The organism is Streptomyces oceani (assembly GCF_001751245.1).
In the GTDB taxonomy this organism is placed as follows: Bacteria; Actinomycetota; Actinomycetes; order Streptomycetales; family Streptomycetaceae; genus Streptomyces; species Streptomyces oceani.
In genome coordinates this window covers 1-98063 of the sequence record NZ_LJGU01000119.1, presented here as the reverse complement: position 1 = coordinate 98063, position 98063 = coordinate 1, and the positions used below count along the sequence as shown (strand labels likewise).

Annotated in this window: 99 protein-coding genes, 4 tRNA genes and 5 pseudogenes; 21 read left to right on the top strand and 87 right to left on the bottom strand. The window is 69.1% G+C overall.

Annotated elements, in window-relative coordinates:
* Positions 1-60 precede the first annotated feature (60 nt).
* The 3 genes from AN216_RS11535 to AN216_RS30170 all read right to left on the bottom strand — a co-directional run bounded on the left by AN216_RS11535 (position 61) and on the right by AN216_RS30170 (position 2914).
* Positions 61-429 carry a holo-ACP synthase gene (locus AN216_RS11535; protein WP_070196564.1) on the bottom strand — a complete coding sequence of 123 codons (369 nt, stop codon included), beginning with the start codon at positions 427-429 and terminating at the stop codon, positions 61-63.
* Between the two features lie 85 nt (positions 430-514).
* Positions 515-2362, bottom strand: a complete 1848-nt coding sequence (gene glmS / locus AN216_RS11530) for a glutamine--fructose-6-phosphate transaminase (isomerizing) (RefSeq protein WP_070196563.1) — start codon at positions 2360-2362, stop codon at positions 515-517.
* A 216-nt stretch (positions 2363-2578) separates the two neighbouring features.
* Entirely contained in the window at positions 2579-2914 is a 336-nt protein-coding gene (locus tag AN216_RS30170) for a hypothetical protein (protein WP_244502424.1), read from the bottom strand.
* A 137-nt stretch (positions 2915-3051) separates the two neighbouring features.
* Here AN216_RS30170 and coaA point away from each other — a divergent pair, with 137 nt between their 5' ends.
* Complete coding sequence (gene coaA, locus AN216_RS11520) at positions 3052-4065, top strand: type I pantothenate kinase (protein ID WP_079166489.1); 1014 nt, start codon at positions 3052-3054, stop codon at positions 4063-4065.
* A 125-nt stretch (positions 4066-4190) separates the two neighbouring features.
* Here the strand turns inward: coaA and glmM are convergent, their stop codons facing one another.
* The 4 genes from glmM to AN216_RS11500 all read right to left on the bottom strand — a co-directional run bounded on the left by glmM (position 4191) and on the right by AN216_RS11500 (position 8703).
* A complete protein-coding gene (gene glmM, locus AN216_RS11515) occupies positions 4191-5552 on the bottom strand; it encodes a phosphoglucosamine mutase (RefSeq protein ID WP_070196562.1) in 1362 nt (453 codons plus the stop codon).
* Between the two features lie 170 nt (positions 5553-5722).
* Positions 5723-6241 carry a 30S ribosomal protein S9 gene (rpsI, locus tag AN216_RS11510; RefSeq protein WP_070196561.1) on the bottom strand — a complete coding sequence of 173 codons (519 nt, stop codon included), beginning with the start codon at positions 6239-6241 and terminating at the stop codon, positions 5723-5725.
* Between the two features lie 42 nt (positions 6242-6283).
* The gene (gene rplM, locus AN216_RS11505; RefSeq protein WP_070196560.1) at positions 6284-6727 is read right to left on the bottom strand and encodes a 50S ribosomal protein L13; all 444 of its coding nucleotides are present in this window, start codon (positions 6725-6727) and stop codon (positions 6284-6286) included.
* 323 nt (positions 6728-7050) lie between these two features.
* Complete coding sequence (locus tag AN216_RS11500; protein ID WP_070196559.1) at positions 7051-8703, bottom strand: ABC-F family ATP-binding cassette domain-containing protein; 1653 nt, start codon at positions 8701-8703, stop codon at positions 7051-7053.
* A 240-nt stretch (positions 8704-8943) separates the two neighbouring features.
* Here AN216_RS11500 and AN216_RS11495 point away from each other — a divergent pair, with 240 nt between their 5' ends.
* The 3 genes from AN216_RS11495 to AN216_RS30680 all read left to right on the top strand — a co-directional run bounded on the left by AN216_RS11495 (position 8944) and on the right by AN216_RS30680 (position 10859).
* On the top strand, positions 8944-9681 hold the full coding sequence (locus tag AN216_RS11495) for a hypothetical protein (RefSeq protein WP_070196558.1): 738 nt from the start codon (positions 8944-8946) through the stop codon (positions 9679-9681).
* A gap of 155 nt (positions 9682-9836) precedes the next feature.
* The gene (locus AN216_RS11490) at positions 9837-10661 is read left to right on the top strand and encodes a hypothetical protein (protein ID WP_170843095.1); all 825 of its coding nucleotides are present in this window, start codon (positions 9837-9839) and stop codon (positions 10659-10661) included.
* Positions 10662-10727: 66 nt separating this feature from the next.
* Positions 10728-10859 (top strand): hypothetical protein, encoded by a 132-nt coding sequence (locus AN216_RS30680; RefSeq protein ID WP_275522242.1) that lies wholly within the window; start codon positions 10728-10730, stop codon positions 10857-10859.
* A 190-nt stretch (positions 10860-11049) separates the two neighbouring features.
* On the opposite strand, the pseudogene AN216_RS30855 reads toward AN216_RS30680, so the two are convergent.
* Positions 11050-11262, bottom strand: a pseudogene (locus tag AN216_RS30855) (contact-dependent growth inhibition system immunity protein); the annotation flags it as partial.
* 268 nt (positions 11263-11530) lie between these two features.
* Here AN216_RS30855 and AN216_RS11485 point away from each other — a divergent pair.
* From AN216_RS11485 to AN216_RS28180, 4 genes are all read left to right on the top strand, one after another.
* Positions 11531-12520: a M28 family metallopeptidase gene (locus tag AN216_RS11485; RefSeq protein WP_070196557.1), complete on the top strand. Its 990-nt coding sequence runs from the start codon at positions 11531-11533 to the stop codon at positions 12518-12520.
* Between the two features lie 439 nt (positions 12521-12959).
* Positions 12960-14183: a S8 family peptidase gene (locus AN216_RS11480; RefSeq protein WP_070196556.1), complete on the top strand. Its 1224-nt coding sequence runs from the start codon at positions 12960-12962 to the stop codon at positions 14181-14183.
* Positions 14184-14369: 186 nt separating this feature from the next.
* Positions 14370-17768, top strand: coding sequence for a helix-turn-helix transcriptional regulator (locus AN216_RS11475; RefSeq protein ID WP_170843094.1), 3399 nt, complete (start codon positions 14370-14372; stop codon positions 17766-17768).
* A 289-nt stretch (positions 17769-18057) separates the two neighbouring features.
* On the top strand, positions 18058-18909 hold the full coding sequence (locus AN216_RS28180; RefSeq protein ID WP_070196554.1) for a hypothetical protein: 852 nt from the start codon (positions 18058-18060) through the stop codon (positions 18907-18909).
* Between the two features lie 56 nt (positions 18910-18965).
* Here AN216_RS28180 and truA read toward each other — a convergent pair whose 3' ends face one another.
* A complete protein-coding gene (gene truA, locus AN216_RS11465; RefSeq protein ID WP_070196553.1) occupies positions 18966-19874 on the bottom strand; it encodes a tRNA pseudouridine(38-40) synthase TruA in 909 nt (302 codons plus the stop codon).
* A 221-nt stretch (positions 19875-20095) separates the two neighbouring features.
* Between truA and AN216_RS11460 the strand changes: the two genes are divergently transcribed.
* Positions 20096-20695, top strand: coding sequence for a Uma2 family endonuclease (locus tag AN216_RS11460; protein WP_244502423.1), 600 nt, complete (start codon positions 20096-20098; stop codon positions 20693-20695).
* An 81-nt stretch (positions 20696-20776) separates the two neighbouring features.
* Here the strand turns inward: AN216_RS11460 and rplQ are convergent, their stop codons facing one another.
* The 36 genes from rplQ to AN216_RS11280 form a co-directional block, all read right to left on the bottom strand.
* Complete coding sequence (gene rplQ, locus AN216_RS11455; protein ID WP_070196551.1) at positions 20777-21280, bottom strand: 50S ribosomal protein L17; 504 nt, start codon at positions 21278-21280, stop codon at positions 20777-20779.
* Positions 21281-21513: 233 nt separating this feature from the next.
* On the bottom strand, positions 21514-22536 hold the full coding sequence (locus tag AN216_RS11450; protein ID WP_070196550.1) for a DNA-directed RNA polymerase subunit alpha: 1023 nt from the start codon (positions 22534-22536) through the stop codon (positions 21514-21516).
* Positions 22537-22640: 104 nt separating this feature from the next.
* The gene (gene rpsD / locus AN216_RS11445) at positions 22641-23267 is read right to left on the bottom strand and encodes a 30S ribosomal protein S4 (RefSeq protein ID WP_070196549.1); all 627 of its coding nucleotides are present in this window, start codon (positions 23265-23267) and stop codon (positions 22641-22643) included.
* Positions 23268-23295: 28 nt separating this feature from the next.
* Positions 23296-23700 (bottom strand): 30S ribosomal protein S11, encoded by a 405-nt coding sequence (gene rpsK, locus AN216_RS11440; RefSeq protein ID WP_070196548.1) that lies wholly within the window; start codon positions 23698-23700, stop codon positions 23296-23298.
* A gap of 67 nt (positions 23701-23767) precedes the next feature.
* Positions 23768-24148 carry a 30S ribosomal protein S13 gene (gene rpsM / locus AN216_RS11435; RefSeq protein ID WP_070196547.1) on the bottom strand — a complete coding sequence of 127 codons (381 nt, stop codon included), beginning with the start codon at positions 24146-24148 and terminating at the stop codon, positions 23768-23770.
* A gap of 210 nt (positions 24149-24358) precedes the next feature.
* A complete protein-coding gene (gene rpmJ, locus AN216_RS11430) occupies positions 24359-24472 on the bottom strand; it encodes a 50S ribosomal protein L36 (protein WP_070196591.1) in 114 nt (37 codons plus the stop codon).
* A gap of 62 nt (positions 24473-24534) precedes the next feature.
* Entirely contained in the window at positions 24535-24756 is a 222-nt protein-coding gene (gene infA / locus AN216_RS11425; RefSeq protein ID WP_003948620.1) for a translation initiation factor IF-1, read from the bottom strand.
* A 244-nt stretch (positions 24757-25000) separates the two neighbouring features.
* Entirely contained in the window at positions 25001-25834 is an 834-nt protein-coding gene (map, locus tag AN216_RS11420; RefSeq protein ID WP_070196546.1) for a type I methionyl aminopeptidase, read from the bottom strand.
* A gap of 206 nt (positions 25835-26040) precedes the next feature.
* A complete protein-coding gene (locus AN216_RS11415) occupies positions 26041-26712 on the bottom strand; it encodes an adenylate kinase (RefSeq protein ID WP_070196545.1) in 672 nt (223 codons plus the stop codon).
* On the bottom strand, positions 26712-28025 hold the full coding sequence (secY, locus tag AN216_RS11410) for a preprotein translocase subunit SecY (RefSeq protein ID WP_070196544.1): 1314 nt from the start codon (positions 28023-28025) through the stop codon (positions 26712-26714). Before secY ends, AN216_RS11415 begins: the two co-directional genes overlap by 1 nt.
* A 163-nt stretch (positions 28026-28188) precedes the next feature.
* Positions 28189-28653, bottom strand: coding sequence for a 50S ribosomal protein L15 (rplO, locus tag AN216_RS11405; protein ID WP_070196543.1), 465 nt, complete (start codon positions 28651-28653; stop codon positions 28189-28191).
* A 1-nt stretch (position 28654) separates the two neighbouring features.
* The gene (rpmD, locus tag AN216_RS11400) at positions 28655-28837 is read right to left on the bottom strand and encodes a 50S ribosomal protein L30 (RefSeq protein ID WP_070196542.1); all 183 of its coding nucleotides are present in this window, start codon (positions 28835-28837) and stop codon (positions 28655-28657) included.
* Complete coding sequence (rpsE, locus tag AN216_RS11395) at positions 28837-29439, bottom strand: 30S ribosomal protein S5 (protein ID WP_070196541.1); 603 nt, start codon at positions 29437-29439, stop codon at positions 28837-28839. Before rpsE ends, rpmD begins: the two co-directional genes overlap by 1 nt.
* A 58-nt stretch (positions 29440-29497) precedes the next feature.
* Complete coding sequence (gene rplR, locus AN216_RS11390) at positions 29498-29881, bottom strand: 50S ribosomal protein L18 (protein ID WP_070196540.1); 384 nt, start codon at positions 29879-29881, stop codon at positions 29498-29500.
* Positions 29882-29884: 3 nt separating this feature from the next.
* Entirely contained in the window at positions 29885-30424 is a 540-nt protein-coding gene (gene rplF / locus AN216_RS11385) for a 50S ribosomal protein L6 (RefSeq protein ID WP_070196539.1), read from the bottom strand.
* Between the two features lie 20 nt (positions 30425-30444).
* Positions 30445-30843 carry a 30S ribosomal protein S8 gene (rpsH, locus tag AN216_RS11380; RefSeq protein ID WP_070196538.1) on the bottom strand — a complete coding sequence of 133 codons (399 nt, stop codon included), beginning with the start codon at positions 30841-30843 and terminating at the stop codon, positions 30445-30447.
* A gap of 287 nt (positions 30844-31130) precedes the next feature.
* Entirely contained in the window at positions 31131-31316 is a 186-nt protein-coding gene (locus tag AN216_RS11375; RefSeq protein WP_070008926.1) for a type Z 30S ribosomal protein S14, read from the bottom strand.
* Positions 31317-31318: 2 nt separating this feature from the next.
* On the bottom strand, positions 31319-31876 hold the full coding sequence (gene rplE, locus AN216_RS11370; protein WP_070196537.1) for a 50S ribosomal protein L5: 558 nt from the start codon (positions 31874-31876) through the stop codon (positions 31319-31321).
* On the bottom strand, positions 31876-32199 hold the full coding sequence (gene rplX / locus AN216_RS11365) for a 50S ribosomal protein L24 (protein WP_070196536.1): 324 nt from the start codon (positions 32197-32199) through the stop codon (positions 31876-31878). Before rplX ends, rplE begins: the two co-directional genes overlap by 1 nt.
* A gap of 2 nt (positions 32200-32201) precedes the next feature.
* The gene (gene rplN, locus AN216_RS11360) at positions 32202-32570 is read right to left on the bottom strand and encodes a 50S ribosomal protein L14 (RefSeq protein ID WP_070196535.1); all 369 of its coding nucleotides are present in this window, start codon (positions 32568-32570) and stop codon (positions 32202-32204) included.
* Positions 32571-32697: 127 nt separating this feature from the next.
* Positions 32698-32994 (bottom strand): 30S ribosomal protein S17, encoded by a 297-nt coding sequence (gene rpsQ / locus AN216_RS11355; protein ID WP_070196534.1) that lies wholly within the window; start codon positions 32992-32994, stop codon positions 32698-32700.
* Positions 32994-33218 carry a 50S ribosomal protein L29 gene (gene rpmC / locus AN216_RS11350; protein ID WP_070196533.1) on the bottom strand — a complete coding sequence of 75 codons (225 nt, stop codon included), beginning with the start codon at positions 33216-33218 and terminating at the stop codon, positions 32994-32996. Before rpmC ends, rpsQ begins: the two co-directional genes overlap by 1 nt.
* On the bottom strand, positions 33218-33637 hold the full coding sequence (gene rplP, locus AN216_RS11345) for a 50S ribosomal protein L16 (protein WP_070196532.1): 420 nt from the start codon (positions 33635-33637) through the stop codon (positions 33218-33220). The genes rpmC and rplP overlap by 1 nt, the downstream gene beginning before the upstream one ends.
* A 3-nt stretch (positions 33638-33640) precedes the next feature.
* On the bottom strand, positions 33641-34492 hold the full coding sequence (gene rpsC / locus AN216_RS11340) for a 30S ribosomal protein S3 (protein ID WP_070196531.1): 852 nt from the start codon (positions 34490-34492) through the stop codon (positions 33641-33643).
* Entirely contained in the window at positions 34492-34839 is a 348-nt protein-coding gene (gene rplV / locus AN216_RS11335) for a 50S ribosomal protein L22 (RefSeq protein WP_070196530.1), read from the bottom strand. Before rplV ends, rpsC begins: the two co-directional genes overlap by 1 nt.
* A 39-nt stretch (positions 34840-34878) precedes the next feature.
* Positions 34879-35160, bottom strand: a complete 282-nt coding sequence (gene rpsS / locus AN216_RS11330; protein ID WP_070196529.1) for a 30S ribosomal protein S19 — start codon at positions 35158-35160, stop codon at positions 34879-34881.
* Positions 35161-35175: 15 nt separating this feature from the next.
* On the bottom strand, positions 35176-36012 hold the full coding sequence (gene rplB, locus AN216_RS11325) for a 50S ribosomal protein L2 (RefSeq protein ID WP_070196528.1): 837 nt from the start codon (positions 36010-36012) through the stop codon (positions 35176-35178).
* Positions 36013-36062: 50 nt separating this feature from the next.
* Positions 36063-36398 carry a 50S ribosomal protein L23 gene (rplW, locus tag AN216_RS11320; protein ID WP_070196527.1) on the bottom strand — a complete coding sequence of 112 codons (336 nt, stop codon included), beginning with the start codon at positions 36396-36398 and terminating at the stop codon, positions 36063-36065.
* Positions 36398-37084, bottom strand: coding sequence for a 50S ribosomal protein L4 (gene rplD, locus AN216_RS11315; protein ID WP_070196526.1), 687 nt, complete (start codon positions 37082-37084; stop codon positions 36398-36400). Before rplD ends, rplW begins: the two co-directional genes overlap by 1 nt.
* A gap of 8 nt (positions 37085-37092) precedes the next feature.
* The gene (rplC, locus tag AN216_RS11310; RefSeq protein WP_070196525.1) at positions 37093-37737 is read right to left on the bottom strand and encodes a 50S ribosomal protein L3; all 645 of its coding nucleotides are present in this window, start codon (positions 37735-37737) and stop codon (positions 37093-37095) included.
* 14 nt (positions 37738-37751) lie between these two features.
* Positions 37752-38060, bottom strand: coding sequence for a 30S ribosomal protein S10 (gene rpsJ / locus AN216_RS11305; protein ID WP_016909683.1), 309 nt, complete (start codon positions 38058-38060; stop codon positions 37752-37754).
* A 791-nt stretch (positions 38061-38851) separates the two neighbouring features.
* Complete coding sequence (gene tuf, locus AN216_RS11300) at positions 38852-40045, bottom strand: elongation factor Tu (RefSeq protein WP_070196524.1); 1194 nt, start codon at positions 40043-40045, stop codon at positions 38852-38854.
* A gap of 222 nt (positions 40046-40267) precedes the next feature.
* Positions 40268-42391 carry an elongation factor G gene (gene fusA, locus AN216_RS11295; RefSeq protein WP_070196523.1) on the bottom strand — a complete coding sequence of 708 codons (2124 nt, stop codon included), beginning with the start codon at positions 42389-42391 and terminating at the stop codon, positions 40268-40270.
* A 39-nt stretch (positions 42392-42430) separates the two neighbouring features.
* Positions 42431-42901 carry a 30S ribosomal protein S7 gene (gene rpsG, locus AN216_RS11290; protein WP_070196522.1) on the bottom strand — a complete coding sequence of 157 codons (471 nt, stop codon included), beginning with the start codon at positions 42899-42901 and terminating at the stop codon, positions 42431-42433.
* 2 nt (positions 42902-42903) lie between these two features.
* Positions 42904-43275 (bottom strand): 30S ribosomal protein S12, encoded by a 372-nt coding sequence (gene rpsL / locus AN216_RS11285; RefSeq protein ID WP_003948652.1) that lies wholly within the window; start codon positions 43273-43275, stop codon positions 42904-42906.
* A gap of 354 nt (positions 43276-43629) precedes the next feature.
* Entirely contained in the window at positions 43630-44157 is a 528-nt protein-coding gene (locus AN216_RS11280) for a DUF1707 and DUF4190 domain-containing protein (protein WP_070196521.1), read from the bottom strand.
* A 200-nt stretch (positions 44158-44357) separates the two neighbouring features.
* On the opposite strand from AN216_RS11280, the pseudogene AN216_RS11275 reads away from it, so the two are divergent.
* Positions 44358-44891: pseudogene (locus AN216_RS11275) on the top strand (DNA-directed RNA polymerase subunit beta'); the annotation flags it as partial.
* 90 nt (positions 44892-44981) lie between these two features.
* On the opposite strand, the gene AN216_RS11270 reads toward AN216_RS11275, so the two are convergent.
* The 9 genes from AN216_RS11270 to AN216_RS11230 all read right to left on the bottom strand — a co-directional run bounded on the left by AN216_RS11270 (position 44982) and on the right by AN216_RS11230 (position 57518).
* Positions 44982-48896, bottom strand: coding sequence for a DNA-directed RNA polymerase subunit beta' (locus AN216_RS11270; protein ID WP_070196519.1), 3915 nt, complete (start codon positions 48894-48896; stop codon positions 44982-44984).
* A 123-nt stretch (positions 48897-49019) separates the two neighbouring features.
* Positions 49020-52505: a DNA-directed RNA polymerase subunit beta gene (rpoB, locus tag AN216_RS11265; RefSeq protein ID WP_070196518.1), complete on the bottom strand. Its 3486-nt coding sequence runs from the start codon at positions 52503-52505 to the stop codon at positions 49020-49022.
* A gap of 563 nt (positions 52506-53068) precedes the next feature.
* The gene (rplL, locus tag AN216_RS11260) at positions 53069-53455 is read right to left on the bottom strand and encodes a 50S ribosomal protein L7/L12 (protein WP_070196517.1); all 387 of its coding nucleotides are present in this window, start codon (positions 53453-53455) and stop codon (positions 53069-53071) included.
* 87 nt (positions 53456-53542) lie between these two features.
* Positions 53543-54106 carry a 50S ribosomal protein L10 gene (rplJ, locus tag AN216_RS11255; protein WP_070196516.1) on the bottom strand — a complete coding sequence of 188 codons (564 nt, stop codon included), beginning with the start codon at positions 54104-54106 and terminating at the stop codon, positions 53543-53545.
* A 427-nt stretch (positions 54107-54533) separates the two neighbouring features.
* A complete protein-coding gene (gene rplA / locus AN216_RS11250; RefSeq protein WP_070196515.1) occupies positions 54534-55256 on the bottom strand; it encodes a 50S ribosomal protein L1 in 723 nt (240 codons plus the stop codon).
* Positions 55257-55332: 76 nt separating this feature from the next.
* Positions 55333-55770 carry a 50S ribosomal protein L11 gene (gene rplK / locus AN216_RS11245; protein ID WP_070196514.1) on the bottom strand — a complete coding sequence of 146 codons (438 nt, stop codon included), beginning with the start codon at positions 55768-55770 and terminating at the stop codon, positions 55333-55335.
* Between the two features lie 343 nt (positions 55771-56113).
* On the bottom strand, positions 56114-56974 hold the full coding sequence (gene nusG / locus AN216_RS11240) for a transcription termination/antitermination protein NusG (RefSeq protein ID WP_070196513.1): 861 nt from the start codon (positions 56972-56974) through the stop codon (positions 56114-56116).
* Between the two features lie 83 nt (positions 56975-57057).
* Complete coding sequence (gene secE, locus AN216_RS11235) at positions 57058-57339, bottom strand: preprotein translocase subunit SecE (RefSeq protein ID WP_070196512.1); 282 nt, start codon at positions 57337-57339, stop codon at positions 57058-57060.
* A gap of 106 nt (positions 57340-57445) precedes the next feature.
* Positions 57446-57518, bottom strand: a tRNA-Trp gene (locus AN216_RS11230).
* Positions 57519-57744: 226 nt separating this feature from the next.
* Between AN216_RS11230 and AN216_RS11225 the strand changes: the two genes are divergently transcribed.
* The 6 genes from AN216_RS11225 to AN216_RS11200 all read left to right on the top strand — a co-directional run bounded on the left by AN216_RS11225 (position 57745) and on the right by AN216_RS11200 (position 63406).
* Positions 57745-58983: a pyridoxal phosphate-dependent aminotransferase gene (locus AN216_RS11225; RefSeq protein WP_070196511.1), complete on the top strand. Its 1239-nt coding sequence runs from the start codon at positions 57745-57747 to the stop codon at positions 58981-58983.
* 83 nt (positions 58984-59066) lie between these two features.
* Complete coding sequence (locus AN216_RS11220; RefSeq protein WP_079166488.1) at positions 59067-60167, top strand: adenosine deaminase; 1101 nt, start codon at positions 59067-59069, stop codon at positions 60165-60167.
* 221 nt (positions 60168-60388) lie between these two features.
* Positions 60389-61030, top strand: a complete 642-nt coding sequence (locus AN216_RS11215; RefSeq protein ID WP_070196510.1) for an NAD(P)-dependent oxidoreductase — start codon at positions 60389-60391, stop codon at positions 61028-61030.
* 434 nt (positions 61031-61464) lie between these two features.
* Positions 61465-61698 carry a hypothetical protein gene (locus AN216_RS31040; RefSeq protein WP_070196509.1) on the top strand — a complete coding sequence of 78 codons (234 nt, stop codon included), beginning with the start codon at positions 61465-61467 and terminating at the stop codon, positions 61696-61698.
* Positions 61699-61952: 254 nt separating this feature from the next.
* Complete coding sequence (locus AN216_RS11205) at positions 61953-62690, top strand: class I SAM-dependent methyltransferase (protein ID WP_070196508.1); 738 nt, start codon at positions 61953-61955, stop codon at positions 62688-62690.
* Positions 62691-62818: 128 nt separating this feature from the next.
* Positions 62819-63406, top strand: a complete 588-nt coding sequence (locus tag AN216_RS11200; RefSeq protein WP_070196507.1) for a class I SAM-dependent methyltransferase — start codon at positions 62819-62821, stop codon at positions 63404-63406.
* 51 nt (positions 63407-63457) lie between these two features.
* Here AN216_RS11200 and AN216_RS11195 read toward each other — a convergent pair whose 3' ends face one another.
* From AN216_RS11195 to AN216_RS11170, 6 genes are all read right to left on the bottom strand, one after another.
* Entirely contained in the window at positions 63458-64513 is a 1056-nt protein-coding gene (locus AN216_RS11195; RefSeq protein ID WP_070196506.1) for a UDP-N-acetylmuramate dehydrogenase, read from the bottom strand.
* 103 nt (positions 64514-64616) lie between these two features.
* Entirely contained in the window at positions 64617-65051 is a 435-nt protein-coding gene (locus AN216_RS11190; RefSeq protein ID WP_070196505.1) for a MaoC family dehydratase, read from the bottom strand.
* Between the two features lie 2 nt (positions 65052-65053).
* The gene (locus AN216_RS11185; RefSeq protein ID WP_070196504.1) at positions 65054-65506 is read right to left on the bottom strand and encodes a MaoC family dehydratase N-terminal domain-containing protein; all 453 of its coding nucleotides are present in this window, start codon (positions 65504-65506) and stop codon (positions 65054-65056) included.
* A 204-nt stretch (positions 65507-65710) separates the two neighbouring features.
* Positions 65711-65875: a 50S ribosomal protein L33 gene (gene rpmG, locus AN216_RS11180; RefSeq protein WP_070196503.1), complete on the bottom strand. Its 165-nt coding sequence runs from the start codon at positions 65873-65875 to the stop codon at positions 65711-65713.
* A 93-nt stretch (positions 65876-65968) separates the two neighbouring features.
* Positions 65969-66041 (bottom strand) — tRNA-Met (locus tag AN216_RS11175).
* A 49-nt stretch (positions 66042-66090) separates the two neighbouring features.
* Positions 66091-66163, bottom strand: a tRNA-Thr gene (locus AN216_RS11170).
* A gap of 404 nt (positions 66164-66567) precedes the next feature.
* Here AN216_RS11170 and AN216_RS11165 point away from each other — a divergent pair.
* Positions 66568-67947 carry an amidohydrolase family protein gene (locus tag AN216_RS11165; RefSeq protein ID WP_070196502.1) on the top strand — a complete coding sequence of 460 codons (1380 nt, stop codon included), beginning with the start codon at positions 66568-66570 and terminating at the stop codon, positions 67945-67947.
* 131 nt (positions 67948-68078) lie between these two features.
* A complete protein-coding gene (locus AN216_RS11160; protein WP_070196590.1) occupies positions 68079-68741 on the top strand; it encodes an NAD(P)H-binding protein in 663 nt (220 codons plus the stop codon).
* A gap of 30 nt (positions 68742-68771) precedes the next feature.
* Here the strand turns inward: AN216_RS11160 and AN216_RS11155 are convergent, their stop codons facing one another.
* The 4 genes from AN216_RS11155 to AN216_RS11140 form a co-directional block, all read right to left on the bottom strand.
* Positions 68772-69134, bottom strand: a complete 363-nt coding sequence (locus AN216_RS11155; RefSeq protein ID WP_070196501.1) for an iron chaperone — start codon at positions 69132-69134, stop codon at positions 68772-68774.
* A 117-nt stretch (positions 69135-69251) separates the two neighbouring features.
* Positions 69252-69935: a LysE family translocator gene (locus AN216_RS11150; RefSeq protein WP_070196500.1), complete on the bottom strand. Its 684-nt coding sequence runs from the start codon at positions 69933-69935 to the stop codon at positions 69252-69254.
* Between the two features lie 16 nt (positions 69936-69951).
* Positions 69952-70467, bottom strand: a complete 516-nt coding sequence (locus AN216_RS11145) for a helix-turn-helix domain-containing protein (protein WP_244502422.1) — start codon at positions 70465-70467, stop codon at positions 69952-69954.
* Between the two features lie 245 nt (positions 70468-70712).
* A tRNA-Tyr gene (locus AN216_RS11140) sits at positions 70713-70794 on the bottom strand.
* 312 nt (positions 70795-71106) lie between these two features.
* On the opposite strand from AN216_RS11140, the gene AN216_RS11135 reads away from it, so the two are divergent.
* Entirely contained in the window at positions 71107-71595 is a 489-nt protein-coding gene (locus AN216_RS11135; RefSeq protein WP_070196498.1) for a YajQ family cyclic di-GMP-binding protein, read from the top strand.
* Between the two features lie 117 nt (positions 71596-71712).
* Here AN216_RS11135 and AN216_RS11130 read toward each other — a convergent pair whose 3' ends face one another.
* From AN216_RS11130 to AN216_RS11025, 23 genes and pseudogenes are all read right to left on the bottom strand, one after another.
* Positions 71713-72117, bottom strand: coding sequence for a YccF domain-containing protein (locus tag AN216_RS11130; RefSeq protein WP_070196497.1), 405 nt, complete (start codon positions 72115-72117; stop codon positions 71713-71715).
* A complete protein-coding gene (gene htpX / locus AN216_RS11125) occupies positions 72114-72977 on the bottom strand; it encodes a zinc metalloprotease HtpX (RefSeq protein WP_070196496.1) in 864 nt (287 codons plus the stop codon). Before htpX ends, AN216_RS11130 begins: the two co-directional genes overlap by 4 nt.
* Positions 72978-73217: 240 nt before the next feature.
* Positions 73218-74831 carry an NADH-quinone oxidoreductase subunit N gene (locus AN216_RS11120; protein WP_070196495.1) on the bottom strand — a complete coding sequence of 538 codons (1614 nt, stop codon included), beginning with the start codon at positions 74829-74831 and terminating at the stop codon, positions 73218-73220.
* On the bottom strand, positions 74828-76498 hold the full coding sequence (locus AN216_RS11115) for a complex I subunit 4 family protein (protein ID WP_070196589.1): 1671 nt from the start codon (positions 76496-76498) through the stop codon (positions 74828-74830). Before AN216_RS11115 ends, AN216_RS11120 begins: the two co-directional genes overlap by 4 nt.
* Positions 76499-76686: 188 nt before the next feature.
* A pseudogene (locus AN216_RS11110) lies at positions 76687-78774 on the bottom strand (NADH-quinone oxidoreductase subunit 5 family protein); the annotation flags it as partial.
* Positions 78771-79226, bottom strand: a complete 456-nt coding sequence (gene nuoK / locus AN216_RS11105; protein ID WP_070196494.1) for an NADH-quinone oxidoreductase subunit NuoK — start codon at positions 79224-79226, stop codon at positions 78771-78773. The gene nuoK and the pseudogene AN216_RS11110, both read right to left, overlap by 4 nt.
* Positions 79226-79894 (bottom strand): NADH-quinone oxidoreductase subunit J family protein, encoded by a 669-nt coding sequence (locus AN216_RS11100; protein WP_079166486.1) that lies wholly within the window; start codon positions 79892-79894, stop codon positions 79226-79228. The genes nuoK and AN216_RS11100 overlap by 1 nt, the downstream gene beginning before the upstream one ends.
* Positions 79891-80487 carry a NuoI/complex I 23 kDa subunit family protein gene (locus AN216_RS11095; RefSeq protein ID WP_070196493.1) on the bottom strand — a complete coding sequence of 199 codons (597 nt, stop codon included), beginning with the start codon at positions 80485-80487 and terminating at the stop codon, positions 79891-79893. Before AN216_RS11095 ends, AN216_RS11100 begins: the two co-directional genes overlap by 4 nt.
* Positions 80484-81449, bottom strand: coding sequence for a complex I subunit 1/NuoH family protein (locus AN216_RS11090; protein ID WP_070196492.1), 966 nt, complete (start codon positions 81447-81449; stop codon positions 80484-80486). The genes AN216_RS11095 and AN216_RS11090 overlap by 4 nt, the downstream gene beginning before the upstream one ends.
* A complete protein-coding gene (locus tag AN216_RS11085; protein WP_107401964.1) occupies positions 81446-82288 on the bottom strand; it encodes an NADH-quinone oxidoreductase subunit C in 843 nt (280 codons plus the stop codon). Before AN216_RS11085 ends, AN216_RS11090 begins: the two co-directional genes overlap by 4 nt.
* Positions 82281-82994: an NADH-quinone oxidoreductase subunit B gene (locus AN216_RS11080; protein ID WP_244502420.1), complete on the bottom strand. Its 714-nt coding sequence runs from the start codon at positions 82992-82994 to the stop codon at positions 82281-82283. The genes AN216_RS11085 and AN216_RS11080 overlap by 8 nt, the downstream gene beginning before the upstream one ends.
* Complete coding sequence (locus AN216_RS11075) at positions 82985-83356, bottom strand: NADH-quinone oxidoreductase subunit A (protein ID WP_070196491.1); 372 nt, start codon at positions 83354-83356, stop codon at positions 82985-82987. The genes AN216_RS11080 and AN216_RS11075 overlap by 10 nt, the downstream gene beginning before the upstream one ends.
* A gap of 273 nt (positions 83357-83629) precedes the next feature.
* Positions 83630-83775, bottom strand: a pseudogene (locus AN216_RS31035) (ATP-binding protein); the annotation flags it as partial.
* 56 nt (positions 83776-83831) lie between these two features.
* The gene (locus AN216_RS11070; protein ID WP_070196490.1) at positions 83832-85259 is read right to left on the bottom strand and encodes a DUF6177 family protein; all 1428 of its coding nucleotides are present in this window, start codon (positions 85257-85259) and stop codon (positions 83832-83834) included.
* Between the two features lie 4 nt (positions 85260-85263).
* On the bottom strand, positions 85264-89289 hold the full coding sequence (gene eccCa, locus AN216_RS11065) for a type VII secretion protein EccCa (RefSeq protein ID WP_070196489.1): 4026 nt from the start codon (positions 89287-89289) through the stop codon (positions 85264-85266).
* Entirely contained in the window at positions 89286-90212 is a 927-nt protein-coding gene (locus AN216_RS11060) for a nucleotide-binding protein (protein ID WP_070196587.1), read from the bottom strand. The genes eccCa and AN216_RS11060 overlap by 4 nt, the downstream gene beginning before the upstream one ends.
* A gap of 297 nt (positions 90213-90509) precedes the next feature.
* Positions 90510-91850 carry an EsaB/YukD family protein gene (locus tag AN216_RS11055; protein ID WP_275522236.1) on the bottom strand — a complete coding sequence of 447 codons (1341 nt, stop codon included), beginning with the start codon at positions 91848-91850 and terminating at the stop codon, positions 90510-90512.
* Positions 91847-92167, bottom strand: a complete 321-nt coding sequence (locus AN216_RS30165; RefSeq protein ID WP_244502419.1) for a hypothetical protein — start codon at positions 92165-92167, stop codon at positions 91847-91849. The genes AN216_RS11055 and AN216_RS30165 overlap by 4 nt, the downstream gene beginning before the upstream one ends.
* Positions 92168-92332: 165 nt before the next feature.
* Complete coding sequence (locus tag AN216_RS11045; RefSeq protein WP_070196488.1) at positions 92333-93205, bottom strand: hypothetical protein; 873 nt, start codon at positions 93203-93205, stop codon at positions 92333-92335.
* The gene (locus AN216_RS11040; protein WP_139140903.1) at positions 93202-95541 is read right to left on the bottom strand and encodes a hypothetical protein; all 2340 of its coding nucleotides are present in this window, start codon (positions 95539-95541) and stop codon (positions 93202-93204) included. The genes AN216_RS11045 and AN216_RS11040 overlap by 4 nt, the downstream gene beginning before the upstream one ends.
* A 35-nt stretch (positions 95542-95576) precedes the next feature.
* Positions 95577-95957, bottom strand: coding sequence for a DUF6507 family protein (locus AN216_RS11035; RefSeq protein WP_070196486.1), 381 nt, complete (start codon positions 95955-95957; stop codon positions 95577-95579).
* A gap of 54 nt (positions 95958-96011) precedes the next feature.
* Entirely contained in the window at positions 96012-96317 is a 306-nt protein-coding gene (locus AN216_RS11030) for a pore-forming ESAT-6 family protein (protein ID WP_070196485.1), read from the bottom strand.
* Positions 96318-96335: 18 nt separating this feature from the next.
* The gene (locus tag AN216_RS11025; protein ID WP_070196484.1) at positions 96336-96668 is read right to left on the bottom strand and encodes a hypothetical protein; all 333 of its coding nucleotides are present in this window, start codon (positions 96666-96668) and stop codon (positions 96336-96338) included.
* Positions 96669-96970: 302 nt separating this feature from the next.
* On the opposite strand from AN216_RS11025, the pseudogene AN216_RS31275 reads away from it, so the two are divergent.
* A pseudogene (locus AN216_RS31275) lies at positions 96971-97360 on the top strand (sensor domain-containing protein); the annotation flags it as partial.
* A gap of 120 nt (positions 97361-97480) precedes the next feature.
* Positions 97481-98063: sensor domain-containing protein (locus AN216_RS31270; protein WP_170843098.1), on the top strand; the 583-nt coding region annotated here is incomplete at its 3' end.

Sequence of the window (98063 nt, the reverse complement as noted above, 5' to 3'; positions counted from 1 at the left end):
GCCCGTTGAGTGCACCCGCCCGCACACCCCGCATCCCGCATGTTCCGTATGTCCCGCTGGTCAGCGCTCCGCGATGACCACCGCCGAGGCGACCCCGGCGTCGTGGCTCAGCGAGACGTGCCAGGTGGTGACGCCGAGCGTCGTGGCCCGTTCCGCGACGGTGCCGCGCACCACCAGCCGTGGCCGGCCGGAGTCCTCGGACACCACCTCGGCATCCGTCCAGCGCAGCCCACGCGGCGCGCCCAGGGCCTTGGCCAGCGCCTCCTTCGCGGCGAACCGGGCGGCGAGGGACGCCGCACCGCGCCGCTCCCCACCCGGCAGCCACAGCTCGGCCGGGACGAAGAGCCGGTCGGCCAGCCGTGGCGTACGCCCCAGTGCCTCTGCGAACCGGTCGACCTCGGCGACGTCGATCCCCACCCCGACGATCACCGCGCCGCCTCACCCACACCGGCGCCGGCGCCCGCCGCGAAACCGAACCCGGCATTGGTACCGGCACGGCCCGTACGCCTCCGGCTCACTCCACCGTCACCGACTTGGCGAGGTTCCGTGGCTGGTCGACCTCGTTGCCGCGTGCCGTGGCCAGTTCGCAGGCGAAGACCTGCAGCGGCACGGTGGCCACCACCGGCTGCAACAGGGTCGGGGTGGCCGGGATCTCGATGAGGTGATCCGCGTACGGGCGGACCGTCGCGTCACCCTCCTCGGCGATCACGATCGTACGGGCGCCACGGGCGCGGATCTCCTGGATGTTGGAGACGATCTTGTCGTGCAGCACCGACCGGCCACGCGGCGCCGGGACGACCACCACCACCGGCACGTCCTGCTCGATCAGGGCGATGGGGCCGTGCTTCAGCTCGCCCGCCGCGAAACCCTCGGCGTGCATGTACGCCAGCTCCTTGAGCTTCAGCGCGCCCTCCAGCGCGACCGGGTAGCCCACGTGCCGGCCCAGGAACAGCACCGTGTTCTTGTCCGCCAGCCCACGGGCCAGCTCACGTACCGGCTCCATGGTCGCCAGCACCTGTTCCACCTGCGTACCGATCTCGGACAGCTCCCGGATCACGGCACCGACCTCGTCGCCCCACTTGGTGCCGCGTACCTGCCCCAGATACAACGCCACCAGGTAACAGGCCACCAACTGCGTGAGGAACGCCTTCGTCGAGGCGACCGCGGTCTCCGGCCCCGCGTGCGTGTACAGCACGGCGTCCGACTCGCGGGGGATCGTCGAACCATTGGTGTTGCAGATCGCCAGCACCTTCGCGCCCTGCTCGCGCGCGTGCCGCAGTGCCATCAGGGTGTCCATGGTCTCGCCGGACTGGCTGACGGCGATCACCAGCGTGCGGTTGTCCAGGATCGGGTCGCGATAGCGGAACTCGCTGGCCAGCTCCGTCTCACAGGGCGTACGCGTCCAGTGCTCGATGGCGTACTTCGCGATCATGCCGGCGTGATAGGCCGTACCGCAGGCGACTATCACCACCTTGTCGACCTCCCGCAGCTCCGAGTCCGGGATGCGCACCTCGTCCAGGGTGAGCGAGCCGGCCGCGTCGATCCGGCCCAGCAGGGTGTCCGCGACCGCGCGTGGCTGCTCGGCGATCTCCTTGAGCATGAAGTAGTCGTAGCCGCTCTTCTCGGCGGCCGAGGCGTCCCAGTCGACGTGGTACGTCCGCACCTCGGCCGGCGCTCCGGCGAAGTCCGTGACCCGCGCGCCGCCCGTACGCAGCTCCACCACCTGGTCCTGGCCCAGCTCGATGGCCTCTCTGGTGTGCGCGATGAACGCGGCGACGTCGGAGGCCAGGAAGTGTTCGCCGTCCCCGACCCCGACCACCAGCGGCGAGTTGCGTCGGGCGCCGACCACTACGTCCGGATCGTCCACGGCGACGGCGACCAGAGTGAAGGCGCCGGCCAGCCGGCGGCACACCTGGCGCATCGCCTCGGCCAGGTCACCGGTGGCGGAGAAGCACTCGGCGAGCAGGTGGGCGACGACCTCGGTGTCGGTCTCCGAGGTCAGCTCGTGTCCCCGGTCGGCGAGTTCGGCGCGTAGCTCGGCGTAGTTCTCGATGATGCCGTTGTGGACGACCGCGACCCGGCCGGAGTTGTCCAGGTGCGGGTGGGCGTTCTGGTCGGTGGGCGCGCCGTGCGTGGCCCAGCGGGTGTGCCCGATACCGGTCTGGCCGCTTGGCAGCGGGTGTTCGGCCAGCTCCTTCTCCAGGTTGGCGAGCTTGCCCGCCTTCCGACTCGCGGCCATCCCACCGTCCGCGAGCACCGCCACTCCAGCGGAGTCGTAGCCCCGGTACTCCAGTCTCCGGAGGCCGGCCATGACGACATCGAGGGCGTTGCGCCCTCCCACGTAACCGACGATTCCGCACATACGAAACCCCTTCATGGCGGCTGACCTGCGGCGTCAGACGCTACTACACGCGGGGTCAGTTGCCGCAGAGCCAGCGCTGGCCCGGAGCAGCCGCGTCCATCCGGCCTCTTCCGTACGGGCGGCCACCCGGAGGAGTGCGGGCGGTGCGAGCCGTACGGGCCGTGTGTGCTGGTGAGCCCCGTGAGCCGAGCGTACGGGAGCGCGCGGGGGCGCGACTCAGCGCTCCCGGTCGAAGCGCTCCATCGCCTCCCGGAGCAGCTCGAGGTACTCCGCCTCCTCACAGCGCGGCTTGCTGCCCTCGACGTACTGTTCCAGCGTCTCGCCCAGGTCGTCGGCCAGGTCCTCGTCCGGCAGTTCGGCGCTGACCTCGTCGTGTGCCCGACCCGGCCACCCCGCCCCCGTACGACCCACGCCCCGACCGGTGCCGACGGCCGGGCCCGTACGGGCTCGCGTACGCGAGGCGAGGCCGCGCGCCAGCGCCGAACGCCGGGCGGACAGACCACGCCCCGGCCTGCGGTGCCGCAGTCGGGCACCGGATATCCACGAGATCATGTCGTCCCCTGAGGCTTGTGCGCATCATGTGAAAAGCCTGTTTAGTAGCGGCCGAGCACCTTCACAACCCCCAGCTGTCCTTCCGGTTACGCACCCCGACGAACGTACGTCCGAGCCAGTCGCCGCAGAATGGAGCCGTGACAGTCAACGCAGCGGGGAAGCGGACCACCGGTACGGGAAGGAACGCGCGGACGGCGCGTACGGCCAAGCCGTACGTCGACCTGTCCCGCGCCGAGTGGAGCGCGCTGCGGGAGCGCACTCCACTGCCGCTCACGGCGACCGAGGTGGAGCGGCTGCGCGGGCTCGGCGACGTGATCACCCTGGAGGAGGTGCGCGAGGTGTACCTCCCGCTGTCCAGGCTGCTGAACCTCTACGTCGGCGCGACGCACGGCCTGCGCAGCGCGTTGAACACCTTCCTGGGAGATGCCGGTGAGGGAGACGGGCCGCAGCAGGGCACACCGTTCGTCATAGGCGTCGCGGGAAGCGTGGCGGTCGGCAAGTCCACCGTGGCCCGGTTGCTAAGGGCGCTGCTCGCGCGCTGGCCGGAGCACCCAAGGGTGGAGCTGGTCACCACGGACGGCTTCCTGTATCCGAACGCGGAGCTGCGCCGCCGGGGGCTCATGTCCCGTAAGGGCTTCCCGGAGTCGTACGACCGCCGGGCGCTCACCCGGTTCGTCGCGGCCATCAAGTCCGGCGCCGACGAGGTGTCCGCGCCGGTGTACTCGCACCTGATCTACGACATCGTGCCCGGGGAGCGGCTGGTGGTGCACCAGCCCGACATCCTGATCGTGGAGGGGCTGAACGTCCTGCAACCCGCGCTCCCGGGCACGGACGGACGCGGGCGGCTGGCGCTGTCGGACTACTTCGACTTCTCGGTGTACGTCGACGCGCGTACGGATGACATCCGCGACTGGTACCTGGACCGCTTCCGGCAGCTGCGCGCGACCGCCTTCCAGGACCCGGCCTCGTACTTCCGCAAGTACACCGAGGTCAGCGAGGAGCAGGCGATGGAGTACGCGCGCAACACCTGGCGCACCATCAACCAGCCCAACCTGCGCCAGAACATCGCGCCGACCCGGGGCCGCGCGACGCTGCAACTGCACAAGGGGCCGGAGCACCGGGTGGAGCGGCTGTCCCTGCGGAAGCTCTGACGCTTCCGGCCGGGGCCGCCCGCCCGTTCGGGTCCCAGGTCAGCACGCCCGACCGCAGCCGGCCGGCCCACTCCTGCTCCCGGCCCGCGCCCGGACGCCCGGGACGGACGACCCGCCGCGCGTGGTCAGCCCAGGACCCGTTTGACCACGTCCGCCAGCCGGTCCGCCACCGAGCGCGCCAGCTCCGTCTCCGCCGCCTCCACCATCACCCGTACGAGCGGCTCCGTGCCGGAGGAACGCAGCAGCACCCGGCCGGTCTCGCCCAGTTCGCGCTCCGCGTCGGAGACTGCGGTGGCCAGCTCGGCGGAGGTGGCCACCCGGGACTTGTCCACGTCCGGCACATTGATCAGCACCTGCGGAAGCCGCTCCATCACGCCCGCGAGGTCCGCCAGGCTCCGGCCGGTCTTCGCGACCCGCGCGGCCAACAGCAGGCCGGTCAGGGTGCCGTCCCCGGTGGTGGCGTGATCCAGCGCGATGACATGGCCGGACTGCTCGCCGCCGAGCGAGTAGCCGCCGTGCTTCATCTCCTCCAGCACATAGCGGTCACCGACGGCGGTCTGCAGCAGTTCGACGCCCTCCCGCCGCATCGCGAGCTTGAAACCCAGGTTGGACATCACGGTGGCCACCACGGTGTTCTTCCGCAGCGTCCCGGCCTCCTTCATGCCGGTCGCGAGCACGGCCAGGATCTGGTCACCGTCGATCTCGTTGCCGTCAGCGTCCACCGCCAGGCAGCGGTCCGCGTCGCCGTCGTGCGCCACCCCGAGGTCCGCACCGTGCGCGACCACCGCCGCCCGCAGGCCCTCCAGATGCGTGGATCCGCAGTTGTCGTTGATGTTGAGCCCGTCCGGCTCGGTGCAGATGCTGACCACCTCCGCACCGGCCCGGGCGAACGCCTCCGGGGAGACCCGCGCCGCGGCGCCGTTCGCCCCGTCGATGACCACGGTCAGGCCGTCCAGACGGTTGGGAAGCACGCCCATCAGGTGGGCGACGTAGTTGTCGAAGCCCTCGTCGTAGTCCCGTACCCGGCCCACCCCGGCGGCGGTCGGACGGTCCCAGGGCTGCCCGGCGGCGTGCGCGTGGTACGCCTCCTCGATCTGGTCCTCCAGCTCGTCGGCGAGCTTGTGGCCGCCGCGGGCGATGAACTTGATGCCGTTGTCCGGCATCGGATTGTGACTGGCGGAGAGCATCACGCCCAGGTCCGCGCCGAGCGAGCCCGTCAGGTAGGCCACGGCCGGCGTCGGCAGCACACCGGCACGCAGGACGTCCACCCCCGCGCTGGCCAGCCCGGCGACGACGGCGGCCTCCAGGAACTCGCCCGAGGCGCGCGGGTCCCGCCCCACCACCGCCGTCGGACGGTGCCCGTCCGCGGCGGCGCCCGTCCCGGCGAGCACGTGAGCGGCGGCCACCGACAGGCCGAGGGTCAGCTCGGGTGTGAGCGTGCCGCCGGCGACACCGCGCACGCCGTCCGTACCGAAGAGTCGTGCCACTGGTCGTTCCTCCGCATCGTGCCGGGGACGGCTCATCTCGCCGCGAGAACCCAGCTTTCGTTCAACTCAACGTACAGAGCGAACGCCCCGGTGACACGGAACCGTGTCACCGGGGCGTCCACCACAAGACAGCGTGCGGCGGCGGCGCGTGCCGCCAGCCGGCGCCGGCGTCAGCGCTTGCTGTACTGCGTGCCCTTACGGGCCTTCTTCAGACCGGCCTTCTTGCGCTCCACACCACGGGAGTCCCGGGTGAGGAAGCCGGCCTTCTTGAGCGGGCCGCGGTTGTTGTCCACGTCCGCCTCGTTGAGCGCGCGGGCCACACCCAGGCGCAGCGCGCCAGCCTGGCCGGAGATGCCGCCGCCCGAGATCCGGGCGACGATGTCGTAGCGCTCGTCGAGTTCGAGCACCCGGAAGGGCTCGTTGACTTCCTGCTGGTGCACCTTGTTCGGGAAGTAACCCTCGAGCGTGCGCCCGTTGATCTTCCACTTGCCGCTGCCCGGGATGATCCGGACGCGGGCGATGGCGTTCTTACGGCGACCGGTGCCGGCGGCCGGCTGCGGGTCGCCGAACCGGGACGCCAGCGACTCGGAGGTGAACTCCTCCGGAGCCTCGGGGGTCTCGGTCGTGTACTCCTGGACGTCCTCGGCGACGGCTGCGTCGACGGGGGTCTCAGCGGTGGTCTCGGCCACGAGTTCTCCTCGGAATTCTCTACGTCTTGGGGGTGGCCGGACTTACTGCGCGACCTGGCTGATCTCATACGGCACGGGCTGCTGGGCGGAGTGCGGGTGGTGCTCACCCGAGTACACCTTCAGCTTGGAGAGCATCTGGCGGCCCAGCGTGTTCTTCGGGAGCATGCCCTTGATGGCCTTCTCGACGGCCTTCTCCGGGTTCTTCTCCAGCAGCTCGTCATAGCGGACGGACCGCAGGCCGCCCGGGTAGCCGGAGTGCCGGTACGCCATCTTCTGGGTCCGCTTGTTTCCGGACAGGTGCACCTTGTCGGCGTTGATGATGACGACGAAGTCGCCAGTGTCAACGTGCGGCGCGTACACCGGCTTGTGCTTACCCCGCAGAAGGGTGGCGGCCTGACTTGCCAGACGGCCCAGGACGACGTCCTGGGCGTCGATGACGTGCCACTGGCGCTGGACATCGCCGGGCTTGGGGCTGAACGTACGCACGGTCGTAGCCTTCGCTTCTTCGGTGAGTGGGTCTCCCCCGCGCCACGCGGGCCCGGGAGTGGGGTCCTGACAAGGCCACCTGACAGATCACGACAGCGCAGACCGCACCTCGGCGACGCAACCGAGTGCTGGTCACTGGTCATCAGCCAGTGGGCCGGTGTAAGAGCCCCTCACGTGAGAATGAGAAAGCCAATACACACAACGATCCAGGAGCTTACCGGCACGCCGAAGCGCGGTCAAAAGCGGGTGCCGCACATGCTCGGCTCGCCGCCGGTCGCTCGTACCCGATGCCGACGCTCCTCGACGCCGCACTCGCCCGCCAGCTACCGCGCGCGGGCCACCCGCCCCTCGTCCCAGACCGGCTCCGCGGTCTCCCGCACCCGCCCGTCCGCGCCGAACACCAGGAAGCGGTCGAAGGACCGGGCGAACCAGCGGTCGTGCGTCACCGCGAGCACCGTGCCCTCGTACGCCTCCAGCCCCTCTTGCAGGGCCTCCGCGCTCTCCAGGTCCAGGTTGTCGGTGGGCTCGTCCAGCAGCAGCGCCGTACTCCCCGCCAGCTCCAGCAGCATGATCTGGAAGCGGGCCTGCTGCCCGCCCGACAACTGGTCGAACGGCTGCTCCGCCTGCCGCGTCAGCTCGTACCGGCGCAGCGCGCTCACCGCCGCCCCTCGGTCCTTCGCGTGCTCCTTCCACAGGATGTCGAGCAGGGTACGACCCGCCAGCTCGGGATGGGCGTGCGTCTGCGCGAAGTGCCCGGGCACCACCCGCGCGCCAAGCTTCCAGCGTCCGGCGTGCGGCACCCGCTGCTCCTCGGGGACCGCCGGCTGGTCCTGTTCCCGCTCCGAGAGCAGCCGCAGGAAGTGCGACTTCCCGGAGCCGTTCGAGCCCAGGACGGCCACCCGCTCGCCGTAGAAGACCTCCAGGTCGAAGGGCTTCATCAGACCGGTCAGCTCCAGTCCCTGACAGGTCACCGCGCGCACCCCCGTACGCCCGCCCTTCAGCCGCATGGTGATCTCCTGCTCGCGCGGCGGCTCCTGGGGCGGCCCGGCCTCCTCGAACTTGCGCAGCCGGGTCTGCGCCGCGCGGTAGCGGGAGGCCATGTCGTCGTTGAACGCCGCCTTCTGTTTGAGCGTCCTCACCAGCTGCTTCAACCGCCCGTGCTGTTCGTCCCAGCGCCGCCGCAGTTCCTCGAAGCGGGCGAACCGCGCCCGCCGCGCCTCGTGGTACGTACCGAAGCCACCGCCGTGCACCCACACGTCGCTGCCCGCGGGGCTCGGCTCCACGCTCACGATCCGGTCCGGCGCCCGGGCCAGCAACTCCCGGTCGTGCGAGACGAACAGCACGGTCTTCCGAGTCTCCCGCAGCCGCTCCTCCAACCAGCGCTTGCCGGGGACGTCCAGGTAGTTGTCCGGCTCGTCCAACAGCAGCACCTCCTCGCCGCCGCGCAGCAGCGCCTCCAGCACGAGCCGCTTCTGTTCGCCGCCGGAGAGGGTGCGCACCCGTCGCCACTGCGCCTTCTCGTACGGCACCCCCAGCGCCTGCACCGTGCAGGTGTCCCACAGCGTCTCGGCCTCGTACCCGCGCGCCTCCGCCCAGTCCGCGAGGGCCTGCGCGTACTGCAACTGCGCGGCCTCGTCGTCCCGCGTCATGATCGCCAGCTCGGCGTCGTCCACCGCGCGCGCCGCCTTCTGGACACGCCGCGGCGCCACCGAGACCAGCAGGTCCCGTACGGTCCGCTCGTCCCGTACGGAACCGACGAACTGCCGCATCACGCCCAGCCCGCCGCTGATCGTCACACTGCCACCGACCGGCTTCAGCTCCCCGGCGAGCAGCCGCAGCAGGGTGGTCTTGCCGGCGCCGTTCGCGCCCACCAGGGCTGCGACGGTGCCCTCGCCGACGCGGAACGACACGTCGCCCAGCAGCACCCTCCCGTCCGGCAGGAAGTACTCAAGATGCGCGGCCTCGACATGTCCCATGGGACCGGATTCTCTCGGGGTCCACGGCCAGGGCCAAGCGAGTTCTGAGGACCTCGCTCCGACTGGGCGGACCCCTTCCCGCTCGGGAGGCGAAGCACCGGCGGCGCGGTTCCCTCTTCAGCCCGACGTGTGGGTCCACTTCATCCCCGTACTCGCGGTGACGGGAGATCTGATGGCAGTGCACCATACGGGACACCCCGGGCGCTTCGTCCTATGATCGAACCGCTAACGTCCGCGTGCATGACAGAACATCGAACCCACGACCGACCCGTCGGGGGTGAGCCCGCGAGACCGCCCACCCATCGCGTCCTGAGGCTCGCCACGGGTGCCACCGCGACCGTGCTCGTCGCCGACCTCGCCACCCGCGCCTACAACCGGTACGACCCCATCCCGATCGTCCGCAGGTTGGTGAACGTTGACCTTGAGGCCAACCTGGCCACCTGGTGGAACAACACGTTGCTGCTGGCCGTGACGGGCATGGCGCTTACCGCCGCGTTACTCAGCGGGCCCGGCACACGCCCCGGGCGGATGTCCTGGCTGGGCCTCGGCGCCGCCACCGCGCTGCTCAGCCTGGACGAGACGGCCGCGTTACACGAGCGCCTCGGCGAGGTCGGTCAGTCGTGGAAGGAGTGGGCGGGAGTCTCGCCGCCCACGCATGCCTGGGTGCTGCCCGGCGCGATCCTCGCGACGGCGGGCACCTGGTGCGCAGTGCTGTGGGCTCGGAAGCTCCCACGCGACCTGCGCTACGGGCTGCTGGGCGCACTCGCGGTGTATCTGGGCGGGGCACTGCTCACCGAGACGTTCAACGGCTGGGCGCACGCGAACGGTCACAGCACCACGCTCATGCTGGGAACGATCGTGGAGGAGGGTTTGGAGATGAGCGCCTGCCTCGTCGCCCTGGCCGTCCTCGGCCAGTACGTGAGGTTGGAGCACGACCCTACGACCGACCGCGCGGTAGTCCGGCTTCGGGACGGCTAACGGCCAGGCCGTAGGACGAGCTTCACGGCCGCGTGGGCCGCGTGTCCGCCGCCGGCTCGCCCCGGTTCTCACCGGTTCCGCCCGGTGGCCTACCTCCCGGTCGCGCGTCCTCACGGCGCCTTCCCGGCCGAAAGGAGCGAGCTAGGATACCGGCCATGAGCTTTGGGCAGGGGGGCCCGCCATGGGGCCCCGGGGGCGGCACCCCGGACTGGTCGGCGCTGGCCGCGGACACCGAACGCCGGCAGCGGCGACGTAAGCGCTGGCTGGCGATCGGCGGAGGCGCGCTGGCCACGGTCGCCGTGGCCAGCATCGTCGCGGTCGCGGTGGTCAACGAGAGCGGCGACGACCCGTCCCCCGGCCCGTCGGACACGCTGCCGGAACCAGAGGACATCCCTGGCGGCGGGCCCGAGCCGACCTTCGAGGAGGACCGGCCGCAGGCACCACCGGAGGACTATCTCGCCAGCCCGGAGAAGGACACCGCGCCGCTGTCGGCGAAGACGCTGTTCCCGGACGAGTCGATGCTGGTCAACGGCAGGCAATACACCCGGGCCGCCACCGACGCCACCCGGAAGTGCGCCTCGAACGCCCAGTCGGGGCTGGGTGCCGTACTGCGGGAGCAGGACTGCCAGCGGCTCTTCCGCGCCACGTACGAGCGGGACGGGCTGGCCTTCACGCTCGGCGTCGCGGTCTTCGACTCAACTGGGAGAGCCACGGCCGTGAAGGACGGCTACCGACCGAACGTCACCTCGCTCGCCGGTGGCGACGTCCCGAGCTTCTGCCGCACCGTGACCTGTCGTACGACCGTCAACGCGCTGGGGCGCTACGCCTTCTTCACCATCGCCGGGCACACCAACGGCGAGCCGGCCGGCAAGGACGACGCGAAGGCGAAGCAAACGGCCCTGGACGGCTCGAAGTTCGGATACAACCGGGTGCTGGCGCGCGGCAAGGCGGCGGCCGAGGCGGACGGGGCGGGGGGCTGAGGCGGACGAGGCTCGGGGCTCGGGGCGGCGCTCGCTGTCCCGCGCCGAACGTGACAGTCTCCGGTCATGCGGCAGCACAGGGAGGGCACCGACGACACCTGGTTCACCCGGCTGGGCTGCCTCGCCGGCTTGCTGGTGGCCCTGGTCCTGCCGCTGTGGGGCTTCGTCCTCTACTTCGCCTCCGCCTTCTTCGGCTGATCCCGGGCCGCACCAAGGTTGCGGGGAGCTTGGTCACTCCGCCGACGGCGGGCCGTATCGGGACGGGGCGCGGCGAGTCGGCCAGCGAGCAGCGCGAGCCAGCCGCTGTGCGAGTACGGCTGCGGCGGATCACCTCGGCGCCGAGTTCTGCGAGGGCGAGCGCGTACTCGCTCTCCTCCAGGTCCAGCACGAGGAGTTCGGCCAGCTCCCCGGCCAATCGGGCGACCAGGTGGCGGTCCGTGCCGGTCAGGTAGTCCGTGAGGACGGCCTCGAGGTCGTCGAACTCGTCCGGCAGGTCCTGGCTGAACCAGCCGACTAGCAACTGCCCCAGCTCCGGGAAGCGAGCGTGCCACTCCCAGTGTGTCCGTGGGGAGTCCGGTGACGGTGCCTTGCCGATCTGCACACTCGCCTTGAGGTGATCGGCGAGTATCCGCAGCCAGTCCTGGATCTGCTCCGGTGCCAGAGCGCGCGAATTCCGGAGCGAGAAGGGGCGGCTGAGGGAGGGTGGGTGACCTGCGAGGACGTGCCGCTCAGGGTTGACTCAGGGTCACGACAAGGGTTTTCCCCAATTCCCCCCGATCGCCCGGCTCCCTAGTCTCGATGTGGACCAACCAGGGCCCACGCCCCCGCCTCTGACGGGCGGACGGTGCGGGAAGGGGAAGGAGACCAGGATGCTCAAGCGTGTTGCCGCGACCACGGCGGCTCTCGCGCTGTCCGTGACGGGCGCGCTCGTCATCGGCGGTAGCGCCAGCGCGGCCCCCACGTCGTCGACGAGCGCGGCCGCGCCGGACATCTCCCTGGAGAACGTGCAGGGGCACCTGAACGAGTTCCAGCAGATCGCCGAACAGAACGGCGGCAACCGGGCGCACGGCTCCGCTGGTTACAAGGCATCCCTCGACTATGTGAAGGGCTTGTTGGATGACGCCGGCTTCAAGACGCAGGTGCAGGAGTTCACCTCCGGCGGCGAGACCGGCTACAACCTGATAGCCGACTGGCCCGGCGGCAACTCCGACGACGTGTTGATGGCCGGCGCACACCTGGACAGCGTCAGTCGTGGGGCCGGTATCAACGACAACGCCACCGGCTCGGCGGGCATCCTCGAGGTCGCCCTGGAGGTCGCGCGCAGTGACCACAAACCGGACAAGCACCTGCGGTTCGCCTGGTGGGGCGCGGAGGAACTGGGCCTGATCGGCTCGAAGCACTACGTCAGCGAGCTGCCCGAGGCCGAGCGGACCAAGATATCGGGCTACTACAACTTCGACATGATCGGCTCCCCCAACGCCGGCTACTTCCTCTACGACGGCGACGACTCCGACGGCACCGGCGCCGGCCCGGGCCCGGACGGATCGGCCGAGATGGAGAAGGTGCTCGAGGACTACTTCGGCTCGATCGACGTGGCCACCCGTGGCACGGACTTCGACGGCCGCAGCGACTACGGGCCGTTCATCCAGGCCGGTATCGCGGCCGGCGGAACGTTCACCGGCGCGGAGGGCCGTAAGACCGCCGAGGAGACGGAGCTTTGGGGCGGCACGGAAGGAGAGGCGTACGACCCGTGCTACCACTCGGCCTGTGACGACAAGGCCAACGTCGACACCACCGCGCTGGACCGCAACGCCGACGCGATCGCCTACGCCATGTGGACGCTGGGCGGTTCGCAGTAGCCCAAGCGGTACGCAGCCACGCTGCGGTACGGACACGGCGGCCCGGCCATGGTCGTCGGCTCGCCTCCCGGCCGAGGGACCACGCCGTCACCCGGGCGCCTGTCCGCCCGGTGGCAGTGCCCGACCAGCACCTGCCATCGGGCGGCCCCCCACCGGGCGTTCCCCCCACACCGCCGGGTCCGTACCGCAGCGTTCGTGAGGACTCACGAGGAGCAGCAGCGCAAGCCCCCCGCACGACGTACCACCGCCCACTCCGCCACAGCCCCTCGTCACCACCGACACCAGCGCAACGCGCCACCACACCCCCCACCCTCCGACCGGACGTCATCACCGGCGGCCGGCACGAGCCGCGAGCACGCCAGTTCGTACGGCCTCGTACCGCCGCCGGGGCGCACCCCCCACACCGCGTACATGACCGATCCGAAGTGAGGAAGACGCCATGTATCAGCCAACCCCCATCCGAAGACACCTAATCGCCAAGAGCGCGCTCGTCGCGACCTCGGTGGCCGCCATGCTCGTCGGGGCTTCGATGGCCAGCCCGGCGCACGCCGACGCTCCGCAATCAGCTGAGCGGGGCCGGATTCTGGCGGCGGAGAGCCCGGAGCGAATCGACGGGCAGTACGTGGTCACTCTCGAGGACACCGGCGAACTCTCCGCCGCCGGAGTGTCCGCACGCTCCCAGGGCCTCGCCTCCGAGTACGGCGGCGAGGTAACCCGAGTGTATTCCGCGGCGTTGAACGGCTTCGCCGTCGAGACGGACGAGACCTCGGCGCGTGCGCTCGCCGCCGACCCGTCCGTCGCCCGCGTGGAAGCCGACCAGCGGATGCGTGCGCTCGGGACCCAGACGAACCCGCCGTCCTGGGGGTTGGATCGGGTCGATACGGCGGGCTTGGACGGCCGCTACACCTATCCGGAGACGTCCTCGGGCGTGACCACGTACGTCATCGACACCGGGATCCGAGTCAGCCATGAGGACTTCGGCAGCCGGGCCAGCTGGGGCACGAACACCGTCGACGGCAACAACACCGACTGCAACGGTCACGGTACCCACGTCGCCGGTACCACCGGCGGCACGGACTACGGCGTCGCCAAACAGACCCAGCTCGTCGCCGTCAAGGTGCTCAACTGTCAGGGCAGCGGTACCACCTCCGGTGTGGTCGCCGGGGTGGACTGGGTGACGCAGCGCGCTACCGGCCCGTCGGTCGCCAACATGAGCCTGGGTGGCGGTGCCTCCGCCACTCTGGACCAGGCGGTATCCCGGTCCATCGGGTCCGGCGTGACCTACGCTGTGGCCGCCGGCAACGCGAACACCAACGCCTGCAACAGCTCGCCGGCCAGGGTGCCCGAGGCGATCACCGTGGGCGCGACCCAGCGCAATGACAACAGATCATCCTTCTCCAACTACGGTCGCTGTCTGGACCTGTTCGCCCCGGGCAGCAACATCACCTCGGCCTGGATCGGCAGTGACACGGACCGCAACACCATCAGCGGTACGTCCATGGCCGCACCACACGTCGCCGGCGCGGCGGCGCTGTTGGCCGGGGCGAATCCCTCCTGGTCCCCGCGGCAGATCCGGGACCAGCTGGTGACGGACGCCGTGGACGGTGCGGTCGGCTACCCCGGCAGCGGTTCTCCGAACCAGCTGCTGCGGGTGGTGAGCTGACCGGCGCGCCGTGAGTAGCGGGGTGCTGGTTCGCCACCAGCCCCCGCTACTCGCCCAGCGGTTTGGAGGCGACGGGTGGACGAGTGCTGACCCGGCGCCCGCCCCCGTCGCCGCACGGCCTACTACTGAGTAAAAACTACAGAGCGACCATTGAGTCCCGCATTCCGGATAGCTATGGTCAGCGCGATGCCCCGCTCACTTCCGGAGGGGGAACCCATCGCCATCGACGACGCACCGCACAGTCCGTACGCAGCCGCCCCAGGCGCCGGGTTCGGCACGTCCGGCACGACCAACGCGGCCGGCACGTCCGGCATGTCCAGCACCGCCGCGGCCAACACAGCCGGCACACCGGCTGGGACGACCCCATCGCTGACCAGTCACCCCCAGCTGGTCGGCCGTACGGCACTGCTCGCCTCCGTGGAGACGCGACTGGCCGCCAACGTCAGCGTGGTACTGACCGGCCCCAGCGGCATCGGGAAGACGGCCGTGCTGGAGGCAGTCAGCACGACGGCGGGCTCCCGTGGTGAACTCGTCCTGCACGCGACCGGGGTGGAGACCGAGCGCTGGATTCCGTACGCGGGTCTGGCCGACCTGTTGGGACAGATCCCCGAGGAGCGGTTGGGCGGCCTGCCCGAGGCACGACGCGCCGAAGTGCGCGATCTGCGGCTGCCCGGATACGTCCCGCCGTCCGGATCCGTGCACGCCTGCGCACCCGCTGCCGGAGAGCCGTACCCGCCCGGCAGCGCCCCCTCGGACCGCGGGTACCGGCCCGTCCGGTTAACCTCAACCGACGGAAGCGTCGCCGGCAGCACCGGCGCCCCCGACCCGGACGCTGCCAGCGCAGCTGCCACCAGCACGGCCACGGCCACCGCCCGCTCCGCGGCGGTGCCCCGGGGCGTACGCGAACTCGTATGCCACGAGGTGCTGGAGGCTTGCTCGGCGACCAGCCCGGTGCTGCTGCTCATCGACGACGCGCAGTGGCTGGACCACGGCACCGTCGACGCGATCCGGTACGCCACCCGTCGGCTCGCGGGTCAGGGCGTACGAGCCGTCATCGCGGGACGCTGGCCCGCCGCACCGGGCCTGACGAGCGGTCGAGGCAACGGCCGGGAAGGACCGAAGCCGCACGCCAACCACGGCAGCCACGACACGCACAGCACCCGGACCACCGGCGGCGCCCACCCCCGCAGCCGCGCCAACAGCCACACCCCGCACGACACGCAGCACCAGCACGAGGAACGGCCCCCGCGCACCGCCGCTGTCCCCTCCCCGCGCGCCGCCGCACCGGAGCCAGCCCCTCCGCATTCGGGCGGCGCACCCTGGGCACCCACCCCGACCGCCGTCCAGCTCCCCGTGCCGCCGCTCCCACCGGAGGCGCTGGCCGAACTCTTCGAGCGGTACGGCCTGCCCGCCCGCATCGCCAACAAGCTGCACGCCGACTCGGGCGGAAACCCGCTGCTCGCTCTCGCCCTGGGCGGCGCGTTCACCGACCGCATCCCCCGACACTGGCGCCCCGCGCCACTGCCCCAGCGGGTACACACGCTGATCAGCGAACGAGTCGCCACGCTTCCCACCCGGTCCGTCGAAACACTGCTGCTCGCCGCCTGCGCGACCCGCCCCACCATCGAGCTGCTGCACCGTGCCGGGCGGGAGACCGCCGAGGAGGACATCCGACTCGCCACCGCCGCCGGACTGTTGCTCGAGGAAGCCGGCGGCCTCCACTTCACCCCGCCGGCCGTGGCGACCGTACTCGCCGAGCAGGCGGACGCCGAGCACCGCCTGCGGGCGCACACCCTGCTGGCAGCGGCCGTGCCGGACGCCGCAAGCCGTATCCGACACCGCGCGCTGGCCGCCACCGGACCGGACGACGGGCTGGCCCGTTCCCTGGTCACCAGCGCCGAGACCGCCTCCCGGCAGGGCGCGCACCGGATGGCCGCCGAGCTGTATCTGCTGGCGGCCGACCGTACGCCGACGGAGCTTGCCGCCGAGCGGCTGGAGTGGCTGGTCGCCGCCGCCGAGGCCGGGGCCTGCGCGAGCCTGCCGGAGCTGGTGCATCGCGCCGCGGACGCCGTGCTGGACGCCGACTCCGCCCGGCACCAGCGGGTACGCGTGCGTATCGCCCTGATCGATCTCTCCGGCCAGGGGCTGTCCGAGATGGACGAGATCTTCGCCGCGGCCCTGCTGGACGCCGAGGGGGAGCCCGCGTTGATGGCGCCGCTGCTGGTACGGCTGTCCTGGTCCGCACTCGTCGACGGGCAACCGGAGCGCTGTGAGACCGAGGCCGATCGCGCGCTGGAGCACTCGGTCGCCGCCGTCGACCCCATCAGTGAGGCGATGGCACTGGTCAGCAAGGCCACCGTGGCGCGGGTGATGGGCCGGGACGACTACACCGCACTGCTCGACCGTGCGCTGCGGCTGCCCGAACCGCCGCTCAACGGCTGGCTGCACGCGGCCCCCCGGTTCCTCGCCGCCCGCTTCGCCGTGTTCGACGACCGGCTCACCGACGCCCGTGCCGACCTCCTACGGATGCTGGCGCTGGTGGAGCGTGGCTGCGGGGAGGAGATCGTGCAGGTGCTGCGCAGCCTCTCCGAGGTGTCCGTGCGGATGGGCCGTTGCCGGGACGCGCTGGACTTCGCCGACCGGGCCGTACGGATCTCCGAGGAGGCGTCGCTGAGCCCCGGCCCGGGCTGGCACTGCGCCGCGGTCGCAGAACTCGCCGGCGGCAGCGTCGAGCGTGCCCTGGGTTACGCCGAACGCGGCGTCCGGGCCTCCGAGCAGGAACGCGACGCCATCTATCTCGGACGCCACCTGCACGTGCGCGCACAGGCGTTGCTGCGTACGGGCGACCTGCGCGGCGGGGTCGGTTCGTTGCGCCGGATACAGCGGTTGGAGCGGCAGCAGGGCCTCAACTCGCCGCTGGCGCTGCGCTGGCACGGCGACCTGGTGGCCGGCCTGGCGGTGCTGGGCCAACCGGAGGCCGCGGCGACGGAGTTGGCCCGGGCGCGTACGGCCGTCGGGGACCGCGCACGCGGGGTCGGAGTCACCGCACAACTGGACCGGGCGGAGGCGGCGCTGCTGCTGGCACGGGGCGAACCGGACGCCGCACTGGACTTCCTGGGCGCGGCCGCGGACCGCTTCACCGCTCTGGGCCAGCCGCTGGAGACCGGACACTGCCTGTTGGAACGAGCTCGGGTGGAGCGCGGACGACGACGTAACGCGGCGGCCAGGGCAGCCGTCCACGAGGCGCTGACGCTGTTCACCGGCTGCGAGGCCCGACCCTGGGCCGAACAGGCGGGGCGCAGCCTCGCGGAGTTCGACACCTCCGGTGGCGGACGGGTCGAGGGCGGCCCGTCGGGTACTCGAACCCCGGAGGGCTTCGCCGCGCTGTCGGCCAACGAGCAGCGGATCGCGTGGCTGGTCGGTGACGGGGCCACCAATCAGGAGGTGGCGACGCAGATGTTCCTGAGCGTCAAGACGATCGAGGCGGCGCTGACGCGTGTCTACCGCAAACTCGGCGTCCGCTCCCGCACCGAGTTGGGCTCCTCGCTACGATCGGCGAGCAGCACGCAGGGCCCGCCACCGTGACGGCCTTGACGCCCTGTTGGCGTGCCGGCTCGCGACCGGACTCCGCCACCACGCCGTCGGGTCGGGGCACCGATCCGCGTTGAAACGTTCTTCGGCTGTCACTCCGGTCCGTTAGGCTCCTCCACCGGCAGAACCGCAGCGCGCGGCGGACCCAGCCAACCAGACAGGGGGAATCCTGGTGGCATCCGGAGGCATGCACGTCCATCCGCCCACACCGGCGCCCTACCCGGGCGACCCGAATCAGCGCCGACGACAGGGGCGATCGCCGGGACTCGTATCCGCAAGCTTCGTGCGGCTGTTCGTGGCGGGCAGCGCGTTCCTCGGCTACGGCCTGGCGGTCGACGAGGCCGCCGACGTCGGCAGCGCGACGGAGGCGCTGAGCCAACTCGCCAGTCTGCTGACCGGCGTGGTCTATCTGGGCCTGTTGTGCTATCCGCTGCTCACCGGCGGGCGACGCGCCGAACCGGCCTCCTCCTGGTTGCGCGGCGCGCTCGCCGTGCTGCTGATCCTGGTCAGCGTCACCTTCCTGACCATGATGGAGGGCGACCTCAGCGAGACCTGGTCGCTGTACGAGCACGCGATCACGCCGCTGGTCGTACTGCTGGACTGGACGTTCGTCGGGCGCGGCCAGACCCGCGCCGCCTGGTGGCATCCGCTGACGTGGACGCTCCCACCCCTCGCTTACCTGGTGTACTACGTGTCCCAGGACCTCACGTTCTACGGCAGCTTCCTGGACCCGGAGTCGGACGACTTCGCCATGACCGTCGCCGGCTTCCTCGTGGGAGTGGTCGTGACGGGATACGCGCTGTACGCCGTCGGGAAGCTCCGGGGCCAGATCCTGAGCCCGGAACCGCAGTCGGCGACGCCGCCGGGTCCGTACGGCCAGCAGCCGCCCCCGTCGTACGGGCCGGGGTACGCGCCGCAGCAGCCCGCACAACCGTACGCGCCCCAGCCGGCGCCGTACCAACAGCCGGGGCAACCCGTACCGCAGCCGCAGCGGCCTCATCCGCCGCAACAGCCCGCGTACGGCCCCCAAGCCGGATACCAACCGGGTCCTTACCAGGGGCCCCACCCGGCACAGCCCGGCGGCCCTCCCCCAGCGGCCCCGCACCAACAGCCCCAGCGGTGGGGCGGGTTCTGAGCCGCCGACACCCACCGGCGCTCTCACAGGCGCTCCGGCCCGCACCGCGACCCAGCTCAGTCGCAGCACCCGCCCGCGTCCGCACCCGCGTCCGCACCAACAGCCACGTCAGTACGAACTGCCGGATCCGCCGGCAGCGTACGCCTGTTGCGGGACGCGAGGTTGCGCGCCGCCAGTTCGTCGTCCGCCGGGTAACCGACCTCCTCGAGGGTCAGCCCGTGCGGCCGTACGACCTGCACGGCGGAGTCGCGTACGCCCGCTGCCAGCACCTTCCCCGGCCACTCCGGCGGTCGGTGACCGTCGCCGACGAACAGCAGGGCACCGACCAGCGAGCGGACCATGTTGTGGCAGAAGGCGTCAGCCCGGACGCTGGCCTCCAGCACGCCGTCGGGCCGGCGGGACCAGTGCAGCTCACGCAGGGTGCGGATGGTGGTGGCGCCCTCGCGCTTCTTGCAGTAGGCGGCGAAGTCGTGTTCGCCGAGCAGCGCGTTGGCGGCGGAGTTCATCGCCTCCACGTCCAACGGCGCGTTGTGCCACAGCACATGACCTCGCTGCAGCGGGTCGACACCGCCGGGATGGTCACACACGCGGTAGGCGTAGCGACGCCAGATCGCGGAGAAGCGCGCGTTGAAGTGGGCGGGAGCGGCGGCGACCCGGTGCACGCGTACGTCCATCGGGAGCCGTCCGGCGAGCCGGCGCAGCAACTGCTCTCCGTGCTCCGCCCACACCTCCTGGGGCAGATCGACATGCGCGACCTGGCCGCGTGCGTGCACTCCGGAGTCGGTGCGGCCGGCGACGGTGAGTTCCACCTGGTCGGGCAGTCGCATGACCACCCGCAGCGCTTCCTCCAGCTCGCCCTGCACGGTGCGTTGCTCACGTTGCCGGGCCCAGCCGGAGAAGTGCCTTCCGTCGTACGAAAGATCCAGCCGTGCCCGCACGAAACCGGGCTCCACCTCGTCAGTCACACGCCCGATCCTCTCACCGTCGCCCAGCCCGGCGGACCACGCCGAATAGAGCGCTGCCGTTCATCGTACGAGTGAAACCGAAGGTAATCGCTTCGTCACGTGGCGACGCCCACTCAGGATGATGCCAGGGGCGACCGCACCGCGTAGCCTGGCTGGAGAGATGCCGTCGGCGACGGCGGTGAGGAGCGAGCACAATGACGGCCGATCCGATTCTTGAGCCCATGGCGAGTGACAAGGCACAGGACCCCGCAGATCTACTGATCGCGTTCGAGGAGGCTTCGACGGAGCCGATCCGACCGGAGTACGTCGAGGGGACTTTCATCGTGCCGCCACAGCCCAACCACCTGCACAACAAGGCCGCTTACAAGCTGACCGTGCAACTCGACGTGGAGTCGGATCTCGCGGGTCTCGGTAACGGATATCGCGTGGGGCCGGCGAACGGTAAGCCCCTGGCGCTGCTCATCCCCGACTTCTATGTCCTTCGTCGGGAGCCTTCCGATCTCGACGAGGCGTATCGCCGGACCTACAAGGGCTGGTATCCCATCGACATGCTGGCACTGGCGGGTGAGGTGACCTCCAGTAACCACGAGACCGACACCGGCCCGAAGCTCCGTGTCTACGCGACCGCCGAAGTCCCGATCTACGTCCTGATCGACCGGGAGAAGGGCATCGGCAACGCCTACTCCGAACCAGTGTCCGTGCCGGACGACCCCGCCAAGAGCCACTACCGCGCCCTCGCGTCCGTCGAGTTGGGCGGCAAGCTCGTCCTTCCCGATCCGTATCCGCCGCTGGACACCAGCGTGGTTCCGTCCGGAAGGTGAGCGCGGCTACGTCACGATACCGGGCCCGCTCCCTGTAAGGGAGCGGGCCCGGCATGGAAGCAGCGCTGCGCGCGGGAGGTCCTACTTCTCGGTGGACTCCTCGGCCTTGCTGTCCGCGTCCGCCTCAGCGTCCTTCTTCAGGTCGGCCGCGGCCTGGTCGCCCGCGGCGTCCTTGGCCGTACGCTTCGTCGCCGCCTCGGCCTCGCCGACCGCCTCCTGCTGCACGGTCAGGGCCTCCACCAGCTCGATGACCGCCATCGGGGCGTTGTCGCCACGACGCGGGCCGATCTTGGTGATCCGGGTGTAGCCACCCGGGCGGTTCTCGTAACGCGGGCCGATCTCGGTGAACAGGGTGTGCACGACGCCCTTGTCCAGGACCGTACGCATGACCTGCCTACGGTTGTGCAGGTCACCCTTCTTCGCCTTGGTGATCAACCGCTCCGCGAACGGGCGCAGGCGCCGCGCCTTCGCCTCAGTCGTGGTGATCCGGCCGTGCTCGAAGAGGCTGGTGGCCAGGTTTCCGAGCATGGCCTTCTGGTGCGACGGGCTACCGCCCAGCCGGGCACCCTTCGTGGGCTTCGGCATAGTCTCTCTCCTTGATCTCTGCACCGGCCGTGTGAGGTACCGGCGTCAGGGTCCGCACGGGCTCCTGCCCGCACGGGCCCGGGGTGGCGGAACGCCATCCCGGAAGCCGGGGACGTACGCGCCGCCCCCGGCGTACCGACCAGCGCGGTCGGACGTGCTGCGGCGTGCGCGCCGGCGAAGCAGCGCACACGCCGCGGTCGGGCGCTACGGCGACGGGGCGCCGTACGTCCCGATCAGTACTGCTCGGTCTCCACGAAGCCCTGGTCCATGTCGTCCTCCGCGCCGAAGGCGTCGGCGGCGGCGGTCGGGTCGAATCCGGGCGGGCTGTCCTTGAGCGCCAGGCTCATACCTGCCAGCTTCGCCTTGACCTCGTCGATCGACTTGGCGCCGAAGTTGCGGATGTCCAGCAGGTCCGCCTCGGAGCGGGCCACCAGCTCGCCCACCGAGTGGATGCCCTCGCGCTTCAGGCAGTTGTACGACCGCACCGTCAGCTCGAGCTCCTCGATGGGCAGCGCCAGATCGGCCGCGAGCGCGGCGTCGGTCGGCGACGGGCCCATGTCGATGCCCTCGGCGTCGACGTTCAGCTCGCGCGCCAGGCCGAACAGCTCGACCAGCGTCTTGCCCGCGGACGCCATGGCGTCCCGCGGACGCATGGCCTCCTTGGTCTCGACGTCGACGATCAGCTTGTCGAAGTCGGTGCGCTGCTCGACACGGGTCGCCTCGACCTTGTACGTGACCTTGAGCACCGGCGAGTAGATCGAGTCGACCGGAATCCGGCCGATCTCCTGGCCCTGCTGCTTGTTCTGCACCGCCGAGACGTACCCACGGCCACGCTCGACCGCCAGCTCCATCTCCAGCTTGCCCTTGCCGTTGAGGGTGGCGAGCACCAGGTCGGGGTTGTGCACCTCGACACCGGCCGGCGGCGCGATGTCCGCGGCCGTGACCAGGCCCGGGCCCTGCTTGCGCAGGTACATCACGACGGGCTCGTCGTGCTCCGAGGAGATGACCAGGCTCTTGATGTTGAGGATGAGGTCGGTGACGTCCTCCTTGACGCCCGGCACGGTGGAGAACTCGTGCAGGACACCATCGATCCGGATGCTGGTCACGGCAGCACCGGGAATCGAGGAGAGGAGCGTACGACGAAGGGAGTTACCGAGGGTGTAGCCGAAGCCCGGCTCCAGGGGCTCGATCACGAACCGGGAGCGGAACTCGTCGACGACCTCTTCGGTCAGTGAGGGGCGCTGAGCGATCAGCATGGGATGTGTCCTCCAGTCTGCGGCAACCGCTATTTGATGCCGTACTGCAAGGGTACGGGCGGTACGTCCCGAGTGGGAGGCGTACCGCCCGCACCGATGAGCTGCTACTTCGAGTAGAGCTCGACGATCAGCTGTTCCTGCACCTGCGTGTCGATCGCCCCACGCTCGGGCATCGAGTGCACGAGGATGCGGAGCTTCGACGGAACGGCTTCCAGCCACGCCGGCACCGTCTTCTCGCCGGCCTCCGCCTGCGCCACCTGGAAGGGGGTCAGGTTACGGGAGGACGCGCGGACCTCGACGATGTCGTTCGGCGACACCCGCGCGGACGGGATGTCGCACTTGTGGCCGTTGACGGTGATGTGGCCGTGCTTGACCACCTGACGTGCGTGGTCACGGGACTTGGCGAAGCCAGCCCGGTACACCACGTTGTCCAGTCGGGTCTCGAGGATGCGCAGCAGGTTGTCACCAGTCTTGCCCTGCTGTCGGTTCGCCTCGTTGAAGTACCCGCGGAACTGCTTCTCGAGGACGCCGTAGATACGAGCCGCCTTCTGCTTCTCACGCTTCTGCAGCAGGTACTCGGAGTCCTTCGTGCGCCCGCGTCCGTGCTCACCCGGGGGGTAAGGACGGATCTCGATCGGGCACTTCGCGCTCTCGCACTTGCTCCCCTTGAGGAAGAGCTTCTGCTTCTCCCGACGGCAGCGCCTGCAGTCGGCCCCGGTGTAACGCGCCATTGTCTTGTACTCCTGTGTTCCGTTGCGGTCAGACCCGACGCCGCTTGGGCGGGCGGCAGCCGTTGTGCGGGGTCGGGGTGACGTCCTGGATCGAGCCGACCTCGAGGCCGGTCGCCTGGAGCGAACGGATCGCGGTCTCCCGGCCGGAGCCGGGACCCTTGACGAAGACGTCGACCTTGCGCATGCCGTGCTCCTGCGCGCGCCGGGCGGCGTTCTCAGCGGCCATCTGGGCAGCGAACGGAGTGGACTTGCGCGAGCCCTTGAAACCGACGTGACCGGCGGAGGCCCAAGAGATCACGTTGCCGGTCGGGTCGGTGATGGAAACGATGGTGTTGTTGAACGTGCTCTTGATGTGAGCGTGCCCGTGGGCGACGTTCTTCTTTTCCTTGCGGCGCACCTTCTTGACGGTTGCCGCACGGCCCTTCGGAGGCATATGGATTTACTCCCGTGGAGGTGGTCGGTCCGACAGCGGGACCGCTTGTCAGCGTGTCCGCGGTGGACTACTTCTTGCCGGGCTTCTTCTTGCCGGCGATGGCGCGACGCGGACCCTTGCGGGTGCGGGCATTCGTCTTGGTGCGCTGACCGTGGACCGGGAGACCGCGGCGGTGCCGCAGCCCCTCGTAGCAGCCGATCTCGACCTTGCGGCGGATGTCGGCCTGGATCTCCCGACGGAGGTCACCCTCGGTCTGGAGGTTGTTGTCCACGTACTCACGGACCTTGATCAGGTCGTTCTCGTCCAGGTCCCGGACACGGGTGTCCGGGTTGACCCCGGTCTCCGCCAGGGTCCGCTGGGCAAGGGTGCGCCCGATGCCGAAGACGTAGGTGAGGGCGACCTCGATGCGCTTCTCGCGCGGAAGGTCAACGCCTGCGAGGCGTGCCATGGATGTGGCTCCTGATGATTTCGTCGGAGGTCTTCCGCAGCACCGTTCCCGCGGGGTCGCAGACCCCTTGAGCGGGTCCCCGGCCTCCGACCGGGGGTAGCGTCCCCACCGACGGTGTCGGAACACGGCGGGGGGTCGGGTGTTGCGTATGTACTTTTCGCTTGCGTCGCGCGAGGAACTGCGAGAGGCAAAGGCGGCTGGTCCGGCAGCTTAGCCCTGGCGCTGCTTATGGCGCGGGTTGCTGCAGATGACCATGACCCGTCCGTGGCGACGGATCACCCTGCACCTGTCGCAGATCTTCTTGACGCTCGGCTTGACCTTCATGAAAGTGAAGTTCTCCGGGTCAGTGCCCGTCACCCCACTTCAGAGCGGGGCGCGGACAAGATCTACTTGTAGCGGTAGACGATCCGCCCGCGAGTCAGGTCGTACGGAGAGAGCTCCACCACGACCCGGTCGTCGGGAAGGATACGGATGTAGTGCATCCGCATCTTGCCGCTGATGTGCGCGAGGACCTGGTGACCGTTCTGTAGCTCCACCTTGAACATAGCGTTCGGCAGAGACTCGACTACCGTGCCCTCGATCTCGATGGCCCCTTGTTTTTTGGCCATGCTTGAGCGCTTCACCTTTCGGGATCGGCTACCTGGAATGGTCCAGGCATACGCGTATACGAGGACCGACGAGGCAGTCTACGGCAGCACGACCGGAAAGACGAATCGAGGTAGTCTCCCCCGGATACAAGATCGTTATTCCACCACGTGACCCCGCGCCCGACACCCGGCGCACCTGTGTACGAACGGCTCGGGACGGCACGACCGTTCGCCGGGCCACGCCGAAGGACGCCAGCGCACCACCTCAGGCGAGTGGGTCCGGCGCGACCGTGATCCCGTACTCCGCCAACCGCGCCTTGCCGCCGTCCGAAGCGGTCAACACCAACGGCCCCTGCTCAGTGAGCGCCACCGTGTGCTCCCAATGACTCGACCAGGTCCCGTCGTTGGTCTTCACGGTCCACTCGTCCGCCAGGGTGTGCGTCTTCGGCGTGCCCAGGCTCAGCATCGGCTCGATCGCCAGACACGTCCCCGGCACGAGCTTCGGGCCCCGCCCACGCCGCCGGTCGACGTAGTTGAGCAGGTGCGGGTCCATGTGCATCTCGGAGCCGATGCCGTGGCCGCCGTAGTCCTCGATGATGCCGTACTTGCCGGTCGACGGACGGGGCTGCCGCCGGACGTACCCCTCCACCGCCTTCGAGATGTCCACCAGCCGATTGCCCTTACGGACGGCGGCGGCGCCCGCCCACATGGACTCCTCGGTCACCCGACTCAGCTCGTACAACTCCGGCGCGTGTCCCTCGCCCACGAACACCGTGATCGCCGCGTCCCCGTGCCAGCCGTCGACGATCGCGCCGGCGTCGATGGACAACAGGTCCCCCGACCGGAGCTCTGTCTCCCGGTTCGGGATGCCGTGCACCACCACGTCGTTCACCGAGGTGCAGATGTTCCCCGGAAAGCCGCCGTATCCCAGGAAGTTCGGCTTGGCACCGTGTTCCGCCAGCACCTTCGCCGCGACCTCGTCCAGATCCTTGGTCGTCGCCCCCGGCACCGCCGCCGCCCGGCATTCCCGGTGCATCGCGGCGACCACCAGCCCCGCCGCCCGCATCTTCGCGATCTGCTCCGGGGTCTTGATCTCCATGGACAAACCTTCCTCAACCACTCGGGAGCGCCTCGCCCGCCGTGCCGACCGCAGGGGGTGGCGACGCCTCTCCACACACGATACGGCCGCGGCCCCTTGCCGGACCGCGACCGTATCCACGTCTCTCACTTCACGAACGGGCCCACGGGACGGGGCCGGGTCCGATCGTCAACGCCGCACCCGCGAAGCCGCGTACGAACCCCGGCCTAGCTCTGCTCCGCGCCCTCACCCGCCGACTCGATCGCACGCATCGCGCGATTCGTCACCTCGGTCACCGAGCCGAGCGCGGAGATGGTCGTCACCAGGCCCTGTGCCCGGTAGTAGTCCACGATCGGCTCGGTCTCACTGTGATAAACGGCCAGTCGCTTGCGGACCGTCTCCTCGCTGTCGTCCTCGCGCTGGTACAGCTCCCCGCCGCACTCGTCACACACTCCGGGGACCTTCGGAAGGTTGTCCTCGGCGTGGTAGATGTGACCGCTGTCATTACGGCAGAGCCGGCGCCCGGCGATCCGGGCCACCACCTCGTCCTCCGGGACCTCCAGATCCAGGACGGCGTCCAGCCGAAGGTCGTGGCCGCGCAGAAACGCGTCCAACGCCTTCGCCTGACCGATGTTGCGGGGAAAGCCGTCCAGCAGGAAGCCGCCGCTGGCGTCGTCCTGCAGCATGCGGTCCTCCGCCATGCCGATCGTGACCTCGTCGGGCACCAGGTGCCCCGCGTTCATGTACTCCTTCGCCTGTTGCCCGAGCGGGGTGCCCTGGCTGATGTTGGCGCGGAAGAGGTCTCCCGTGGAGATGTGCGGGATGGCGAGGTTCTCGGCAAGGTACGCGGCCTGTGTGCCCTTACCCGCACCCGGTGGTCCGACGAGGACGATTCGCATCAGCGGAGGAACCCTTCGTAATGGCGCTGCTGAAGCTGGCTCTCGATCTGCTTCACCGTCTCAAGTCCGACACCCACGATAATGAGGATGCTCGTCCCTCCGAATGGGAAGTTCTGATTGGCGTTGAGGGTGATCAGCGCGACCGTGGGCACCAGAGCGATCAGCCCCAGGTAGAGCGAGCCGGGCCACGTGATGCGGTTCAACACATAGCTCAGGTACTCCGCGGTGGGACGTCCTGCCCGGATGCCCGGGATGAAGCCACCATACTTCTTCATGTTGTCCGCGACTTCTTCGGGGTTGAAGGTGATCGCGACGTAGAAGAACGCGAAGAACACAATCAGCAGGAAGTACGTGACGATGTAAACAGGGCTGTCACCAGCGACCATGTTCTCCTGAATCCACGTTGCCCATCCCGATGTCGAACCACTGAACTGCACGATCAGCGCCGGAATGTAGAGCAGTGACGAGGCGAAGATGACGGGAATCACACCCGCCTGGTTCACCTTCAACGGGATGTATGTGGACGTACCACCGTAGGAACGCCGACCGATCATGCGCTTCGCGTACTGCACCGGAATGCGCCGCTGGGCCTGTTCCACGAAGACGACCAACGCGACCATGGCCAGCCCGCAGAGGATGACGATGCCGAACTCGATCCAGCCATCGGCCAGCTTGCCCTGCTGCTTGATCGCCCAGAGCCCGCCCGGGAAACCCGCTGCGATGGAGACGAACATCAGGATGGACATGCCGTTTCCGATACCGCGGTCGGTGACCAACTCACCGAGCCACATGATCAGGGCCGTGCCAGCCGTCATGCAGATCACCATCGTGACGATGGTGAAAATGCTGTCGTTCGGGACGATTTCGTCCCGCAGGGAACACTGCGGGAAGAGACTGCCACTGCGCGCGGTGGCCACCAGGCCGGTGGCCTGCAGCACGCCGAGCGCCACGGTCAGATAACGGGTGTACTGGGTGATCTTCGCCTGGCCGGAAGAGCCCTCCTTCTTCAGGGCCTCCAGTCGGGGAATCACGACAACCAGCAGCTGCAGGATGATGCTCGCCGTGATGTACGGCATGATCCCGAGCGCGAAAACGGTCAACTGCAGCAGCGCGCCACCGCTGAACATGTTCACCAGGCCGAACAGTCCACTGTTGGAGTCGGACTGGTTCATGCACTGGTTGACGTTCTCAAAGCTGACGCCCGGAACGGGGATGTGCGCCCCGAGCCGGAAAAGAACGATGATACCGAGCGTAAAGAGCAGCTTCTTGCGCAGGTCGGGCGTCTGGAACGCCCGGGCGAACGCGGTGAGCACGGTGCCTCCTGCGCCCCCCGCGATCAACCACGCGAGAGGTGACGGTCTTGAGGATCGACAGATATCAACAGTGCACGCGTCACCCTACCGGCGACGGTGCCCCCCTAGGAACGACCAACCGGGGATGCCCTCGCAGGACATCCCCGGCCAGTCAGCCACAAACTCAGCCAAGCTCGGTGACGGAGCCGCCAGCAGCGGTGATCTTCTCCTTGGCGGAACCGGAGACCTTGTCGACGGTCACCGTCAGCGCCACGGCAAGTTCACCGGAGCCGAGTACCTTCACCAGCTCGTTCTTCCGAACCGCGCCCTTGGCCACCAGGTCGGCCACGGTGACCTCGCCCCCCTCGGGGTACAGCTCGGCCAGCCGCTCCACGTTCACCACCTGGAACTGCTTACGGGCCGGGTTCTTGAAGCCACGAAGCTTGGGCAACCGCATCTGCAGCGGCATCTGCCCACCCTCGAAGCCGTGTGGCACCTGGTAACGGGCCTTCGTGCCCTTGGTGCCACGACCCGCGGTCTTGCCCTTGGACGCCTCACCCCGGCCGACCCGGGTCTTGGCGGTCTTGGCCCCCGGGGCAGGCTTGAGGTTGTGGACCTTCAGCGGGTTGTCGCCCTTCGGCGCAGCCATGTCAGTCGACCTCCTCGACCGTGATGAGGTGCCGCACGGTGTGCACCATGCCGAGCACCTCGGGACGTGCCTCCTTGACGGAGACGTCGTTCACACGCTTCAGACCGAGCGTCCGGAGCGTGTCACGGTGGTTCTGCTTGGTACCGATGACGGAACGCGTCTGCGTGATCTTGAGGCGAGCCATTACGCACTCACCCCGGCACGCGCCCGCAGCATCGCGGCAGGCGCCACGTCCTCGAGCGGCAGACCACGACGTGCCGCGATCTCCTCGGGGCGCTGCAGCCCCTGTAGAGCCGCCCGCGTGGCATGCACGATGTTGATCGGGTTCGCCGAGCCGAGCGACTTGCTCAGCACATCGTGGATGCCCGCGCACTCGAGGACGGCACGCACCGGGCCACCGGCGATCACACCGGTACCGGGCGAGGCCGGCTTGAGCAGCACGACGCCCGCGGCCTCCTCACCCTGGATCGGGTGCGGGATGGTGCCCTGGATACGCGGGACCTTGAAGAAGTGCTTCTTGGCCTCCTCAACGCCCTTGGCGATGGCGGCCGGCACCTCCTTGGCCTTGCCGTATCCGACACCCACGGTGCCGTCACCGTCGCCCACCACGACCAGCGCGGTGAAGCTGAAACGACGACCACCCTTCACAACCTTGGCGACGCGGTTGATCGCGACCACACGCTCGACGTAGGCCGTCTTCTCGGCGGCACCGCCGCCGTCCCGGCCTTTACGGTCACGCCGCTCGCCGCCACCGGCGCCGCCACCGCGGCGCTGGGGTCCAGCCATTGGAATTACCTCTCTCGTTTACGTCCGCCAGGCGCCCAGCCAAGGCTGGGAAACCGGCTCAGAACTTGAGCCCGGCCTCGCGGGCGGCGTCAGCCAGAGCGGCAATCCGCCCTGCGTACTTGTTACCACCGCGGTCGAACACGACGGCCTCGATACCCGCGGCCTTGGCCCGCTCCGCGACCAGTTCACCCACGCGCTTGGCCTGGTCGCTCTTCGCGTCGTCCGTGCCCCGGATCGAAGTGTCCAGTGTCGACGCCGAGGCCACCGTGTGACCCGCGATGTCGTCGACGACCTGGGCCACCATGTGCCGGTTGGACCGCGTCACCACGAGCCTGGGCCGCACCGGAGTACCCGAGACCTTCTTACGGACCCGGATGTGCCGGCGCTTGGCAGCGGCACGCTTGTACGCGTCACCCTTGGCGATCTTCACGCCGTATGCCATGGCTTACTTACCAGCCTTTCCGACCTTGCGGCGGATGACCTCGCCCGCGTACTTCACGCCCTTGGCCTTGTACGGGTCGGGCCTGCGCAGCTTGCGGATGTTCGCGGCGACTTCACCGACCTTCTGCTTGTCGATGCCCTCAACCGTGAACTTGGTCGGAGACTCGACACTGAACGAGATGCCCTCCGGCGCCTCGATCAGGATCGGGTGACTGTATCCGAGCGAGAACTCCAGGTCGGAGCCCTTCGCCTGGACGCGGTAGCCAACCCCGCTGATTTCCAGAGCCTTGGTGAATCCCGTGGTCACGCCAGTGATCATGTTCGCCACCAGCGTGCGGGACAGGCCGTGCAGGGCCTTGTTCCGAGTCTCATCATTGGGACGGGTCACGGCGATCGCGCCGTCGTCGTCCCTGGAGATCTCGATCGGCTCGGCGACCGTCTGCGAGAGCGACCCCTTGGGGCCCTGCACGGCGACCGTCCGGCCATCGATGGTGACGTCCACACCGGCGGGAACCTGGATGGGGAGCTTGCCGATTCGCGACATTGCTTTTCCTCCGTTCCCGACTACCAGACGTAGGCGAGGACTTCCCCGCCCACACCCTTCTTCTGTGCCTGCTGACCGGTGAGGAGACCGTGCGACGTGGAGATGATCGCCACGCCGAGGCCGCCGAGCACCTTCGGCAGGTTGGTGGACTTTGCGTAAACCCGGAGACCGGGCTTGGAGATCCGCTTGAGGCCAGCGATCGAGCGCTCACGGTTCGGGCCGAACTTCAGCTCGAGCACGAGGTTCTTGCCCACCAGGGCGTCCTCGGTCTTCCAGCCGGTGATGTAGCCCTCCTGCTGGAGGATCTCCGCGATGTGCGACTTGATCTTGCTGTGCGGCATCGACACGGCGTCGTGATACGCCGAGTTCGCGTTGCGCAGACGCGTGAGCATGTCTGCGATGGGATCGGTCATGGTCATGTGATGGCCTTCGGCCTCTCTCGCCGGGGTTTCCTGTCTGCTCCGTCCCTCTCCCCGGTTTGGAACCGGGACGGGTGTGGTGCGGGGACCTACGGCGTAGTAAGCGTCCTGTGCGGGCTGCGCCCGCGCGCGGTCACGGCCGGCGAACGCCCGACTCCACAAGCCTACGGGATGTGGTGCGGGCCCTCGCCGCCCTTGCTGCTTACCGAGAGTCCTGGTTGGTCCGACGGCCCGCCGCCCGTACGTTCGTACGGAATCCCACGGTGGTACGCGCGGCGGCCGGCGGATTACCAGGAACTCTTGGTCACGCCCGGCAGCTCGCCCCGGTGCGCCATCTGACGAAGGCACACCCGGCAGAGGCCGAACTTGCGGTAGACGGAGTGCGGCCGGCCGCAACGCTGGCAGCGCGTGTAGGCACGCACCGCGAACTTCGGCTTACGGGCGGCCTTCGAGATCAGAGCCTTCTTCGCCATGATCAGTTCTCCTTGAACGGGAAGCCGAGGTGACGCAGGAGGGCCCGGCCCTCCGGGTCGGTGGTCGCCGTGGTCACCACGGTGATGTCCATGCCCCGGACCCGGTCGATCTTGTCCTGGTCGATCTCGTGGAACATGACCTGCTCAGTGAGACCGAAGGTGTAGTTCCCCCGGCCGTCGAACTGCTTCGGCGACAGACCGCGGAAGTCGCGGATGCGCGGCAGCGCGAGCGACAACAGACGGTCCAGGAACTCCCACATCCGGTCGCCACGAAGCGTCACGTGGGCGCCGATCGGCTGGCCCTCACGCAGCTTGAACTGGGCGATGGACTTGCGGGCCTTGGTCACCGCCGGCTTCTGACCGGTGATCGTGGCGAGGTCGCGCACGGCGCCCTCCATCAACTTGGAGTCGCGAGCGGCGTCGCCCACGCCCATGTTGACCACGATCTTCGTGAGACCGGGGGTCTGCATGACGTTCTCGTACGTGAACTCGTCACGCAGCTTGCCCGCGATCTCCTCGCGGTAGCGCGTCTTGAGACGCGGTGTGGTGGTGGCAGTCATCAGATGTCCTCACCGGTCCGCTTGGCAACGCGGATCTTGTTGCCGTCATCGTCGAAGCGGTATCCGACGCGGGTCACGACCTTGTTGCCGTCCTTCTCCACGACGAGCTGTACGTTGCTCACGTGGATCGGGGCCTCGGTGGTCACGATGCCACCGGTCTTCGAACCCCGCGCGGTCTGGCCGGCCTTGGTGTGCTTCTTGACCCGGTTGACACCCTCGACGAGCACACGGTCCTGGCGCGGGTAGGCCACGATGACCTTGCCCTGCTTGCCGCGGTCCTTGCCGGTGATGACCTGAACCAGGTCGCCCTTCTTGATCTTCATGTTCACAGCACCTCCGGCGCGAGCGAGATGATCCTCATGAACTTCTTCTCGCGCAGCTCACGGCCCACCGGGCCGAAGATACGGGTGCCGCGGGGGTCGCCATCGTTCTTGAGGATGACGGCCGCGTTCTCGTCGAAGCGGATGTACGAACCATCCGGCCGGCGGCGCTCCTTGACCGCGCGCACGATGACGGCCTTGACGATGTCGCCCTTCTTCACGTTCCCGCCCGGGATCGCGTCCTTGACGGTAGCGACAACGACGTCACCAATGCCCGCGTAGCGGCGGCCAGAACCACCGAGAACACGGATGGTGAGAATCTCCTTCGCACCCGTGTTGTCGGCGACACGCAGCCGCGACTCCTGCTGGATCACGTCTATCTCCTGATCGTCTGCCGGTTCCCGGCCCGAGACGTGAACGGATCACGCTCCGGGCCGAGCCTGGCGGAACTGGTCCTGGTATCCCAGGACACGTCTATGGGAACTCCCGGCTGGGAGCCGCCTACTTGGCCTTCTCGAGAATCTCGACGATGCGCCAGCGCTTGGTGGCGGACAGCGGCCGGGTCTCCATCAGGAGTACGCGGTCGCCGACGCCAGCGGCGTTCTGCTCGTCGTGCGCCTTGAGCTTGTTCGTACGACGGATGACCTTGCCGTACAACGCGTGCTTGACACGGTCCTCGACGGCGACGACAGCGGTCTTGTCCATCTTGTCGCTGACCACCAGACCCTCACGGGTCTTGCGGAAACCGCGGTCCTGCTGGGCCTGCTGGGTCTTCTCAGTCACATTCGTCTCGCTCATCAGGCGCTCTCCACCGTCTCGATGCCCAGCTCGCGCTCACGCATCAGGGTGTAGATCCGGGCGATGTCCTTGCGGACGGCCTTCAGCCGGCCGTGGTTCTCCAACTGTCCGGTCGCCGCCTGGAAGCGGAGGTTGAACAGCTCCTCCTTGGCCTCGCGAAGCTTGCCAACGAGCTCTTCGTTGTCCAGCTCACGCAGCTCGGTCGCCTTGGTACCGGCCGCCATCACGACTCACCTGCCTCGCGCCGCACGATCCGGCACTTCATCGGAAGCTTGTGGGCGGCGCGGGTCAGCGCCTCCTTGGCAATCTTCTCGTTCGGGTAGGACAGCTCGAACATCACCCGGCCGGGCTTGACGTTCGCGACCCACCACTCCGGCGAACCCTTACCGGAGCCCATCCGGGTCTCCGCGGGCTTCTTCGTCAGCGGACGGTCCGGGAAGATGTTGATCCACACCTTGCCGCCACGCTTGATGTGCCGGGTCATCGAGATACGCGCGGCCTCGATCTGCCGGTTGGTGACGTAGGCCGGGGTCACGGCCTGGATGCCGTACTCGCCGAAGGCGAGTTCCGTACCGCCCTTGGCCATGCCCTTGCGCTTCGGGTGGTGTTGCTTACGGTGCTTTACCCTGCGCGGGATAAGCATGGGTCAGCTCTCCTTTCCGGAAGCCGTGGGCTCGGCCGCCGCGGCGGCGGGCGCCGCAGCCTCGGCCGACTTGGGGGCCTCGGACTGCTGCGTCTGCTGCTGCGGCTTACGGCCCCGGCCACCGCGCTCGCCACCCCGACGGGGACGCTCGCTGCCACCACCGGCACCGCCGCCACGCGACGGGCGGTTGCCCGCACGGGCCGCGGCGTTCTCGGCGCGGACCTCGGAGATGTTCTTGACGTCGCCCTTGTAGACCCAGACCTTCACGCCGATACGGCCGAAGGTGGTCTTGGCCTCGAAGAAGCCGTAGTCGACGTTCGCCCGGAGGGTGTGCAGCGGCACCCGGCCCTCCCGGTAGAACTCCGAACGGGACATCTCGGCGCCACCCAGTCGGCCGCCGCACTGGATCTTGATGCCCTTGGCCCCGGCCTTCATCGTCGTCTGCATGCTCTTGCGCATCGCACGACGGAAGGAGACGCGGGAGGACAGCTGCTCGGCCACGGCCTGAGCCACCAACTGCGCGTCCGTCTCCGGGTTCTTGACCTCAAGGATGTTGAACTGGATCTGCTTGCCGGTCAGCTTCTCCAGGTTGCCGCGCAGGCGGTCGGCCTCCGCGCCACGGCGGCCGATCACGATGCCCGGACGCGCGGTGTGCACGTCCACGCGCACCCGGTCGCGGGTACGCTCGATCTCCACCTTGGAGATGCCGGCCCGCTCCATGCCCTGGGTGAGCATGCGGCGGATCGCCACATCCTCCTTGACGTAGTCCTTGTACAGCTTGTCGGCGTACCACCGGGACTTGAAGTCGGTGGTCACGCCCAGCCGGAACCCGTGCGGGTTTACCTTCTGGCCCATTACCGGGTTCCTTCCTTGCTGCTGACGACCACCGTGATGTGGCTGGTCCGCTTCCGAACGCGGTAGGCACGACCCTGGGCACGCGGCCGGAACCGCTTCAGGGTCGGACCCTCGTCGACGTACGCCTCGGAGATGAAGAGGCTGCCGGCATCGGTGTGGTCGTGGTTGTGCGCGGCGTTGGCGATGGCGCTGTCCAGCACCTTGCCGACCGGTACGCTCGCGGCCTGCGGAGCGAACCGCAGGGCCGCCTGAGCCTCCGTGGCGCCCATGCCACGGACAAGGTCCACCACCCGGCGGGCCTTCATGGGCGTGACACGCACGTAGCGCGCCTGGGCCCTGGCTTCCATGGTTGTCCCTTCGGTGTCAGTCATCGTCTTCACACCCGATCAGCGACGCCGCGACTTGCGGTCGTCCTTGACGTGGCCGCGGAAGGTGCGAGACGGAGCGAACTCGCCGAGCTTGTGACCGACCATCGACTCGTTGATGAACACCGGAACGTGCTTACGGCCGTCGTGCACCGCGATCGTGTGTCCGAGCATCGCCGGGACGATCATCGAGCGGCGGGACCAGGTCTTGATGACGTTCTTGGTGCCTGCGTCGTTCTGCGTGTCCACCTTCTTGATCAGGTGGTCGTCGACGAAAGGCCCCTTCTTGAGACTGCGCGGCATCGAAAACCCCGCCTCCTAGCGCTTCTTGTTCGTCTTGCGGCGGCGGACGATGTACTTGTTGCTCGCCTTCTTCGGCGAGCGGGTACGGCCCTCTTTCTGACCCCACGGCGAGACCGGGTGCCGGCCGCCGGAGCTCTTGCCCTCGCCACCACCGTGCGGGTGGTCGATGGGGTTCATGACGACGCCGCGAACGGTCGGGCGCACGCCCTTCCAGCGCATCCGGCCGGCCTTGCCCCAGTTGATGTTCGACTGCTCGGCGTTGCCGACCTCGCCGACGGTGGCGCGACAGCGTACGTCAACCAGCCGGATCTCCCCGGACGGCATACGCAGATGGGCCATCCGGCCCTCCCGCGCCAGCAGCTGCACCGAAGCGCCCGCGCTGCGGGCCAGCTTCGCGCCGCCACCTGGCCGCAGCTCGATGGCGTGGAGGGTCGTACCCACCGGAATGTTGCGCAGCGACAGGTTGTTGCCGGGCTTGATGTCGGCCTTGGGGCCGTTCTCCACCCGGTCACCCTGCTGGAGTCCGGCCGGCGCGAGGATGTAGCGCTTCTCGCCGTCGTGGTAGTGCAGCAGTGCGATACGCGCGGTGCGGTTGGGGTCGTACTCGATGTGCGCGACCTTGGCCGGCACGCCGTCCTTGTCATGCCGACGGAAGTCGATCACGCGGTAGGCACGCTTGTGCCCGCCGCCCTGGTGACGAGCGGTCACACGACCGGCGTTGTTGCGGCCACCCTTGCTGTGCAGCGGGCGGACCAGCGACTTCTCCGGCGTGGACCGCGTGATCTCGACGAAGTCGGCGACGCTGGAGCCACGACGGCCCGGAGTCGTCGGCTTGTACTTGCGGATAGCCATTTCTCAGTCCTCGTCCACTATCGGACAGTTATTGGACAGACCGACCCCCCTCAGGAGACCGGACCGCCGAAGATGTCGATGCGCTCGCCCTCGACGAGAGTGACGATCGCGCGCTTGGTGTTGGGACGCTTGCCGTAACCGGTGCGGGTCCGCTTGCGCTTGCCCATCCGGTTGATCGTGTTCACGCCGTCGACCTTGACCTTGAAGATCTCCTGAACGGCCTGCTTGATCTGGGTCTTGTTGGCACGCGGGTCGACGATGAACGTGTACTTGTTCTCGTCCAGCAGCGCGTAGCTCTTCTCCGAGACCACCGGCTTGATCAGCACGTCGCGCGGGTCCGTGAAGGTCTTGCTGGTGACGACCGGAGTGCTGGTGCTCTCGCTCATCAGACGTCGCTCCCTTCGAGCTCGCCCTTGGTCACGTCGACCTTGCGCTGGGCGCTCGCGGTCCGGCTGGCCACGAAGGAGTCGTACGCGGCCTTGGTGAAGACCACGTCGTCCGAGACGAGCACGTCGTAGGTGTTCAGCTGACCCGGATCGAGGAGGTGAACCTGGGGCAGGTTACGGGCGGAGAGCCAGGCGGTCTCCTCGGAACGCTCGGCGACCAGCAGGAGGTTCTTACGCTCGCTGATCCGACCGAGGAACTCCCGCGCGGACTTGGTCGAGATCTCGCCCTCGACCACACCGGTCACCACGTGGATACGGTCGTGCCTCGCCCGGTCCGAGAGGGCACCGCGCAGCGCGGCGGCCTTCATCTTCTTCGGCGTCCGCTGCGAGTAGTCGCGCGGTACGGGGCCGTGCACGACGCCACCACCGGTGAACTGCGGTGCGCGGGTCGAGCCCTGGCGCGCGCGACCGGTGCCCTTCTGACGGTACGGCTTCTTGCCACCGCCGCGGACCTCGCCACGCGTCTTGGTCTTGTGCGTGCCCTGACGGGCAGCGGCCTGCTGCGCGACGACGACCTGGTGGATCAGCGGGATGCTGACCTGCGCGTCGAAGATCTCCGCGGGGAGTTCGACGGTCCCGGTCTTGTCGCCAGCCGGCGAAAGGATGTCAATGCTTGGCGTACTCATCGTTTACCTCAGGCCCCCTTGGCCGCGGTACGGACCAGGACGAGGCCGCCGTTCGGACCAGGGACCGCGCCCTTGATGAGGAGCAGGCCCTGCTCCGCGTCAACGGCGTGGACGGTCAGGTTCTGGGTGGTGACCCGCTCGTTGCCCATCCGGCCGGCCATCTTGGTGCCCTTGAAGACACGGCCCGGGGTGGCGCAGCCACCGATGGCGCCCGGCTTGCGGTGGTTGCGGTGCGCGCCGTGCGAGGCCTTGGCACCGCCGAAGCCGTGCCGCTTCATGCCGCCGGCGAAGCCCTTGCCCTTGCTCTTGCCCGTGACGTCGACCTTGACGCCGGAGTCGAACGCCTCGGCCGTGACCTCCTGGCCGAGGGTGTACTCGCTGGCGTCGGCCGTACGGAGCTCGACGAGGTGGCGGCGAGGAGTGACGTCGGCCTTGGCGAAGTGACCCTTGAGGGGCTTGTTCACCTTGCGCGGGTCGATCTCGCCGAAGGCGATCTGGACGGCCTCGTAGCCGTCCGCGTCATTGCTGCGGACCTGGGTCACGACACACGGGCCGGCCTTGACGACGGTCACCGGGACGACACGGTTGTTCTCGTCCCAGACCTGGGTCATGCCGAGCTTCTCGCCCAGGACACCCTTGATCTGCTTGGTCATCTCTACCGCGCCTCTCAGAGCTTGATCTCGATGTCGACGCCGGCCGGCAGGTCCAGGCGCATCAGCGAGTCAACGGTCTTGGGCGTCGGGTCGAGGATGTCGATCAGACGCTTGTGGGTACGCATCTCGAAGTGCTCGCGCGCGTCCTTGTACTTGTGCGGCGACTTGATGACGCAGTACACGTTCTTCTCTGTGGGCAGCGGCACCGGGCCCGCGACTGACGCGCCAGTACGGGTCACCGTCTCGACGATCTTCTTCGCCGAGTTGTCGATGACCTCGTGGTCGTAAGCCTTGAGCCGGATGCGGATCTTCTGTCCCGCCATGGCTGCTTCTAAATCCTGTCTCTCGTCACGCTCTGGAACCCGGCGGGATTTCGCTTCCTGCACCTCACCCCGACCCACGCGGTCGGGCGTGTCGTCGTCCTTCACCGAGCCTCCGCTGGAGGTCCTCTCTGGAAGGAGAAGCAGGGGGAATCCCACCTGGCGCCTGGTCGAAGCCCCTCCCACGCTTCCCGGAAGATTCCCGTACTTCCGCCCCTGATAAGGGTCGACGAATACGTGGGACTCGCTTCCAGTCCTCCCGGCGGGAGGCGCGCAGCATCGGCACTCAACCGAGCAACCTCGACAGTGTGCCACAACGATGTACGCCCACGCCAATCGGGTCAATACGCCCGGTTGGTGCCCGTAGTTCGCCCTCGGCGGGCTCCGCCTGTCCCGCGGGGCCCGTGGCACTCGCCTCAACGAGGGCGCACGCGCACTTACTCGTGCCCCACGCTCTCACACCTTCGGGTGACACGAACTCGGTTTCCGACCGAGCGTCCGCAACCAGCGGCGTTTCGCACCCGGTCAGCACACCCCACAAGGCGATGCACCGGATCTTCGAGGAGGACTTCGCCCGGCCGCCCGGGACAGAGAGCCCCGAGAAACCGACGAGTTGGGCAACTCCACCCACCGGCCCGGCTTTTCGTCCCTCCCACGCCGAGTGGCGCCGCGGCCGCGCGCCCGAACGGCAGCGGCGACACCGCGCACACACACGGGGCCCGTACCCACCGCGTCAACCGCGGTCGTACGGGCCCCAAGTCGACCTGAGCCGACCGTGCTCTAGGAGCGGCAGGTCACTTGGTGATCTTCGTGACCTGGCCGGCGCCGACGGTCCGGCCACCCTCGCGGATGGTGAACCGCAGGCCCTCCTCCATGGCGACCGGCTGAATCAGCTGGACGCTCATGGTGGCGTTGTCGCCCGGCATGACCATCTCGGTGCCCTCGGGGAGGGTCACCACGCCGGTCACGTCCGTCGTACGGAAGTAGAACTGCGGGCGGTAGTTGTTGAAGAACGGGGTGTGCCGGCCGCCCTCGTCCTTCGACAGGATGTACGCCGTGCCCTCGAACTCCGTGTGCGGCGTGACCGAACCCGGCTTGATGATGCACTGGCCGCGCTCGACGTCGTCCCGCTTGATGCCGCGGAGCAGCAGACCGACGTTCTCACCGGCCTGACCCTCGTCGAGCAGCTTACGGAACATCTCGATACCGGTAACGGTGGTCGAGGTCTTGGTGTCCTTGATGCCGATGATGTCGACGTTCTCGTTCACCTTGAGAACACCGCGCTCGATGCGGCCGGTGACGACCGTACCGCGGCCGGTGATCGTGAAGACGTCCTCGATGGGCATCAGGAACGGCTGGTCAACGTCCCGCGCCGGCTCCGGGATGTTCTCGTCGACGGCGTTCATCAGCTCGACGATCTTCTGCGACCACTCGGCGTCGCCCTCGAGCGCCTTCAGCGCCGAGACCTTGACCACCGGCAGGTCGTCGCCCGGGAAGTCGTACTCCGAGAGCAGCTCACGGACCTCGAGCTCGACGAGCTCCATGATCTCCTCGTCGTCCACCATGTCGGACTTGTTCAGCGCGACGACGATGTACGGCACGTTGGACTGCCGGGCCAGGAGCACGTGCTCCTTGGTCTGCGGCATCGGGCCGTCGGTGGCGGCGACCACGAGGATGGCACCGTCCATCTGGGCGGCACCGGTGATCATGTTCTTGATGTAGTCCGCGTGACCCGGGCAGTCAACGTGGGCGTAGTGACGGTTCTCCGTCTGGTACTCGACGTGCGCGATGGAGATCGTGATACCGCGCTGCCGCTCTTCCGGAGCCTTGTCGATGTTCTCGAACTTCGAGGCCTCGTTCAGCTCCGGGTGCGCGTCGTGCAGCACCTTGGTGATCGCCGCGGTAAGAGTGGTCTTACCGTGGTCGATGTGACCGATGGTGCCGATGTTGACGTGCGGCTTAGTCCGCTCGAACTTCGCCTTCGCCACTGGGGTCCTCCTGTGGACTGGTGCTGTACGCCCGCCGCTGCTGCGACGGTGTTCAGGTGGTCGTAGAAACCGGTCAGGACCCCGAGGGGGATGCCCTTGACCGTTTCGTCTTACGGGCCGGCGGCCGGGACATCCGACGCGGATCCGAAGATCTGCGGACGGATGCCCCGAATGCCTTTGCTCCAGCCTAATGGGTGCGTAATCGCCGGGAGTCCCGGTGTGTTACTCGCCCTTGGCCTTCGCGATGATCTCCTCGGCGACGCTCCGCGGAACCTCGGCGTAGGAGTCGAACTGCATCGAGTAGGCTGCGCGACCTGAGGTCTTGCTGCGCAGGTCACCGACGTAACCAAACATCTCGGAAAGCGGCACCAAGCCCTTGACGAGCTTGGCCGCACCCCGCTCCTCCATGGCCGAGACCTGGCCACGACGGGAGTTGATGTCGCCGATCACATCACCCATGTACTCCTCGGGTGTGGTGACATCGACAGCCATCATCGGTTCCAGGAGTGCCGGACTGGCCCTCCGTGCGGCATCCTTGAACGCCATCGAACCGGCGATCTTGAACGCCATCTCGGACGAGTCGACGTCGTGGAAGGCGCCGTCCAGCAGCGTCACCCGCACGCCGGTGAGCGGATAGCCCGCCAGCACGCCGAACTCCATGGCCTCCTGGCAGCCCTGGTCCACGGACGGGATGTACTCCCGCGGGATACGACCGCCGGTGACCTTGTTGACGAACTCGTAGCCGTCGCCCTCGAGAGGTTCGACCTCGATCTGCACCTTGGCGAACTGGCCGGAACCACCAGTCTGCTTCTTGTGCGTGTAGTCGACCTTCTCGACCTTCTTGCGCAGCGTCTCCCGGTAGGCCACCTGCGGCTTACCGATGTTCGCCTCGACCTTGAACTCGCGCTTCATCCGATCGACCAGCACGTCCAGGTGCAGCTCGCCCATGCCGGAGATGACCGTCTGGCCGGTCTCCTCATCGGACTTGACCTGGAAAGAGGGGTCCTCCTCGGCCAGCCGCTGGATGGCGACACCCAGCTTCTCCTGGTCGCTCCGGGACTTCGGCTCGATCGCCACCTCGATCACCGGAGCCGGGAACTCCATGGACTCCAGGATCACCGGGTCCGAGGCGTCGCAGAGCGTCTCGCCGGTCGTGGTCTGCTTGAGACCCATGACGGCGACGATGTCGCCGGCGGTGACCGACTCGATCTCCTCGCGCTTGTTGGAGTGCATCCGGTAGATCTTCCCGATGCGCTCCTTCTTGCCCTTCACCGAGTTCAGCACCTGGGTGCCGGTGGTGATACGGCCCGAGTACACCCGGATGTAGGTGAGCTTACCCAGGTGCGGATCGCTCGCGATCTTGGACACCAGGGCGGCCATCGGCTCCTCCTCGGAGGGCCGACGCTTAACCACCTCGTCCGGGTCCTTCGGCGAGTGCCCCTCGACCGCTTCCACGTCCAACGGCGATGGCAGGTACCGCGCGACCGCGTCGAGCAACGGCTGCACGCCCTTGTTCTTGAACGCGGTGCCGCAGAACACGGGAGTCACGGTCGTAGTGCCCTCTACACCGGTGGAGGCGAGAGTGACGCGGCGGATAGCCGCCATGAGCTGCTCCTCGGTGGGCTCCTGGCCCTCGAGGTACAGCTCCATCATCTCCTCGTCGTTCTCGGCGACGGCCTCGAGCAGCTTGCCGCGCCACTCCTCGGCGGCCTCGGCGTGCGTGTCCGGGATGTCGACGGTGTCGTACATCTCGCCCAGCTTCGCCTCGGCGGACCAGACCAGCGCCTTCATCTGGACGAGGTCGACGACGCCCTTGAAGTCAGCCTCTGTCCCGATCGGCAGCTGCATCACCAGCGGCACGGCACCCAGGCGGCTCTCGATCATCTCGACGCAGCGGTGGAACTCCGCGCCCGTACGGTCCAGCTTGTTGACGAAGCAGATACGGGGAACGCCGTACCGGTCCGCCTGCCGCCACACGGTCTCGGACTGGGGCTCGACACCGGCCACACCGTCGAACACGGTCACGGCACCATCGAGAACCCGCAACGAACGCTCCACCTCGACGGTGAAGTCGACGTGCCCGGGGGTGTCGATGATGTTGATCGTGTGGTCGACGTCGTTGAGCGGCCAGTGGCAGGTCGTCGCGGCAGACGTGATAGTGATGCCGCGCTCCTGCTCCTGCGCCATCCAGTCCATCGTCGCGGCGCCGTCGTGGACCTCACCGATCTTGTAACTCACACCGGTGTAGTACAGGATCCGCTCGGTGGTGGTCGTCTTGCCCGCGTCGATGTGCGCCATGATCCCGATGTTGCGGACCTTGGCCAGGTCAAGTGAAGTGGTAGCCATAAGGCTTCAGTCTTCTCTCGGTCTCGATGGGGTCTGCGACTACCAGCGGTAGTGCGCGAAGGCCTTGTTGGATTCGGCCATGCGGTGGGTGTCCTCACGCTTCTTCACCGAGGCGCCGAGACCGTTGGAGGCGTCGAGCAGCTCGTTCATGAGGCGTTCGGTCATGGTCTTCTCACGCCGGGCGCGGGAGTAACCCACGAGCCAGCGCAGCGCCAGCGTCGAGGCGCGACCGGGCTTGACCTCGATCGGCACCTGGTACGTGGCGCCGCCGACGCGGCGGGACTTGACCTCGAGAGTGGGTTTGATGTTCTCGAGTGCCCGCTTCAGGGTGATGACCGGGTCGTTGCCGGTCTTCTCCCGCAGCCCCTCCATGGCGCCGTAGACGATGCGCTCCGCGGTCGAACGCTTGCCGTTCAGCAGCACCTTGTTGATGAGGGAGGTCACCAGAGGAGAGTTGTAGACCGGGTCAACGATGACCGGGCGCTTCGGGGCAGGGCCCTTACGAGGCATGTTTACTTCTCCTTCTTGGCGCCGTAGCGGCTGCGAGCCTGCTTGCGGTTCTTGACGCCCTGGGTGTCGAGGGAGCCGCGGATGATCTTGTAGCGAACACCCGGCAGGTCCTTCACACGGCCACCGCGCACGAGCACGATCGAGTGCTCCTGCAGGTTGTGACCCTCACCCGGAATGTAGGCCGTGACCTCGATGCCACTGGTCAGGCGCACACGTGCGACCTTACGCAGGGCCGAGTTCGGCTTCTTGGGGGTGGTCGTGAAGACACGCGTGCACACGCCGCGACGCTGGGGGGAACCCTCAAGCGCGGGCGTCTTGTTCTTCTCGACCTTGTCCTGCCGGCCCTTTCGGACCAGCTGCTGGATCGTAGGCACCGTTTCTCCGGTTTCTGTGTGCCGTCTCGGTAAAGCTAACCTGGGCCACTCTCCCGACCCACGAGGTCGGGCGTGTCGAATCCCGCAGACTCCTGCACGGGGCGAGGACTCCTCGGACGGAGGAGTATGCAGATTCGGTGTCGCCAACTGCGGTCCCGGGCGTCAGAACACTCGCGGGAGCGCATGGGATACCCCAGGCACGAGGTCAGAGCCTACCTAGCCGCCCGCCTCCGGTCAAAACAGCTTCCTCCAGCCAGCACGGCCGGGAGTCCGGAGTGCCACCACGGTCGTACGTCACCGTAGTGCGCGAGAGCGGCGCACGAAAGTGCGCACCCCGCCGTGCGGCCGAGAACCTCAGGCCAACAGCACCATCAGCAGCAGCAGGCCGATCGACACCCAGCCCAACACGATTCCCGCTACCGCGGACCCGTCGCCGTGCTCGCCGGTGCGCCGGATCTCGGCACGCGCCTTGTGACCGAGGACCACGGCCGGGATCGCGCTGAAGCCGAAGGTCACCGGGGTGATCAGGCCACAGATGAGCGCGCCCGTCGCGGCGGAGTTCGTGATCCGAGGGGGAGGATACGGATAGACCGGACCGTAGTACGGAGCGTGTCGCGGATAGGCGTGCGGGCCGTGGAACGTCTGCGGCACCGCAGGCATGGTTGGCATCCCGGGCATGGTGGGCATCGCGGGCGTCGCCGCCGTCGCTCCGCCGGGACCGTGTGGTACGTCCGACGTCAGCTGCTGCAGTTCGGTGATGGAACGTGCGGCAACGGCGCGCTCCGTGCGCTGGTCGTACTCCTCCTTGGTCAGCCGTCCTTCTGCGAACGCGGCACGAAGGACATCGATCGCGCGTTCTCGATCCGAGTTGCCGGCCAGCATGACGTACCTCCCCTTGGAGGAGTGCCCCCAATGCGAACGTCCTCACGGCTCATGTGGGCTACCACAGACCTTCGGACATACTCACCTTACTCCCTCTCCATCTCAGACGAACCGGTTGATCGCACAGTTCCCACCCGCCGGCCCGGGTCTCCCGGCCCCTCCCCGGCCCGACCGCTGGACGGGGCGCACGCGGCATGTCNAAGGTCTACAACTCGCAGGGTGTGTCGATCCACGACAAGCACATCGAGATCATCATCCGGCAGATGCTGCGCCGTGTGACGATCATCGAGTCGGGTGACGCGGAGCTGCTGCCGGGCGAGTTGGTGGAGCGTACGAAGTTCGAGGGCGAGAACCGTCGTGTGGTGACGGAGGGCGGGCATCCGGCCTCCGGACGTCCGCAGCTGATGGGTATCACCAAGGCTTCGCTGGCCACCGAGTCGTGGCTGTCGGCGGCGTCCTTCCAGGAGACGACCCGGGTGCTGACCGACGCGGCGATCAACGCCAAGTCGGACGCCCTGATCGGCCTCAAGGAGAACGTCATCATCGGTAAGCTCATCCCGGCTGGTACGGGCCTGTCCCGCTACCGCAACATCCGGGTGGAGCCGACCGAGGAGGCGAAGGCGGCGATGTACTCGGCGGTTGGTTACGACGACATCGACTACTCGCCCTTCGGCACCGGTTCCGGTCAGGCCGTCCCGTTGGAGGACTACGACTACGGGCCGTACACCGCCTGAGTCGAGACCTGGCTGATCCACTGACGAGCGGGCGGTCGCTCCCCCGGGGGAGCGACCGCCCGCTCGTCAGTGGATCAGCCAGGTCTCGACTCAGGCGGTGTACGGCCCGTAGTCGTAGTCCTCCAACGGGACGGCCTGACCGGAACCGGTGCCGAAGGGCGAGTAGTCGATGTCGTCGTAACCAACCGCCGAGTACATCGCCGCCTTCGCCTCCTCGGTCGGCTCCACCCGGATGTTGCGGTAGCGGGACAGGCCCGTACCAGCCGGGATGAGCTTACCGATGATGACGTTCTCCTTGAGGCCGATCAGGGCGTCCGACTTGGCGTTGATCGCCGCGTCGGTCAGCACCCGGGTCGTCTCCTGGAAGGACGCCGCCGACAGCCACGACTCGGTGGCCAGCGAAGCCTTGGTGATACCCATCAGCTGCGGACGTCCGGAGGCCGGATGCCCGCCCTCCGTCACCACACGACGGTTCTCGCCCTCGAACTTCGTACGCTCCACCAACTCGCCCGGCAGCAGCTCCGCGTCACCCGACTCGATGATCGTCACACGGCGCAGCATCTGCCGGATGATGATCTCGATGTGCTTGTCGTGGATCGACACACCCTGCGAGTTGTAGACCTTCTGCACCTCGTTGACCAGGTGCACCTGCACAGCGCGCTGACCGAGGATACGGAGCACGTCGTGCGGGTTGGTGGCACCGTAGGTCAGTCGCTGGCCGACCGCGACGTGCTCGCCCTCGGACACCAGCAGCCTGGCCCGCTTCGAGACGCCGTACGACGTCTCCTCCGAGCCGTCGTCCGGTGTGACGACGAGCTTCTTCGTCTTCTCCGTCTCCTCGATCCGCACCCGGCCGGCCGACTCGGAGATCGGCGCGACGCCCTTGGGGGTACGGGCCTCGAAGAGCTCCACCACACGCGGCAGACCCTGGGTGATGTCGTCACCGGCCACACCACCGGTGTGGAAGGTACGCATCGTGAGCTGGGTGCCGGGCTCACCGATGGACTGGGCGGCGATGATGCCGACCGCCTCGCCGATGTCCACCAGCTTGCCGGTGGCGAGCGAACGGCCGTAGCACATCGCGCAGGTCCCGACGGTGGACTCGCAGGTGAGGATCGAACGGGTCTTGACCGTCTGGACCCCGTGCCGCACGAGCTCCTCGATCAACACGTCACCTAGGTCGGTGTTGGCCGGGGCCAGCACCTTGCTGTCCACCACGATGTCCTCGGCGAGCATGCGCGCGTACACGCTGGTCTCGACGTCCTCCGCCATACGCAGCACGCCGTCCTCGCCCTTGGAAGCGATGTCCAGCTTGAGGCCACGGTCGGTGCCGCAGTCCTCCTCGCGGATGATCACGTCCTGCGAGACGTCCACCAGACGCCGGGTGAGGTAACCAGAGTCGGCGGTACGCAGAGCCGTGTCGGCGAGACCCTTACGGGCACCGTGCGTGGAGATGAAGTACTCCACCACGGTCAGACCCTCGCGGAAGGACGCCTTGATCGGACGCGGAATGGTCTCGTTCTTCGCGTTCGAGACGAGGCCACGCATACCGGCGATCTGCCGCATCTGCATGAGGTTTCCGCGCGCACCCGAGTCGACCATCATGTAGATCGGGTTGCTCTTCGGGAAGTTCTCGTTCATGGCCTCGGAGACCTCGTTGGTCGCCTTGGTCCAGATCGCGATGAGTTCCTGGGTGCGCTCGTCCTTGGTGATCAGGCCGCGTTCGTACTGCTTCTGGACCTTCTCGTCCTGCGCCTCGTACGACTTGATGATCTCCTTCTTGGCCTCCGGCACCACCACGTCCGAGATGGCGACGGTGACACCGGAACGGGTCGCCCAGTGGAAGCCCGCGGTCTTGAGATTGTCCAGCGCGGCGGCCACGACGACCTTCGGGTAGCGCTCCGCGAGGTCGTTGACGATCCCGGAAAGCTGCTTCTTGCTCACCGAGTGGTCGACGAACGGGTAGTCCTCCGGCAGCAGTTCGTTGAACAGCGCGCGACCCAGCGTCGTACGCAGCCGGAAGCTGTCCCCGGGCTGGTAGTCGCTCTCGCCGGCGCCGTCCTCCGTACCCTCCGGAGCCGGTGGTGTCCAACCCCGCGGGGGGATCGTGCCGATCGGGAAGCGAATGTCGACCGGCGCCTGCAGGGAGAGCTCCCCGGCGTCGAAGGCCATGATGGCCTCGGCCACGGAGTTGAACGAACGGCCCTCGCCCTTGTTCCCACCCTGCTGTTCGCCGGTGGTGAGGTAGAAGAGACCTAGCACCATGTCCTGGGTGGGCATGGTGACGGGACGGCCGTCCGCCGGCTTCAGGATGTTGTTCGAGGACAGCATCAGGATGCGGGCCTCGGCCTGGGCCTCCGCGGACAGCGGCAGGTGTACGGCCATCTGGTCGCCGTCGAAGTCCGCGTTGAACGCGGTGCACACGAGCGGGTGAATCTGAATGGCCTTGCCCTCTACCAGGTGCGGCTCGAAGGCCTGGATACCCAGCCTGTGCAGCGTCGGCGCACGGTTCAGCAGCACCGGGTGCTCGGCGATGACCTCTTCCAGCACGTCGTAGACGACCGTACGGCCACGCTCGACCATGCGCTTCGCCGACTTGATGTTCTGCGCGTGGTTCAGGTCCACCAGGCGCTTCATCACGAACGGCTTGAACAGCTCCAGCGCCATCTCCTTCGGCAGACCGCACTGGTGCAGCTTCAGCTGCGGACCGACGACGATCACCGAACGGGCGGAGTAGTCCACGCGCTTGCCGAGCAGGTTCTGCCGGAACCTGCCCTGCTTGCCCTTGAGCATGTCGGACAGCGACTTCAGCGGCCGGTTGCCCGGACCGGTCACCGGACGACCACGACGGCCGTTGTCGAACAGAGCGTCGACGGCCTCCTGGAGCATCCGCTTCTCGTTGTTCACGATGATCTCGGGGGCGCCGAGATCCAGCAGTCGCTTAAGCCGGTTGTTCCGGTTGATCACCCGGCGGTACAGGTCGTTCAGGTCGGAGGTGGCGAACCGGCCACCGTCCAGCTGCACCATCGGCCGCAGGTCCGGCGGGATGACCGGCACGCAGTCCAGCACCATGCCCTTGGGGCTGTTGCTGGTCTGCAGGAAGGCCGAGACCACCTTGAGCCGCTTGAGCGCACGAGTCTTCTTCTGGCCCTTGCCGGTACGGATGATCTCCCGCAGCCGGTCGGCCTCCTCGTTCAGGTCGAAGGTCTCCAGCCGCTTCTGCAACGCGTTGGCACCCATCGAACCGTCGAAGTAGGTGCCGAAGCGGTCCCGCAGCTCGCGGTACAGCAGCTCGTCACCCTCCAGGTCCTGGACCTTGAGGCTCTTGAACCGGTTCCACACCTCGTCGAGCCGGTCGATCTCGCGCTGTGCCCGGTCCCGGATCTGCTTCATCTCGCGCTCGGCGCCCTCGCGCACCTTGCGCCGTACGTCCGCCTTGGCGCCCTCAGCCTCCAGCTCGGCCAGGTCGGTCTCCTGCTTCTTGGCGCGTGCCTCGAGGTCGGAGTCCCGGCGCTGCTCGATCTGCTGACGCTCCACCCCGACGTGCGCCTCCAGGGAGGGCAGGTCGCGGGTACGCCGCTCCTCGTCGACGTACGTGATCATGTACGCCGCGAAGTAGATGACCTTCTCCAGGTCCTTCGGGGCGAGGTCCAGCAGGTAGCCCAGCCGGGAGGGAACGCCCTTGAAGTACCAGATGTGGGTGACGGGCGCGGCCAGTTCGATGTGACCCATCCGCTCACGACGCACCTTGGCGCGGGTCACCTCGACGCCGCAGCGCTCGCAGATGATGCCCTTGAAGCGGACGCGCTTGTACTTGCCGCAGTAGCACTCCCAGTCCCGGGTGGGGCCGAAGATCTTCTCGCAGAAGAGCCCGTCCTTCTCCGGCTTGAGGGTGCGGTAGTTGATGGTTTCAGGCTTCTTGACCTCGCCGTGTGACCACTGACGGATCTCGTCAGCGGTAGCCAGGCCGATTCGCAATTCGTCGAAGAAGTTGACGTCGAGCACTGTCGTCAATCCCTCTTTCAGGGTTGTGTGCCCCTTCCGCCTCAGCGGAATATTCAGGCAGGTTCGTGGTCTGGGGGTCCTGGGACGGCCGGGGCCTCGGTTGGAAGCGCCCGGCCAGACCCGTCAGACCTCTTCGACGCTGCTCGGCTCACGCCGGGACAGGTCGATGCCGAGCTCTTCCGCGGCGCGGAAGACATCCTCGTCGGTGTCACGCATCTCGATGGACATGCCGTCGGAGGACAGCACCTCCACGTTCAGGCAGAGCGACTGCATCTCCTTGATGAGCACCTTGAAGGATTCGGGAATACCCGGCTCGGGGATGTTCTCGCCCTTGACGATCGCTTCGTAGACCTTCACACGGCCGGTGACGTCATCGGACTTGATGGTGAGCAGTTCCTGCAGGGCGTAGGCGGCGCCGTACGCCTCCAGCGCCCACACCTCCATCTCACCGAAGCGCTGACCACCGAACTGTGCCTTACCACCCAGTGGCTGCTGGGTGATCATGCTGTACGGACCGGTGGACCGGGCGTGCAGCTTGTCGTCCACCAGGTGGTGCAGCTTCAGGATGTACATGTAGCCCACGGACACCGGCTCCGGGAACGGTTCCCCGGAGCGGCCGTCGAACAGGTGCGCCTTACCGGAGGACTGGACCAGCCGGTCGCCGTCCCTGTTCGGCACGGTGGAGTCGAAGAGACCGGCGATCTCGTCCTCCCGGGCACCGTCGAACACCGGGGTGGCGACGTTCGTGCCGGGCTCGACGTCGTCGGCCCCGATCTCGGCGAGCCGCTGCTTCCACTCCTCCTCGATGCCCTCGACCTTCCAGCCCTGGGAGGCGAGCCAGCCCAGGTGGATCTCCAGGACCTGGCCCGGGTTCATCCGGGAGGGCACGCCCAGCGGGTTGAGGATGACGTCGACCGGGGTCCCGTCCTCCTGGAAGGGCATGTCCTCGACCGGCAGGATCTTGGAGATGACGCCCTTGTTGCCGTGCCGGCCGGCGAGCTTGTCCCCGTCGGTGATCTTGCGCTTCTGCGCGACGTAGACCCGGACCAGCTGGTTGACGCCGGGCGGCAGTTCGTCGCCCTCCTCGCGGTCGAACACCCGGACGCCGATGACCTTGCCGGTCTCGCCGTGCGGCACCTTCAGCGAAGTGTCCCGGACCTCCCGGGCCTTCTCCCCGAAGATGGCGCGCAGCAGCCGCTCCTCCGGCGTCAGCTCCGTCTCACCCTTGGGCGTGACCTTGCCGACGAGGATGTCGCCGGCCTCGACCTCGGCGCCGATCCGGATGATGCCGCGCTCGTCCAGGTCGGCCAGGACCTCCTCGGAGACGTTCGGGATGTCCCGGGTGATCTCCTCGGGACCGAGCTTGGTGTCCCGGGCGTCGACCTCGTGCTCCTCGATGTGGATCGAGGAGAGCACGTCGTCCTGTACGAGGCGCTGGGACAGGATGATCGCGTCCTCGTAGTTGTGGCCCTCCCAGGGCATGAACGCCACCAGGAGGTTCTTGCCGAGCGCCATCTCGCCGTCCTCGGTGGACGGACCGTCGGCCAGCACCTGGTCGACGATGACGCGGTCGCCCTCGTCCACGAGCACCTTCTGGTTGAAGGAGGTGCCCTGATTGGAGCGGGTGAACTTGGCCACGCGGTAGGTCGTGTAGGTGCCGTCGTCGTTCGCCACCGTGATGTAGTCGGCGGAGACCTCCTGGACGACGCCGTCCTTCTCGGCCTTGATGACGTCACCGGCGTCGACCGCGCAGCGGTACTCCATGCCCGTACCGACCAGCGGGGACTCCGCCTTCAGCAGCGGCACCGCCTGGCGCATCATGTTGGAGCCCATGAGCGCGCGGTTGGCGTCGTCGTGCTCGAGGAAGGGGATCATGGCGGTCGCCACCGACACCATCTGGCGCGGTGAGACGTCCATGTAGTCCACGTCGTCACCCGGGATCAGGTCGACCTCACCACCCCGACGGCGAATGAGCACCCGCTCCTCGGCGAAGTGCTGGTCCTCCGTCAGCGAGGCGTTGGCCTGCGCGATGACGAAGCGGTCCTCCTCGTCGGCGGTGAGGTAGTGCACCTCGTCGGTGACGACGCCTTCCCGGACCACGCGGTAGGGGGTCTCCACGAATCCGAAGGCGTTGACCCGGCCGTACGACGCCAGCGAACCGATCAGGCCGATGTTCGGACCTTCCGGCGTCTCGATCGGGCACATCCGGCCGTAGTGCGAGGGGTGCACGTCACGGACCTCGAAACCGGCCCGCTCACGGCTCAGACCACCCGGGCCCAGCGCGTTGAGGCGACGCTTGTGGGTGAGACCCGAGAGCGGGTTCGTCTGGTCCATGAACTGGGACAGCTGGCTGGTGCCGAAGAACTCCTTGATGGAGGCGACGACCGGCCGGATGTTGATCAACGTCTGTGGCGTGATCGCCTCGACGTCCTGGGTGGTCATCCGCTCGCGGACGACGCGCTCCATCCGGGCCAGGCCGGTACGCACCTGGTTCTGGATGAGTTCGCCGACGTTCCGCAGACGACGGTTGCCGAAGTGGTCGATGTCGTCGGTCTCTACGACGATGGTGTCGCCCTCGGCGGAGGTCGACTCCACCTCGCCGGCGTGCAGCTTGACCAGGTACTTGATGGTGGCGATGACGTCCGCGGTGGTGAGGACCCCGGAGTCCAGCGGCTCGTTGCCACCCAGCTTCTTGTTGATCTTGTACCGGCCGACCTTGGCGAGGTCGTACCGCTTCGGGTTGAAGTAGAGGTTCTCCAGCAGCGTCTGCGCGGCCTCGCGGGTCGGGGGCTCGCCCGGACGCAGCTTCCGGTAGATGTCCAGCAGCGCGTCGTCCTGACCCTGGGTGTGGTCCTTCTCCAGGGTGGCGCGCATCGACTCGTACTGCCCGAACTCCTCGAGGATCTGCTCGGTCGTCCACCCGAGCGCCTTGAGCAGGACGGTCACCGACTGCTTGCGCTTACGGTCGATACGCACCCCGACCATGTCGCGCTTGTCGACCTCCATCTCCAGCCAGGCACCCCGGGACGGAATGATCTTCGCGGAGTAGACGTCCTTGTCGGAGGTCTTGTCGATGGAGCTGTCGAAGTAGGCACCCGGCGAGCGCACGAGTTGTGTGACGACGACACGCTCGGTGCCGTTGATCACGAAGGTGCCCTTGTTGGTCATCAGGGGGAAGTCACCCATGAAGACCGTCTGGGACTTGATCTCGCCGGTCTCGTTGTTCGTGAATTCGGCGGTGACGAAGAGCGGAGCGGCGTACGTGAAGTCCCGCTCCTTGCACTCGTCGATGGAGTTCTTCGGCGGCTCGAACCGGTGATCACGGAAGGTCAGGGACATCGACCCGGAGAAGTCCTCGATCGGGGAGATCTCCTCGAAGATCTCCTCCAGACCGGACTTGGTGGGGACGTCCTGACCGCTGTCCAGCGCGGCCTCGACGCGACCCTTCCAGGCGTCGTTCCCGAGGAGCCAGTCAAAGCTCTCGGTTTGCAGCGCAAGGAGGTTCGGAACCCCGAGGGGCTCCCTGATCTTCGCAAAAGAGATACGCAGCGGGGCGGTGCTGGCGCCGTTGTTCGAAATGGTGGTCGAGGCGTTGCGCGAGGCGGCCAAGAGGGGGTCCTTCCGAGGGCTCGGACTCACTACGCGCATACCGGTGCCCCTGGCGACGGGCAGGAGGCAGCTTTAGGCAGCGCAAAGGGTCAGTGTAGCCTCAAGGCACACTGATGTCCAGAGCGGCATTTCGGAGACTGGCCAGTGCCACTCTCCCCCTCTCCATCTGCTGCTTATGACAGGCCACACACGGGTTGTGCGGCGAGCGCATATCGATGCTTCCCGCTTCGTCTTCGATCCATGCCTCGGATTCGGATCGGCGTGACGACGCGTCCCGAGAATTACGCGCTGCGTGCCATTCGTCAAGGCCCCCGGGACCGCGAAGATCACGATACCTACCCATATCCGCCGAGCAAGGACGCCGCGTCTGCCATGCCGAAGGGCGATCACCCGGTTGGGTGATCGCCCTTCGGCTTACTCGGCGTCCTCACCGGGACCGGATGGCACCGGAGCGGACGGCCGTACGGCTGTACTCCGACGAGCGTCCGGAGCCAGTGCCGCCGATTCCGCGGCACCGGCGCCCGAACGGATCGCCGGCTCGGGGCCATGAGCGGCCCCTGGGATCACTTGACCTCGACGGTGGCGCCGGCGCCCTCGAGGGACTCCTTCGCCTTGTCCGCGGCCTCCTTGGTGACCTTCTCCAGCAGCGCCTTCGGAGTGCCGTCCACGAGCTCCTTGGCCTCCTTCAGACCCAGCGAGGTCAGCTCCCGCACGACCTTGATGACCTGGATCTTCTTGTCGCCGGCGCCGGCGAGGATGACGTCGAACTCGTCCTGCTCGGGCTCTTCCTCGACGGGGGCACCGCCACCCACGGGGGCGACGACGGCGGCGGCCGGGGCGGCGGCCTCGACGTCGAACTTCTCCTCGAACTTCTTCACGAAGTCCGAGAGCTCGATGAGGGTCATCTCTTCGAACTGCGCGAGCAGGTCGTCCTGGCTGAGCTTCGCCATGGTGGCTGTCCTTCCACTAAATCGGCTGGTGCCGGATGTACGTATCGGCGGGCGGTGTCGGTCTGCCCGCTGTGACCGAGAACGTCGTTACTCGGCCTCGGCGGGAGCCGGCGTGCCGGCACCCCCCTGCTCGACCTTGTCGCGAAGGGCGTCCGCGGTGCGGACCATCTTCGTGAGCGGGGCCTGGAAGGTCGCCGCGGCCTTGGCCATGGACGCCTTCATGCCACCGGCCAGCTTGGCGAGCAGCACCTCACGGGACTCGAGGTCCGCGAGCTTGTTGATGTCGGCGGCGGACATCGGGTTGCCGTCGACGATGCCACCCTTGATCACAAGGGCGGGGTGATCCTTCGCGAAGTCACGCAGGCCCTTCGCCGCCTCGACCGGGTCCCCCGTCACGAAGGCGACGGCCGACGAACCCTGGAAGAAGTCGTCGAGCTCGTCGAACCCGGCCTCCTTGGCCGCGATCTTGGTCAGCGTGTTCTTCACCACGCGGTACTGAGCGTCCTCACCGAGAGAACCCCGCAGCTTCCTCAGCTGCGCCACGGTGAGACCGGTGTACGCGGTCACGACAGCGGCGTTGGAGTCACGAAACTTGTTCGTCATCTCCTCGACGGCTGCGATCTTGTCGGGCGCGACCTGCTCCCTTGCCATGAGCCTCGGCCTCCTTCCGGCTATCCGGACCGCTCGGAAGGGGCTGGACAGACGAAACGCCCCGGCGCAGGCGCTCGGGGCGAAGCTCAACCGATCACGCGACACGCGCCGTCTCGGGAGCTCATCCAGTCACACCTGCGCAGGTCGCCCGCAGCTAGCGGTCCTTCGCCCGACGCCCCCAGGCTGGGAAGACGTCGGAAACCAGCGGTCTTTGGCTTCTCGGTGAGCTTACGCGAACTGTGCCACGAGCGGCAAATGCGGCCCGGACCCAGCCGAGCCAGTCACCGGGCCACCCGCACGGCCGGCTTCGGCGTGTCCGCGCGATCGGCCGCGCGGACACGCCGAAGGGCCGGGCCCGCGCCGCGAAGGCACGAACCCGGCCCTGCTGCCGGGTGAGGCCGGCCGGTGACGGCGGCGTTCGTACGCCTCAGGCCGCTGCCGGGTCCTCCTCCGTGAGGAGGTTCCGGGTGCGGTTGCCGTCCATCGGGATGCCCGGCCCCATCGTGGTGCTGAGCGTCGCCTTCCGGACGTAACGCCCCTTCGCCGCGGCCGGCTTCAGCCGCAGCACCTCCTCGATCGCCGCGGCGTAGTTCTCCACGAGCAGCTGCTCGTCGAACGACGTCTTGCCGATGATGAAGTGCAGGTTCGCGTGCTTGTCGACACGGAACTCGATCTTTCCGCCCTTGATGTCCGTGACGGCCTTCGACACGTCGGGCGTCACGGTGCCGGTCTTCGGGTTCGGCATCAGGCCGCGCGGACCGAGCACCCGGCCCAGCCGGCCGACCTTGCCCATCAGGTCCGGGGCGGCGACGACCGCGTCGAAGTCCAGCCGGCCCTTGGCGACCTCCTCGATCAGCTCGTCGGAGCCGACGATGTCGGCCCCGGCGGCTTCCGCTGCCGCAGCACGGTCACCGGTCGCGAAGACCAGGACCCGGGCGGTCTTACCGGTGCCGTGCGGAAGGTTCACGGTGCCGCGGACCATCTGGTCCGCCTTGCGCGGGTCGACGCCCAGCCGCAAGGCGACCTCGACGGTCGCGTCGAACGAGGTGGGGGAAGTCTCCTTGGCCAGTCGGACCGCCTCGAGCGGGGCGTAGAGCTTGGCCCGGTCGACCTTGGCGTCCGCACTGCGGAGGTTCTTGCTGCGCTTCACTGCTGCTCCTGCTGTTCGATAAGGGGAGTCGTGGTCCGGGCCAGCGCTCGGCCCCGCCACTGGTGGCGAGCTGGGTTCAGCTCTCGATGGTGACGCCCATGGAGCGAGCCGTGCCGGCGATGATCTTCTCCGCGGCGTCCATGTTGTTGGCGTTCAGGTCCGGCATCTTGGTCGTCGCGATCTCGCGGACCTGGTCGTTGGTGATCTTGCCGACCTTGGTGACGTGCGGCTGACCGGAGCCCTTCTCCAGGCCAGCGGCCTTCAGGATCATCTTGGCCGCCGGCGGCGTCTTGGTGATGAAGGTGAAGGAACGGTCCTCGTAGACCGTGATCTCCACCGGGATCACCCAGCCACGCTGCGACTCGGTCGCGGCGTTGTAGGCCTTGCAGAACTCCATGATGTTGACGCCGTGCTGGCCCAACGCCGGACCGACCGGCGGGGCCGGGTTGGCGGCGCCGGCCTGGATCTGGAGCTTGATCAGCCCCGCGACCTTCTTCTTCTTCTTGGGAGGCATGCTCTCTCCGGGTCTTGTGAGAGGTGATTCGGCCTCCGGCTCCGACGGCGGCGAACGTCAGTCGGGTGGAGGCATACCGCACCACGATAGCCCGTACCGCTGCCCGTGCCGAAATCGGCCTGTGGATGACGGACGAAGCTCTACCGACGATCGGCGCTCCAGGGTGGCCCGCCGCATGCGGTGCGCAAGGGGGGTGTCCGCGCGGAAGACCTTCCACCGGGCGAAGGGGCCGGATGCGGCCACGCCGGACAACGACAGGGGGCGGCGGACAACGAAGAAAAGGGCCTCGCCCGCGGTCTCCCGCCGGCGAGGCCTCTCCGAATCGCGCGGAGGCTGGCGCCCGTCAGTTCTTCTGGATCTGGTCGAAACTCAGCTCCACCGGGGTTTCCCGGCCGAAGATCTCGACGAGCCCCTTGACCTTCTTCGAGTCGGCGTTGATCTCGTTGATCGTGGCCTGCAGGGTGGCGAACGGACCATCCGTCACCGTGACCGCGTCCCCCACCTCGAAGTCCAGCACCTGGACCTCGACCTTCTTGCCTCCGCCACCGGCCGGCTTGCCCTCCTCGTCGGCGGTGGCGGCCTTCGCGGCCTTCTCCTCCGCCTCCGGGGCGAGCATCTTGACGATCTCGTCCAGCGTGAGCGGGTACGGGTCGTAGGCGTTGCCCACGAAGCCGGTGACGCCCGGGGTGTTCCGGACGGCGCCCCAGGACTCGTTCGTCAGGTCCATCCGCACCAGAACGTATCCGGGGAGCTTGTTCTGCCGGACCGTACGACGGTCGCCGTTCTTGATCTGCACGACCTCTTCCTGCGGCACCTCGGCCTGGAAGATGAAGTCCTCGACGTTCAGGGAGACCGCACGCTGCTCGAGGTTGGTCTTGACCCGGTTCTCGTATCCCGCGTAGGTGTGGATGACGTACCAGTCGCCGGGCAGGAAGCGCAGTTCGTCCCGGAGCGCGGCCACCGGGTCGGTGGTCTCCTGCGCCGCTTCGGCGTCAGTGGCCTCCCCGAGGGCTACGGCGTCCTCGTCGGTCTCCGCGACCTGGCCACCCTCCTCGCGGACGGCGGCCGACTCCGCGGGCTCGCCTCCGACAGCGTCGGCAGCCGCGGCCCGGTCGACACTGTCGTCCGCCGCCTCGACGATGTCCTGCGCGGTGTCATCGCCCGCTTCGGGCTCGACGGCGTCGTTCGGGTTCGGGTCAGACACGTGACTGCTTCTTCCTGGCTTGTGGGTCGAACAGGCGGTGGCAGTGCGTCGTACTTGGTTCCCTCACAGCCACCGCGGAGGGTTCAGCCGAAGACGGCTTTCACCGCTTCGGTGAATCCGTAGTCAAGCACGGTCACAATGCCGATCATGATGACAACGAAGATGATCACCACGGTGGCGTACGTCGACAGCTGGTTCCGTGAGGGCCAGACGACCTTGCGCAGCTCCGCGACGATCTGCCGATAGAAGCGCGCGAGCCGCCCGAAGAGGCCCACCTTGCCTCGCTTGCCTCCGCGCCGGGGCTTCTTGTCGTCCGACGACCCTCCGGGCTCGGGGACCTCGATGGAGTCCGTGATCTCCGTCACTCGTCCTCACCTGATCCGGGTCGTTGCCATGCGGCGTCCGGCCCGGCCGCACAGCGGTGCATTTCAGTACGTACGCAAGCACACACCATATCGGTGATGTGTGTAGCAGGGCCGGAGGGACTTGAACCCCCAACCGCTGGTTTTGGAGACCAGTGCTCTTCCAATTGAGCTACGACCCTTTGTCTGTGCCCTCAACCTACCGTATCCGCACGGGCGCTTGGCGCACAGCGTCCAGCTGCCGAAGCGCCCAGCTACTCGAAGTGCGCAGCACGGAGCCGGTGGTGAGGAGCGACTCCGTAGGAGTGTACGTGCTCCGCGCGCCGCCGTCGAACGAACGGTTCCGCCCGCGGGTGGCAGAGCCGTCACCCGGTGCGGTCCGGGTCACGGGTCTGGGACTATGCCCCTATGACCGCTGCTACGTCACCCGCTCAGCCCCCGACCGAACGACGCGTGTCCGGCCGTGTCGGATCGATCTCCGAGTCGGCGACCCTCGCCGTCGACGCCAAGGCCAAGGCGCTGAAGGCCGCCGGCCGTCCGGTGATCGGTTTCGGCGCGGGCGAACCGGACTTCCCCACTCCCGACTACATCGTCGACGCCGCGGTCGCGGCCTGCCGCGACCCGAAGCAGCACCGGTACTCCCCCGCCGGTGGTCAGCCCGAACTGCGCGCGGCGATCGCCGAGAAGACCCTGCGCGACTCCGGATACCAGGTGGACGCGGCGAACGTACTGGTCACCAACGGCGGCAAGCAGGCCATCTACGAGTCCTTCGCCGCCATCCTGGACCCCGGCGACGAGGTCATCGTCCCGGCGCCGTACTGGACCACCTATCCGGAGTCGATCCGGCTCGCGGGCGGCGTGCCCGTCCCGGTGACGGCCGACGAGACCACCGGATACCAGGTCAGCGTGGAGCAGCTGGAGGCCGCGCGCACCGAGCGTACGAAGGTGCTGCTGTTCGTCTCGCCGTCGAACCCGACCGGCGCGGTCTACGACCGGGAGCAGATCGAGCGGATCGGCCGCTGGGCGCTGGAGCACGACCTGTGGGTGCTCACCGACGAGATCTACGAACACCTGGTCTACGGCGACACCGAGTTCCACTCCCTCCCGGTGGCGGTGCCGGAGCTCCGGGAGCGGTGCGTCGTGGTGAACGGCGTGGCGAAAACGTACGCCATGACCGGCTGGCGGGTGGGCTGGGCGATCGGCCCGCAGGACGTGATCAAGGCGGCGACCAACCTCCAGTCACACGCCACGTCCAACGTCAGCAACGTCTCGCAGGCGGCGGCGCTGGCCGCGGTCTCCGGTGACCTGGAGGCGGTCGCCCGGATGCGGACGGCCTTCGACCGCCGGCGGCGTACGATCGTGCGGATGCTGGCCGAGATCGACGGCGTCGTCTGCCCGGAGCCCGCGGGTGCCTTCTACGCCTACCCCTCGGTCAGGGGGGTGCTTGGCAAGGAGATCCGCGGGCGACGTCCGGCCACCTCGGTGGAGTTGGCGGAGCTGATCCTGGAGGAGGCCGAGGTCGCGGTCGTTCCCGGGGAGGCGTTCGGCACGCCGGGCTATCTGCGGCTGTCCTACGCGCTGGGTGACGAGGACCTCGTGGAGGGCATCTCCCGCATGCAGAAGCTGCTGGCCGAAGCCCGGGACTGAGTCCCGCCGGCCGGGCCGGAGCCGGCGCCGGGCGGGCGCAAGAGCAGCGACAGCACATCAGGATCGGAAGGATCGGAGGTTCGATGGGGACGGTTCGCGATATCCGGCGGCTGCCCAAGGCACATCTGCACCTGCACTTCACCGGCTCCATGCGGCCCGGCACCCTGCTGGAACTCGCCGACAAGTACGGCGTACACCTGCCGGACGCGCTCAGCGGCGGGGAGCCGCCGAAGCTTAGCGCGACGGACGAGCGTGGTTGGTTCCGCTTCCAGCGGCTGTACGACATGGCCCGGTCCTGCCTGCGGGAGCCGGAGGACATCCAGCGGCTGGTGCGGGAAGCCGCCGAGGAGGACGTACGAGACGGCTCTCGGTGGCTGGAGATCCAGGTCGACCCCACCTCGTACGCACCGCGGCTGGGCGGCCTGATACCAGCGCTGGAGATCATCCTGGACGCGGTGGACCGTGCCCGCGGGGACACCGGGCTGGGCATCCAGGTGCTGGTGGCCGCGAACCGGATGAAGCACCCGCTGGACGCCCGTACGCTCGCCCGGCTCGCGGTGCGCTACAAGCACCGGGGGATCGTGGGCTTCGGCCTGTCGAACGACGAACGTCGGGGATTCGCCCGGGACTTCGACCGCGCCTTCGCGATCGCCCGGGAGGGCGGACTGTTGGCGGCGCCACACGGCGGCGAGCTCAGCGGCCCCTCCAGCGTCCGGGACTGCCTGGACGACCTGCGGGCGGTCCGCGTGGGACACGGGGTGCGAGCCGCGGAGGACGGCCGGCTGCTGACCCAGTTGGCCGAGCGCGGGGTGACCTGCGAGGTGTGCCCGGCATCGAACATCGCCCTGGGGGTCTACAAGCGTCAGGAGGACGTGCCGCTGCGGACGTTGTGGGACGCCGGTGTGCCGATGGCGCTCGGCGCTGACGACCCGCTGCTGTTCGGTTCACGACTGGCGGCACAGTACGAGATCGCCCGCTCCGTGCACGGCTTCACGGACGAGGAACTGGCCGAGTTGGCGCGACAGTCGGTACGCGGTTCGGCCGCGCCGGCTGAGGAGCGAGACCGGCTGCTGGCGGACGTTGACCGGTGGCTGGCGGCGGACGGCCCAGGCGGCTCGGACGATGCGGACGGCCTGACCGTGTCGAGCGGCGTGCGCGGGCGGAACGGCTCACCGGCCGGCTGAGTCTCCGACCGGCTGGGGCCGATCGAGTGGGTCCGGCCGGCTGGATGCCCGGCCACGGCACGCGCGCCGGCAGGCGCACGCTCCGCCCGGGGCCGGTCCGCGCCCGTCTCACCCACCGCCCGCGAGGAACGTACGGGCCAGCCCCGTCACGAACTCCTCGCGCGTCTGGTTCGGCTGCACTCACTCACCCGCGAGCAGCGGCATGCCACAAGGGGGAAGCGATGCGACTCACCGTCCTCGGCGCCAGCGGAGGCACCGGCCAACAGCTGGTGCGGCAGGCCCTGGAGCACGGTCATCAGGTCACGGCCGTGCTGCGGGACCCGGCACGACTGCCGTTGGAGCACGAGCAACTCACCCTGAGCACCAGCGATATGACGGACCCGGACGCCCTGCGGGACGTGGTGGCCGGCCGGGACGCGGTGCTGTCCGCGCTGGGTGCGAGCGGCAATAAGCAGGCGGCCGCCCTTCCCATCGCCTCCACCGGGATACGGGCGGCGCTGACCGCCATGGACGCCACCGGCGTACGCCGACTGGTCGCGGTCAGCGCGGCGCCCGTCGGGCCCACCCCGCGATCGGAGACCCTAACCGGTCGCGTGCTCTTCCGGACACTCCGTCGCGTCTTCCACGGGGTGTACGCGGACCTGGCGCGGATGGAGGAGGAACTCCGCGACAGCTCCACGGAGTGGACGGTGTTGCGCCCGCCACGGCTGCTCGACAAGCCGTTGACCGGCCGGTACGCGCGGGTCCCCGGGGGTGCGGTGCCACGCCGGCACCAGATCTCGCGGGCGGATCTCGCTCACGCGATGCTCGCCACGCTGGACGACTCCGGGACCGTACGGAAGGTGCTGGGAGTCGCGTCCTGACGAGCCTGCTCGAGCTCCTCGGCCTGGAGTCGGCACCGACTCCGGCTCCCCGACCTGCCCGGTGGGCCGCGGCCCCGCCTGCCCCGGTCCCCGAGGAGACGGCGTGAGCTTCCTCGTCCTGGGCGCCCTCCTGGCCGCCGGCGGCTACCTACTCCAGGCCAGTGGCCAGCCCCTCGACCCCGATGCCGGACGGCACGAGAGCCGGCACGCCTGATGGGCCACCCCGCCCACGACGGTGGACACGACGCGAGCAGCGGCCACAGCATCGACCCGGAGTGGGTGCTACCCGCGCTTGTGCTGGTGGCCGCTGCCGGCACCTACCTGCTCCTCGTCCGCCGAGCCCGCCGCCGCAATCCGGCCCTGGGTTGGAGCCGGTGGCGGACGGCCGCCTTCCTGACCGGCCTCGTCCTACTCGGCGCACCCTCCTGCCGCCCGTGGCTCCCTTCGCGCACCAGGACTTCCGCGGCCACACGGCCCAACACGTGCTTATCGGCATGTACGCGCCCTCGCGCTCGTCTGGCCGCGGGCGGGCCGAGATCATGTACTACGCCGGCGACATCGCCGAACTACTCCTGGCCGCCGCCCTGGTCGCCACCTGGCGCCCCGAGCCCCGCCGGGCGACCGCCCCCGAGCCCGCCACGCCCCGGGAAGCAACGACGACCGCCTGACACGCCCATCCCGCGTGCCGCCGACCGAGGAACCAACCCAGGAAACGACTCACGGGTACGCCTTGCCCGGCACGAGCAGAGTGATCAGCCCACCGGGCGACGAGCGCCAAGGGCTGTCCTGTCACGGGTGTCGCCCCGGGCCCCGGAACGGGAGCCGGGGCCCGGAACGGCGGCGGAGGCCTCAACGACGGGGATCTCGGCGGCGTACGACAAAGTCGGTTGCCCGTGTCGGTGGCCGCTGGAACTCTTCATCAATGACCGACGACACATCCGCACCGCACTGGGAACAGGTCGCCGAGGAATGGACGACCTGGGCGCGCACCCCCGGCCACGACGTCTTCTGGGACTTCCGGACCGCCTTCCGGGACTTCCTCCCCGCTCCCGGCGACCACACCCTGGAACTGGGCTGCGGCGAGGGACGCATCTCCCGGGAACTCACCGACCTGGGACACCGCGTGACGGCCAGCGACCTCTCGCCAAGCCTGCTGCACGCTGCCGAACGGAGCGACTCCGCGGCGGAGTACCACCTCGCCGACGCCACCGCGCTGCCCTTCCCGGACGGTGGCTTCGACCGGGTGGTGGCGTACAACATGCTGATGGACGTGCCGGACATGCCGGCGGCCGTACGGGAGGCGGCTCGGGTGCTGAGCCCGAGCGGCGTGCTGACGCTCTCGGTGGTGCATCCGTTCTTCGACCGGGGACGCTTCACCACGCAATCCCCGGACGCGGACCTCGTGATCTCCGGCGAGCTGGACTACCACGCGAGCCGCGAGTTCCGTGGCACCGAGACCCGCGACGGGCTCACCATGCGCTTCCACGGCTGGAGCCACTCGCTGGGGACGTACACCGACGCGCTGTACCGAGCCGGCTTCACGATCACCGAGCTACGGGAGCCGCGGCCTGCCGCCGATCCGGAGACGGCTCCGGGCAGGCGAACCAGATGGCAGAGGCTGCCACTGTTTCTGTGGATCAACGCGCGAAAGGGGGCCTAGCGACAGCGGCTCCGCGGAGACAACAGCTTGTCCGATCCGGGCAGTTGACCTGAAGCAGTGTTTAACTCATAGCTTCGTGCCATCAGCCCGGACGGCGGCGGCACACCGCACGACGAGAGGACAGCGCCATGAGTCGCAACAGCTACGACAGCTTCGACGAGACCTACCGGGAGGGCACCCCGCCATGGGAGACCTCGGCACCGCAGCCGGCGGTGGTCGGGCTCGCCGAGCGGGGTATGTTCACCGGCCGGGTGCTGGACGTGGCCTGCGGGACCGGGGAGAACAGCCTGCACCTGACCTCCCGGGGGCACGCCGTGCTCGGCGTCGACGGCTCCGAAACCGCGCTCGCGCAGGCCCGCGATAAGGCGGAGCAGCGCGGCCTGACGGCGGAGTTCGAACTGGCGGACGCGTTCGACCTCGCCGGGCTGGGACGTACCTTCGACACCGTCCTCGACTCGGCCTTCCTGCACATCCCGGGGAACTCCGCCGAGGATCGGCTCGCCTACACCCGTCAACTGGCGCAGGTGCTGGAGTCCTCCGGATGGGTGCACTTGTTGCAGATCAGCGAATACTCCGATGAGCACCCGAGTCTCACTCGCGCCCAGATCGTCGAAGCCTTCGACGACGACTGGAGCAGCATGCGGATCGACCCGTCGACCTACGCCGTCACGACCGGCGAGGTCCCGGCGTGGCTGGTCAGCGTGCGGCGCCGGTAGGCCCACGGCGCGCCGGATCGCCGCACAGGTCACGCGTCCCCGCCGCGAGCGTCACAACGCGCAGCCCACCGTCACCGGCTCGTTGACCAGGGTCACCCCGAAGGCGTGCCGTACCCCTTCCCGTACCTCACGGGCCAGTGTCAGCAGGTCCTCCGTACTGGCGCTGCCCCGGTTCGTCAGCGCGAGGGTGTGCTTGCCCGAGATACGGGCCGGGCCGTCGCCGTAGCCCTTGGTGAAACCCGCACGGTCGATGAGCCAGGCGGCGGAGGTCTTGGTCCGGCCCTCCCCGGCGGCGTACGCCGGTGGCGCGACATCCGGGCCCAGCCGCTCGGCGACCCGGGCGAGGAACGCCGCGTGCTCGGCCTCGGTGAGCAGCGGATTGGTGAAGAAGGAGCCAGCCGACCAGGTGTCGTGGTCCTCCGGGTCGAGCACCATGCCCTTGCCCGCCCGCAGCTTCAGCACCGTCTCCCGGGCCTCGGCCAGCGGGACGCGTTCGCCCGGGCGCACGCCGAGCGCCCGGGCCGTCTCGGCGTACCTCACCGGGCCGGACAGCCCGCCCGCGTCGTCCAGCGCGAAGCGGACCCGGAGGACGACGAAGCGATCAGGGTCCGCCTTGAAGCGGCTGTGCCGGTAGGCGAAGCCGCACTCGTCCCGTGGGACGGTCACCGTCCGCCGCAGGCGGCGATCGTAGGCCACCACCTCGGTAAGGGTGCTCGCCACCTCCTGGCCGTACGCTCCGACGTTCTGGATCGGCGTCGCACCTGCCGAGCCGGGGATGCCGGCCAGGCATTCGACACCGGCGAGCCCGGCCTGGACCGTACGCTCCACCACGGCGGACCAGTTCTCCCCCGCGGCCAGCTCAAGCTGGGCGCCGTCCAGCCGGAAGCCGGTGGTGGCGACGCGCAGGGCGGTGCCGCGGAACCCCTTGTCGGCGATGACGAGGTTACTGCCACCACCGATGACAAGCAGCGGTTCGCCGGCGTCGTCCGCCTCTCGTACGGCGGCGACGACCTCCTCGTCCGTGGTGGCCGTCCGCAGACGGTCGGCGGGGCCGCCAAGACGAAGGGTGGTCAACGGGGCCAGCGGCGCTTCGTAGAGTTCCTGCACGCGCTCCAGCGTACGAGAAGGGCCCGGCGGCTTCGGCTCGCGCCTCCCGTGGGGCCGCCTTCGACGGGACCGGTTCCCGGCTGGCCAGCCCGGGCCCTGCCGGTCAGGCCAGGGCCACCACGGCACGGGCACGACCGAGGACCTTCTGCCCGTCGCTCATCGCGGTCAGGTCCACGCGTACCGTACGGGCTGCCTCGTCCACCACCGCGGCGACCTGCGCGGTGACGTCGATCCGGGCACCCTGGTCATCGTCCGGCACGATCACCTGCCGGGAGAACTGAACGCCGTAGTCCACCACCGCGGCCGGGTCACCGACCCAGTCGGTGACCACGCGCGCGGCCTCGGCCATGGTGAACATGCCGTGCGCGATCACGTTCTCCAGGCCGACCTCGCGGGCGAATCGCTCGTTCCAGTGAATCGGGTTGAAGTCCCCGGAGGCGCCGGCGTAGCGCACCAGGGTGGCCCGGGTCGCGGCGAACGACTGGGGTGGCAGTTCCGTGCCGACCTCGGTCTCGGCGAAGGCGATCTTCGCGGCCATCCTCAGCTCTCCTCGTCCCGCCGGGCCACCAGCGCGCACAGGGTGGTGACGACCAACTCACCGGCCGTGTCGTACACGTCGCCGCGGATCTCCAGCAACTCGTTGCCACGCAGTGACTTGACCGACTCGATGGTGGAGGTGACCTCCAGCACGTCGCCCACGCGCACCGGCCGGCTGTACGTGAACTTCTGGCTGCGATGCACCACTCGGCTGTAGTCCAGACCCAGCTTGGGGTCCTCCAGCACGATGCCGGCGGCACGAAAGGTGATCGAGAACACGAAGGTGGGCGGCGCGATCACATCGGGGTGACCCAGCGCCCGGGCTGCCTCCGGGTCGGTGTAGACCGGGTTCGGGTCGCCGATCGCCTGGGCGAAGTCGCGGATCTTCTCCCGTCCCACCTCGTACGAACGCACGGGCGGGTAGCACCGCCCGACGAACGACTCGTCCACCGCCATCGCCGGTTACCTCCAGGGGTGTTGTCTGCGCCTGAGCGTCTCAGCGGACGGCCCTCGGAGACCGCGGACCTCCTTCGCGGCGCCCGCCCCCACATCGTGGGGCCGGATACGCCAAAGGCCGCCTCCAGCGACGGAGGCGGCCTCACGTACGAGTGCTCGCGAGCGGCCGGAGCGCATCGAGCTGAGCTGGCTGTCTCCGAACGGTCAGCGCGTCTCGCGGTGAGCGGTGTGCGCGTTGCAGCGCGGGCAGTGCTTCTTCATCTCAAGACGGTCCGGGTTGTTACGCCGGTTCTTCTTGGTGATGTAGTTCCGCTCCTTGCACTCGACGCATGCCAGCGTGATCTTCGGACGGACTTCGGTGGCAGCCACGTGAGTGCTCCTTGGACGGCCTGGGAGGTAACAGAACACAGAAAGAGTAGCCGATCGGAGGACCGACCCCACAATCGGCTACTGCCAGTGAAGTAGCGGCGACCGGACTTGAACCGGTGACACAACGATTATGAGCCGTTTGCTCTACCGACTGAGCTACGCCGCCAGGATACGGGCGCCTCCCGCCGGCTCCGGCGGGAGGACTCTCGCATCAGAGCCCCAAAGCGGAATCGAACCGCTGACCTTCTCCTTACCATGGAGACGCTCTACCGACTGAGCTATTGGGGCGAGCGGGAAAGACATTACACGCTCGGCCGCCGAAGGTGAAATCCGTATCCGGCCAGTCGCTTCCGACTCCACCGACTCGTCGCCCCTCGGTCGACCCGCGCCCCGGCCCTCGGCGGAACACACGGACCGGTACGACTATTTCCCGCCTACCGGTCACCGTCCGCCAAAGCCCGTAGGCTCTCTTCACGCTGTGTTACCCCGTGCCACGCACACGCGCACGATCCCGCTCACGGCCACGCTTCCGGACACCCGGAGTGACGGGCATCCGGAGTGACCTCGTGCGAGCGTCACGGACGGCGGAAGCGGTACACGCGCCTCGCAGGTGCCCGTTGTGGCCCCGAGCGTGCGTCTCGAACATCCGAACATCCGAACATCCCGAACGTCCACCAAGCGTGGGGAGTCCGATGGCCGACAGCCAGCCCCGGGGTCCGGGCGACCCGGAACCGCCGACCACCGACCGCGGCGGCGCCGAACTGCTGCTGTGCGACGCCCAGCTGATCGACGGGCGCGCCGTGGACGTACGTCTCCGCGGCGGCCGCATCGAAGCGGTCGGCACCGCCGGCAGCCTCGCCAGGAGTGCGGAGAGCTCAGACCGTCCGGCCGCTGAGACGACCCGCGTCGATCTGTCCGGCCATCTGCTACTGCCCGCACCCGCCGAGCCGCACGCGCACTACGACACCGCGCTGACGGCCCCGGCAGCCGTCCCGCCAGCGGCCGACGGCCCCCCGTCCAGCGATCCCGACGAGGTCCAGCGCCGCGCCACGGAGGCTGCGTTGCTGCAGCTCGGGCACGGTGCCACGGCGCTGCGTTCGCACGTCCGGATCGGCGACGTGGTGGGCGTGAGCGCCCTGGAGGCGGTGCTCCGGTCCGGGCGCGCGCTGCGTGGCCTGGCCGAGGTGAGCACCGTCGCCGAGCCGCGGCTGCTGACCGGACGGGCCGGGGCTGAGGAACTGGCGATGCTGCGGGACGCGTTGAAGATGGGGGCGAACGTGGTCGGCGGATGTCCGGACTTGGACCCCGACCCCGCCGGATACGTCGACGCGGTGCTGGAAGTCGCCGCCGAGCACGGCTGTGCCGTCGACCTGCACACGGACGGGGCAGACCCGGCCCGGCTCGCCCGCCTGGCCGCAGCCGCGGGCGGCCTGCGGCCAGGCGTGACCATCGGCCCCTGCGGGGGCCTGGCCCGACTGCCACACGACGTCACCATGCGGGTCGCCGAGCGGCTCGCCACCGCGGGTATCACCGTCGTCGCCCTGCCGCAGGGCAGTTGCGGCACCCTGGAGCGACATGTGCCGTCCCGCGTCGCGCCCGTACGTCTGCTGCGCGCGGCCGGCGTGCAGGTGGCAGCGGGCAGCGGGGCGTTGCGGGACGGCACGAACCAGGTCGGTCGGGGCGACCCGCTCGGTGCGGCCTATCTTCTCGCCTCACACGGCGAGTTGGCCGCCGTGGCCGCCTACGACGCGGTGAGCAACCGGGCGCGGACGGCCCTGGGTCTGCCGCAGGTGCGGGTGGAGCCCGGCTTCCCGGCCGAACTGTTGGCCGTACGGGGCACCAGCGTCGCGGGGGCGCTGTCGCTCGCGTACAGCCGGATCGTGGTGCATCGGGGGCGGGTTGTGGCGCGCACGACCGCGGTGCGTGAGTACTGCGACTCCGTGGGTGCTGTCGGGGACGCGGCGGGGGCCGTCGGAGACTCGGCGGAGTCGCTGCGCTCGGCTGGGGGCGGGGAGGCCGACGGCGCGGCCAGTCCCACCGGGTTGGGTCTGCCCCGCCAGTCACAGGGATGACGCACGAGGACCGGCATCCAGGGGTCAGGTGGGCCGTCCAGGGACAGGAGTGCCGCGTTCTGCGTGCCGGGTGCCGGGTGCCGGGTGCGTTGCCCGTACGGCCGCGGGGTGCGGAGCGTACGGTCGGAACCATGCGTACAGTCATCGCCGGTGGACACGGCAAGATCGCTCTGCGGCTCGAACGCCTCCTCGCCGGGCGCGGGGACGAAGTCGTCGGGCTCGTCAGAGATCCGGAACAGTCCGCGGACCTCCGTGCCACGGGTGCCACGCCGGTCGTGTGTGACCTGGAGTCGGCCCGCCTCGCCGAGGTGACGGGGCACCTGGAGGACGCGGACACCGCCGTGTTCGCGGCGGGCGCCGGGCCGGGCAGTGGTGCGGCCCGCAAGGAGACGGTGGACCGGGCGGCGGCGGTGCTGTTCGCCGACGCGGCGGAGCACGCGGGCGTACGGCGCCTCGTCGTGGTCTCCGCGATGGGCGCGGACGAGGAGCCGCCACCGGGCACGGACGCCGTGTTCGCCACGTACCTGCGTGCGAAGGGTGCCGCCGACGCCGCCGTACGCGCTCGCACGGGCCTGGACTGGACCATCCTGCGCCCCGGCCGGCTCACGGACGACGCGGGTACTGGCCGGGTTCAGCTAGCCGAGCGCACCGGCCGGGGAGAGGTCACCCGGGACGACGTGGCGGCGGTACTGGCCGGTCTGCTGGACGAGCCGCGCACGGCCGGCCGCACCCTGGAGCTGATCGGCGGAGACACCCCGGTCTCGGACGCGGTGGCGGGCTGCGTACGCGAGTGACGTTCACCGCCTGACCGGCCAGGCGGGGCGTCAATCGCGTACGGTTTCACGCTGCTCGACGAAGGTCCTGGCCAGACGCTGGATCAGGGCGTACGGCACGGGCCGGTCCAGTGGGAAGCGGAGCGTGCCCTTGCCCGCGATGTACGGCGCCATCTCCCTGCTCAGGGCTTCGTCCGCGTCAGGGAGGGGATAGACGCTGACGTGCTTGCTCCAGCCCGCGAAGTACACCAGTGGCCTCCCTTCCAGGGTGAGAGTCGGAATCTGGTAGCTGATCCGCTCGCCCGCGTCGGGCACGGCCTCGTGCAGGCTGCGCCGCACCTCCCGCAGTACCCGTTGGACCTCCGGCGGGTACGAGTCGATATAGGCGTCGACGCTGGTGGGTTTCGTCACCATGGCTGCCTCCTCGGGTGCGGCGGGCTGTATACCCCGGATTCCCGATTTGTCGATGGTGACCCGTGGTCGTGCCGGAACTCATCGGTCGTTCGGCGGCACGGCCGACCGTTCCGTACGTCAGCGCGGCATGAGCGCGACCCCGACTCCGGCGAAGACACCACCGGTGAGGGTGTCGATGAGCCGCTGACCCCGCTGGTACGCGCCCGTCACCGTCGGGGTGGCCGCCACCAGGGCGAGGACGACGAACCAGGCCAGCGCCATGGCCAGCATCAGCACCAGGATCAACGCCCGTTCCGGCCCACCGGCCTCGGCCGGCAACAGGCTCGCGAACAGGGCGCTGAAGAAGACCAGCGCCTTGGGGTTCGCCAGGTTCGTCAGCAACCCGAGGCGCCAGTACCGCACGGGACCGCGGACGGCCGGGCCCGGGCCGGCGTCGTCGGCGCGGGGGCCGGGGCGCGCTCCCCCGGGCGACTCGGCCGGCCTGGCGTCCCGACTCTCGTCCGCCCCGCGCCGACGCCATGTCTGCCAGAGGATGCTGGCGCCGTAGCAAATGAGGAAGACGGCGCCGGCGACGCGTACGGCCTGGTAGAGGAACTGGTAGCGGTCGAGCAGGGCGGTCAGGCCGAGGAGGGCGAGCAGAGACCAGCAGGCGATGCCGGTGACCACACCCGTGGCGACGTAGAGCCCGGCCCGGCGGGTACGGGCGGCACTCGTCTGCAACGTGATGACGACATCGGGACCCGGGCTCATCACGGCAACCGCCCAGGCGCCGAGCAGGGGAAGTACGGCTGTGCTGATCATGTGTGACTCCCGTGGGTCAGCTGACGGACGCGGGCGAGGCGATGACGACGGTCACGTCAGCGGGCGACTGCCCGGTCGCGTACGCGTGTGGCGCGTCCCCGGCGAAGGCGAGCAGGTCACCAGCGTGCAGGACGCGCGGCTCGTCAGCTGGACCGGCGATGAGCCGCCCAGAGGCCACGAGCAGGTGCTCGATGGTGCCTGGCGCGTGTGGCACTCCGTCGACACTGGTACGTGCCGGCAGCCGCAGCCGCCACAGTTCGAGACTGTGCCCTCCACTGATCCGACGCAGCAGCTCCCGGGTCGGTCCCGCCTCCTGGGCGGGCGTGGCAGGTCGATGCAACGTACGCGCGCCGCCCTGCCGGGTGAGCAGGTCGCTCAGCGGGATGCTGAGCGCGACCGCGATCGTGTCCAGCGTGTCGATGGTGGGGTTTCCGGTGCCGGCTTCCAGCTGGGACACCGTCCCCTTGCTGAGACCCGTACGACGGGCCAGCTCGGCCCGGGTCAGACCACGCTGCTCGCGTCTGCGCTGCACCTGGGCACCGGCAGCGGCGGCTGCCCCGCTGCTGCCGGCTGGCCGGTCTCGCTCGCTGGAGATGACGCATCACCCTTCAATGCCTGTATAGTGAACGCATGGTTCATTATATCGAACTTTCCACTCCGCCAACCAGGTCGCTGAGAGGTCCTCTCGAAACAGCCGCGAAATCCGCTCGGCACTACGACGAAAAAGTGGGCTGGGTGATCAGTTTCTCGCTGATCACCCAGCCCACTTCGGCTCTGTGGCGGCGCAAGGATTCGAACCTTGGAAGGCTGAGCCGGCGGATTTACAGTCCGCTCCCTTTGGCCACTCGGGCACACCGCCAGGGTTGGCCACCGCGGATACGCCCCTGTGTGGTCGCGCTCCGTGGCAACGGGGTAAACCATACCTGATGGTCGGGGGTGGTACGCCACCCGGATTCGCCCCCGGCGACCCGGGATTGTGGGTGGCGGTCGGCCAGGCGGTTCCGTGGCCGGCAGGCCCGTAAAAGCCTCCTGGAAGGCGCTGAACCCCGCGCTCCCGCGGGGCCGGCACGCACGCGCGCGCTCGATCGCGGGACTAGGCTGGCGCAGCCGCGACCTGCCGGGGCGGGCCGCGGGCCATCTGACGGATCTACGTGTGAGGAGCCCATCCACCATGGCCGACTCCAGTTTCGACATCGTCTCGAAGGTCGAGCGGCAGGAGGTCGACAACGCCCTCAACCAAGCCGCGAAGGAGATCTCGCAGCGTTACGACTTCAAGGGCGTGGGCGCGTCGATCGCCTGGTCCGGGGACCGCATCGAGCTGCGCGCCAACGCCGAGGAGCGGGTGCAGGCGGCCCTCGACATCTTCCAGTCCAAGCTGGTCAAGCGGGGCATCTCGCTGAAGGCGCTGGACGCGGGAGAACCACAGTCCTCCGGCAAGGAGTACAAGATCTTCGCGTCCCTCAAGGAGGGCATCGCGCAGGACGACGCCAAGAAGGTCGCGAAGATCATCCGGGACGAGGGACCGAAGGGCGTCAAGGCGCAGGTGCAGGGGGACGAGTTGCGGGTGACCTCGAAGAGCCGGGACTCCCTGCAGGAGATCATCACCCTGCTGAAGGGGAAGGACCTCGACTTCCCGCTCCAGTTCATCAACTATCGCTGACGGCCGACTCGTACGACGGACCAGCTCAGCCCCGGCCACCCCCCGTGGGAGGCGCGGCCGGGGCAGGAGCGGGCGCTGGACAGGTGCGGGCGCTGGTGCGAGTGGGGCCGCGCCGGACTACCAACGGTAGTGCGGATAAGCCGCGTGGGCATCGCTCGGTACGATCTCCCGCCCCAGTGGCATCAGCGAGATCGGGATGAGCTTGAAGTGCGCCATTCCGAACGGGATGCCGATGATCGAGAGGCAGAAGGCGACCCCGGCGGTGAGGTGCCCGATGGCGAGCCAGATACCGGCGAAGATCAACCAGATGACGTTCCCCACGCCGGAGGCCGCGCCGGCACCGGGTCGCTCCACGACGCGGTTGCCGAACGGCCACAGGATGTAGACCGCGATACGGAAACAGGCGATCCCGAACGGGATCGTGATAATCAGGACGAAGCAGATGAGGGCGGCGAAGGCGTACAACAGCGCCAACCACCAGCCGGAGAAGATCAGCCAGATGAGGTTGAGCAACGTCTTCATGGTCGTGGACCTGCCATCCCTTCGAGTCGCGCGATGCGCTCGGCCATCGGCGGGTGGGTGGAGAAGAGCCGGGACATCCCCGCGCCAGGCCGAAACGGGTACGCGATCATCATATGGCTCGCGGTCTCCAGCCGCGGCTCGGACGGCAGCGGAAGCCGCTGGGTACCGAACTCCAGCTTGCGCAGCGCCGAGGCGAGCGCGAGCGGATCGCCGGTGAGCTGCGCCCCGGCGGCGTCCGCGGCGTACTCCCGGGATCGGCTCACGGCGAGCTGGATGAGGCCGGCGGCCACCGGTCCGAGGATCATAAGCAGCAGCATGCCCAGCAGGCCCGGCCCCTCGTCGTCCTCGCCGCGGCCGAACGGGAGCAGCCAGGCGAAGTTGGCGAGGAAGACCACGACGGTGGCCAGCGCGCCGGCCAGCGAGGAGATCAGGATGTCGCGGTTGTAGACATGGCTCAGCTCGTGTCCGAGGACTCCACGCAGTTCCCGGTCGTCGAGCAGCCGCAGAATGCCGTCGGTGCAGCAGACCGCGGAGTTACGCGGACTGCGACCGGTGGCGAAGGCATTCGGGGCCTGCGTCGGAGAGAGGTAGAGGCGCGGCATCGGCTGCCGGGCGGCCATGGACAGCTCCCGCACCACACGGTAGAGCTGCGGCGCCTCGAACTCGCTGACCGGCCGCGCCCGCATGGCGCGCAGTGCGAGCTTGTCGCTGTTCCAGTAGGCGTAGCCGTTCGTGCCCAGCGCGAGCAGCACCGCCACCAACAGGCCGGTGCGGCCGAAGAGACTGCCGATGGCGATGATGAGGGCGGAGAGCCCCCCGAGAAGGAGTGCTGTCCTCAGCCCGTTGTGGCGGCGGTGCACAGTACGCCCTCCAGATGCGCTGTCGGGAACCCCTGAGCCGGGCGATCGTTCCGGTTCCTACTGGTCAACGGCGAATGGTCGTCGCCAGTTCCCGAGTGGTCGCCTCGGCGGCCAGAGCGCGGCGAGCGAGCCGTGGCCCCGCTCGTACGGTCGAGGGACCCGCCGCGGCGACGTCCACGGCTCACGGGACAGACCGCACTGGACGGCCCGCACCGGACAACCCTCGCGGCGGACGAGCGGCTACAACAGCGTCCCCGTGGCGAACCGCAGCACGAGCTGCGGGGCCCCCGAGAGCGCGATGCCCAGCAGCACGGTCAGTGCGACGCTGACGGCCACCCCGGTCGCGAACCGTCCCGAGCGTGGCGGAGCCCCTGCCCCGGCCCCGCTCCCGGGCCCGGGAGCGGGAGCGGGATGCGGCCCTGAGAGTCCGGACCCGAGCTCCGACTCCGACTGCGAGTCGGACCGTACGACCTGCCGCTCGGAGCCTGGCCGGAACAGCAGCGCCGTCCACTGGAGGTAGTAGTACAGCGCGATCACGACGTTCACCGCCATCACGACGGCCAGCCAACCCAGATCCGCGTCCACGGCCGCCTGGAACACCACCACCTTCCCGAACAACCCGATGACGCCGGGAGGCAGGCCGGCCAGGCAGAGGAGGAAGAAGCCGAGCGCGAGCGCGGCCAGCGGGTGCCTGCCGTACAGCCCCCGGTAGTCGCTGATCCGCCGTGCCGCCCCTGCGGCGCTCTGGTGCGCGGCGACGGCGAACGCGCCGAGGTTCACCACCGCGTACATCAGCGCGTAGGCGATGGTCGCGCCGATGGCCTCGGCCGGCTCGCCGGCGCCGGCCGCCGCGAGCGGGACCAGCAGGTAGCCGGCCTGGCCGACGGAGGACCAGGCCAGCAGCCGTACGGCACTGTGCCGACGCTCAGGACGCTGACGCAGAGCGGCCACGTTACCGGTGGTCATGGTGAGCGCGGCCAGTACGGCCAGGCCCGGCGCCCAGACGTGGTCGTGGCCGGGGAAAGCGAGGACGACGAGCAGGATCAGTCCGGCGAGCCCGGAGGTCTTGCCGACCACCGAGAGATACCCCGCGACGGGCAGCGGCGCGCCCACGTACGTCTCGGGCACCCAGAAGTGGAAGGGCACGGCCGCCGTCTTGAAGGCGAAGCCGACCAGCGTGAGGACGACTCCGGTGGTGGCGAGCGTGCCGAGGCGCGGATCGGCCTCGGGGAGGCGTTCGGCGACAGTCGCCAGGTGGACGGACCCGGTGGTGGCGTAGACGAAGCTGACCCCGAGCAGCGTGACGGCGGTGGCGGTCACCGAGGTCAGGAAGAACTTCAGCGCCGCCTCGGAGGACAGCCGGTCGCCACGCCGCAGCCCGACCAGGGCGAACGCCGGCAGTGACACCACTTCCAGGGCGATCACCAGGGTGGCGAGGTCGCGCGCCGCGGGCAGAAGGGCCGCCCCCGCCGCGGAGGACAGCAGCAGGAACCAGAACTCCCCGGCCGGCAGTTCCTCCTCAGGTACGGCCGCTGTGGACAGCAGTGCGGTCAGCAGCGCGCCACCGAGCGCGAGGAGTTGGATGACGAGGGTGAACTGGTCGACGACGTAGCCGCAGGCGGCCGGTCCGGTGGTGAGGCAGAACGTGTCACGGTCCCCGTCCAGCAGTGGGAGCAGCGAGAGCATGGCCAGCCCGAGTCCGCCGACCGCGATCCAGCCGAGCGCACGCTTGCGTGCCGGTGGCAGGAACAGGTCGGCGACCAGGGCTGCGAGGCCGGTGAGCGCCGCGATGGTGGGAGGGGCGATGGCCAGCCAGTCGACACTCTGGACGGGCCCTCCGGCGAGGACGGTCATCGGGGTACTCCTGGCAGGAGATGCTGCACGGCGGGGTCGGTGAGGCCGAGGAGCGCCGCGGGCCAGAGGCCGGCGACGAGGGTGAGGACGATCAGTGGCGTCCAGGCGGCGAACTCGTGGGCGCGGATGTCCGGGAGCGCGTGCCGCCACGCCCGCTCCGAGGGCGAGGGCGCCGCGGTCGGTTCGGCGGATACGGCCGGCTCCGCGGGCACGGCCGGCTCCGGGAATACGGATGCCTCCGGAGGTACGACCGCGGGGGTCTCCTCGGGATCGCCCATGCAGACCCGTCGCACGACCAGCAGGAGGTACGCGGCCGTGAGAAGCGTACCGACGGCGCCGGCCGCCATGCAGACGAGGAAAAGGGGGCGGCTGAGCCCCGCCGCCGGTTCGTATGCGCCTAGCAGGGCGAGCATCTCGCCCCAGAAGCCCGCCAGTCCGGGGAGTCCGAGCGAGCCGACGGCGGCGAAGGCGAGGACGCCGCCGAGGCGCGGCGCGCGACCATAGAGCGCGGCTCCGGTGTGACCGGCGAGTTGGTCCAGGTCGGTGCTGCCGGTGCGTTCCTTGAGGCCACTCACCAGGAAGAACAGCAGCCCGGTGAGCAGGCCGTGCGCGATGTTGGCGAACAGTGCGCCGTTCACGCCGGTGTGCGTCATGGTGGCGATGCCCAACAGCACGAAGCCCATGTGGCCGACGGAGGAGTAGGCGATCAGCCGCTTCAGGTCCCCGCCCGCGCCGCGACGTACGAGCGCCAGGCAGGCCAGCGAGCCGTAGATGATGCCGACGACAGCCAGCCCGGCGAGGTACGGCGCGAGCGTCCGCATCCCGTCCGGCGCGATGGGCAGCACGACGCGGACGAAGCCGTAGGTGCCCATCTTGAGCAGCACGCCGGCCAACAGCACGGAACCGACGGTGGGAGCGGCCGTGTGCGCGTCGGGGAGCCAGCTGTGCAGCGGCCACATCGGGGTCTTCACCGCGAGCCCGAGGCCGATCGCGAGCACCGCGGTGAGCTGTACGGCGTGGCTCAGCGCGGGAGCGTCGGGCCCGTTGTCAGTGGCGAGTGCCACCATGTCGAAAGTGCCGGCCCGCAGACCGACGAGGAGGATGCCGAGCAGCATGACGACGGAGCCGAGCAGCGTGTAGAGGATGAACTTCCAGGCGGCCGGGGCGCGTCCGGCGCCGCCCCAGCGGGCGATGAGGAAGTACATCGGGATCAGCACCGTCTCGAAGGCGAGGAAGAAGAGCACCAGGTCGAGGACGGCGAAGGTGGCGAGGGTGCCCGCCTCAAGGAGTAGCAGCAGCGCGACGAAGCCCTGGGCGGACGGGCCCTGGGGCTTCCGGAAGTAGCCGTGCAGCGCGCACAGGAAGGTCAGCAGCGCGGTCAGGACGAGCAGGGGGAGGGACACACCGTCGATGCCGAGGTGGATGCGGATGTCGAGGGCGGGAATCCAACTGAGATCCGTCTCGGCTTGTACGGCCTCCGGGTGATCGTGGTCGAATGCGAGCGCCAGCAGGATGACCACGGCCAGCACGGCACCGGTCACGGTCACGCCGTGGCGTAGCACCGCCTGTTCCGGGCCACTGCCGCGCAGGCCGGGCGGCGCGGGGAGCAGTGCGGCGGCCGAGCCGAGCAGCGGCAGGAGCACGACGGCGGCGAGGAGCAGGCTCATGGTGGTGTCGTCGACAGGCAGCACGGTCAGGCCCCTCCGGTTCCGGCGGCCACCAGCACGGCGGCCACGGCCAGCACGAGCGAGCCGGCGAGCAGCGCGCTGAGGTACGTCTGCGTGTTGCCGGTCTGGGCACGGCGCACAGCGCCGCCGAGCAGTCGGGGGCCGTGGCCGGCGGCGCGTACGTAGCTGTCGATGACCGCGTGGTCGAGGAAGCGCACCAGTCGGGCGGCGGATCGGGTCGGGCGTACGACCAACGCGGCATAGGCGGTGTCGAGGTGGAAGCCGTGGGCCGCGGGGCGGTGTAGGGGGCCTAGCAGTAGGCGGCCCGGGTCGGCCGGGTCCGGCTGGTCGGGCTGGGCCGCCAGGGCGGGTGGGGGCGCCTGGGCCGGTGGGTTCCCGAGGAGCGTGTCCGGCTCGCCCTCCCCCGCCTGTCCTGGCTCCTCGGACTCGTCCGAAGCCTCCGGGGCGTCGGGGCGCTGCTCGGGGGAGCGGCGCTGCTCGGTGTTCGGGGTAGTCGCAGGAGTCTCAGCAGCCTCAGTGGCCTCAAGAGCCTCGGTGGTCTCAGGAGCCTCGGTGGTCTCGGTGTAGGTGGCCACGGCGGCCGTGGGCTGTTGGGCGGCGATGGCCTCCGCCTCGGACACCGCCGGGTCCCGGTCCGGGTGCGCGGCCACGGCGCCGAGGGGGTAGCGGGCTGCCAGGGCGAGGGTGTGGCGCCAGGCGGCGTACGTCACGATGCCGCCGACCAGGGCGATCCCGGTGGCCAGGACGGAGGTGGTGAGCGTCGGAGCCAGGGAACGGCCGTCGAACCAGTCCGGCAGCTTCCGGAAGAACAGTCCGAACGCCAGTGAGGGGAGAGCGAGCCCCCACAGCACCGCGTTCATCACCACCGGCTCACGACCGTGGTCCGGGGCCTCCTGGGGACCGACGCCGCGAAAGGCCAGCAGCCACATCCGGGTGGCGTAGGCAGCGGTGAGCAGGGCGGTGACCATGCCGGCGCACAACACCAACCAGCCCACTGCGGCGGGCACTCCGGCCGTCTCGCCGCCCGCGGCGTGCTCCGCGGCGGCGAACACCGCCTCCTTGGAGAAGAAGCCGGCGAACGGCGGGATGGCGGCCAGCGCCAGCAGGGCGATGGTCATCGTCCAGTAGGCGTCCGGCGCCCGCTGCGCGAGGCCGCGCATCCTGGCCATCGTGGCAAGCGAGTTGGTGCCCGCGGCGTGGATGAGGACGCCGGCCGCGAGGAAGAGCAGGGCCTTGAAGGCGCCGTGTGCCAGCAGGTGGAAGACCGCGGCCCCGCGGTCGGACACCGCCAGCGCCGCCGCCATGTAGGCGAGTTGCCCAACCGTGGAGTAGGCCAGCACCCGTTTGATGTCGTCCTGGGCGAGCGCGGCCAGCGCGGATCCCACCATGGTCACCGCCGCGAGGACGGCCAGCACCGCCAACGCGGCGGCGGAGGCCGTGAAGACGGGCAGCAGCCGGCCGACGAAGTACACCCCGGCGGCCACCATCGTCGCCGCGTGGATCAGCGCGGACACCGGGGTCGGGCCGGCCATGGCGTCGGGCAGCCAGGTGTGCAGCGGGAACAGCGCGGACTTGCCGGCGACACCGGCCAGCAGCAACAGCGCGATGAGAGTGGGGTGTTCGAGCGTGTGCGTGGAGATGGAGGAGTGCAGCCGGATGACGATCGTGCTGATCCGGAAGCTGTCCAGCTCACTGGCCAACGCGAGGATACCGATGAGGAACGGTACGTCACCGAGCTTGGTGACCAGGAACGCCTTCACCGAGGCGGCCCGTGCGGCCGATGTCTGCCAGTAGTGCCCGATCAGGAAGTACGAGCAGATGCCCATCACCTCCCAGCCGACCAGCAGCACGATCAGGTCGTCGCTGTAGACCACCAGGAACATCGCGGCCGTGAAGAGGGAGATGAGCGCGGCGTACGAGGCGTAGCGCGGGTCATGACGCAGGTAGCCGGTGGAGTAGAGCTGCACTCCGGAGGCGACGATCCCGACCAGCACGGCGACCAGGGCCGCGAAGCCGTCCACGTGGAGGGCGAGTTCGATCGGCAGCAGGGCGTTCCCGGTCGGCGTCAGTTCGGTGGCGGCCTGGATCGGGCCGTCACCGCCCTGCCGTACGGCCACCGCGACCGCGCAGCCGGTGGCCACGAGGGTGGGCAGTACGGCGAGCGGGCGGGCGTATCCGCGACCGATCAGAAGCCCGGCGACCGCGCCGAGGAAGGGCAGCAGGGGGACGAGGATGGCGAGGGTCGTGGTGGTCACGCGGTCGGCCTCCGGGCGGGGTTCCGGTGCTGGCTGGAGTGCTCCCCGTCCGTTGGTTCCACCGCGTCCTCGGTGTCGCCTCCTCCGGTGGCCGGGTGGCCGGTGGCCGAGCGACCGGCACCCACCGTGTCGGCCCCGGGCCCGGGGGGTTCGCGCAGGTCCCGGAGTCGGTCGATGTCCGAGCTGCCCCGGTTTCGGTAGACGAGCAGCACGATGGCGAGGCCGATGCCGATCTCGGCGGCGGCGACGGCGATGATGAAGAGGGTGAACGCCTGACCGGCGTGGAGGGTGTCGCGCAGCCAGACGTCGAACGTGACGAGGTTGAGGTTGACGGCGTTGAGCATCAGCTCGACGGACATCAGCATCAGGATGGCGTTCCGACGGGCGAGCAGCCCGTAGACGCCGACACAGAAGAGCAGGACGGCGAGAACGGCCGGATAGACGAGGTGCATCAGCGGGCCTCGCCCTCGTCGGCGGCGGAGTGCTCGCGTGCGGAGGGTTCGCCGGTACGGGACTCGGGGTCGCCGCCCGAACGAACCGCCGTGCCGCCCGTACGGGATGACCCCTCGGCCCCAGCCGGGCCCCGGCCGTTCCTCCGGGACAGCACGATCGCTCCCACCAGCGCCGCGAGCAGCAGCACGGACAGCGCCTCGAACGGCAGCACCCAGTGCCGGAACAGGCTCTCGCCGGTCACCCTGGTGGAGCCCTGCACCGCGCCGTCCAGGTCGATCCAGGTGCTACGGAAGGCGTCCACCACCAGCGTGACCAGGGTGCCGGCGGCGGCGATCGCCACGGCGAGCGCCACCCAGCGGTTCCCTGAGTCGGCGTCCGGGGACTCCCCTATGGGCGCCCGGGTCAGCATCAGCCCGAACAACAGCAGCACCACGACCGAGCCGACGTAGATGAGCACCTGCACCCAGGCGATGAACTCCGCGGTCAGCAGCAGGTACTCGACCGCGACCCCGCCCAGCGCGACCACCAGCCACAGCGCGGCGTGCACCAGCTTCCGGGTGGTGACGGTGATGACCGCCGCCGCCAGCGTGGCGATTCCGACCAGTACGAAGACGATCTCGACCCCGGTGGGCGACAGGAACCCGGGATATGCCGCGGCCTGGTTCACGCCTCGTCCTCCCCGGCCTCCGGCTTCACCGGCTCGGTGGCCCCGCCGCCCGGACTCGGCTGCTCCGCCGCCAGCCGGTCCGCCGTCTTACGGGCCGCCGCCACCTCCTTGGGCTCCTCGGCCGACGGGTCCAACGCGGGTGGTTCCGGCACCGTCCACATCCACTCCCGGAGCGTGTCCCGCTCGTGCGTCAGCTCGCGGATGTCCGTCTCGGCGTACTCGAACTCCGGTGACCAGAACAGTGCGTCGAAGGGGCACACGTCGACGCAGATGCCGCAGTACATGCACAGGGAGAAGTCGATGGCGAACCGGTCCAGGACGTTCCGGTTCCGCTCCCGTCCTCCGGGGCTCGCCGCCGGAACGGTCTCCTTGTGCGAGTCGATGTAGATGCACCAGTCAGGGCACTCCCGCGCGCACAGCATGCACACGGTGCAGTTCTCCTCGAACAGCGCGATGACGCCCCGGCTGCGCGGCGGCAACTCGGGCTGCGCGTCCGGGTAGTGCGCGGTCACCGATCTCCGGGTCATCGTACGGAGCGTGACCGCGAGCCCCTTGGCGAGCCCGGATCCGGGGAACCCGGCGGATTCCGTCATGACTGCAGCACCACCTTGACGACTCCGGTGAGCGCGATCTGGAGGAGCGCCAGCGGCACCAGCGCGGTCCAGGCGACGCGTTGGATCTGGTCCTCCCGCAGTCGCGGGTGGGTGACCCGCAGCCAGACGACCACGAAGGCCAGCACCGCCGTCTTCAGCAGCGTCCAGACCCAGCCCAGGTCCTCGGCGTACGGACCGTGCCAGCCCCCGAGGAACAGCACCGTCGTCAGCGCGCAGATGACCACGATGCCGGCGTACTCGGCGAGCAGGAACAGCGCGAACCGCAGGCCGGTGTACTCCGTGTAGGCCCCGAAGATGATCTCCGAGTCGGCCACCGGCGCGTCGAACGGAGGGCGTTGGAGTTCCGCGAGTCCCGCCGTGAAGAAGACCACCGCGCCGATGATCTGCCAGGGCACCCACCACCACTCGAAGGCGCCGAGGATGCCGGTCAGCGAGACCGTGCCGGCCGCCATCGCGACCGACGCGGCGGCGAGCAGCATCGGCAGCTCGTACGCCAGCAGTTGCGCGCCCGTACGCAGTCCGCCCAGCAGCGAGAACTTGTTGGCCGAGGCCCACCCGCCCATGAGCGAGCCCAGCACCCCGACGCCCAGCACCGCGAGGACGAAGAAGATGCCGGCGTCGATCACCTGCCCCACCCCGCCGCCCGGCGCGAACGGGATCGCGACCAGCACCAGGAGATACGGCACCAGCGCGACGGCCGGCGCGAGCTGGAACACCCGGCGGTCGGCACCGGCAGGGACGACGTCCTCCTTCTGCGCGAACTTCACCCCGTCCGCGACCAGTTGTGCCCAGCCGTGGAACCCGCCGGCGTACATCGGGCCCACTCGGCCCTGCATGTGCGCCATCACCTTGTGCTCGGTCTGCCCGACGAGCAGCGGCAGTACCAGGAAGGCCGCCAGTACCGCGAGCAGGCGCAGCCCGACATCCAGCACGTCCATCAGTCCTCGTCACCGCCCGACCGCCGAGGATCCGGCCGCTGGGACTCCGATTGCGGTGACCCGGAGCCGTCTTCGGGTGAGCCCTCCTCCGCGTCGGTCCCGCGGTCCGCCTCCGCCTTCCGCTGACTGGCCGAGCCCGCGCTCGCGCTGCGTGTACGACGGGCGGGCCGCTCGCCGCCGGCCGCCGTACGACGGCCGCGCGCGGTACGGGCGGGTGCCGCGGGCAACTGTCCCTTGAGCGGCCCCCACTCGTTCGGGTCCGGCACTCCCGGCGGCAGCATCTGCCGCCGCTTCGGGCCACCGTCACCCGACTCCCCCGGCTCCTTCGCGCCCGGCCACGCCTTGGCGACCCGGGCCGCCAGGACGAAGTCCTTCCGTAGCGGGTGCCCTTCGAACTCGTCCGGCAGCAACAACGGGTCCAGGCCCGGATGGTCCGTGAAGTCCAGCCCGAACATCTCGTGGGTCTCCCGCTCGTGCCAGGAGGCTCCCGAGTAGACGCCGGTGGCGGTGGGCAGCACGGGCGCGTCATGCGACACGGTGGTACGCAACACCAGACGTCGGAGCTGCCCTCCGCCCGCCGGCAGGGCCACGAGGTGGACGCAGACCTGGAAGCCGCTACCCGGTTCGTCGACCGCGCTCAGCCAGTCGAAGTAGTCACACCCGAGTTCGTCCCGCGCCACGGTCAGTGCGCTGATCCACCGCTCGGCTGGTACGTCCACGGTGAGCAGGGCGTACGCCTCCACGGCGGTCGCCCCCGCACCGAACAGCGCGGGCGCGGCACGCGGCAGCCAACCTACTGGCTCGGCTGGCTCGGCTGACTCGCCGTGCGAGGGCTCACTCACCGGTCGCCTTCCCTCCTGTCGGCCCGGTGTCCGTTCGTCCAGGCTCGGCGGATCCGGCCGGTGGCGCCGCCAGCGGACTGGTGAGCGCCGCCGCGGACGGCCGTCGTACGGGCCCGGTACCGGAACCGGAGCGCGCACCGTACCGTTCGGCCGCCGACTCCTGGGAGATCTTCTCCTGGAGTTTGAGGATCCCCTGCAAGAGCGCCTCCGGCCGCGGCGGGCACCCCGGCACGTAGACATCGACCGGAATGATCTGGTCCACACCCTTGGTCACGGAGTACGAGTCCCAGTACGGCCCGCCGCAGTTGGAGCAGGCGCCGAACGAGATGACGTACTTCGGCTCCGGCATCTGCTCGTAGAGCCGCTTGACCGCCGGCGCCATCTTGTCCGTGACCGTGCCGGACACCACCATCAGGTCCGCCTGGCGCGGCCCCGGAGCGAACGGGATGACGCCGAGCCGGATGAAGTCGTGCCGCGCCATGGACGCCGCGATGAACTCGATCGCGCAGCAGGCGAGTCCGAAGTTGAACACCCACAGGCTGTAGCGGCGACCCCAGTTCAGGATCACCTTCATCGGTTCGGGCGCCAGCCGCGCGAGCGCGCCGAGTTTGGGCGGCGGCGTCGGGTCGGGGAGGTCCGTCGGCCCGCCCGGGCGGGCCGCGGCGCCCTTCGTCACCTCGTCTGGTCCGGGCTCTGTCACGTCCATGCCAGGACGCCCTTCCTCCACGCGTACAGCAGACCGACACTGAGGAAGCCGAGGAAGACGAACATCTCCACCAGGGTCGTGCCACCGAAGCCCGGCTCCGCGAAGACCGTCGCCCAGGGGAAGAGGAAGACCGAGTCCACGGCGAAGATGACGTAGAGGAACGCGTACACGTAGTAGCGCACCTGGGTGTGCGCCCACCCCTCGCCGACCGGGTCCACCCCGCACTCGTACGTCAGCAGCTTCTCGCTGGTGGGCACCATAGGCCGCAGCAGCCGCCCGGCGCCGAAGGCCACGGCGACGAACAGCACGCCCACGACGGCGACCAGTCCGACGACCGCGTAGCCGTGGAAGTAGTCCGGCACGTCCGTCCCGTCCTCAGGGTTTCGAGTGCAGTCTCGTAAAGTATGGCGGTGCGCCCGTACGGCGACCTCCGGCACCGAAGTCTAGATCCTGCCCAGCGCCCGGGTCTCGACCGGCGACAGGGTCGGGGCCCTTGTCCCGATTCCGGTAGCCGCCGGAACCCCACCGGAGCGTCGCTCTCACACGTGTCCGCGGCCGCCGCGCGCCTTCCTCAGAGCCGTACGCCCACCGCGGCTGAGCGAACCGCGAGGCCAGAGCGACCGGAGTCGGCCCAGAAGCGCCGTCGCGATCTCCACCACGGCCGCACCTCCTGCCCGGCGTCCAGGAGCAGCTGTGCCAAATGCAGCCGCAACGGCACGTCTTCAGGTGCCGCACGGACTGCCTGTCGCATGCTTCCGATCAGTGGGTTCTCGTCAGACATGTTCCCCAGCCTCATATCGACGCGGGAACATCCGAACCTATCGCCGGTCCGGCGCGTCAGTCTTCGGCATGTGTCTCCCCCTGTCTCGCCACGTCCAGGTGGGCGAAGAGCTCGTGCAGCCATTCCCAGGCCGTCGCCGGGTCGGGCGCGGGCAACTCGTAGTAGAAGCCCGCGTCACCGGCCGGACCCAGCTGCACAGGTGCTCCGGGCAGTGGGGTGCTACGAGCCCGTTCCACACCGACCTCGTCCATGTCGACGCTACCCAGGGCGAACGCCAACGGGATCGGCGGCGCTTCGAGGCGTGCCGGCACCGTCAGGTCGGCGCGTGCCGCGCGTCGTTGTACCAGCATCGAGACCAGTCCGTGCTCGGCGACCAGCCGGGCGGCCAACTCCACCAGACCAGGCAGCGGCAGACCCTGACCGGCCGGGTACCCCAGCGCGAGCGTGACGTCCTCCTCGACGCCGCTGGTGGTGACGTCCGTGCGGTGCGTGGCCACCACCGCACGCTCCCCGGAACCGACGGCCACCAGCCAGGTGGACTCGGGGGCACGGTCGCGTACGAAGTCGGTCAACTGCTGTCGTGACCAGGGCGATCCGGCTGGTTCGGCGGTGCCCCAGCCCGCCGGCGGCGCCCCGGTCACCGCTTCCCACACGGTCTCCAGCGCGCCGCCGAGCGACAGTTCGGGGCTGGATCGCTGTCGCGTACGGAAGGACAGCAGAAGCTGGGTCTCCTCGCCGGCCTGGCCGACCTCGCCGGTATCACCACTCGTGAAGCACTCGGCGAGCGCTCCGGAGGACTGGAAAGTGCCGTCCTGCCAGCGCAGTCGCGCGCCGGAGAGCCCGTCGTAATAGCCTCCCGCACCGTCCTGCACCACCCATCGGTTGGGCGGCCCGGACAACGCCGTGCGGGTGGGGAGGGTGAGACGGGAGGTGTCCGGCGTGACGAGGTGCAGCCCGCGCTCGCTCTCCGCCGTCGCCCGCAACGCGTCCGAGAGCCACGCCGTCATCGCCACCACCGGCCGCTCCTGGACGACCACCGCGGTCGTCTCGGTGAGTACGTCCACCGCGGGCTGGGCCGCCGCAGGTATGGCCGTGGCCGTGCCCGGTGTCACCGGGGCGCTGCCATGGTCGGGCGCGGCGGCCTCCGCCGGCCAGACCCGGCCACCGAGCCGAGCGACCAGACGACTGACGGCTGTGCCGGCCAGCTCCACGGCGCCCTCCACACCGGTCGCGGCCCGCACCTCGGTCCACCAGACCGGTCCGTCGGCCGGGACGCCGAGCAGCCGCTCGACCTCGCTGCTCGTACGGACCAGCATCGGGGCCTCGACCGTGGCCAGTGGTCGGCCCTCCGTGTCACACAACCGCAGCAGCGCGCCCTCCGCTCCGGTGTCGAGCGTGGTGTCGGGGCCTCCGGACATCAGCCCTGCCAGCAGGCTCCAGGCGTCCGGCATGCTCTCGGTGAGCGCGATCCTGTCCGTGGTCAACTCGTCAACCGTCCTCGTCGTCCTCGTCCTCGGCCAGTGCCGTCTGGATCAGCCGCTGAGGTTCACCGCGGCGGATCAACGCGCCTCGCCCCGGTGGCTGGCGTGCCGGGTACACGCCGGGAAAGACCTGTCCCTCGGCCCGCTCGCCCGCCATGACCAGGCCAGCCGTACCGCTCTCCCGCAGCGTCATCAGGAACGGTTCATACAACGCCCGCGAAGCACCCGCGGCGCGTCGCGTGACCACGAAGTGCAGGCCGATGTCCGGAGCGGAGGGCAGATACCGCACGAAGGGCTCCAGGGGCTGTTGACCCGCCGTGGCGAGCACGTCGTAGTCATCCACCAGCACCACGATCCGCGGCCCCGTCGGGGCGGCGCCACCGGCGGCCAGCACCTCCGGCGGCACGGTCTCGTCCGGCATGCGCTTGTCCAGTTCGGTGGCGATGCCCGCGGACAGCCGGAGGGCGAGCTGGGCGTTGTGCGCGTAACCGCCGCGGTACTCCTCGGGCACCAGGCTGTGCAGACCCCGCCGCGGGTCCAGCACGGCGAAGACCAGGTCGTCCGCGCTGTGCCGGGCCATCAGGCCACGGGCGATCAGCCGCAGCAGATTGGTCTTGCCACACTCCGAGTCGCCGAGCACCACGAGGTGCTGGTCGTGCTGGAACAGGTCGAGGAGCACCGGCTCCAGCGCGCTCTGGTCCAGCCCGATCGGCAGCCGCGTGCGCTCGCTGCGCACGGTCGGCAACCGTCTCGGGCTCAGCCGGGCTGGCAACACCCGTACGGGCGGCGCGGCGGGGCCGGACCACTGGGAGCGAATGGCGTCCACGGCCTGCTCCGCGGCGGCACCCGGCTCCTCCGCCGAGGCCAGCCCGTCGATGCGCGGCAGCGCGGTCTGTGCGAACAGCTTGCCATCGGTCAGTGTCCGACCCGGCTCGTCCGCGCGGATCGTCTCGGCGAGCCGCCGGCTGACGCTGCTGTCCGAGGGGTCGTTGAGCCGTAGTTCCACACGGGTGCCGAACGCCGACTGCGCGGCGATCCGAACGTCGTTCCAGCGGAGCATGGCGGCCACCACATGGACGCCGTAACCACCGCCCCGCTTGAGCACGTCGGTGACCGCCTCGTCCAGCTCCTCGAACTCCTCCCGGAGCGCGCCGTAGCCATCGATGACGAGCACGACATCGGTGGAGCCGACGCGGCGTTCCTGGTCGGGCGTCAGTCGGCCCGCGGCCCGCAACCGCCGCAGCTCCTCCACCGAGTCGATTCCCTCGGTCCGGAACAGCTCCTCCCGCTCGGCCAGCATGGCGCGGACCTCCTCGACCGTACGGCTCAGCCGCTCCCGATCCGTCCGCCCGGCGACACCGCCGACGTGCGGCAACCGGCCGAGCATCTGCAGGCCCCCGCCCACCAGGTCGAGGCCGTACACGCCGACGTCCCGCGGAGTGTGCATCAAGGCGAGGGACAGGACCATGGTGCGCAGCAGCGTCGTCTTACCGGACTGCGGCCCTCCGATGACCGTGACGTGCCCACCCGCGACGGTCAGGTCAAGGAGCCACTGGCCCTGCCACTGCCGGGCCGGATCGTCCAGCAACCCCAGCGGGACACGCATCGGCCCCGCCGGACGAGCAGCCAGCCGCATGCCGTCCGCCGTGACCTCGATCGGCCCGGCCACGGCGTCCAGCGTCAGCAGCTCAGGCAGCGGCGGCAACCAGATCTGCGTCACCGGCGGGGCGGCGTCGGCGAGTTGGCCGACCATGGTGGACAGCAGGGTGGGTCCCACGGTGCGACTGGCGGGGGCCGGCTCGAAGTCGCCCGCACCGGCTTCCGCGTCCGGCGCCAGGGTGTTGTACGCCGGGTACGGGTGTACGGACGGGCCGTCTTCGCCGTCGACCTCGGGACGTACGGGTCCGCGGTAGGGGCCGGAGACATAACTGGCCTTGAACCGGTCGTAGGCGCTGGTATCCACCTTCAGGTAGCCGAAACCCGGTATCGGCGGCAGGTGATACGCGTCCGGCGTGTCCAACACAGTGCGGGACTCCTCGGGCGAGAAGGTGCGCAGCCCCAACCGGTACGAGAGGTAGGTGTCCAGCCCCTTCAGCCTGCCGCCCTCAATGCGTTGGCTGGACAGCAGCAGATGCACGCCGATGGAGCGGCCGATGCGGCCGATGGACAGGAAGAGGTCGATGAAGTCCGGTTTCGCGGTGAGTAGTTCGCCGAACTCGTCGATGACCACGAACAGGTGCGGCAACGGCTCCAGCTCCGGCCGCTCGACGCGAGCGGCGGCGTAACTGGAGATATCGGCGATGTCGCCGGCGTCCTTGAGGACCTGCTGCCGCCGCTGCACCTCGCCGGCGAGGCTCGCGTGCACCCGCTCCACCAGCCCGGCGCGGTTCTCCAGATTGGTGACGATGCCCGCGACATGCGGCAGGGGCGCGAACGGCGCGAAGGTGGCCCCGCCCTTGTAGTCGACCAGCACCATCGCCAGGTCCTCCGGCGGATGGGTGGTGACCAGGGCGAGGACGAGCGTACGCAGGAGTTCGCTCTTGCCGGATCCGGTCGCGCCGACGCACAGGCCGTGTGGGCCCATGCCCAGTTCGGCCGACTCCTTCAGGTCCAGCAACACTGGTTCGCGCGAGTCACCGAGCCCGACCGGCACCCGCAGGAACGACTGCTGGCCGCGAGGAGCCCAGAGTTTCCGGGTGTCCAGGGCGGACGGGTCATCCACGCCCATCAGTTCGGTGAAGTCCACCGGCCCGGACAACGGCACCCCGGCCGCGGCGGATTCGGCGGACAGTCGCAGTGGCGCCAGCGCACGCGCCAGGCCCGCCGCACCACTCATCGTGACCTCATCCAACGTGCCCCGCATAACGGCGGGTTCGGTGCCCCTCAGGTCCTCGATCGTCACGTCCCGCCCGTCCTCGTCCACGGTGATACGCAACGACACCTGGTCGGGCTCGTCGATCTGGCGCGACAGCATGTGAAGCACCGTGACGCCCATGTCGGTCAGGGACACCGCCTCATCAGGACGAGCCGGCTCCTCGGCCGCGGCGCCGTACCCGTCGCTGAGCACCAGCAGCCGCTTGGCGAGCCGGAGTGCGTCCCGGTTCGCCAGACCTCGGCGCACCTCCGCGGCGTACGCGGCGCGCTCCCGCAACTCGCCGCCGAGCGCGGTGTTCAGCTGGGCACGGTCCGGGACGATCCGACGGGCGCTCACCGGGCCGTCCAACTCCCGCGAGTCCTGGATGTGCGGGAGCCACTTCGCCCACTCCCAGTCCGGGATCCGGCTCTCCGGTGCGGTCAGGGCGAAGGCGAGGTCATCGGGCGCGTGTGACACGGCAGCCTGGATCGCGAGCGTACGGGCCACGGCCAGGACGGACTCGCGCGGACCCAGCACGCTGACGTTGCCCACCCGGTCGAGCGGCACGGTCAACGGCGCCTCCGGCACCGCCGCGAAACGATCCTGAAGGCCGGCCGCCTCGTTCAGCATGAACGGGTCCGCGGGGGTCAGCACGCTGCCGCCGCGCTCCGGCATGGTGAGATGACGGACCGGACGATGGCCGGTACCGATCCGGACGTCCAGGAAGTCCCGGTCCGTACGGCGCCGCTCCCACAACCGGGCCGGGTCGTTGACCAGGTCGTACAACGCCTCCGGTGGCGGTGCCAACACCCGGGCGGCGGCGCGCCTCTCGCGATTCTCCGCACTCAACTCCTCGCGCAGCTCCTCCAGATACTCCAGATAGCTCTCACGCTGCGCCCGGCGAGTTCGCTGTGCCTTGCCGCGCTGTGAGAACAGCATGAACAGACCGCCGACGACCGCGACGACCAGCACGATGGCTCCGATCGCCGCGAACTGGCTGTTGCGGACGACCGTCATCATGATGACCGAGGCCATCACGCCCATCATGGGCAGCAGCGAGGTGGCGAACGATCCGCGCTCCTTCTCCGGCAGGTTCGGCGGCGCCTCCATCACCCGCTCGGACGGGTCAGGAAGCGGCCGGGTGCTACGGGCCGGTCGGTGAACGATCCGGGTGCTCATCGCGACGTCCCCGAGGCACGACGCTCCCGCGACATGGCGCAGTCCGTGACCATCGCCGTCAATCGAGCCACCGCCCTTCGTGTCTCCCCGGCGAGCAACGACGTCCGCACCTCACCACCGGCCGCCAGATGACGGTCGTACGGCAACACCGCCACCTGGGCCCCACCGTGCTGGAGATGCTCCGTGGCGCGGCGTACGTCCATGGTCGTGTCCGGGCTGGTGTGGGTCAGCGCCACGACCGTCGTCGGCCGCATGCTGCGGTGCAGGCCACCGAGCCAGTCCAGGATGGTGCGCGTGGCGGCCACGCCCTCCACGGTGGCCGGTGTCGCAAGCACCCGGGCCTGGGTCGTGGTCACCGCCGTACGCGCCACCTCGGCGGGCAGGGTCTCGCAGTCCACCACCGTCGTGCCGAAGTAGCGCCGCATCGCGGTCATGACGATCCGGTAGGACTCGACGTCGAGTTGACCGCCGATCGTGCCCTGGCTGGCGGGCAGCAACCACCCTCCCGGATACGGCACCAGGTAACCCGTGAGGTCCGTGAGCTGCATGGACGGATCGACCAGACGGGCCAGGTCGGCGCACGACCAGCGGATCTCGGTGGCGCCCAGGCTACGCGGCAGCGTGCCCAGCGCGGGGTCGGCCTCGAGTGCCAGGACGGGGTCGGTGCGGTAGTGCGCGTAGGTGAGCGCGAGGAGCGCGGCGACCGTCGTCTTCCCTGCTCCGCCACGAATACTGGTCACCGCGATCTGGCGACCCGTGGTGAGAGGTTGCTGTATAGAACGCGCGTACTCGGTCAGTGTGGTGCTCTCCGCGGCGGTGGCGGAGAACAGCCGCCGCAGCATCGCGAGGGCACGCCCCACCGTGGTGTCACCGTGCCGCTGGCGGCCCTGGGCCGGTGCGACCTCCGGCGCGACAACCGGCATGGACACGGGGGTGGGTGGCGATTGTGGGGTTGCGTCCGGTGGGGCCGCAGGCCGCTGGGGCGATCCGGCGCCGAGCCCCGTGACCGAGAGCGTCGGACCACCTCCGCCGGCGGCGGGGCCGTCCCCGTCCGCTGTCCTTTCGCCCTCCGGTGGTACGCCCGCTCCGGCGCCCTCCCGCGACCCGCCGGGATGGGCCTCCTCGCGGCTACTTCCCGAAGAGGCGGCCGAAGGGTCGTTCAGGTCCTGGAGAACATGGCGCTGCCAGTCCCCCCGCGGTGTCATCGTCAGTCACCCCCTTCAGAACGTGTCCAACAGTCGGCCATACGCCCCGAACGCCCCGATGGCGACCGGGATCAGCACGACCACACTGATCGACTCGATGAGGTTCGTCATGCGCCGCAAGCGCACTCGCACGTGCTCCGGCGGTCGTACGGCCAGCACCAGCAGCGGCAACAGCGCGAGGGCACCCAACGCGGCCAACGGCCCGCTGGCGGAGCCCTGGTCGGCCCACAGCACAAGCAGCCGCACCACCAGAGAGGTACCCGCGATCTGCAGGGCGACAACCTCGAGAGCGAGTGGAAAGGCCCGCGAACGGGAGAAGAGCACCACGCTCAGCAGCAAGCCCGTCGCCACCGTCCAGGAGTCGGCCTCCGAGACCGCGAGCCAGCCGCCGACCGCGGCGGACAAGGCGGTGACCACAGTGGCCGACGCCAATCCCCGGTGCGTGGCGGCCAGTGCGAGATCGACCTGGTGGCGGCTCACGGAAACCCCCTGGGAGCGCCGATCGTCCAGCTGGGTCAGGCCCACACTCATCAACGCGAACCGGGGCAGGAACCCCAGCGACAACACCGACACCACGCCCAGCGCCACACCCACCCGTGCTCCGTCGGTCAACGCCCACCCCAACTCCCAACCACCGACGAACAGTGCGGCCGCCCCGGCACCGATAACCCCGCCCCGGCCCACTCCGGTGCACACGCCCAGCAACAGCAGCGTGCCGCACACCGGCAGCGCCACGGCGGCGAGACGCGTCTCCACGTCTCCCGTCGCCGTCCACGCGGCGAACACGCCGAGCACCCCCGCGAGCAGGACCACGGTGGTGCCCAGGGACCCCTCGCCCCAACGAGCCACGGACGCCCCGATCACCGCGAGCGTGACCGCCGTGATCACCAGCGGCAGCACGACCTCGTCCGCGCCGAGCCAGTCGCGTGCCGCCACCGCGGCGACCAGGCCCAACACCACGCAGGCCACGCCTGCGGTCCACGTCCGCGCACGCTGACCCCAGCGCCAGTCGCGCACGTCCAGATCGTCGGAGGTCTCGTCGGTCACGTCGTGCACGACGGGCGCGGGAGGCGTCTCCTGTGCCCGCACGAGGCGTAGCACCATGCCGTCGGCTATCCCCGCAGAGCCCAGCGTGTCGTCCTGCGCCAGCACCGCACCATCGGGCGTGACGAGTCGACGCAGGAGTGGCTGTGGCCCTGGCCGGTCGCCGAGCAACCGCAGGATGTCCGGCAGGAGTTCGCCGACCGGTTCCCCGGCGGGCAGCAGCATGTCGATCCGTCGCCGTTCGCCGATCAGGGTCACCCTGCTCAACACTGTGCGTCGCTCCGCCGTGTCCGCGCCTTTCCCCGCCGTCACGGCGATATCCTCGTGGTCTCCGTGACCTTCGTGATCCCCGCTGGCTTCGCTCTCGGCACGATCGTCACGGTCTCCGTACGGGTCGCGGAACTACCGGTGTCCTTCTTGTCGTCATCCAGCATTCGGTCCGAGATGAACGACCATCCGACGCAACCCGCGCACACCACCGCTGCCAAGGCGATACCGCCGAAGAGTTTCCCCGCGCCCTCGTCAAGGCTCCGGCGCATTCGTTGCGAGCCGAACAGCAAGGCGTCTCTCAGCCTCCTGCGCCGCACCGAAACCGATTCGAGCAATTGACTGTCGTAGTCGCGAGCCAAGGTGTCCCCTCCTCACCAAGTGCGCTGAATTCTCACCATACTTCCCAGCGCCGTTCCAGCCACCCCAGTCGACCCAGCCTGTGGATAACTTGAGACAACGCAGGTCAGAGACCCCTCGCGCACGGTCAGCAGGTGTCCAGCACGCGGCCGACCACTGAGTTCCCGTCAGCTCGCGATCCGCGCCGCCGGGGCTGACTCCCAGGGCAGCGGTGCCGGCCGACGCCGCCAGTACCAGGGACGTCCGGACAGCTCGTTCTGTGAGATCTCGCACGCCCGAGCGAGAGCCGTTCCCCCGTCGTCCACGGTGCGCTCGCGGTACAGGGCGTCCAGTTCGGTCAGCACCCGCTCCACCGCCGAGCGATCCTTCTCCGACAGCTGCCCGACCCGGCTCTCCACCTGGTCGCGCAGCCGAAGATCGTCCACGTACAGGTCCGAGGGATACCAGTGGGACGGGGGCCACCCCTCGTCCATGCGTACGGTCAGCCGCTCCCAGTTCACCAGCAGCCCGCGCAGTGTCCTCCGCTCCCCCTCCACCGTCTGGGCGGTCGCCCACGCATCCACGACGGGCGTGGGGAGTTGGACCTCCTTGATGATGTCCGGAAAGCCGGTGACCACGGACTCAGGGAACTCGGGTACAGGTACCTCGACCTCGGTCACTCGGGTGCTCCCCGACTCGTCCTCCGGCTCGATCACCCGAGCGTGCGTCACCTGTCCACCCGCGGTCGCTACGCGCCACACTGTGGGCACGGTCTCGGCGCCGGGGAAGAGGACCGGAGCGCCGAGCCATCGGGCCATCTCGAGCGCCACCGTCTCCTCGCTCGGCTCCTCGGAAACGGACTCCGCGACGTACACGCTGAGGGACCGGTGCAGGTCCCCGTGCGTCTCAGCGTATTCACAGGACACGCTCGCGTCCCAGTTCCGATCCTCGTATTCCGTGTCCACTGACACGTCGACATCGCCCGGGGCGACTCGGAACAGTTCGGCGAGGAACTCCCCGACATCGGCCATCGCGCCCACTGTAAGCAGGTTGTACATCATGCGTGCTCCCGATACAGCTGCTTGGCCCTCTGCACTGCTTCTGGATTGTCCTTGAACTTCGGGGCGTTCTCGAACATCTTCTCAAGCTTGCTCATATCGCCCCCCACACGTGCGATCTGCTTCAAGGCGTCGTACTCAACCCTGTTCAGTTTGACGATCCCTTGCCCCGAGTCGGGAAACACTGTCCCGGACGATTCCACTCCGTACACCCTGCCATTTATCTCATAACGCTGGGTTACAGGATTGAAGTGTGCTTCCCCCTTCGCTATCTGCTCAATGTCAGTCCGCACGCTCTGTCTGACCTCCGGGAGAATGAGGCTGTTCTCGGGCTTTACCTCACCGTGCTTGATTCCACCGAAAGTGTGTCGCGGATGCGGCTCACGGAGTTCCTTCCCCCTCGCCGGGCCTTGGACTTCCTCGGACGCTGGCCAGCTCTTCCGTCCCGAACCAGATCCCTCGCCAGGCGGGTTAGCGCCGCGACCGGCCTCCGAGCCACCCTCGCTCACCGGTCCAGAAGGACCTTCCGGCGCGGGTGAGGGAGTCGCATCGTCGCCAACACCCCCCTCGCCGGAAGGTTCATACCCCCCGCCTTCAGCGCCGGGGCCGCCACCCCGTCCGCCGCCTGGCTCAGGGGCTCCACCGGAATCCGGCCCCCCGCCCCCACCTGGGCCCGCTCCCCCGCCGACGTCGGGGCCGTTGACGGGTGTGTATCCGCCGTTTCCTGGGCCACTCGGGGAGTTACCGCCTCGGCCGCCCGTGCCGCCGGTAGGCGGGTTGTCCCCGGCCTGTGCTGTCGGACCAGTCGGGGTGTTGTCCGTGACGGAGCCGCCCGGGAGGTCAGGAGTGTGGCCGCCGGCCGGGAGGTCGTCGCCGACCTGGGCCGTCACCTCGCCGGGGTTGGTACGGGCGCCCGCCCCCACCAGCTCCTGTTCCGGCACGGCGCGACCCGGCAGAGCCTCGTCCGGCTTGGAACCACCCGCACGCTCGGTGGCCGGCGCCTCCACGGGCGCCTCGTCCCCGGCCTGGACCGGTGCGCCGGTGGGGCTCTCCAACGAGCCGTCCGGGCGCAGAGTGCTCCCGTCGGGCAACTGAACGGAACCATCCGGCAGTTCGACGGCGTTCGTACCGGCGGGCAGCTCGGGCAGCGCCGAGCCCGGCGGCACCGGCTGCCCATCGGGCAGACGTACACCACCGTTCGGCAACTCGACGGCTTCGATCGTGCTGAGGTTCTTCAGGCTGGCCGTCACGTCGCTGATCTTGGGTAGCTTGCCGAGCCCGGCGCTGGCCGCCTTGCCGATGTACGTCATCGGGTCGATGGCCTTGCCCGCCTTCCCCGCCGCCGCCACGACCTTCCCCGCGGTGCCGGTCTTCGCCACGGCGCCCGTGCCGGCGGTGGCGACCGTGGTGACCACGTTGAACACCGTCAACCCGGCTGCCCGCGCCGGGTTCTTGCCCCACTGGTCCCAGGCCACCAGGGACTTGCCGACCTCCTTGGTCGTGTTCACACTGTCGTCGATCCAGTTCTTCACCGCACCGTCCGGCATCAGCGAGTAGCCCAGCATGTTGACCGGGTTGCTGATGACGACCAGCCCTGTGGCCAACTGGCCCAGCCCCTTCCAGGACTGGGTGAAGGTCTCCCAGCCCTGTAGGCCGACCAGTCCGCCTAGTCCCTTGAGGGTGCCCCAGATCCCGTCGACGATGATGCCGTCCCAGACGAAGCTCTTGGCCCAGTGGCCCACCTCGTACCAGTGGTGCTTCTCCTTTACGGCCTTCCCCCAGGGCGTCTTTCCGGCCTTCTTCATGTCCTCGGCGGAGAAGCCGTACATGTTCTTGGCGCCCGAGCCGTCGCCAGCCACCCAGTGCGTACCGCCGAACAACTTGGTGATCTTGTTCGCGGCGGTACGCTCCGCCGCCCAGAACTCCGCCACCGCGGTGGAGATGCTTGTCAGCAGTTCGTTGTTCCGGTCGACCTTGTCCTCGTCGTACTTCCACTCGTCGTCGTCCTCGACGGAGGCCACGAAGTCCTTGGCGTCGGCCTTGAGACGCTTGAGCTTCGCGATGATGGGTTCCACCTCGGAGGCGTAGCTGTCCAGTGCGTCGGCCACGGTCTCCAGATCCGAGGCGAACGTGTCCGCCCGGGTCTTGACCGGCTCGGTCGTGGCGAAGAGCTGCTCGGCCTCCGGTGCCGTGTAGAACGCGGACAGCCCCTGGAAGTTCGCATGCGTGTCCGCGCCGGTGTCCCGGATGTCGCCCGCGTCCCCCCGTAGGCCCTTCACATCCTTGGCCAACTGTTCCAGGCTCCCGGTGAAATCCGGTACGCCCGACGGGTCAATCATCTCCTTGCCCACGACCGAGCCCCCCTCGGAATCTCCTACTTTCCGCCGCCCTGGCCTTCCCCCGGCATATCCAGGTCGGGCTTCTTCTGCGCTTCGCTCTGTGCTTCGGCCGCCATCGCCAGGTCGCCGTTCAGGTACGCCTCGGTGGCCTTGCCGGCGCCCTCGATGGACTTGCCGGCCCGTGCGGCGATGAACCGCAGGTCCGTCTCGGTGTTCTCGGCGAACTGCGACAGTGCCAAGCCCACCAGTCCGGCCTCCGGAGCCTTGCCCTCACCCATGTCCAGCGTCCCCGCCGAGGAGGCGGCGCTCTTGAGGTTGCCGCCGTAGGACTTGACCTGCTTCTCGAAACCCTTGGCCACTTCCGCGGTGCTCGTCAGGACACCGTTGATGTCCGTGGGTTTCAGGTCCCACTTCACCGCACTTCACCCCCTGCGGTCCGTGCGCGCTTTCGTACGCCGCTCGTACGCGCCTCAGCCGATGCCGTCGACCGCGCCCTTCGCCCGCTGCAGAGTCTGCTGCGCGGTGCCGTCGTTGTTCTCCAACGTGCGGCGCAGCAGTCGGATGATCTCCCGCACCTCCCCGGCCGAGCGGTTCCACCGCTGCTCGACACCGTGGTACTGGTCGGATACGCCGTCCGCCTGGAAGTCGGCCATCGCGGCCTTCACCTGACGGTCCCGCTCCGATATCACCGCTTCCAGCCGGCCGATGATTCCGGAGAGACTGCCCTGCACCTCTCCCGAAGCACCGGTGTCGTAACTACGCCGGTCCAACGCCATGGTTCACCCACCCCCTCGTCAACGACCGCTGAATCGGGCCGCGTCGAAATTCGCCGCTGACATCGCCTGCTGCGCGTTCTCCGAGGACTCCTGTTCGCCGGAGCCGAACGCCTTCTCCATCCCGGACTGTCCGCCCAGGATCGAGGCCAGGGCGCTGTTCAACGACGCCGTGATCTCGTCGGAGTTCGCCTTGAACCTGTCGAAAGCGGCCTTGCCGGCACCGTTGAACTTGCCCTCCAGCGGCTGAGCGGCGGCCAACAACTCCTTGATCAGCCCACCCAGGTCGTCGGACGACCCCCGGGACTGCTTGATCAGGCTCGAGAGCGCCTGGTCTCCCATGTCGAACTTCACGTGTGTCCCTCCCCTCGCAGGTCTGCCGGTCCACACCGCCGTCTCTCCGGGACACGGCGGGTGACCGCCATGGCTACTTCCTGGATAACAGCCGCGAAATCCCACGGGCAACGCATGTCCGGCGCTTGATACGCAATCAGGACATCCGCAGTACGGAGTCACCAGCCGGCAACCGACCGCCACGGCCTCGTTTCCGGCCCGCTTCCGCACGCTCCTGCCCCCGCTCCCGTACGCCCCGAGCGCCGTCGCGGTCGCACGGCGTACGCGCCCAGGCGACGCCCGCCCCAGGCCCAGGGCGTACGATGCCTCGCCCGGGGGTTAACCCCACCCCCACTCCCCCACCCTCCCCATGGCGCCGGCACCCCCCGCCCGGCAAGCTGAGGCGTATGACCGCGAGCCCGCCGAAAACCGACGACGACCGCCTTCCCGCACCCCGTGCGCCACTCACCGCACAGACCTGGCGGGAGGTGGCGCATCTCCTCAGCAACATGCCCATCGGCATCATCGGCTTCGTCTACGTCGCGGTCGCGGCATCCGTCGGCGGAGGGCTCTCGCTCACCGTCATCGGGCTGCCGCTGCTCACCCTGGGCCTGCTCGGCTGCCGGCTGTTCGGCCGGCTGGAGCGCTCCCGTGCCCGCGCGCTGCTGGGCGTACGCGTCGAGGAGCCGAGCCCGGTCCACGTACCCAACCCCGGCCTGTTCTCCTGGCTGTGGGCGCACCTGACGGACTCGGTGGCCTGGCGGCACGCGTTGTNCCCCACTCCCCCACCCTCCCCATGGCGCCGGCACCCCCCGCCCGGCAAGCTGAGGCGTATGACCGCGAGCCCGCCGAAAACCGACGACGACCGCCTTCCCGCACCCCGTGCGCCACTCACCGCACAGACCTGGCGGGAGGTGGCGCATCTCCTCAGCAACATGCCCATCGGCATCATCGGCTTCGTCTACGTCGCGGTCGCGGCATCCGTCGGCGGAGGGCTCTCGCTCACCGTCATCGGGCTGCCGCTGCTCACCCTGGGCCTGCTCGGCTGCCGGCTGTTCGGCCGGCTGGAGCGCTCCCGTGCCCGCGCGCTGCTGGGCGTACGCGTCGAGGAGCCGAGCCCGGTCCACGTACCCAACCCCGGCCTGTTCTCCTGGCTGTGGGCGCACCTGACGGACTCGGTGGCCTGGCGGCACGCGTTGTACGCCTTCATCCGGCTGCCCTGGGGCGTTCTGACCTTCTACGTCGCGCTCACGGGACTGCTCGTCGGCTGGCTCGTGCTGCCCTGGGTCGCTCGGTGGCTGACCAACGTCGACCGTGTCCTGGTCCGCACGCTGCTCAGCCCGTCCGACGAACTCGAGAGGCGCGTCGCGGAGTTGGAGTCGGATCGGGGTGCGGTGGTGGACACCGCCGCCGCTG

Coding starts and splice junctions, on each gene's coding strand:
- AN216_RS11160 (WP_070196590.1), top strand. CDS start 68,079: ATGCGTACAGTCATCGCCGGTGGACACGGCAAGATCGCTCTGCGGCTC.
- AN216_RS11490 (WP_170843095.1), top strand. CDS start 9,837: ATGAGCTTTGGGCAGGGGGGCCCGCCATGGGGCCCCGGGGGCGGCACC.
- rplK (WP_070196514.1), bottom strand. CDS start 55,770: ATGCCTCCCAAGAAGAAGAAGAAGGTCGCGGGGCTGATCAAGCTCCAG.
- AN216_RS11190 (WP_070196505.1), bottom strand. CDS start 65,051: ATGGCCGCGAAGATCGCCTTCGCCGAGACCGAGGTCGGCACGGAACTG.
- AN216_RS11450 (WP_070196550.1), bottom strand. CDS start 22,536: ATGCTGATCGCTCAGCGCCCCTCACTGACCGAAGAGGTCGTCGACGAG.
- rpsQ (WP_070196534.1), bottom strand. CDS start 32,994: ATGAGCGAGACGAATGTGACTGAGAAGACCCAGCAGGCCCAGCAGGAC.
- AN216_RS11500 (WP_070196559.1), bottom strand. CDS start 8,703: ATGGGACATGTCGAGGCCGCGCATCTTGAGTACTTCCTGCCGGACGGG.
- rplL (WP_070196517.1), bottom strand. CDS start 53,455: ATGGCGAAGCTCAGCCAGGACGACCTGCTCGCGCAGTTCGAAGAGATG.
- nuoK (WP_070196494.1), bottom strand. CDS start 79,226: ATGCACCTCGTCTATCCGGCCGTTCTCGCCGTCCTGCTCTTCTGTGTC.
- rplO (WP_070196543.1), bottom strand. CDS start 28,653: ATGGCTGCGCCGAAGGGCGACAACCCGCTGAAGGTCCACAACCTCAAG.
- rpsG (WP_070196522.1), bottom strand. CDS start 42,901: ATGCCTCGTAAGGGCCCTGCCCCGAAGCGCCCGGTCATCGTTGACCCG.
- AN216_RS11205 (WP_070196508.1), top strand. CDS start 61,953: ATGACCGACGACACATCCGCACCGCACTGGGAACAGGTCGCCGAGGAA.
- rplX (WP_070196536.1), bottom strand. CDS start 32,199: ATGAAGATCAAGAAGGGCGACCTGGTTCAGGTCATCACCGGCAAGGAC.
- AN216_RS11495 (WP_070196558.1), top strand. CDS start 8,944: ATGACAGAACATCGAACCCACGACCGACCCGTCGGGGGTGAGCCCGCG.
- AN216_RS11165 (WP_070196502.1), top strand. CDS start 66,568: ATGGCCGACAGCCAGCCCCGGGGTCCGGGCGACCCGGAACCGCCGACC.
- AN216_RS11485 (WP_070196557.1), top strand. CDS start 11,531: ATGCTCAAGCGTGTTGCCGCGACCACGGCGGCTCTCGCGCTGTCCGTG.
- rplE (WP_070196537.1), bottom strand. CDS start 31,876: ATGACTGCCACCACCACACCGCGTCTCAAGACGCGCTACCGCGAGGAG.
- rplD (WP_070196526.1), bottom strand. CDS start 37,084: ATGAGTACGCCAAGCATTGACATCCTTTCGCCGGCTGGCGACAAGACC.
- AN216_RS11045 (WP_070196488.1), bottom strand. CDS start 93,205: ATGATGTACAACCTGCTTACAGTGGGCGCGATGGCCGATGTCGGGGAG.
- glmS (WP_070196563.1), bottom strand. CDS start 2,362: ATGTGCGGAATCGTCGGTTACGTGGGAGGGCGCAACGCCCTCGATGTC.
- rpsJ (WP_016909683.1), bottom strand. CDS start 38,060: ATGGCGGGACAGAAGATCCGCATCCGGCTCAAGGCTTACGACCACGAG.
- AN216_RS30680 (WP_275522242.1), top strand. CDS start 10,728: ATGCGGCAGCACAGGGAGGGCACCGACGACACCTGGTTCACCCGGCTG.
- AN216_RS11135 (WP_070196498.1), top strand. CDS start 71,107: ATGGCCGACTCCAGTTTCGACATCGTCTCGAAGGTCGAGCGGCAGGAG.
- AN216_RS11280 (WP_070196521.1), bottom strand. CDS start 44,157: ATGCTGGCCGGCAACTCGGATCGAGAACGCGCGATCGATGTCCTTCGT.
- AN216_RS11475 (WP_170843094.1), top strand. CDS start 14,370: ATGCCCCGCTCACTTCCGGAGGGGGAACCCATCGCCATCGACGACGCA.
- rpsC (WP_070196531.1), bottom strand. CDS start 34,492: ATGGGCCAGAAGGTAAACCCGCACGGGTTCCGGCTGGGCGTGACCACC.
- fusA (WP_070196523.1), bottom strand. CDS start 42,391: ATGGCTACCACTTCACTTGACCTGGCCAAGGTCCGCAACATCGGGATC.
- rpsM (WP_070196547.1), bottom strand. CDS start 24,148: ATGGCACGCCTCGCAGGCGTTGACCTTCCGCGCGAGAAGCGCATCGAG.
- infA (WP_003948620.1), bottom strand. CDS start 24,756: ATGGCCAAAAAACAAGGGGCCATCGAGATCGAGGGCACGGTAGTCGAG.
- AN216_RS11030 (WP_070196485.1), bottom strand. CDS start 96,317: ATGGCGTTGGACCGGCGTAGTTACGACACCGGTGCTTCGGGAGAGGTG.
- AN216_RS11460 (WP_244502423.1), top strand. CDS start 20,096: ATGGCGAGTGACAAGGCACAGGACCCCGCAGATCTACTGATCGCGTTC.
- rpsD (WP_070196549.1), bottom strand. CDS start 23,267: ATGGCGCGTTACACCGGGGCCGACTGCAGGCGCTGCCGTCGGGAGAAG.
- AN216_RS11480 (WP_070196556.1), top strand. CDS start 12,960: ATGTATCAGCCAACCCCCATCCGAAGACACCTAATCGCCAAGAGCGCG.
- rpmD (WP_070196542.1), bottom strand. CDS start 28,837: ATGGCTCGCCTCAAGATCACGCAGACGCGTTCCGTCATCGGTACCAAG.
- rpsS (WP_070196529.1), bottom strand. CDS start 35,160: ATGCCGCGCAGTCTCAAGAAGGGGCCTTTCGTCGACGACCACCTGATC.
- rplJ (WP_070196516.1), bottom strand. CDS start 54,106: ATGGCAAGGGAGCAGGTCGCGCCCGACAAGATCGCAGCCGTCGAGGAG.
- AN216_RS11130 (WP_070196497.1), bottom strand. CDS start 72,117: ATGAAGACGTTGCTCAACCTCATCTGGCTGATCTTCTCCGGCTGGTGG.
- rplV (WP_070196530.1), bottom strand. CDS start 34,839: ATGGAAGCCAGGGCCCAGGCGCGCTACGTGCGTGTCACGCCCATGAAG.
- AN216_RS11040 (WP_139140903.1), bottom strand. CDS start 95,541: ATGATTGACCCGTCGGGCGTACCGGATTTCACCGGGAGCCTGGAACAG.
- AN216_RS11375 (WP_070008926.1), bottom strand. CDS start 31,316: ATGGCGAAGAAGGCTCTGATCTCGAAGGCCGCCCGTAAGCCGAAGTTC.
- AN216_RS11200 (WP_070196507.1), top strand. CDS start 62,819: ATGAGTCGCAACAGCTACGACAGCTTCGACGAGACCTACCGGGAGGGC.
- eccCa (WP_070196489.1), bottom strand. CDS start 89,289: ATGAGCACCCGGATCGTTCACCGACCGGCCCGTAGCACCCGGCCGCTT.
- rpsE (WP_070196541.1), bottom strand. CDS start 29,439: ATGGCTGGACCCCAGCGCCGCGGTGGCGGCGCCGGTGGCGGCGAGCGG.
- rplQ (WP_070196551.1), bottom strand. CDS start 21,280: ATGCCGAAGCCCACGAAGGGTGCCCGGCTGGGCGGTAGCCCGTCGCAC.
- AN216_RS11095 (WP_070196493.1), bottom strand. CDS start 80,487: ATGACGGAATCCGCCGGGTTCCCCGGATCCGGGCTCGCCAAGGGGCTC.
- AN216_RS11415 (WP_070196545.1), bottom strand. CDS start 26,712: ATGCGAATCGTCCTCGTCGGACCACCGGGTGCGGGTAAGGGCACACAG.
- rplW (WP_070196527.1), bottom strand. CDS start 36,398: ATGAGCGAGAGCACCAGCACTCCGGTCGTCACCAGCAAGACCTTCACG.
- rplR (WP_070196540.1), bottom strand. CDS start 29,881: ATGGCATACGGCGTGAAGATCGCCAAGGGTGACGCGTACAAGCGTGCC.
- AN216_RS11080 (WP_244502420.1), bottom strand. CDS start 82,994: ATGGACGTGACAGAGCCCGGACCAGACGAGGTGACGAAGGGCGCCGCG.
- rpmJ (WP_070196591.1), bottom strand. CDS start 24,472: ATGAAGGTCAAGCCGAGCGTCAAGAAGATCTGCGACAGGTGCAGGGTG.
- rplB (WP_070196528.1), bottom strand. CDS start 36,012: ATGGCTATCCGCAAGTACAAGCCGACGACTCCGGGCCGTCGTGGCTCC.
- rplF (WP_070196539.1), bottom strand. CDS start 30,424: ATGTCGCGAATCGGCAAGCTCCCCATCCAGGTTCCCGCCGGTGTGGAC.
- AN216_RS11185 (WP_070196504.1), bottom strand. CDS start 65,506: ATGGCGGTGGACGAGTCGTTCGTCGGGCGGTGCTACCCGCCCGTGCGT.
- rplP (WP_070196532.1), bottom strand. CDS start 33,637: ATGCTTATCCCGCGCAGGGTAAAGCACCGTAAGCAACACCACCCGAAG.
- map (WP_070196546.1), bottom strand. CDS start 25,834: ATGGAGATCAAGACCCCGGAGCAGATCGCGAAGATGCGGGCGGCGGGG.
- AN216_RS11155 (WP_070196501.1), bottom strand. CDS start 69,134: ATGGTGACGAAACCCACCAGCGTCGACGCCTATATCGACTCGTACCCG.
- AN216_RS11220 (WP_079166488.1), top strand. CDS start 59,067: ATGGGGACGGTTCGCGATATCCGGCGGCTGCCCAAGGCACATCTGCAC.
- rpmC (WP_070196533.1), bottom strand. CDS start 33,218: ATGGCGGCCGGTACCAAGGCGACCGAGCTGCGTGAGCTGGACAACGAA.
- rpsK (WP_070196548.1), bottom strand. CDS start 23,700: ATGCCTCCGAAGGGCCGTGCGGCAACCGTCAAGAAGGTGCGCCGCAAG.
- AN216_RS11215 (WP_070196510.1), top strand. CDS start 60,389: ATGCGACTCACCGTCCTCGGCGCCAGCGGAGGCACCGGCCAACAGCTG.
- rpsH (WP_070196538.1), bottom strand. CDS start 30,843: ATGACCATGACCGATCCCATCGCAGACATGCTCACGCGTCTGCGCAAC.
- rplC (WP_070196525.1), bottom strand. CDS start 37,737: ATGACCAAGCAGATCAAGGGTGTCCTGGGCGAGAAGCTCGGCATGACC.
- AN216_RS11120 (WP_070196495.1), bottom strand. CDS start 74,831: ATGACCGTCCTCGCCGGAGGGCCCGTCCAGAGTGTCGACTGGCTGGCC.
- AN216_RS11225 (WP_070196511.1), top strand. CDS start 57,745: ATGACCGCTGCTACGTCACCCGCTCAGCCCCCGACCGAACGACGCGTG.
- AN216_RS30170 (WP_244502424.1), bottom strand. CDS start 2,914: ATGATCTCGTGGATATCCGGTGCCCGACTGCGGCACCGCAGGCCGGGG.
- AN216_RS11150 (WP_070196500.1), bottom strand. CDS start 69,935: ATGATCAGCACAGCCGTACTTCCCCTGCTCGGCGCCTGGGCGGTTGCC.
- AN216_RS11060 (WP_070196587.1), bottom strand. CDS start 90,212: ATGCCGGTTGTCGCGCCGGAGGTCGCACCGGCCCAGGGCCGCCAGCGG.
- AN216_RS11115 (WP_070196589.1), bottom strand. CDS start 76,498: ATGAGCCTGCTCCTCGCCGCCGTCGTGCTCCTGCCGCTGCTCGGCTCG.